Here is a 115,343-nt window from a genome sequence, read left to right as displayed (position 1 = left end):
TGAAGATTTTTGCGCGCGGGACGACGAGTTTGTCCCAGGTGAGCAGGATGAAGAGCGAGACGAGCGAGATGACCACGGCGCCGCCGCTCGCGCTGAGCAGCGACCTCACGATGGCGGAGAGGGTGTTCTCCTTGCCGTCGGGCTCGATGAAGCTCATGTCCAGCTCGAAGTCGAGGTCCCGGCCGAGGGCGTGCGGGATCTGCTTCAGGACGATGACGATGCCGATCGCCGCGAGCATGCCTTTGATGACGGCCGTCGGGACGTAGTCGGCGATCGCGCCGAGGCGGAGGGAGCCGAAGGCGATCTGCAGGACGCCGCCGACGATGACGGCGGCGAGGAAGGCCTGATAGCCGAGCGAGTGAATCGCGGTCGCGACGATGACCGTGAGGCCCGCGGCCGGGCCGCTCACGCTGACGTCCGAGCCCGAGAGGAAGCCGACGACGATGCCGCCGACGACGCCCGCGACGAGGCCGGCGAGCAGCGGCGCGCCGGACGCGAGCGCGATGCCGAGGCAGAGCGGAAGCGCGACCAGAAAGACGACCAGCCCGGCGGCCGCGTCGTAGCGCAGGTGGTCCTTCCCGATGTTCTCCTTGAGCGTCATCCGGACCGTCGCTTACGATCGTTGGCCTCGGCAAGCCAGGAGAAGATTCGCTTTGTGTGTAAAGCGTCCGCGTCCCGGACACCAGTGCGTTGTGAACCTCCTCGGCCTCCTGTGCCGGCTTTCACGCTGCCAAACGTGGAGATCGCGACCAGGGAGGACAAGGAGAAGCTGACGCTCACGGGCAAGGGCAAGAGCCTGGGGCTGCTCCTCCGGATCAAGGGGCTCAACGGACGAAGCGCCCGCCCGCGGGGGGGAGCGACAATCGGGCGAGCGGGTGCTCGGCATAGGAGCGGCCCTCGTCCGTGCTGTCGATGTCCTGCCGGAAGTCGTAGTTCTTGAAGGAAAAACGGCGCGGGTGGACGCGGAGGACGGCGCCGCTCGGGGCGCGGTGGATGGACGTGACGCTGTAAGCGTGGCCGTGGGGGATGTCGCGCTCGCGTCCGCCATAAACCGCGCCCGCGATGATGCGGAGCGCGTCGGCGCCGCCGCCCGTGACGATGCGCTCGCTCTTGGCGTCGTGGACGTGGCCGGCGAGATAGGCGTGGGCGCGGCTGCCGAGGAATCGAGCGAGGTCGCGCTGCTCGGCGAGCCAATCGTCTTCGAGCGGGTGATGGCCGAGGACGAGGACGAGTTCGCGCTCGCGGGCGGCGTCATTGAGGAGCGCGCGCTGGCGCTGGCCGAGGCGTAACTTGCGGGCGTCGTCGTCGCCGGCGGCGAGGAGCGAGGTGTTGGCGCCAATGAGTCGTAGGGACAAACCTTCGCGGGTGGTCTCGGTGCTCGACCAGAAAAGGTCACGGCAGGCGGGGGCGAAGGCGGCGGCGAAATCGAGGTAGGCGGCCTGGCGGCGGCGGAGGAGGTCGAGGTCGTCGGGGTTTTCGAGGGCGTCGTCGAGGTCGTCGTCGCCGCCGCGGAGTCCGCGGAGGAGGCGCTTTACATTGCGATCGGCGTCGATGCCGCGGTCGACGTCGTGGTTGCCGGGGACGACGAAGATGCGGTCCTTGGCGAGGCCGAGGCGCTGGGCGACGTCGAGCAGCCATTTCGAGGCTTCGGCGTATTGATCGGGCTTGCCGCTCCAGGCGATGTCGCCGGTGACGAGGATGGCGTCGGGGCGCGGGAGGTTTTTCCCGGTGAGGTCTGCGAGATCGTCGCGGAGGATCGAGAGGATCTGCGATTGGTTGTGGCGGTCGCCGGCGCCCGGGAGGCCAAAATGCAGGTCGGAGAGGTGGAGCCACGTGAAGAGCGGCGCGGCTTCGGGCGCGGGAGCGGAGGCGGAGACGGAGGCGGTTGCGGGAGCGGAAGCGGCAGCGGGCGCAGGCGCGGACGCGGCGGCAGGCGCGGGCGTGGCTCCGAGGACGCGGAGGGCGGCGACCTTTTCGGGGCCGGCTTCGTCGAGCAACGATTTCCACGTGGGACAGGTGGCCACGAGGTCGAAGCCCGTCATGAGGGACGCGTAATCGGCGTGAGCGAGGGCGAGCGCGCCGAGCGGGCCGTCGAGGCGGCCGTGGTGCCGGCGAATGAGCTTGGCGTGCTCGTCCCAGGCGAATGCGACCCAGAAAGCATCGACGGGGTTCTGATCGAGCCACGTCTCCCAGGCCTCGTCCGAGGATTTTTCATCGGACGGGTGGACGTGGAGGTGCCGGCTCAAGGCAAAGAGCCACTCGTTCGCCGCGAGGGTGCCCACGTCGGCGAGGAGCACGGGCAGGGCGAGCGGGTTTTTCAGGTCGAACGTCAAATTCGGCGGGCGGGCCTCGGCGTGAATGCCGAGCCTCGGGCGGTGGATGTAGATGAGCCACCAGAAATCGTCCTGCTCGATCACGCGGGCGACGTGCGCCTCCTCGCCGAGGGCTTGATCCCAGCGGGCTTCCCAGTCGAGCGCGTCGGCCGATGCGTCCGCGTCTCCGAGGAGCGAGGCATAACGGCGGCGCTCGGGCGCGGGGACGAGGTCGCGCACGAAGTCGCGGCCGAGGGTCGGGCCGAAGGAGCGCAGGAAGGCGCGGCCGAGCGTGCGGAAGAAATCACGCACGAAGTTCTGCGCGAACGCGCGGCCGAAGGAGCGGAGAATGTCGCTGCGGAGGTCGCGGCCGAGGGACTGGACGAATTCGCGGACGAACGTGGGTTTCGGGTTGCCGGTGAAGGAGCGCGGAAAACTCCAGGCGAACGTGCGAACGACGCTCCGGACGAACGCCGTGGCGATGCGGTGGACGGCGTCCTCGGGAATGGGCTCGCCCTGGGGGAAGGCGGCGAGCGCGTCCTGGTTGAATCGGACCATTCGCTCGATGATGGGGACCTCGACGAGGTCGGCGTCGCCCATGCGGTCGCGGGCGAGCTTCGGGTGGCGGAGGGTCGTGGTGATCGGCGCGGGCTGCGGGAGCGCCGAGAGGGGCTGCGGGATCTTGCGGAAGGCGAGCGGCGACGTGAGGGTATGGGTCCAGTCGGAGAGACGCCAGCCGTAGGGCGATTGCAGGAGGAAATGGACGCGCTCGGGGTAATGCTCGGTGTAGGCGAGGCGGGAGCCGATCTCGGAGCGAATGCGGTCGCGGAGCCAGCGCGCGGCGCCGAGGAACGGGGCCTCGGAGGGGACGGGGGCCTCGGAGAGGCCGGTGAGCCAGCCGAGCGTGGTGCGATAAACGGCCGTGCCGCCGAGCGCGGTGAGCGCCGTGGCCCAATGGTCCACGGTGGAACGTTCGTCGAGGATGGTGCCGAGCGCGGGTTCGTCGCGGAACACCACGAGGTCGGGCAAGAGCTCGGCGAGGTCGAGGCGGGCGCGAATGCGATCGGCCGCGCCGGGGAGGTCGCCGAGGAGCTTGCCTTCGAGGTGGAGGGCGGCGAGGGCTTCCGCGGCGGACCCTTTTTCCTGGAGGTCGGCGCAGGCGGCGCGGAGCTCGCTCCGGAGATCGGAATCGCCGAACTCGCAGATGTCGTCGAGGACGAGGAAGATGTCGCCCGAGAAGGCGGGCTTTTGGGCCCAGCGGGAGAGGATGACGGAGAGAATGACGCGCCGGTCGCGCTCGCGGGAGACGAGGCCGTCACGAATGGCGCGGCCGAGGGTGAGCCAGCCCGGATGCTCGGGCGTCTTGGTCAGCTCGTCGACGATTTCGCCGAGGAGGTCGCGGACGAGCTTGCGGCGGCGTTCGCCGCGTTTCCTCGCGAGGACGTACCACCGGAGGAGGAGCACCTCTTCCCAGGCGCCGTCGCCGAGGTGTTCCCGGACGAACCGGCCCTCGTCCTCGTGGTCGACGTCGAAGCTGCCGGCATACGCGGCGAGGTATTCCTGGAGCGTGAGGTGCAAAAAGGAGAGCTTGCCGCCGCCGCGGTCGACGAGCAGGCCGACGCGGTCGCAAGCGAAATCGATGAAATCGCGCATTTCGGCGTGGGCGATCTCGTGGGAGAGGTCGCGCTCCTCGTCCTCGGCGCGCTCGCGGTGGAGCTGGGTGAGGAAATCGAGGGCGTCGTCGCGGGAGAAGAGGCCGCGGACGCCGTAGGGGTCGCTGAGCGCACGGGATTGGACGTGGAGGGCGAGTTTTTCCAGGTACGCGCGCGGCAGCTCCGTGGGGAGGGCGCGGCGCTCGAAGGCGTGTTTTTCCGGGCGCTCCTTGGCATCGAGCCAGGTGCGGAGGAGCATGTCGACGCATTTTTCGTAGAGCTCGCCGCGCTCCTGGGGCAAATGGCCGAGGAAGCGGTGGACGAAGGCCATCAGCGTGAGGAGGAGCGGGTTCGTGGCGAGGGCGCGGACCTGCGAGGTGCGGAAGACGGCGCGGCGGAGGGAGTTTTGTTGTTCTTCGCGACGGCGATCGTTGTCCGGGATCTGGACGCGGTACCAGCGCTTGATGAAATGGTCGATGTCCTCGTCGGCGAGCGGTCCGATCCGGAGGTGCTCGAATTCGTTGCGAGGGAGCGCGATGTCGGCGGTGTAGCCGTGAATGCGGGAGGTGACCCAGACGGGGCAACGGGGGTAGGCGGCGCGGAATTCGCGGACGGCCTTGGCGACGCGACTCCGGGTGGTGGAAGAGCCGACTTCGTCGAGGCCGTCGAGCAGGACGATGGCCTCGCCCATGCGCAAGGTGGCATCGAAAAACGCGGCGTGGGCATTCGGGAGGGAATGGTCCGAGCGGGCACGCGCAGTCAGGAAGTCGACCAGGGAAAGCTCGGTTTTGTGCGATTCGGCGGCATATTCGCGCAAGGAAACGAAAAAAGGAACACGCCGGGGCGAGGCGCGGTGACCTTCGAGGGTGACACTGGGATCCGAATGCAAAAGCGAGAGGAACGCGAGGAGCGTGGTCTTGCCCATGCCCGGATCGCCGAGGATGAGGGCCGAACGGCCACGATCGAGGAGCTGCGCGAGCGTGGGCTTTTTCTGGTCGCGATCGTCGGTGATGAACCGCGTGGGCACGAAGAGATCGGCGAGGCGAATGTCGCCGCGGGCGTCTTTTTGCCGGAGCGCGTCCGGGGGAAAACCGAGCAGGCTGACGTGCTCGAAGTCGCGGGCGACTTTGTCGCGATAAAGGCGCGCGAAGGCGTGGAAGTCGAATCCATCGTAGCCAGGGAGGAGGGCGCGGGCCTCGGGAGATTCGGGGTAATACCGGGCGAAGAGGGCGGGGACGAGGCGGAGGAGCTTGACGAGCTCGGGCGTCGACCAGTGGCGAATGGCCTCGACCTCGTAGAGCGACACGGAATAAACGTCGGAATGGGTGGGGTGCGCCTTGACGATGTAATGGGCCTGGGGGTCGAACCCCTCCCGCTGCGCCCAGGCCTGGACGAGCTCGTCGGAGAGGACCTCGAGCTCCCGCGCGCCCTCGTTCCCAGGCAAGAGCCGCTCCACGAGCGGCGAAAGCTCCTCGGACGCCGATGCCCCCGGCAGCGTGCCCGCAAAAAGCGCTACATCGTCCCGATCCATGGATCCACCCTCCCCCGAGGGCAGATCTTAGCCCACGATCGGGAACATCTCCACGAGCGGCGCCCGCGCCTTGCTCGCCGCCGCGACGATGTCTTTCGTCGAGGCATCCGGGGAAAGCCGTACGCTCATCCGTAATGGCCCCCCGGTGACCTCGATTCCGCGCGCCAGCAATTCTTCGCGGAAGGGCCCCGGGTTCCCGCGGATCGTGACGCCATAGACGCGGACGCCCGCAAAAAGAGCCTCGGGCGCGCCTTCGAGCACGAGCGCGCCGCCCGCGAAGACGAGGACGTCGGTCGCCCCGCGCGCAAGGTCGCCCTCCGGCGTGCCCGGATCGAGGCGCTCGGCCGAGAGAATGGCGCCGCGGCCGTCGGTCGCGCGCGCGAGGGCGTTCATGACGAACCCCGCCGCCGGGCCGTCGAGGCCGGCGAGCGGCGCTTCGAGGATGAGAATCGCAGGATCGGCGACGAGCGCGTGCGCGAGGACGAGCGCGCGGCGCGGCGGGCGCTCGAAGGCGTCGATCGGGCGGCGCAGGAAAGACGAGAGGCCGACGCGCTCGAGTGCGGAGGCGGCGAGGTCACGCGCCGCGCGGGGAGAGAAACCGGCGAGGCGCGCGCTCCAGGTGACGTAGTCGTGCGCGGTCATGCCCTTGGGCAAAGGCGGGTCGAGCGGGGCGATGCCCGCGACGTCGAGGTGCGCGCGCGTGGCGACGTCGAGGCCGGCGACGTGCAAGGTGCCCGCGGTGATCGAAGCTTCGCCCGGCATGGCCGCGTCGTCGTGCGAGGGCGCGCGCGAGCGGAGCGGGACGGTCGTGAGCGCGGCGAAGAGCGCCTCGGCCTCGCCGGTGCAGAGGATGCGCTCGCCGCGCGCGCGGACCGTGAGGCGGTCGATCGCGACGACGTCGTCGATCGTGATGCGAGCGTCCTCGGCGTGGAGGACGGGCGGAGGCGCGGCGTCGGTCACGGCAGCTCGTCGTCCACGGTCGCCGGAGCGCCGCCGAAGGAGACGTCGCCGACGAGGTCGAGGCGCGCGAGCGGCTTCGTCCCGTCGTAGACCATGAAGGGCGCGAGGCCTCGCGCGAGGTCGAGCAATGCCGGAGGAATGACGATCGGCACGGCGCCCGCTTGCGGGAAAACCGAGGCGATGCCCGCGAGCTTGGCGAGCGCGATGAGGAGGTTGTCGTCGTCCTCGGGGAACTCGACGAGCGGCGCATCGTGCGGGAGATCGGCGCGTTCACGGACGTCGTCGAGCGCCTCGCGGAGGCCGCCGATGTGATCGACGAGCTTGCGTTCGAGCGCCTGCTGGCCGGTCCAGACGCGGCCACGCGCGACGGCGTCGACGTCCTCGGGCTTCATTTTGCGGCCCTCGGCGACGCGCGCGATGAAGAGGTCGTAGAACTGTTTGACCTTCACGCCGAGCTCGGCACGCTCTTCCTCGGTGAAGGGTCGATAGAGGCTCTCGGCGTCGGCGCGGGGAGCCGTGCGGAACTGTTCGAGGCCGACGCCGAGCTTGCCGAGGAGGCCGACGAGGTCGACCTTGCCGTAGAAGATGCCGATCGAGCCGGTGATCGTGGCGCGGTTCGCGTAGATGGGGCCACCCGCGACGGAGGCGTAGTAGCCGCCGCTCGCCGCGGCCGTGCCCATGGAGACGACGAAGGGTTTGGCCTTCGCGGTGAGGATCGCCTCGCGAAGGATGACGTCGGCCGCGAGGGAGGAGCCGCCGCCGGTCTCGATGCGGAAGACGACGGCCTTGACGCTCGCGTCCTCGCGCGCGCGCTTGAGGGCCTTCGCGATGGTGTACGAGCCGGCGAGGCGAATGCCGACGAGCGGGATCGTCTGGCTCTCGCCGTCGACCATGTCGCCCGAGAGGTAGACGACCGCGATCTTCGAAGGCGTGCCCCACCAGGTGGGCGCATTCGAGGGCGTGGCGTCGTCGACGATGCGCGCGCGGCCGCCCATCATTTCCTCGACGGCCTCGTCGATCTCGTCGTCGTACGCGAGGACGTCGACGAGGCCGCCACTACGCGCCTCGGTCGCGATGAAAGGTCCCTTCGCGATGGTCTTGCGCAGCGTGGAGAGCGGCATCCGCCGGCCGCCGCCGACGTCGTGCATGTAGATGCCTTCGAGCTGCATCAGGAGGTCCTTGTGGTCCTGGCGCCCGATCTCGGTGGAATCCTTGCGCGTGAACTGCTCGGCCGCGAGCTTGTGCTCGGCGACGCGGACGAAGTCGGCGCGGACGCCGAGTTTGTCGAGGACACCGCCGTAATACATGTACTGCGAGGAGAGGCCCGCGAAGCGAAGGCCGCCGGCCGGATTCATGGCGATGCGATCGGCCTGCGAGCAGACGTGGAGCGAACGGCCGCCCGCGTCTTCGAGGTGGCAAAGGACCTTCTTGCCGCTCGCGCGGAGCAGGCGAATCGCGTCGCCGACCTCCTCGGCGTGCGCGAGCGAGCTCGCGGGCTCGGCGCGGATCTGGAGGACGACGCCGTCGACGTGGCGATCCTCGGCGAGCCGCCAGAGGCGTCGGAGGAGCTGGACGTGCTTGCGGACGCCGGGCGTGGCGTCGATGCGGATGCGCGCGACGCGCCTGAGAGAGGGCAAACCCGGCTCGCGGTAGCTGCGCACCGCGGCGGTCGCGTAGTAGCCGACGTCGCCGCCGCCGAAGATCGCGCCGCCGCCGGCCTGGAGCATCGCGAGGTTCACGTCGAGGCCGACCATCGCCATGACGTCGGGGCTCGCGGCGAGGTCACGCACGGAGACTTCGCCGCGCAGGCGACCGACGCGCGGGACGTCGAGGCCGAGCGTGGCGCGCGGCGTGACGTCGCCGGTGCGCTCATGGATCGAGGCTTCGAGGCCGAGCTCGGCATAACGGCGGCCCCAGAAGGGTCGAAGCGCGAGGCCCACGTCGTACCGGCGATCGGCGTTCGTGGTCCAGTCGCGCGCGACGGCGGCGGCCGAGAGCCAGGTGAACGGGCGGATCGTGAGGCCCGTCGTCACGCCGAACTGCTCGTCGAGGTCGCGCCGCTCGGCGTAGGACCAGCCGAACGTGGTGCCGATCGAGAACGTGTCGCTGAGGTTCGTCGCGAGCGCCCAGCGCAGCCACCGTTGCGAGGCCGATGCGCCGGCGGTCGTGCCGACGTCGAGCAAGTCGACGCGCAGGCCCGTGGACAAACCGAGGAGCGGCAGGCCGAGATCGAAGGCATGCCCGTTCGTCGTGCCCGCGCCCGCGCCGGCCTGCGCCATGGTCCAGCGCAGCTCCGCGCCGGGCAAAAACCCGAGGTTCGCCGGGTTTACCGCAATGCTCGACGCATCGTCGCCGGCCGCGACGGGGCGACCCGGCGCGGGGACGTACGCGCTCTGCGCGTGGAGAGGAGCACTGGACGTGGTGAGCGCGGCGAGGGCGAGGCCCCCGAGGGCCAGGGCGGAGAGCTTCTTCATAAGGTCGAGAGGCGGCGCAACGTCTCGGCCTCGGCGTCGTAGATCTTGCGGATCTCGACCAAGGCCATGCGGCCGGCGAGCGAGGAGAGTACGCCAGCCTTGATCTCGATGTCGCCCTCGACGGTTCTTCGCGCGCGTCCCTCGGGCGCCGCTTCGAGGCGGCAGGTGCCGGAAGCGCTGAAATACTTGCGGAATTGCTCGCGCGGGGAGACGGACCAAGAGGCCGCGTGGTCCGAGAGGCGATAGACGCTGCGCTCTTCCCAGGAGAGCGCCTCGCGGGCGACGTCGTAGCCGCGGAACATCGCGAGCGGCGCGTTCGCCTGGTAGCGAAGGACGCGTCGCAATTCGCCGTTCGCGATCACGTGCTCGATCGTCTCGACCGAAGCGACGCTCGTGGTGGCGAGGAAGGGGGCCATCATCAAGCCGATGTCAGGCGAGAGGACGGCGAGCTCCAGGGCATCGAGGGGGACGTCGAACTCGTGCGTGATCTCGAAGTGCAAATCCGTGGCTCCCTTGCGCGGTTCGTACGGGTCTGAACGAATTCTACCTACGCAAGAATCCCTCGGGCCCGGAGCGCTTGCTCGATCTCGGGCCTGCGGCGCTCGAGCTCGGGTACGTCCTTCACGGGCAAGAAGCGCGACGCGGCCCCGTCGCGCGGGACGCGGAGGAACTGCGGGTCGAGCGCGGTCGTGATCTCGTTGACGATACGCTCGAACTGGACCGCCTTCGCCTCGCCGACCGTCTTGTCGACCTCGACGTACGTCCACGCGAGGTCGAGCGAGGCGAGCGCCTCGGCCGATACGAGGAACGTGTTCGTGCTGAAGACGGGCATCTGCGCCGGATCGAAGCCGATCGGCAGGCGCATCTCCTCGGCGATGATCTTCTTTCCGTTCCAGCGGATCGGGCCGCCGCCCTTGTCGCTGCCGACCTTGTTCACGACCTCGACGGTCAGCGGGCCGCCGTGCGCGAGGTGCAAGCCGAGGATCGCCGGATCGACGGTGGCGCCGAGGTTGTCGAGGTTCGCGATCCACACGATCTTGCCGCCTCGTTGGATGAACCGATCGAGAAGTCCGCTCGCGCGGAGCGCATCGGGCAGGTCGCCGTGGCCCGTGGCGTAGACGCTCGGCTCGCCATGTTCGTCCCGGAAGATCTTGCCGTCGTGCGTGAGGCGGAGCGAGACGAACTGCTCGAACGTGGCGACGTCGCCCTTGTCGAGGCGAGCGCCGAGCGCGGCGCGGATCGGGCCCTCGGTGGCCTCGCTCGTCATGAGCCAGAGCGGACAGGTCGCGCCCGTCTCGCGCGCGAGGGCGTCCATCTCGGCGAGGCGGAGATCGAGGAATGTCTTTCCAGGCAGAGCCTCGACGAGCGCCTTGACGACGCCGCCCATGCGCGTCGCCATGCCGCCCGCGAGCACACAAAGCGCGACCTCGCCCCGCGCGAGCGCCTCGCGGCCGAGAGCCTCGAAGCGCGCATGGTCGGGGCTGCCCGGCGCGGGTGCGTCGACGACGTCCCCTTCGGCGGGCGGGAGAACTTCGCCCGCGAGGCGATTTCGCTTGTCGCGATCCTGGCCGATCATGGCGGCCCAGGCGGTGAGACGGTCGGGATCGAAGCCCCGCGCCCGAAGGCGAGCGAGCAGGGCCTGCGGCAGGGCGGCGATCTCGTCGGCGAGCGTCACATGAGCGGAGAAAGCACGGCGCCGGTGGTGAAGCAACCCGTCGTGACCGCTGTTACCCGTCAGGGTTTTGCGTGGAGCGCCGCGGAGACTCCCACCGACCTGGAATCCATACGTATTGGACGCCGTCGTCGTGCCAGGCGCCCGGGATCCAGAGCATGCCCGGCGCAGGCGGCGCCGTCTTGATCTCCGGCAGGGGCGGAGGCGCGCCCTGACCCCGCGCCGGGGTCTCCGGTGTGCCGGCGACACACGCCGCGAGGAGGAAGCTCGAAAAGAGGGCGAGCGAGCGGGCTGTTCGATTCATCCGTGAAGCACCATCGCCCAGACGTCGTAGAGGGCGTGCGTCCAGACCGCAGGCGCGAAGCCGCGGAACACGTAGATCGCCGTGAGTACCAAGCCGCAGACGGCGCGGAAGACGAACGATTGGACGTCAAAGGAGTCGCCGAGCGCACCCACGTAATGCCAGGCCGAGAACGCGACCGCCGCGACGCCGGCCCAGAGGAGCGTGAACACGAGGCGCCGGACCCCAGGGCCGAAGATCGCCTTCACGACGAGCGCGCCGAGGCCGAAGATCCCAGCGCGGAAGGCGATCTCCTCGTAGAAGCCGGCGCCCATCGACATGACCACGCCCGAGAAGACGCCGCGCGTCTCGACGCTCGGGCCGAGCGTGAGCGATCCGACGACGTACGAGGCGGCAAACCGCATGAGGATCGCGTAGAGCGTGCCTTCGAGGGCGATGAGCGCGAAGCGTTTCCCTTCGAGCGCGCGCTTCTGCCCCGTGGCGGCGAGGACCACGACGAACGCGATGCCGATCGCGACCGTGAGCCCCGCGTACGTGGGCAGGCTGTTCTTCGCGAGGGCCGAGAGCTCGGCCGTGACGGGATCGGCGGCGTTCCGAACGGGGAGGAAGACGACGCCGAGGTGGTAGAGGAGAAAGATGGGGAGCGTCAGGCCGAGGTCGGTCCAGGCGTCGCTTTTCTCCGGGACTTTCCCCGGTTCTTCCTTCGCCTTCGCCTCGTCCGCCATCAGGAGGGCCTCAGCCGGTAGACGATGAACACGACCTCGGCGACCCAGATCATGATGTTCATCATGAAGGGGACGTCACGCAGGATCTCCTGCGTGGGGCTCTCGGCCTTGGGGCGGCTCACGACGAGCTGGAGGAACCGGATGACGCCGAAGAGCGGGTGAATCGTGGTCGCCCAGAGCCAGGGGTTCTGGAAGAAGCGCTGGGTGTCGTGGTCGAGCGTGTACGCGAGGTAAGTCGCGATCGTGGCGATGCCCGTGGCCGCGAGCGCGAAGGTGAGCGCGCGGGGCGAGTACGCCTCGAGCGCAGCGCGCTGCTTGCCGGCGTTCGCCGCCGAGGCGAGCTCGTGGCGGCGCTTGCCGAAGCCGAGGAAAAGCGCGAGGAGCGCGGTGCACCCGACCATGAAGCCCGAGATCGGCGTGTTCGTCGCGAAGCCGCCGGCGAGGACGCGCAGCACGAAGCCGAGGGCGATGAGGCCGACGTCGACATACGCGATCTTCTTCAGGCCGAAGGAGTAAGCGACGTTCTGCGCGAAGTACGCGACCGCGACGATGAAGAACTTGATCGGCCCGAGCAGCGCGCCGCCGAGCGCGGTGAGGACGAGCGCGACCGCCATCGTCTTGGCGAGCGAGACCGGGACCTGGCCGCTCGCGATCGGCCGGAAGCGCTTCACGGGATGCACCCGGTCGGCCTTCGCGTCCACGATGTCGTTCATCGTGTAGACCGCGCCGGCGAGGAGGCAAAACACGCCGAACGCGCCGATCGCGCTCTTGATGATCGACGGGTGCGTGAGGTGCTTGGCAAAGACGACCGGCGCCAGGACGAAGAGGTTCTTCACCCACTGGCTCGGCCGAACCGTGCGGATCATCCCGCGGATCCGCCAGAAGACGCTGCCCTGTTTGGAGGGCGGGATGAGCGGTGTCGGCTCCGAGAGCGGCGCGCTCGCCCCGGGTAACTCCAGGGCAGCGCCGCCCGGAGACGGGGTCAAGGCGAGCGCGTCAGGCTCTCCAGAGGAGGCGTTCCGACGCTCGTCGTCATCGTTCGAAGGGGCCCGAGAAGGACCGGGGACGGCCACGACGGCGGAGCATACATGCGGCCCGGGGGTCGGGCCACACGCCTCGCCGAAAGGAAGGGCGGCAGGGGCCGAGAGCCGGGAAGGATCGGCGCCCCGGTACCCCACGCTCCAGAAATCAGGAGGTTACCCGAGGCGCCTCCGATGATCGTGCTAGCATCAGCCCCAATGACGTCGGCGCTCTCGATCGCGCGGGAAACGACGCCCGTGCTCCAGGAGCTCCGCTCCGCGGTGGAGCAGGCCCTCGAAGGAAAGCCCGAAGCCGTGGAGCTCGCGCTCATCGCGCTGCTCGGGCGCGGCCATGTGCTGATCGAGGACGTGCCCGGCGTCGGCAAGACGACGCTGGCGCGCGCCCTCGCGAAGGCCGTGGGCGGCGAGCTGCGGCGCGTGCAGTTCACGAGCGACCTCCTGCCGAGCGACGTGCTCGGTGTGAGCGTCTTCGATCAACGCACGGGGCAGTTCGTGTTCCGGCAAGGGCCGATCTTCGCGAACATCCTGCTCGCCGACGAGATCAACCGCGCGAGCCCGCGGACGCAGTCGGCGATGCTCGAAGCGATGAACGAAGGGCAGGTGTCGGTCGACGGCGTGACGACGCCGCTGCCCGACCCGTTCTTCGTGCTCGCCACGCAAAACCCGCAGGACTTCGCAGGGACGTTCCCGCTGCCGGAGTCGCAGCTCGACCGGTTCATGGTGCGCATCCGGCTCGGTTATCCGCCGCCGCACGTGGAGATGCGGCTCCTGCTCCAGGGCGGCGACGGCGACCGGATCAAGGCCGTGCCGCAGGTGCTCGAGCCGTCGGCGCTCGTCGCGCTGCAGCGCGAGGTCGATCGGGTGGAGCTCGACGCTTCGCTCGCGACGTACCTGCAAGCCGTGCTGTCGGCGACGCGCGCGAGCCCGACGCTCTCGCTCGGCGCCTCGCCCCGCGCCGGAATGAACCTCGCCCGCGCCGCGCGCAGCCGCGCCGTCCTGCACGGGCGAACCTACTGCATCGCCGACGACGTCCACGACCTCGCGGTGCCCGTGCTCGCGCACCGGATCCGCCTCGCCGCGCACGCCGAGGGCTACATGCCGAGCCGCGACGAGTGCGAGAACGCGGTGCGGGACATCGTCGCGCGGGTGCCGGTCCCGCTCTGAGCGAGGCGCGCATGGTGGCGGACCGGAGGCAGGCCGAGTCGCTCGCCGTTCGAGGCGACAAACCGCCCCGGGACAGCCGCGTCACGCGGCCGGAGGCGACGCCGCTGCCCGTGCCGCACCCGCTCGCGCCTCTGCCCGGCGCCCCGGCGGCGCCGCGCCCGGAGAACGCGCTCACGCGACTCTGGCGCTCGTTTTTCAGCTTCAAGATGCCGCGGCGGCTGAAGTTCACCCGCGAAGGAAAATACTTCGTGGGCATCACGCTCGGCGTGGGCTTCGCGGCGATCAACACGGGCAACAATCTGCTCTACCTGCTGCTCGGCATGCTCCTGTCGCTGATGGTCGTGTCGAGCGTGATGAGCGAGCTGTCGCTGCGGACGCTGACGGTGACGCGGAGGCTGCCGACGCGGGCGCAGGTGGGTCGTGCGCACCTCGTGGAGATCGAGGTCTACAACCACAAGAAGCGCATCCCCTCGTACGCGATCGAGGTCGAGGATCTGCGCGCCGGGCAGCCCGCGGACAAACGCTGCTTCTTCCTGAAGATCAGCCCGTCGAGCGCGCAGGTGGCCGCCTACCGGCGCACGCCCGCGCGCCGAGGCCGCGACCGGCACACGGGCTTCCGCATCGCGACGCGTTTCCCCTTCGGGCTGTTCGAGAAATCGCGCGAGGTCATGGCGGACGGCGAGCTCGTGATCTATCCGGCCGTCGATCCGGTGCGTTTGCCGCCCGAGGATCGGGGCCGCGCGCTCGGCGGCGTGGGCACCGCGGGGCGTGGCACGAGCGACGAGACGTACGCGCTCCGGCCGATGCGCGAGGGCGACGATCCGCGCGACATCTACTGGCGGAAGAGCGCGATCACGAGCCAGATGGTCTTGCGCGAGCGGGCGCGCGAGACGCGGCCCGACGTGCGGCTCGTGATCGACGTGGTGCGGCCGAAAGGCTCGGGTGACGCGTTCTCACAGCAGTTCGAGAAGCGCATCCGCGAGGTGGCCTCGCGCGCCGTGGCCCACATCAAGCGCGGCGACGGCGTGGTCGTCGCGACGAACCTCGGCGAGGAGGCGCGCGGCGACAGGAACATCGGATCCGACCGGATCCTCCGGTTCCTCGCGCTGCTCGACGCCGTCGACGAGGATCGGGTGCAGGAGATCCAGGAGCGCCGCGGGCTTTCGCGGGGCGGTCCCGCGCGGACGAGCGGAGGGCACGCATGAGGTTCGGGCTCGTTCACCGGGTGATGACCGACGCGCTCGCGGTGCTCGGCATCCTCGCGCTCCTCGCGAGCGGGCAGTTCGGGCCCTGGGTGAGCGGCTCGCTCATCGGCGGGCTCGTCATCGCGCTCCTGATCCGCGACGTCTGGGAGAAGTACCCGGCGCTCAAGCACTTCGACGCGATCACGCTGATCGGCGTGCTCGCGCTGCAGATCGGGCGGCTGCTCTTCGACGCGAACGCGAACGTGCTCGACGTGGTGATCGAGTTCGCCGCGGCGCTGCAGATCATCCGGCTCGCGACGCGCAAGGGCGCGGCGCACGACCAGCAGGTGATCGTCCTCGCGCTGCTGCACCTGATCTCGGGCACGGTGCTCGGCGGAGGCCTCGGCTACGGGCTCTGCTTCCTCGGCGTGATCATCGTGGCGCCGGGCGCGCTCGTGCTGAGCCACCTCCGGCGCGAGGTCGAGGGCAACTACCGGCAAGGCGCGCGTGACCGCACGGGCCTGCCCGTCGACGTGCCGCGCATCCTGCGCTCGCGCCGCGTCGTGGGTCGCACGTTCCTCGGCGTGACGTGCCTGCTCTCGGTGCCGATCTTCGTCTTCACGGCGATGCTCTTCGTGCTCTTCCCGCGCGTCGGGCTCTCGCTCCTGCTCCTGAACCGCGGGCACTCGGGCCGCGTGATCGGGTTCTCGGGCCGCGTCGACCTCGGCGAGGTGGGCGTCCTGCGCAGCGATCCGACGCTCGTGATGCGCATCGAGATGCCGAACCTGCCCGACCCGCCGCCCGCGCGGATCCCGCTGCACCTGCGCGGCGCGGCGCTCGACGCGTACGACGGCCGCACGTGGACGCAAAGCGAGACGTGGAAGCGCGCGACGGAGACCGAGGCAGGGATCATTCCGATCGATGATCACTGGCCCGACTCGGCGCTCGATCCGGTGATGCGGGTCGACCTCGAGCCGATCGATCCGCCCGTGATGTTCCTGCCGCCGTACGCCTCGGGCCTCCGGCTGCGGACGCGCGCGACGGTGGCGCCCGAGCCGCAGGCACTGGCCTTCAAGGGCCCCGAGGGCGAGCTTCGCTACCAGCCCATCGACGACCGCGGCGTCAAGTACGACATCTTCCTCTCGCGCAAGAAGACGCCCTCGTTCCGCAAGCTCCCGAGCGGCGAGCGCTGGAAGTACCTCACGCTGCCGCGGAACATGTCGGACCGGATCCGCAATCTCGCCGCGGACTGGACGAAGGACGCGAAGACGCCGCTCGACCGGGCTCGCTCGATCGAAAATCATTTGAGGACCGAGTATCGGTACGATCTCGCCTCGCCGTCCGGCAAGGATCCGCAGCCGCTCGATCACTTCCTGTTCGAGTCGAAGCGCGGGCACTGCGAGTTCTACTCGACCGCGATGGCCATCATGCTGCGCACGCTCGACGTACCGACGCGCAACGTGACGGGCTTCGTCGGCGGCAGCTACAACCGCTTCGGCCGGTTCTACGCCGTGCGCCAGGGCGACGCGCACTCGTGGGTCGAGGCGTGGATCGACGAGTACGGCTGGCTCACCTTCGATCCGACCCCGCCCGCCGACGCCGCGCCGAAGAGCGAGATCGTGGGCGTGTGGGCCTACCTGCGCGACCTCATCGAGGCCACGAGCCAGCGCTGGGATCGGCACGTGGTGAGCTACGACCTGAGCCAGCAGGTGGGGCTCTTGAACAGCCTCACGTCGCGGTATCGGCGCGGCGGATCGAAGAGCACGGGCGGACCGCGGGGTCGCGCGGGGCTGCTCGTCGTGGCGGCGGTCGTCGCGACGGCCGGCGGCGCGGCGCTGTGGCTGCGGCGGAAGAAGCAACGCGCGGCCGCGGCCTCGCGCGCGGCGGATCCTCGCTCGGCGAGCGCGGTGCTCGCGACGTCGCTCTACGAGCTGCTCGACGCTGCGATGGGCGCGCGCGGCGTGGGCCGTTCTCCGAGCGTGCCGCCGCTCCGGCACGCGCAGGCGCTCGTGTCGATGTCGCATCCGCTCGCGGAGGAGGTCCTGGAGCTCACCGAGATCTACCTCGCGGCGCGGTTCGGCGGCGTGACGATCTCCGACGAGGACCGGCGGAGCTTCGAGCGGCGCGTGAAGGCGATCCGTCAGCCGGAACGACCGAGCCAGCAGGCGATGACGTTGCCTGCGTCTTGAGCGGATCTTTCGTCAGGGCGCGCGTGACGCCGAAGGACCCGGGCGGCGCGGGGCGCGCGCGTTCGCGGCGACCATCATCGCCTTCGCCAGGATGACGTGCTTGACCGAGGCGCCCGTGAGGCCCACCTCGCCCGGCGCAAGACGACCGACCTCGTCGAGGAACGCCTGCGCCGCGTCGTGCTCACCGAGCATCGAGAGCACCGCGCTCTGATCCCGGAGCGTCCCCGCCACCACGGTCGACGTCGCCGTGTCCGGCACGATCGGCGCGGCGATCGCCGCCACCACGCGCTGGATCGGCTGAAGCGAGGCGGCCGTCGAGAGCTTGCGATCCGAAGGCCCGAGCGGCTGCGGCGCATACTCCAGCCAGCATCCGTCGACCGTCAGGTGCGAGACGAGCCGCCGTGGCCAGGTCCGCTCGATCTCCGCGTGCAGCGGCCGCACGTCGGCGAGCTTCGACAGCGCGTACTCGCTCGGCTGCCCCGAGATCGCGTAATCCCGGAGGAGCGGCTCGATCTCCGGCTCCACCGCGAGCAGGCTGAGCGCCACGCGCCCGCGATGCAAAAGCCGCTCGGGCACGATCAGCACATCGGGGCGCTCGCCGCGGAGCAGCCGCGCCGCCCAGAGCCGGAACGCGAGCGCCGGCGAGCGCACGAGGATCGCCGAGCTCGGCTCGAGCCTGCCGAGCGCGCCGTCCGTCCACTCCTCGGCCGCGAGCTGCTTGCCACGATCCGCGACGTATCCCGCCTCCTCCGACGAGAGCGCGACGAGCGTCACGTGAAAGACCACGACGAGCACCGCGCCGCTCTTCGCCATCGGCAGGCGCAGATCGAGCAGCTTGCGCGTCACCCAGCAGACGCCGAGCGCCGAGCACACGGCGAGCGCGGCCACGGCGAGCGCGCGGACCGGCGTCATCGGATCCGCATAGAGCGCGGCGAACGCGCGCGCGGGGATCAAGGTGTCGAACGCGACGAACGCGACGAGCGGCGCGACGAGCCCACGCGCGCCGGGCGCGAGCAGCGAGACGACCGCGCCGCCGAGCGCGATGAGCAACGACGCCACGCCGACCTCGCGCGCCCACGCGGCGAGGCTCGAGAGCCGCGGCCCGGCCACGTCGAAGCCCGTGAGATCCGCGGCCGACAGCGCACGGCCCACGTCCGCGAACGCCCGCGGCGCGAGCGGCCGGACGGCGAGCGGCACGAGCAAGAGCAGCGCGACGGCCGCCATCGACGCGAACGAGATGGCCACGAGCTTGCGCGACGGGATCGGCGACGGCGTGATCCCCGCTGACTTGCCGAACGGCAGCCGCTCGACGATCGGCGTCGCGAGCACCGCGAAGACCGCCGCGAACGCAGACGGCGGGCTCTCCGCGAGCGTCGCCCCCGCGAGCGCGCCAAAAAGCGCGGCGCCGCGCACCGCGTCCGTGCCTTCCGACCGGAGCGCCGAGGTCCCCGCGAGCAGCGTCCCCAGCGCGAGCGCGACGGCGATCATCGCGCCGCCGCCCACCGTCGCTTCGCGTTGCCACACCGGCGAGAGCGCGGCCGTCAGCGTCCCGAGCGCCGCGAGCCCCGAGGCGAGCGTCGGCCCGGCGCCGAGCGCTCGCAAGAGCCGCCGCGCGAGACCAAAGAGCAAGATCGACGCGACTCCGAGCGCGATCGCCCCTCCGAGCGCGGCCCGAAACGTCCGTGGCCCGAGCGGCAAGAGGCCGAGGGCCTGCGTCAGCGGCGTCGACGCGCCGCCTCCGACACCCACCGCGAGCAGGCCGAGATCACGCAGCGCTGGTAGATCGTCTCTCCACTGACCGCTGCCCGTGGCTCGCGTGAGCGCGAGACCGAACGGCAGCGCCACGGCCACGAAGCGCAGGGCACGCTCGTGCCATGCGAGGCGGGTCTCGGCGGGCGCGGGGAACGAACGAGGCTTCGGCACGGCCGTCTCTCGTGCCAGGGACCACCGGAGACGGCCAACTTTCGGGCCGACGCGCCCCGCCCTCGCCCGACCGCTGGTCGGAGCGGTACGATTTACGGTTTTTCGCTGCGCGAATCTCCGGCAGCCCGAGTTAGGCTTGCGCCGCCCACATGGCAAGCGCGGCGCGTGTCCTGGTCATCGACGACAGCCCGACCATCCTGAAGGTCGTCAGCGCCATCCTGGCCCGCAACGGCTACGAGCCCACCACCGCCCGCGACGGCGCGGCGGGGCTCGAGCTCATCCGCAAAGGCCCGAAGTTCGACCTCGTCCTGCTCGACTTCGTGATGCCCCGGATGAACGGCTACCAGTTCTGCCGCGAGCTTCGCTCGGACGCGACGCACCGCACGTTGCCCGTCGTGCTGATGAGCGCGAAGGGCGACAAGATCCGTGGCACCTTCGTCCAGCAAACGGGCGCGGTCGACGCGATTACAAAACCCTTCGACGCGCGCGCGCTCGTCACCGTGGTCGAAGGCGCGCTCGCCAAGACCGCCGAGGGCCGCTCGCCGCGCCCCGTCCCCGAGGGCCAGAAGATGCCCGAGGAGGAGTTGCTGCCGGCCGAGAGCATGCGCCCGAGCATGCACATCCGGCACGCGCGGCAGCGCGCCAGCGTCGAGTTCGCCCAGCAGGTCGCGAACGCCGTCGTGCCCGCGATCCTCGCCATCTCGCCGCAGGACCGCGCGAGCGAGGCCGCGGTCATGGCCGCCGTCGCTCGCGCGATGACGCCCGACATCCTCGCCTCGCTCTCGCTCACGGTGAAGGACCTCGACCCGGGCGACGGCGTCCGCGAAGCGATGAGCGGCGACCTCTCGGTCGTGGCGCTCGCCGAGATCCTCCAGGTGCTCGGCATGCAGCGCCAGACGGGCGTCCTGCACGTCACGAACAACCGCACCTCGATCACGATCTCCATGCGGCAAGGGCAGATCGACTTCGTGCAGTCGCGCGGCGCGACCGAGGAGTACCGCCTCGGCCGGTACTTCCTCGAGAAAGGCGCGCTCACGCGTGACGATCTCGAGGCGCTCCTCGCCGATCTCCGCGGCTCGAAAAAGCTGCTCGGCGAGGAGGTCGTGGCCCGCGGCATCGTCACGCGCGAGGAGCTCGTCGACATCCTGACGAAGCAATCGAGCGAGCTCATCTACGACATGCTCCGCTGGCCGTACGGGCGCTTCTCCTTCACGAAGGAGCCGTTCCGCCCCGAGGCCGACATGGCGAAGCTCACCCTCGGCGTGAGCGCGCTCGTGCTCGAAGGCTTCCGCCGCGTCGACGAGTGGCGGCTCATGGAGGGCACGATCCACTTCGATCAGGTGCTCGTGATCGATCAGTTCGCGCTCGAAGGACTCTCGCCCGGCCAGCTCGCGCGGCCCGAGCGGCTCGTGCTCGACGCGGTGAACGGGCAGCGCACCGTGAGCGAGGTCGTCAAAGAGAGCACCGTCGGCTCGTTCGACGCGGTGAAGATCATCTACCAGTTCTTGCAGTCGCGCGTCCTTCGCACGAGGTAGGCGCGGCAGGGGGAGAGGCGTGTGCGACGCGGGGGCGTGCTCGTGAGGGTCTCGGTCGCGAAGGATGGGCGCTTCGTGCTCGTGCCGGCGGAGGTCGTGCGCGGCGTCTTCGTGCTCCACTCGATCACGCCCGTCGAGGGCCTGCGCAAGCCCGCCGCGGGGATCGCGCTCGCGAACGGCGAGGTCGTCACGGTCCTCTGCATCGACGAAGAAGGGCTCTCGCCGTCGGCGCAGAACGAACGCACCACGGCCGTCCTCTGCGACCTCGGCGGCGAGCCTGTCGCGATCGTTGGACGTGCAATCGTTTCGTCGGGGCTCTACGAAGAAGCACGCGCCGGGTTCGTTCGTGCAGGCGAGACGGACGCCGCGATCCTCGACGTCACGGCCCTCCGTCGCGAGGCCGAGGAGGCGATCTGGACGGCGCGCACCGCGGTGCTCCGCTCGCCGGAGGCCGCGTCGTGAGCGCGCCGCGCAGGCGCAGGTGGATCGACGTGCTCCGGCGCGCGGCCGAGCCCGCGAGCGCGCCCGAGGCATCGGCGGACATCGACACCGCGCTCTGGTCGGCGCACGGCGAGGCGCAACGCGCCGTGACCGAGGCGGCCGAGGGCGCGCCGCGCTTGATGGAAGCCGTCACGCGGCAACGCGCCTCGATCGAGGGCGTCTCCGAGCGCGCCGGCGCGATGGCCGCGCACGCCGAGGGCCTCACGCTCGCGGCCACGCGCGTCGCGGATCTCTTCGAGCGCCTCAGCGTGGTCGCGCTCAACGCGGGCCTCGAAGGCGCGCGCACCCCCGAGCCGCAAGGCAAGGCGCTGCTCCTGCTCTCCGAGGAGATCCGCACGCACGCCGCGCGCGGCGCCGACGCCACGCGCGACCTCGTCACGGTCGTCGAGGAGATGGCCGCCGAGACGAGCCTCATCCGCGGCGAGCTCGCGAACGTCCTCGTGGCCGCCGACGAGACCGGCGGATCCGCGCGCGCGCTCGGCGACGCGGCCGGACGCGCGGGCCTCGCGCTCGCCGACGTCGAGCGTCACCTGCGCCGCGCCACCGGCATCGATCCCGAGGTCGCGCGGGCTGTCGCGCTCGCGGCCGAACATGCGCGCGGCCTGCTCTCCGCCCTCTCCACGCTCCGCGCCACGACCCCTGCGCGCCCGCTCCTGCTCGGCGCGCTTCGTCCCGTGCTCGCGCCTCTCTCGCGCCTGCTCGGCGAGCTCGGGGACGAAGGTCGCACAGGGGAAGCCTCGCCCGGATCGCCGCAGGGCGACGACGGTGGGGCCTCGCCGTGACGGCGGATCGCGAGCTCACCCGCCTCCTCTTCGAAGAGATCCAGCGCCACGCCCCTCTGCTCGAAGGCGACGGGCTCGACGACGCCCCGCGCCGCGCGATCCACGCGCTGAAAGGTTCGGCCGGCGTCGCCGGCGAGCGCGCGCTCTTCGAATCGCTCGCGCGGATCGAGCGGCGCCTCGTCGACGGCGACGCGACGGCCCTCGTCGATGCGCGCGCCGTCCTCTCCATCGCGGGGGAAGCCCTCGCCGCGGGAAGGCCCATCCCCGCGCCCGCCTGGCCCGAGCCGCCGTGGGACCTCCGCGGCCGCCCCGCGCCGCCCGAGAAACGCGCGCGCTACGCCGCGGAGATGACCGATCGCCTCGCGCGCGTCGACGAGCTCCTCGCGGGCGAACTCCCCGAGCCGCACATCATCGCCGGCATCTTCCGCGAGGTGCACGCCATGAAGGCGGCCGCGCTCGCGGCCGGCGACGACGCCACCGCGTGGTTCTGCCACGGCCTCGAAGACCGCGCGCGCGACGCGAACCGCAGCGACGTCGAGGCGCGCCGGGCCATCGCCGAGATCGCGCGCTGGCGAGGCCTCCTCGGCGAGCTCGTCGCCGCGCCCGATCGTGCCGTCGAGGTCCTCCGCCGCCTCGCGTACGGCGCTCGTTCGAGCACGCAACCTCCGCCCTCCTACAGCTCCCCGGAGACGGCCCCGCACAGCGCTCCCGAGCCCTCGCTCGATCCTCACGCCGCGCGCCTCTCCGGCGAAACCCTCCGCGTCTCCACCGCGGCTCTCGATCGCCTCCTCGATCGTGTCCGCTCCCTCGAGCACGCCGAATCCGCCATCGCCGCGGCGGGCCGCGAGCTCGGCGTCCTCGCCACCCGCGCCCGTCGTGTCCGCAGCTCGCTCGCGGAGACCCGCGGCCTGCACGATGCCCTCCCTCGCCGCGAAAAGCGCCTCCGCAAGGCCACCGCCGCCGTCGCCGCCCTCTCCGACGCCCTCGACGCCGAGGCCGCCACCCTCCTCGGCATCGCCGAACGCTCACGCTTCGAGGCGGCCTCCGCGCATGCCGACATCGCGCTCATGCGCACCACGCCCGTCGCGACCCTCTTCGATCGTGTCGTCTCTGCGGCGATCGCGCAGGCGCGCAGGCTCGGTCGTGACGTCCGCGTCCTCGCGCGTGGCGGCGAGACCCTCGTCGATCGCCGCGTCGCCGAGGGCCTCTTCGACCCGCTCCTCCAGCTCGTCCAGAACTCCATCGTCCACGGCATCGAGCCCGAGACCACGCGCGCGCACCTCGGCAAACCCCTCGCTGGCCGCGTCGAGCTCTCCGCCGAGCAACGCGGCGCCTCGCTCCGCATCGTCGTGCGCGACGACGGCTCCGGCGTCGACATCGAGCGCGTCCGCTCGCGCGCGGCTTCGCGTGGCGCCATCGCTCCCGCGCGTGCCGTCTCGGCCGATCACAAAGCGCTCCTCGGCCTCCTCTTCGTCCCGGGCTTCACCTTGCGCGAGAACGTCGACCTCCTCGCGGGCCGTGGCCTCGGCCTTGGCCTCGTGCGTGAGTCCGTGCGGCGCCTCGGCGGCACCGTGCGCCTCGCGAGCCGCCCTTCCGAGGGCCTCACGGCCACCCTCGACGTCCCGCTCGAACGGGGCCTCGTGCGTGTCCTCTGGGTCCGCGCGGGCGAGGCCGTCTATGCGATCCCTGCGCGCCTCGTCCGCCGCGTCTCCTTCGGCGTCGACCTCCCGAACACGCTCGCCTTTCCCCTCGCGGCGTGCGTCCGTGGCCTCGGCGCGCTCGAGACCGGCGAGGCCCTCGGCCCCGACGATGGCCCTTCGTATCTCCTCGAGCTCGATCCGGGCCGCGAGGACGAACCTTCCTTCTTCATCTCGGTCACGTCCGTCGGCGAGATCGAGGACGCCTCGCTGCATCCCGCGCCGCCGCTCGTCGCGCTCGCGGGCCCGTACAACGGCGCGATCGTGCGCGGCGACGCCGTGCGCTTGTGCCTCGACGTCCACGCGCTGGCGGAGCTCGTGTACCTCATCCAGGGACGGCGCGCGCCCTGACGCGCTCTTCGTTCCTGTTCGTTCGTGGCTGGCGGAGAGAGAGGGATTCGAACCCTCGGATCAGTTTCCCGATCGCACGCTTAGCAAGCGTGTGCCTTAAGCCACTCGGCCATCTCTCCAGCCTCCAGACGACGTGCCCATGGGCCGCGACCGCTTGGTCGGACGGCCCTGGACGCGCGCCCAAAGCGCCACCGAGGTAGCACGGCTCCTCCTCCCGAGCCAACCCCAAACGGGAAGGGCTCTGCGTTTCCGGTGCTTTTTGTTTCGGATGGGGCTCCTGGTCAGCGTGCGGCCCTCGGCGCCCGGCCGCGGAGGATCAACGTGAGGAGCGACTTGACGTCGCGGTGCGCCTCGATCGGATGCCGCAGCGGCTTGTCGGCGTGCACCTCGTACAGGTTCCGCCGCCCCACCCGCGATCGCGACACGAACCCCTCTCCTTCCAGGTCCGTCACGATCCGCTGCACCGCGCGCTCCGTGATCCCCACCCGCTCGGCCACGTCGCGTAGCCGCACCTCGGGATCCTCGGCCAGACAGAACAGCACGTGCGCGTGGTTCGTCAGGAACGTCCACCCCGAACGCTCTTCGGGCGACGCCGCGCGACGCGAACGCCGCGCCCTGGCCGCGCTCCCCGACACGCGACGTACCTTTCGTGTTTTCTTGATCATGCACGACCGGCGCTCGCCCTCGGGCGCGCCGTCCCCCGGAACCGAAATGGTAGGTCATGAATCGGGACGACGCCCATCACCTCCGCGCGCTGCACGTCCCCTCTCGCCTTGGCGTGTCCCCTTCCCTACGGAACCGTCGAAAAGACTTCCGTTCTGCGGCGCGCCCGGGGTCTACTCGAACCCGGGCCGCCTGGGAGGTGCCGCATGGCCGATCGCAAGGACATGCCTCATGTGGTGATCGTCGGGGGAGGATTCGGCGGGCTCAACGCCGCCATGTCGCTCGCGGGCGCGCCCGTCCGCGTCACGCTCGTCGACCGCACGAACCACCACCTCTTCCAGCCCTTGCTCTATCAGGTCGCGACCGCGGGCCTCTCGCCGGCTGACATCGCCGTCCCCATCCGCTCGGTCTTCTCTCGCCAGCGGAACGTGCGCGTCCTGCTCGCCGAGGCGACCGGCGTCGACCTCCCGGGCAAGCGGCTTTTGCTCGACAAGGGCGAGCTCCGCTACGATTACCTCGTCCTCGCCGTCGGCGCGACGCACAACTTCTTTGGCCACGACGAGTGGGCCACGCACGCGCTCGGCCTGAAAACCCTCGACGAAGCGCTGCGCATTCGCGAGCGCATGCTCCTCGCCTTCGAGGGCGCCGAGCGCACGACCGACCCCGAAGCGCGCAGGCGTCTCCTCACCTTCGTCGTCATTGGCGGCGGCCCCACCGGCGTCGAAATGGCCGGCGCCTTCTCCGAGCTCGCGACGCACGTCCTCTCCAAGGATTTCCGCGCCATCGACCCTTCGTCGACACGCGTCGTCCTCGTCGAGGCCGGCCCGCGCATTCTCGCGGCGTTCCCCGAGGACCTCGGAAAACGCGCCGAGGCCCAGCTCGCCTCGCTCGGCGTCACCGTCGAAAAAGGGAGGCCCGTCGCGCGCATCGACGATGATGGCATTGCGTTCGGGGACGGCACGCGCATCGACGCGGCCACCGTCGTCTGGGCGGCGGGCGTCCGCGGCACCAAGCTCTCGCGCGCCCTCGGCGCCGAGCTCGATCGTGGCGGCCGGGTCAAGGTCGACGCGGATTGCTCCATCCCCGGCCACCCCGAGGTCTTCGCGATCGGCGACATGGCCGCTTGTCGCGACAAGAACGGCGTCGACGTCCCCGGCCTCTGCCCTGCGGCCATTCAGCAGGGCAAATACGTCGCGCGCACGATTCGCGCCGAGGTCCGGGGAAAACCGCGCGAGCCTTTTGCTTACCTCGACAAGGGCACGATGGCCACGGTCGGCCGCAAGCGCGCCATTGCCATGATGGGAAAACTCGAGCTCGCGGGTTTCCTCGCCTGGCTCGCGTGGATGGCCGTCCACGTCTTCTTCCTGATTGGCTTCAAGAACCGCTTCCTCGTCATGTTCAACTGGATCTGGCAATATTTCACGTGGAAGCGGGGCGCGCGGCTCATCACCACCCATACCGGCGTCGAGCCGAAGCTCCTGCTCGCCGCCGCGCCCGACGGCCCCGTGCCCTCCTTGCGCACGGCCGACTCCGCCACCTCCCCTTCGAGGTCCTGACGGCACGTCCTGGGCGGAGAATGGCGCTCCCCTCCTTTCGCGCCGCCGCCAGGTCTCCAGGTCTCCTCGTCGCCTGGATATTCGCCGCAATGACGCAGCCTTGCTCACCGCGGAATCGGGTTGAAAGCCGAACTTCCCCGGCTAAATAGTATCGGTATGAATTGACGCGGGGGCAGGTGGCCCGGTGCGTCGCGGACACGCGTGCGCCGCGCATATGCGCGCGCGTGGCCGAGCCTTTCCATCGATCGCGAAGGGCCGCGCGAGCTTCCGCGTCGCTTACCGCTCGTGCATCGGAGCGCGCCGTCGCGCACGGCGCGACTCCGTCCCGCCCATGGCAATCGTCCCACGGAAGCGAGGTATACTTTCCATGAATCGAAGGAATGGCTTCAATTATGCGACGGGCCTCGTCTCGGTGATGATCCTCGCTGGCTGCATGGATTTCGGCCACGGCGAGGACGTGGAGACCTCCCGGTACAACCTGATCGCGCCGCCCGTGACCTGCCCCGATCGCGATTTCGATGGAATCTGCGACAGCCTCGACAACTGTCCCGACCACGAGAATCCAGACCAGAAGGACAGCGACGGCAACGGCGTCGGCGACGTCTGCGATTGTCCGGACATCGACGGTGATTTCATCTGCAACGCCGTGGACAACTGCCCCGCCTGGAAAAACCCCGACCAGAAGGACAGCGACGGAGACGGCATCGGCGACGTCTGCGACGCGGCCTGTCCCGACATCGACGGCGATAAAATCTGCAACGAGGACGACAACTGCCCGGCGTGGGGCAATCCCGATCAGAAGGACAGCGACGGCGACGGCGTCGGCGACGTCTGCGAATGCGCGGACGCCGACAAGGATAAGATCTGCGACCCGGACGACAACTGCCCCCATCACGCGAATCCGGGCCAGGAAGACGTGGACATCGACGGCCTCGGCGACGCCTGTGACGCCTGCGCCGACGCGGACGGCGACTCCCTTTGCGACTACCAGGACAACTGCCCGGGCGTCTTCAACCCCGATCAAGTCGACAGCGACGCTGACGGCCTCGGCGACGCCTGCGACGCGCCTCCGCCCCCGCCCCCGCCTCCGCCTCCGCCCCCGCCTCCTTGCTCGGACATCGACGACGACGGCATCTGCGACCTCGAGGACGCTTGCCCGGAGAACCCGAGCCCGACATGCGAATGCGTCGACAAGGACCGGGACTACATCTGCGACCAGGACGACTTCTGCAAGTTCACGGTCATCCCGGAGGTGTCCGTGCCGGCCATCTCGCTCTGGTACAACCGCTATGCTCTCGTCGACGGCGACCCCATCTTCGACACGGGCGGCATGAAGGGCCAGCCGGCGCCGCGCATTTACACGCTCGAGGACACGCGCGGCTGCTCCTGCGAGCAGATCATTCAAGCGCTCGGCCTCGGCCAGGGGATGATCAACCACGGCTGCAGCATCACCACCATGGAATTCTGGATTTCCCAAATGCACTAGTGATCGCGCAATGCAGCGCGCGCCCGCCTGGTCAGTCCGATGACCACCTCCCGCTCCATATCGCGGGCCCCCTTCCCGATCCTCCAGACAATCACCAAAGCGACGGGAAAAACCCCGGCGTTCCCGACGACCGCGGCTTTTCGCCGACGGAGCGGGTTCGTCGCGACTTTGCGCTCTGCTTCGGGTGATCCGTCAATCCAGCGGCGTGTTCCCTCCTCGCCTCGACCTCCCGATTTCTCCTTGATGACCGCCGCTCCGTGGTGAATAGTGCGGCACGAATTCGACGCGGGAACGGTGCTCCTGATTGTTCCGGCCTCCGTGCGGGTGGGAAAACCGCGCATGGAGGGGACTCTGCCACCACCGTCCCCACGCGTCGCGCGTTCCGCCCACGAACATCGGGGGAGAACAGCGCAATGGTGATTTCGTGGGTCGAGCGAGCGCCTTCCTCCGAAGCGGGGTGCCGGGCTCGGCCATGAGCGTTCCCGTACGAACAAGAGGGGTGGGTCTCGACATGAAACGAACCAATGGCTTCCACTACGTGACTGCTTTCTTCGCCACGCTCGTCGCCGTGGGCTGCATGGAGTCTTCGCGCCGCGAGGACGAGGTCGTCGGGAACGCGGAGGGACAGCTCATCGCGGCTTGCGCGGACAGCGACGGCGACGGCATCTGCAACGCCGACGACAACTGCCGGAACGTTGACAATTACGATCAGGAAGACAGCGACGGCGACGGCGTCGGCGACGCCTGCGACAACTGTTCCAACACGTCGAACCCCGGCCAGACGGACACCGACGGTGACGGCACCGGGGACGCGTGTGAAATCGTTGCCTGCGCCGACTCGGATAAAGACGGCGTGTGCAATAGCGCCGACAACTGTCCCAACACGCCGAACCCCGGCCAGCTGGACGCCGACGAGGACGGCGTCGGCGACGCCTGCGACAACTGTCCCAACGACCCGAACTCCGGCCAGGCGGACAAGGACAAGGACGGCACCGGGGACGCGTGTGAAATCGTCCTCTGCGCCGACTCGGATAAAGACGGCGTATGCAATGACGTCGACAACTGTCCCTACGACCCGAACCCCGGCCAAACGGACTCGGACGGTGACGGCAAGGGGGACGCGTGCGACCCTGTCGTCGTCATCGGCTGCACGACGGACGCGGATGAAGATGGCGTCTGCGACGACGACGACGACTGCCCGGGAACGGTACCGGACACAGCGCCTGGCGGCCTCAAACCGAACCACGCGATCTGGACGCACGGTGACGAATTCGACGTCGGTCCGCTGGGGAACGGCAACCCGTCCAACTTCTCCTACACCATCGAGGAGACCAGAGGCTGCTCCTGCAAGCAGATCCGCATTGCGCTCGGCGTTGCCATCAACAGCAAGGGCATCGACAAACACGGCTGCCCGCCCGGCATCATGCAGCAATGGATCAACAAGGGCCCGTGATTCGCCGATAACGCAATCGCAGCCTCCGCCGACGAACCGCTGCCTCCCCGGCGAGCGGTCGCCCCCATCGTCACGCGATTCGATGGAGCGATGGGAATCGTCCAGCGCCCCCCTCCGGGAAATCCCTCCATCGAGCGGGCTCTCCCTTCCTCGCTTTCACCTCCCGAAATCACCTTGATGGTCACCCCATCGTGGTGAATAGTGCCCGCACGAATTCGACGCGGGTCGGGGTCCTTCACGATGCCCGGCCCTCGCGGGGCGTGCGCATGCCGTCCGCGGAGGGGTTCTGCCGTCACCGGACCTGCGTCGCGCGTTTGCCCCGTGCGTCGGGACAAATAGCGCACTTGCGTTTCGACTTCGTACGACAAGAGGGGTGCATTTCGCATGAAACGAAAGAATGCCTTCTACTCCTTGACCGCCGTCTTGACGACGCTCATCGCAGTGGGCTGCATGGAATCCGTGACCCCCGAGGACGAGGACCAGGAGCTCGGAACGGCCGAAGGTCGTCTGGACTGCAAGGATACCGATTACGATTACGTCTGCGATACCTACGACAACTGTCCTTACCTGGCGAACAAGTACCAGGAAGACGCTGACTACGACAAGGTCGGCGACGTCTGCGACAATTGCAAGTACGCGAAAAACCCCTACCAAGAAGACGCCGATTACGACGGCGTCGGCGACGCTTGCGACAACTGCAAGTACACGAAAAACCCGGACCAGTACGACGCCGATGGCGACGGTGTCGGCGACGCGTGTGACAACTGCCCGGCCACCGCGAACCCCGACCAGAAGGACAGCGACGGCGACGGCAGAGGCGACGCCTGCGATAACTGCAAGACCGTGGCGAACCCCGACCAGGCGGACGTCGACGGCGACTACGTCGGCGACGCCTGCGACAACTGCCCAGGCACGGCCAACCCCTACCAAGAGGACGCCGATTACGACGGCGTCGGCGATGCCTGCGATAACTGCAAGTCCAAGCCGAATCCTTACCAGGAGGACGCCGATTACGACGGCGTCGGCGACCTCTGCGACAACTGCCCAGGCGCCAAGAACGCCGACCAGTACGACATCGACGGCGACTATGTCGGCGACGCCTGCGACAACTGCAAGGACAAGCCGAACCCCTACCAGGAGGACGCCGATTACGACAAGGTCGGCGACGTCTGCGACAACTGCGTCTACGTGGCGAACCCCGCCCAGAAGGACGCGGATTACGACGGCACGGGGAACGCCTGCGAGTACGATTGCACGGGCGACACCGATTACGACGGCGTCTGCAACAACGTCGACGAGTGCCCGTACTCGACGTACGACACGGCCACCGAGGGCCTGAACCCGAACCACTCCATCTGGAAAGGCGGCAAGGCGTTCACGACCGGTGCGCCGAATGGCCCGAACTTCTACTTCACCATGAAGGACACCGCGGGCTGCTCCTGCGCGCAGATCATCGACGAGCTCAACCTCGGCGCGGGCCACGAGAAGCACGGCTGCAGTCCGAGCGCCATGCAGGACTGGATCCAGTCCGTGTACTGACGCTCCCCCCTTCCCGCCGAACCGACGCGCGGGGCGCGCAATCGCCGCCCCGCGCGCCTTTCACCCGCGCGCCCGCGCCGCGAGCGCGATCCGCCCGAGCTGGGCCACGTTCGGCGGCCCGCCGACATCGTCGAAATGCGTCACCCAGCGCCACTCCTCGAATTCGTCGTTCGGCTGCACGACGTCGGTGTCCACGTCGGCGACGAACACGAAATTGAGGTGGATCCCCTTGCTCCCGGCCGGATGCTCCTCGTACCCGATGAACCCGGGCGGCGTCCCGTCGACATCGCTCACCACGGGGAACCGACCGACGAGCCCCGTCTCTTCCCGCAGCTCGCGCGCGGCCGCTTCGAGTGGCGTCTCGTCCGGCAGCATCTCCCCGCCCGGCGGCAGCCAGATACCGAGCCGCCGATGACGAATCAAGAGAATGCGCCCTTCATATCGCGGATACACGGCAACGGAAAATGCGCGGCGGGTCATCTTTTCGTCCCCTTCACTTTCCGTGCACGACCGTCGCGGCGCAATGCCCTTCGAGCACGGGTTTTCCCCCGGAGAGCGCTCGCTCGACGCACGCCTTCACCTTCGGGCTGCCTGCCGCCTGCACCTCGGTCACCTTCCCGCCGCGCGCCTTCCATACCACGCGCGTCTCCGTCCCGGCCGGCGCGCAGGCGTCGAGTGCCTTCTTTTGCGGCGACATCCACGCCGTCACCAGCACCGCCCCGAGCAGCGCCATTCCACCGCCCTCGGTCTTGCACTGGATGTCCTTCGCAACGAGCCCGTCCGCCTCGAGTTGCCCGATCGACAGATTCGCGCCCGGCACGTCCGACGCCGCCGCCGCGGGTTTGTCCTCGGTCGTCGCGGACGGCTTCGGGCTCGGCGCGTCCTCGCTCGCCGCGGGGCCCTCCCCGGGCTCCGGCCCGTGATCGGCCTCGGGCGGCGGAGGCGGCGCTTCCTCGCGCTCCGCGGCGCTGCTCGACGGCGGCAGCTCCGGCGGCGGGGACGACGCGCTCTCGCCGCCGCAGGCGGGGAGCAGACTGGCGGCGACGACCAAAACGATCCCGTTGGTACGAATGTTCATGCGTGCGTCCGCAGCCTACCAGCCGGGACCATCCTCGGGCCATCCCCTCCTTTTGCCGTGGATCTCCCCGATCACGCCTGCAGCTTCGCCACGAGGTCCGAGAGCGCCCCTTCGAGCTCCTCGATCTTCACCGGCTTCGTCAGGTACCGGGAAAAACCCGCCTGCTCGGCGCGCCTGAGATCTCGCTCCATCGCCGACGCGCTCAGCGCGACCACCGGGATCGCGCGGGTCTCGGGCGAGCTCTTCAGATGCTCGATCGCCTCGAACCCGTTCATCCCGGGCAGGTTGATGTCGAGCACCACGATGTCGGGCCGATGCGCGCGGGCGAGCTCGATCCCGATCTCCGCCGTCGGCGCCGTCAGGAGCTCGAACGACTCCAGCGTCGCGAGCAGCTCCTGCATCAGCGCGAGGTTCGCCGGGTTGTCCTCGATGTAGAGCGCCTTGTATCTGCGCCCCTCGGGCGATGCGAGATCGCGGTGCGCGGGCGTGCGCGGCGCGGACGACACGCGCTCCTCGGGCGTGATCTCGAACGCGGGAAACTCCACCCAGAACTCCGAACCTTTGCCCGGCGTGCTGTGCACCCCGACGCGACCGCCCATCAGCTCGACGAGCCGCTTGACGATCGCGAGCCCGATCCCCGTCCCCTCGATCGAACCCGTCTCTTGCCCGAGCCGATGAAACGGCTGGAACAGCTCGGCCTGCCGATCCGCGGGGATCCCGATACCCGTATCGGACACCGTCACGCGCACCTCGCCGGACGCCGTCACGCTCGCGATGAACGACACGTGTCCGGCCGCGCGGTTGTACTTGATCGCGTTCGATCCGAAGTTCAGGAGGACCTGGGAAAACCTCGTCCGATCCACGCGGATCTGCGGCAGATCGGGCGGCGGCGGCATGAGCGCGAGCGTCACGCCTCGGCTCTGCGCCATCGGGCCGAGCGTCACGGACACCTCGCGCAGCACCGCCTCGACGTCCACGGGCTCGACCGAGATCGGCACGCGACCGGACTCGATCCGCGCGAGATCGAGCACCTCGTCGATGAGCTGCAAGAGGTGCTCGCCGCCGCGCAGCACGTGCTTCAGGTACCCGAGCTGTCGCGCCGTGAGCTGTGGACTCTTGTCGCGCCCGAGGAGCTGCGCGAAGCCCAGGATCGCGTTGAGCGGCGTGCGCAGCTCGTGGCTCATCGACGACAGGAACTCGCTCTTCGCCTTGTTCGCCGCGTCGGCCGCGCGCTTCGCCTCGGCGAGCTCGTCCTCGGCGCGTTTCCTCGCCGAGAGGTCGAGGATCACGGCGCGGCTGCGCACGAAGCGCCCCGAGGCGTCCTTGATCGCCGTCGAGCTGAGCAGCCCCGGAAACGTCGAGCCGTCCTTGCGCCGGAACGTGAACTCGATATCCCGCACCGAGCCGCGCTCCTTGAACACCGGAAACGCCTCGAGGAACACCGCGTACGACTCGCTCGTGAGCACATCCTCGAACGAGAGCACGCCCTCGACCTCGTCCCGCACGTACCCCATCCACAGGAGCCACGTCGTGTTCACCCTCGTGATGCGCCCGCTCTCGTCGAGCGAGTGCAGCGCGTACGGCGCGTGCTCGTACAAACTCGCGGCGTCGCGCAGATCGCCCTCCAGATGCGCCGCCCGCGAGACCGGCGTCGCGGTCGCGACGAACCGCAGCTCGCCGGCCTCGTCACGCACGGGGAACACCGTGCCACGAAGCCACGAAGGGCCTCCGCTCGGGCCCTTGCGCGCGATGGCCCCGGTCCACGTCCCGCCGGCGCGCAGCGTGGGCCAGAGCTCGTCCATCATGCCGCCTTCCCCGGCGAACAGCGCTTCGAGCGACTGGCCGACGAGCGCTCCGCCCATCACCTCGGATGAACGTTCGCTCGCGTAGAGCACCACGCCGCGCGCGTCCGCGACGAGCAGCACCGCGCTCTGCCGGAGCACGCGGGCGAGCAGCGCGTCAACGTCCATGAGGCAACTTGAAGCAGAACACCGTGCCTTGCGCGGAAGGCTCGATCCAGATCGACCCGCCGTGCGCCTCCACCGCGAGCCGACAGAACGCGAGCCCGAGCCCTCGACCCAGGCGCGCATCGTTTGCCGTGTGCGCGTCGAGCTGCACGTACCGATCGAAGATCCGCTCGCGCATCGACTCCGGGATCCCTGGCCCAGTATCGGCCACGCGCACGACCACGGACGGCCCCTCGCCGGCCGACACGCCGATCGAGATCGGCGCGCCGCGCGGCGCGTAGCGGAGCGCGTTGTCGACCAGGTTTTCGAAGACGCGGCGCACGAGATCGGCGTCGGCCTCGATCTCGGGCAACCCGCTCGCCACCTGCACGAGGATGCTCTGGTCGCGCTCTGCGGCGCGCACGCCGGCCGCGTTCGCCACCGCGACCGCCATGGCGCCGACGTCGATGGAGCTCCGGCGCGGATCGAGCTTGCCGTCGTCGGCCTTGCCGATATCGAGCAGGTTGAGCACGAGCCGCTTCATCATCTGCACCTCGTGCACGATCCACACCGCGCTCTCCTTCGCCTCCTCGGACAGCGACGCATCGCGCGCGAGAAGCTGCGCGTGCAGCTCGATCGAGCTCACGGGGTTCTTGAGGTCGTGCACGACGAACGACACGAGCTGCTCCTTCTGGAGCTGTAGCCGCACGAGATCGTCGCGTTGCTTTCGGATCACCCGGAAGTGATCGTGCAGCTCCACGCTGAGCCGCCGGATGCGCAGGAGCGTGTGCACGCGCGTCACGAGCTCTGCGGGGCGCACCGGCTTCGTGAGGAAATCGTCGGCGCCGACACGGCTCGCGCGGTCGAACGTCTCGAGGTCTCGGAGGGCCGTCAAAAACACGACGGGCGTCTCGGTCCCGCGCGGCAGGGCGCGCAGCCGCGCGCACGTCGCGAACCCGTCGAGCCCGGGCATACGTATGTCGAGCAGCACGAGATCGGGCGCTTCGCGGACGAACACCTCGAGCGCCTGCTCCCCCGTCGTCGCGATCACGACGTCGTAGCCCTCGAGGCGCAAGGTCTCCTCGGCCAGGACGCGGTTCGGCTCGTTGTCGTCCACGACGAGCACTTTCGGGGGCGGCGGCGCATGCATGTATCGAAAAATACGCACGGCTCCGGGGTCCGGGTCAAGCGAGCATTCATTGGAGCCTGCACACGAAGCATCCGTCCATGGTGCAGGAATCTGCCAGGATTGGCCTTGTGTCCCGCGTCTCCGAATGCGCGTCCTCGACCGGCGCGCTTGCCGAACGGCAAACCATCCAATGCTTCACGGCCGACAATCGTCGCGCGGCCTGCACGAGCACGCTTCTGCTCGATGCAAAGTGGTTCCCGCCTGCCGCGCCTCCAGGTAAGCTCTTCGCTGGAGAACTTCATGATCGCTAGAAACTTCCGCACTTCCTCGCCGCTTCGTTCGTTCCTTTCGGGCTCGGGTGTCCTTTCCTTGTCGGCCGTCTTGCTCGCGCTCCCCGTCGTTTCCGCGTGTGGAGACGGCTCGAGTGGAGCGGGCGGATCGGGCGCCGCCGGGGCTTCGGGCGGCGCGGGCGGCACGGGCGGCACCGGCGGCATGGGCGGCGCGGGCGGCGCGGGCGGCGGCCCGCCGGCCGATCCTTGTGACTGGCCGCATGACACCGAGGTCGACGTCGCCGACGCGGCGGCTTTGACGGACGCGCTTTCCAAGGCCGCGCCCGGCCAGCTCATCCGCCTCGCGCCGGGCACCTATGCCGATACGTTCGACCTGGAGATGGTCAGCGGCACCGCGGACAAACCCATCATCGTATGCGGCCCGCGCGACGCGATCCTCGACACGAGCGCCATGTCCTCGAACACCGGCCTGCGCCTGCTCCAGGTGAATTACTGGGTCGTCTCGGGCATCACGATCACGGGCGGCCGCAAGGGCATTTACGTCGACGGATCGAGCGACAACATCCTCTCGAACCTCTTCGTGCACGACGTCGGCGAAATGGCCATTCAGCTCCGCAATGGGGCCAGCCGCAACACGATCGAGTATTGCGAGGTCACGAACACGGGCCTCGCCATGCCGGATTCGGCCGAGGGCGTCTACGTGGGCAGCGACGACAGCGCCTGGCCTTCTCCGGACATGCCGGACGCCTGCGACGGCACGAAGATCCTCTATAACAAGTTCGGCCCCGGCATCCAGACCGAGCACGTCGACCTGAAGGAGGGCACGCAGGGCGGCGAGGTCCGTGGAAATACCTTCAATGGCGAGGGCCTCACGCCCGACGGCTCGGAGGACGCGTGGGTGGCCGTCACGGGCAACAAGTACCTCTTCGCGGAGAACACCGGCGACAAGACCCCGAAGGACGGCTTCGTCGTGCGCCAGGCGACCATGGGCTGGGGCAACGACAACATCTTCGAGAAGAACACGGCCAACGGCATCAACAACCCGAACCTCGGCATCAACGTCGGCCCCGGTACGACGGGCACGATCGTGAAATGCGACAACAAGGTCACCGGCACGGGCATGCTCTCGAACGTCGAATGCACGAATTGAGGCGCGCCCCGCCCATTTCGACGCCCTTGCCGGGCCCGGCTCGCTGGATCGCTCTCGGCGGGATCGTCCTTGCGCCGATCGAGCGGGCCGGGTAAAACCCTCGCCTCCGTCATGAAGGCGAAACACCTGCGCATCCGGATCGAGCAATGCCTGGCCCTCGCCAACGCGTCGAACTGCCCCCGCCGCAAGTTCGGCGCCCTCCTGCTCGACCCTGACCGCAACGTCATCCTCATGGACGGCTACAACGGCGGCCCCCGCGGCGGCGGCGACCTCTGCGGGGGCGACGTCTGCCTGCGGGACACCATGCAAATCCCGAGCGGCACGCGCATGGAGATCGGCTGTCACCACGCCGAGATGAACGTCGTGTGCAACGCGGCCGCGAGCGGCGTGGCCACGCGGGGCGCCTGGATCATCGTCACGGGCGAGCCGTGCATCCTGTGCGCCAAGCTCATCCACCACGCGGGCATCACGAAGGTCATCGTGGTGGCCGAGGGGTATGCGGGCGAGAACGGCGTGGAGTATTTGACCCGGCACGGCATCGTCGTAGAAACGACGGAGGGCCCGAAAGATCCTCGCCTCTCGGGCGTGGCCGGGAGCGGGGGCGGCCCCGCTTGACGGGCCGTTGACGGCCGTACGGCCCGGGCTCTATCGTTTCCTCGATGGTCCCGGACGATTTCGACAAGGCCGACGCCGACGCCAAGATCGCGACGATCGAGCGCCTGCTCGCGGGCCACACCGATCGGACCGAAGAGGCCCGGATCCTCGACCTCCTCCGCGACGCCCACCCCCGCGAGCTCGACCATCTCCTCGGCCGCCTGCCCCTCGGACGGCTCTTCTCCAGCATCGACGATCGCGTCGTTGGTCCGGACAATCGCACCGCCCTCTTCCGCCTTCTCTTCGAAGAGCGACTCTCCGATCTCTCCATTCCCACGCGCGGCGCGCTCGTCTTCGCGCTCCAGCGGGGCCGCACGGGCAGCACCGACGAAGCGGCCATCGGAAACATCCTCCTCGGCACGCGCGGCGCGGAGCTCACCGCGCTGAAAAACGCCATCGACGACGGCGGCGATCATCGCGACCTCCAGCAGCTCCTTTACCGCGATCTCGACGACGACCTCCTCCGCGAGCGCCTCCTCGAGCATTTCCGCGTCGCCGCCGCTGCGCGCGCTGATTTGAAGGTCCTCTCGGACATCGACGACACGCTTTATCCGAACTGGAAGGACACCCGGTATCCCCGCACGAAAGAGCCCCGCCCCTACCCCGGCGTGCGCGCCTTCTATCGCGAGCTCGACCTCGCCTTCTCCCCCGAGGACGGTCTCGGCGACCTCACCTTTTTGACAGCCCGCCCCGGCGACCGCGTAGGCCTCGGCGAAGGGATCACGCGCAAGCACCTCACCGCGCTCGGCCTCCCTTATGCCAAGGTCCTCACCGGCGATTTCGGCCACATCGCCACGCACGACCTCATGGCCGACAAGAAATACGGGAGCTTCATCGAATACCGCAAGCTCTTCCCCGAATACACGTTCGTCTTCTGCGGCGACAGCGGCCAGGGGGACGCCATCGCCGGCGCCCGCATGATGGAGCACCCCGGCGGTGGCATGCGCGCCGTGTTCATTCACGACGTCGTGAACACGAATGCGGAGGGCCGCGCGGCCTGGCGCGCGAAAGGCGTCGCCTTCAATGACACCTACATCGGCCACGCGCTCGACGCGCACCTCGCCGGCCTCCTCAGCCTCGCCGCGCTCCGCCGCGTCGCCGACGCCGCGCTCCGCGATCTGCGCGACGTCCCCTTCGCCGACCCCGCCCAGCGCGAGGCCCGGTGGACTGAATTTCGCCGCGACCTCGAGCGCGTGAACGTACTCTTGTCGGAAGGCGAGCGCCTCGCCCTTTAGCCGCATTGCGGGCCGCGGATCCGGCGTGATACCGTCCGCGCATGTTTGCCCGCTCGCTCCGTTTCCTTGGGGTTCTTCCTGCCGCACCCCTCCTCGGGCTCCTCGGCTGCGGAGGCGCGCCGCCACAGGCCCCGCCGTCGCCGCAATGGTCCGTCGCCAAGCCCGCCCCGAGCCCGCCGCCTCCGGCGAGCCCTTGCGAGGTCGCGGACGCGCTGCGAAAGAAGGTCCCCGCGCTCCGGAGCAAAGGAAAGCTCGACCGCGCCGTGCGCGTGATGACGCGCGCGCGGGAGCTCTGCCCAAGCGCGGCCCCGGAGGTGCTGGCCGAGGATCTGGCGACGAGCGCCGAGCTCACCGTCGAGCTCTACGATTATTCGTATACGTACGACCTCGCGCACGAGCTGCTCCGCATGCCCGGCGCGAGCGACGCCATGAAAAAACGCGCGGAGGCGGCCCGCGCGGCGGCCGAGAAGGGCGACAAGAAGCTCGAGAACCTGCTCGCGCACAACATCACGAAGGTGGCGCTTCCGCTCGTCGAGCAGGCCGACGCGCTCGCGGCCAAAGGCGACGAAGCCTCCCTCCGCGCCGCCCGCGAGGCGTACCTCGGCGCCTTCGCGGCGCACCCGAATGGCCAGGCCATGCTCGGCGCGGCCCTCGTGACGCGCAGGCTCGGCGACGCGGCCGAGGCCCAGAGGCTCTTCGATCGCGCCTTCGGGCTGCTCGACAAGACCGAACGACGATTGCCCTTGGTCGTCCTGCCAAACCGCGACCTCACTGCGAGCTCGCTCGACTGGTCGAGAGACGGCCGGTTCCTCGCTCTCTCGCAAGGGCCGGCCGGCGGCGACATCGAGGTCTCCCTCTTCGAGGCGGAGACGGGTCGCGAATACGTTCACCTCTACGTGCCCTGGATCTCGGGGAACGATCCGATCGCTCTGTCGAGCGACGCCAAGCTCCTCGGCGTGAAGACCTCTTCGAATGGTTTTTTCCTGGACCTCTCGTCGCGGCTCCTCGTGCGCGAGTTGCACAACCTCCCCACCACCGACGGCACCGCCTTTTCTCCCGACCTCATGCGCCTCGTCGCGATCCGGTTCGACGAGTCCTTCGTGCATGACGTCACCGCGCCGTATTCCTCGCCAATCCCGATCAAGGACGCTTTGCCTGACGAGGAGGACGAGCCGGTCTTTCCCGTCAGCGCGACGTTCTCGCCGGACGGCAAGACGCTCGCTATTCCCTTCACCGACGACAAGGTCCGCCTCTGGGAAATCGAAAAACGCCGCGTGACCGCGACCCTCGGGGGAAAAGGTGGGTCGATCTGGCAGACGGCCTTCTCGCGTGATGGGAAGACCTTCGCCGTCGCCACCGACAAGGGCGGCGTGCAGATCTGGGACCCGCGTAGCGGGGCCCTGAAAAAGACGATCCCGGTCGACGCGGACGACCCCGCCCATAGGATCGCCCTCTCGTCGGATGGCTCCCTCCTCGCCGCGGTCAACCTCGCCGGCATCTCCGTGTGGGATGCAAAAACCGGGTCTGTCCGGACGAAGCTCGAAGAGATCGTCTATTTCGGCGATGTCGCCTTCTCGCCGGACGGCCGCCGCCTCGCGGTCAACTGCAGTCCCGGCCCGGTCTGCGTGGTCGACGCGACGAGCGGCGCCCTCGTGAAGCGGATCGGCCTGGAGGACCCGGGCATCAGCACTTTTGCGATCTCCCCCGACGGAAAAACCCTCGCCGCGCAGCCGTGGGACGGCACGCTGCGAATGATCGACCTCGAAAAGGGAACGCTCTACCGCACCTCGTCGCTCTCCGACGACCAAGGCAACATCGCGTTTTCGGGGGACGGCAAGCTCCTCGGCTCGGCTGGCCATGGAATGCGCGTCTGGAACGCGCAGACGGGTGCCACGGTCCGCGCGGAAAAACTCAAAGACCCCGCCCAGGCCTTCGCCCTTTCGCCCGATGGCTCGTGGGCCGCCGTCGACATGGGCGACGCGATCCTCCTCTTCTCGCTCACGACGACGAACGCGCCGGCGCGCCCTCTCCTCGGGCATACGGGCTCGATCCGGGACCTCGCGTTTTCGCCCGATGGAAAATACCTCGCCTCCGGATCGAGCGACAAAACCGTGCGACTCTGGGACGTCGCCGCGGGCGCCGAAAAGCTCCGCTTGCCGGGGCACACCGACGCCGTGACCGCGGTCGTGTTCTCCCCCGATGGAAAACTCCTCGCCTCGGGCTCAGGAGACAAGACCGCGCGGGTATGGGACACGGCGACGGGTGCGTCTCGCCAAACGTTCGCCGACACGAAGCCCGGCACCACGAGGTCCATCGAGGACCTCGCGTTTTCCCCCGACGGAAAGCTCCTCGCCGTGGGCGGGATCGACAGCCCCCTCCGGCTCTGGGACCTCGCGACCGGCGAGGCGCACTTCATGCAAAACCTGACGTCGATCCCCTTTTCGCTGGCCTTCACGCCCGACGGCCAATGGCTCGTCACGGGCTGGAGCGACGGCACGCTGCACTTCCAGAGCCCCACGGGCAAGGGACCGACCGCCTCGATTCATTTCCTCGACAAAGAGGACGCCGCCCAGGTCCTCGACGGCGCGGGCCACGTCGATCTGCTCGGCAAAAACCCCTGCGCCGCCCGCGCCCGCCTCCTCTGCCGCGCCGGCCGCTTCGGAATGCCGTTCGACCTCTGCGAGGAGCGCGCCTTCACGAGCGGCCTGCTCGCCACGATCCTCGCCGGAAAGCCCGCCGGAGACGACCCCGCGCACGAGGACGATCCCCCGCGTTGCGCCCCCTGAACCGGTTCGTCCTGGCCCGGACTTTTCCTGTCACACCTCTCCAAACTCCCCCTCCCCACGTCGGCGTCCTTCTGGTACGGTCCGATGCATGGCTGTGGTCGTCACCGAGCAATCGATCGCCGAGTGGGCGCCGAACGAGAAGGTGCTCCTCGACGCGAAGTCGCTCTTGCGGAAAGGCGCGCTGAAGAAGCTCGCCAAGAACGACGATGGGACCCTCGCCTTCGGCCACTGCGACGGCTCTGGCAGCTCGCCTTATGCGGTCTCCATGGACCTCGCGACCGGGGCGGACAAACCCACCGTCCGCTGCTCCTGCCCTTCGCGCCTCTTCCCTTGCAAGCACGGCGTCGCGCTCCTGCTCGCATACGCGCAAAAAGGCGCGCTCTTCCCCGTCGAGGAGCCGCCGAAGGACCTCGTCCAGAAACGCGAAAAGCAGGCCCAGAAGGCCGCCGCCGAAAAGAAGCCGGCTGCGGCAGCCGCGGCCCCGCGCGTCAACAAGACCGCGCTCGCCAAGAAGGCCAAGGAGCAAAGCGACGCCCTCGATACCCTGGAGACGTTCCTCGTCGACCTCGTCTCGGGCGGCCTCGGCGGCCTCTCCGGAAAGAGCATCGAGGCGATCGAGCACCAGGCGAAGCGCATGGCCGACGCGGACATGAAGCGCACGGCCGGCGTGCTCACGCGCCTCGCGTCGTACGTGTCCGGCGAATGGCTCGGCGATGAAGACGACGACGACGCGCCCGGCGTGCGGGACGTGGCGCGGGGCCTCGGCGAGGCGCAGGAGGCGCGCATCGCTTTCACGCTCACGCAACTTTACACCACGGTTCGCCGCGGGAAAAAAGCGCTCGAAGGGAAGTTCGTCGAGGAGGGCACGACGCAGAGCGAGGCCGACGCGCAGCTCGAATCGATCCTCGGCAAGGCCTGGCGATTGCCCGAGCTCCGGGAGGCCGGCTACTGGGTCAAGAATCGAAGGTTTTTGGAGCTCGCGCACGAGCGCTCCGACGACGAGATCAACGAGTTCGCCACGGCGATCGGCTTTCTGGTCGACCTCGACGACGGCTCGGTCGTCTGCGAGGTGACCTCGCTCCCGTTCCACACCCTGCCCTTCACGAAGCTCCGGTCCTCGCGCCTCGGCACGCTCGAAATCGCGGACGCTGCGCTCTATCCGGGCGACCTCGTCAATCGTCGCGTCCGCTGGGACGAAAAGACCGAAGGCGTGATCCGCGAGCGGCCGCGCGAGGCGGCCGATTACGAGGCCGTGCACCGTCACGGAAAACCCCTCGACCCGGTGCTGCGAGCGATGCGCAATCAGCTCAAGAACCCGCTCCACCCGCTCGACGCGGTGTTCCTGGTCGCGGCGAAGAAATTCGGCGACGTGGGCGGCGAGCTCGTGGTCGAGGACGAGGCGGGCATGCGGCTCGTCCTCCGCAACATGAACGACGGCAGGCTCCCGAGCACGGACGCGCTCCGCCACGCGGCGGCGGCGTTCGGTCCGGGCACGCTCGCGGTCCGCCTCTATTACGACCTCTTGAAACGCGCCATTTACGGCGATCCGCTCGCGCTCTTCGTGGGCGACGAACACCTGCGCCTCCGCGCTTGATCGAAGAGGAGCACGACGATGGCCAAGGATACCCTGAAGCAGCTCGACCGCGACGTCGACCGCTGGCTCTTCGCCGGCGCGCAGATTGCCCGGACAGACCCGAACCTCGCCGGCGCGCGGGACACGCTCGCCCCGCTCGCCGCGCGCGCGCCTGCGCTCGGCAAGGTTGTGGAGCAGATCGACAAACTCCAGACAGCCACGGGCAAGGCCGCGGCCTCCGAGCTCCTCGCGCTCGCCTCGCTCATGGCGCAGGTGCGCGGGGCGCAGGCGACGCCGGCCCTGCCCGAGTCGAACGGCGAGCTCACGCCGCTCCCGCCGACACGAAAAATCGGCACGCCGCTCACGCCCACGGAGCTCAATACGCTCGTCGGCGCTCTGACGAACGCCCCGGACGCGCGGCAGCGCTCCCGCGTCATTCGTGATTACGCGATGTCGGACCGCGGCGCGGCGCGGGACCTGCGCCTCCTGCCGCTCGTCATTCCGGCGCTCGCGGACGGCGCCATCGCCGAGGTGGTCGTGCAATACCTCGTGCCGGCGCTCGGCGAGGCGATCGTGCCCAGCCTGCAAAGACACCTCGACCTCGAGAAGGGCCGCGCGCTCGACGTGCGGGTGCTCCGCGCCATTGCGCGCATCGAGGGGGCGAAGGCCACGGACCTGCTCCGCGAGGCCGTCGAAAAGGGCGTGCCCGACATTCGCGCCGCCGCGATCGCCGAGCTCGGCCGGATCGACCCCCTCGCCGCCGAGCCCATCGCGATCGTGCTGGCGGAAAAGGATCGCTCGAAGGACGTGCGCGTCGCGGCCGTGCATGCGCTCGCCGGGGCTCCGAGCGACGAGGCGCTCGACGTGCTCCTCCGCGCCTTCGGAGGCACGGCCGAATTGCGCTCGGCGGCCGAGAGCTCGCTCGCCGCGAGCAAGCACCCGCGCGCGGACGAGCGGATCGTCGCGCTCTTTTCGCCCGAGCTCCGCGACCTCGGCCATTTCCGGATCAAGAAGGCCACGACCAAAGAGGAAAAGGACGCGGCCGCGAAGGAGCAGAAGGCCCACACGAACCAGATCGAATACCTCGTCGATCTGGTCGACCTCCTCACGGCCCGGGGCACGGACGAGGGCGCGAACCTCGTGCTCGAAGCGTTCCGCCGCCACAAGGTGAAGGATGTGCGCGACGCCGCGGCGCGCGCGCTCTTGCGGATCGGTTTTCCCGGCGCGTGGGAGGAGCTCATGCCGTCGCTCTACGACGCGCCCGACGCCACGAAAGAGGATTTCGTCCGCGGCGTCATCGCGCTCGATCCGGCGAAGGCCCACGAGCGCCTCGCGCGTTTCTTCGAGCCCGGGGCGCTCGCGCAGAAGAATGGCACGGACCTCGCCACGCGTATCCTCGCGCGGATCGGGAACCACTTCGTGGAATACGAAGAGAACGAGGACGGCACGCCAGGCAACGGAGAATCGCCCGAGGCCATCCGGGCGATCCGAAATGACGAGCGCTGGGTGGATCTCGCGGTCGCCATGCTCGGCAACACGAACCTGCGCACGCCCGCGCTCATGGTCCTCGCGAACGCGAACGCGCCGAAGACGCTCGGCGATGCGCTCTCGGTCTCGCGCCAGGAGGGTTTGTCGAGCGAGGACGCCCTGCTCGTCTTCGTCTACCTCGGCAAGCAGCGGGATCCGCGCATCTTGCACGCGTTCTTGCGCCTGCTCGAACCTCTGCGCGGCGGCTACGAGTATGGCCGCGCTTGCAACATCATGACCGCGTACGACGATCCGGCCCTGGCCCCGATGCTCCGGAGCTGGCTCGACGCGAAGCAAAAGAGGAAGCGCCTCTCGCGCGCCGAAGCGGCGCCGTTCGAGGAATGCCTGCGCTTCCTCGAACGAGCTCGGACGGCGGCGTCCACGGACGATTGACACGACAAACCACGTAATTCCATCGAACGCACGGTCGGGGACGAGACATGGCGACGAAGAAGGACACCCAGAAGGCGGACGGCGGCGAGGGCTCTGTGAAATCGGACGTCCTCCGCGAGCCGGCGGAGCGGCTGTATACGAGCGAGCTCGAAGCCATCGCGGCGGCCGACAAGTTCGACAAACCCGCGGGCTGGCGGCTCTCGCCGAAGGCCGTGCTCCTCTACATCATGGGCGGCAAGGTCGGCGACCTGAACATCACGCCGAAATACGTGGGCGCGCCGCGCATCGTGGAGATCGCGATCGCCACGCTCGCCACCGACCGCGCGCTCCTGCTCATCGGCGAGCCGGGCACGGCGAAGAGCTGGCTCTCGGAGCACCTCGCCGCGGCCATCTGCAATGATTCGCAGCTCCTCGTCCAGGGCACGGCGGGCACCACCGAGGAGCAAATTCGTTACACGTGGAATTACGCGCTCCTCCTCGCGGAGGGGCCGAGCCCGAAGGCGCTCGTGCCCTCGCCCATTCACCGCGCGCTCGAAGCGGGCAAGCTCGTCCGATTCGAGGAAATCACGCGTTGCCCCTCGGAGGTGCAGGACGCGCTGATCACGCTCCTCAGCGAGAAGGTCCTCGCCGTGCCCGAGCTCGGCTTGCACGTGCAGGCCAAGCGCGGCTTCAACGTCATCGCCACGGCGAACACGCGCGACCGCGGCGTCAACGACATGAGCGCCGCCTTGAAGCGCCGCTTCAACATCGTCGTGCTCCCCGTGCCGAGCGACATCGACACCGAGGTCGCGATCGTGGCGCGCCGCGTGCGCGAGATCGGATCGAGCCTCCAATTGCCCGCGGCCCCCCCGGCCGAGGAGGCCGTGCGCCGCGTGGTGCAGGTCTTCCAGGAGCTCCGGCGCGGACAGACGATCGACGGCAAGCAAAAGCTCAAGAGCCCGTCGGGCGTCCTCTCCACGGCCGAGGCCATCTCGGTGCTCGGCAATGGAATGGCCCTCGCGGGCCATTTCGGCACCGGCCGCGTGAGCGACCGCGACCTCGCCGCGGGCCTGCTCGGCGCGGTCGTCAAGGAGGATTCGAAGGACGAAGCAGTGTTCGTCGAGTACCTCGAGAACGTCATGAAGAAGCGCGGCGGCGCCTGGGAGTCGCTTTATACGGCCTGCAAGGAGCTCGTGTAGGCGGCCATGGCGGCGAGGAAGGCAAACCTCGGGGCGGCTACCGTTGTGCCGGGAAAAACCCCGCCCACCACGGGGCCGCTCGCGCGTATCTTCGGCGTGCGCCACCTCTCGCCGATGGGCGCCTGGCATGTCGAGCGATTCCTCGACGAGGTCGATCCCACGGCCGTTCTCGTCGAGGGCCCGAGCGACGCGACCGACGAAATCGCGCACCTCCTCGACAAGCGCACGAAACCCCCGGTCGCGCTGCTCGCGTTCACGCAAGAGCGGCCCGTCCGCTCCGTTCTTTTCCCCCTCGCCGCCTATTCGCCCGAGTGGGTCGCGCTGCGCTGGGCGCTCCAGAAAAAGCGGGTGGCCCGCTTCATCGACCTCGCCGCCTCGGTCTACCTCGCCCGCAGCGAGCCTGCGCCGGAACACGCGCACGAGGACGAGGACGAATCCGACGAGGCGGACGAGAAACAAAAGACGGATACGCAGCGCTATCTCGGCGATCCCTACGAGGCGATCGCAAAGCTCTCGGGCGATCCGGACCACGACACCTGGTGGGAGCGCCATTTCGAGCACTCGATGACGCCCGACTCCTATCGCCTGAGCATCTTCGAGCTCGGCCGCGAGCTCCGCGCGCTCGAATACGAGTCGCCGCGGCGGCGCGAAGAGACGCTGCTACGCGAGGCGTTCATGCGCCGCCGAATCCGCGACACGATCGCGGAAGGGCACGACCCCGACCGGATCGTCGTCATCTGCGGCGCCTATCACGCGCCGGTGCTCGTCGCCGAAGAGCCAGCCATGACCGACGAGGAAATCGCAAAGCTCCCAACTGTACCGGTCACGCGCACGCTGATGCCGTACAGCTTCTTCCGATTGAGCTCGCAATCGGGATACGGCGCGGGCAACAAGGCCCCTGGGTATTTCCAGGCGCTCTACGAAGAGGCCCGGGAAGGCTCGACGGCAAGGCTCGGGACGCGCTTCCTCGCGGAGGTCGCGGGGCGGCTGCGCAAGGCGGGCATGGTGCGATCGAGCGCGGAGGTCATCGAGGCCGTTCGCCTCGCCGAGGGTATGGCCTCCCTGCGCGACGCGCACGCGCCGACGCTGCGCGACCTCGAAGACGCGGCCGCGACGTGCCTCGGTCAGGGCGAACCCCACAATGTCGCGCGTTTCATCCACGACGTCGCGGTGGGCGACGCGCTCGGCAAGGTGCCTCCGGGCGTCCTGCGCACCTCGATCCAGGACGATTTTTATCGCTGGGTGAAGGATCTGCGCCTGGAGGAATACCTCAAGGACAAGGAACAGATCATCAAGGGGTCGACGAGCAAGGATTGGCTCGACCTCCGGCAGGATCGATTCGCGAAATCGGAGGACGCGGCGTACCGGGATCGCAATCGATCCATCTTCCTGCACCGGCTCACCGTGCTCGGCATCGGATTCGCGGCGAACAGGACGAGCGCGGAGGACCGGGCGCAGAGCACGTACAAGGAAATCTGGGCCGCCCGCTGGACGCCCGATTGCGAGATCCAGCTCGTCGAGAACGCGCTCCGCGGCGACACGATCGAGATCGCCGCGGCGCGGTCCATCGGCGAGGCGCTCGAGGCGGCCGAGAACGTGCACGCCGCGGCGAACCTCGCGCGAAGGAGCGTCGAATGCGACCTCCCGGACGCGACGGCGGCCGCGCTCGCCCGCGTCTCGACGCTCGCCGTCGACGATGGGGATTTCGTGGCCGTCGCGGGCGCCGCCCTCGAATTGAGCCACCTCGTCGCGTACAAGGACGTGCGCAAGATCGACGTCGCGCCGCTCGAACCGCTCGTCGCCCAGCTCTTCTTGCGGGGCGCGCTCCTCGCGCCCGAGGCCTCGCGCTGCAACGAGGAGGCCTCGCGGAACGTCGGCACCGCGCTCGGGCACCTGCACCGCGTGGGGCTCATGTTCCCCGACAAACTCGATGGCGACCGCTTCGCGAGCGTGCTCGACGCGATCGCCGACGACGACGTCGCCTCGGCCCACGTCGCGGGCGTCGCGAGCGCGCTCCTCCTCGAACGCGGGATCCTGCAGGATGACGTTCTCGACCGCCGCATCTCGCGCCGCATCTGCCCCGGCGTCTCGCCGAGCGAAGGCGCGGGCTTCTTCGAGGGGCTCGCGACGCGCAACCGGTATGCATTGCTCTCCCGCCGCTCGCTCTGGGCTGCCATGAGCGCGTTCGTCGAGGCGATGGACCACGACGATTTCCGGCGCGCCGTCGTCGCGCTCCGCCGCGCGTTCGGCTCGTTCGAGACGAGCGAGGCGCGAAAGATCGCGGCCCTGCTCGCGGAGCTCTGGGGCGGCAGCGAAAAAGAAATCCTCCGGGCGATCGAGACCAAGGTGGACGACGCCGAGCTCGCGGCCCTCCAGGACGACCTCGGCGATCTGGATCTGGATCTGTAAAAGCCATGGCCAAAAAGAAGGCGCCTCCCGCCCCCACCCCTGCTGCACCGAATCCGCCCGCGGCGCCGCCCGCGCCCGCCGGGCCGATGACATTCGATAGACACCAGCGCTGGCGGCTCATCCTCGGCAAGCGCGTGGAGGATCAAATCTGCGGCGGCGGAGGCGCTGGAATGGGCGCCGGCGGCGGCGGAGGGCTGCTCACGCGCGAGATGTCGGAAATGGACGCCGCGCTCGGCGCCCTTTACGACATCGAGGAGACCGAGCCCGGCAATGGCAGCGGCAGCAGCAGCAAGCGCAGCGCCGGGCTCGGCGCGAGCCGCCCGAAGCTCGCCGCGTGGCTCGGCGACGTGCGCAAGTATTTCGAGCAGGACGTGGTCGCCGTCATCCAGCAGGACGCGATCGAGAAGAAGGGCTGGAAAGAGCTGCTCTTCGAGCCTGAATCGCTCGCGCAGATCACGCCGAGCGTCGAGCTCGTGGGCACGCTGCTCACGATGAAGGACATGATCCCGGACCGGGCCAAGGACGCCGCGCGCGAGATCGTCCGGTCCGTCGTGGAGGAGATCAAGAAGCGAATGCAAGGCGAGCTCGAACGCGCGGTGCGCGGCGCGCTCGATCGCTCGCGGCATCAGCCCATTCCGAGCCTGCCGAACCTCGACTGGCGGCGTACGATCGGAAAAAACCTCAAGAATTATCAAAAGGACCGGCGCACGATCGTCCCCGACCGCTTCTTCTTTTTCGCCCGGCAGCACCGGCGGCGCGAGTGGAACGTGATCGTGGCGATGGACCAGTCCGGCTCGATGGCGAGCAGCGTCGTTTATGGCGGCGTGATGGGCTCGATCCTGGCGAGCCTGCCGGCGCTCGAGACGCACGTCGTGGCCTTCGACACGGAGGTCGTGGATCTGACGCCGCGGCTCGTGGATCCGGTGGACCTCATCTTCGGAATCCAGCTCGGCGGCGGGACGGACATCAATCGAGCGGTCGGGTATTGCCAGGGCCTCGTCTCGAACCCGCGCCGCACGCTCTTCATTTTGCTCACGGATCTTTACGAGGGCGGCAATCAGGAGCAGATGGTCAAGCGCATGGAGGAGATGGTCCAGAGCGGCGTGCGCGCGATGTGCCTGCTCGCGCTCGACGATTCGGGGACGCCCATGTACGACGCGGAGCTCGCGAAGAAGCTCGCGAAGCTCGGCGTGCCCTGTTTCGCGTGCACGCCGAATGCGCTCCCCCCGATGCTGGAGGCGGCGCTCAAGGGGCAAGATCTCGAGATGATCGCGCGCCGGTTCGACGCGCGGAAGGCGGAGGGGCGCGAGGTCTAGCCTGGGCGGGCGCAACGGGTTGCCATCGCGGGTCTCCTCGTGTCATGATGCTTGGGTTCCAAACGAACTTAGGGAGGAGATCCGGTGGCTAAAATCACGATCTACGAGACGTTCACGAAGGCCGACATCGACGCGCTGCTCACGGTCGGTGCCCATCTCGCACTCGCATTCGATGCGTCCCATCCGCACGCGGTGAAGACCGTCCATCTCGAACTCGGCATGCAGATCTCGGCGACGCAGATCGTCGACCTCGAATCGCGGTTCCACTCCACGTACGTCAAGCTCAAGGGCGGCCTGATGCACGGCGAGGGCAAGTACAAGCTCGAAGCGCACCACTTCGAGCAGGACATCGTGGACGCGTCGCCGAAGGCCTACGAGATCAAGAAGAACCGCGCCATCGTCAAGCACGGGAGCGTGGGCGATCTGGTCGCCGATATCGGCTGGTGGTGACGGCGGCGATCACGAGCACGGCCACGAGCGGCGTGAGCCCCTCCAAAACGATCGTGCCCAGCCAAACCCGCGCCTCTCCCGCGGAGAGCTCCACGCGGATGTGCGGCCCCACGTCGTCCGAGAACCATTCATCCCCGCCGATCCGATAAACGGCCCACAAGCACGCGATCACGAAGCCGACCGCGCGCAGGGTCTTCTTGCCGGAGAGGGCGAGCGCGACCGTGACGGCGAGCGCGACGAGCGTGCAGCCGAGGACGAACGGCTCCCACGGCGGCGCGACCTTGTCGAGCACCTCCGCCCGCGCCACACGCGGGACGACGATCACGGGCAAACACGCGGCCCACCGGATCGTTCGAGGCACGAGGCGCGCTCCTTCGCCGCAGATTATCCTTTTGCGTAGGACCTTCCAAGCGCTTCGGGCCTCGCGCGCGTCTTGCGAAGCGAACGAAGCCACGCCCGCAAACCTTCCACATCCCCCAGGTTGTGCTAGACGGCTGCGCGGACGAGGAGCCCACCCACCATGCCCATCTACCGGCTCGAGATCGAGAACCGGCCGGCCGTTCCGGACGCGCTCGCCACGAAAACCGCGCAGACGCTCTCGGCCTGGCTCGGCCTCTCCCCGGCGCGCATTCGTACGCGCAAGGTATACCTCTGTGATCTCGACATGTCCGAGGCCGAGGCCAAAAAGGTCCTCGCCGCCATCGCCGATCCCGTGATCGAGGTCGCGGCCCTCGGCGCGCTGCCCGACGGCGAGCCCGGCGATCCGCCCGTGATCCTCACCGTCTCCTTTCTGCCCGGCGTGACGGACGCGGTCGGCAAGAGCGTCAAGACCGCGTGTGAAGACGCGCTCGGGCGCACGCTCACGGGCCAGGTGTACACGGGCACGATGTACCTCGTCTGGGGCCTTCCGCGGGCCGACGTCGAGCGCGCGGCGGCCGAGGTCCTGCACAATCCGCTCATCCAGCGCATCCGCATCGACGAGCCGCCGCGCAAGCCCGACCTCGGCGTTCCCCGCGCCGGCGCGACCGGGGCGCCGCGGACCGAGATCGTCGCGCTGCGCGGCCTCTCCGACGAGGCGCTCGAACGGCTCTCGCGCGAGCGGCTCCTCGCGCTCTCGGTGCCCGAGATGCACGCGACGCGCGACCATTTCGAGAAGGAAGGCCGCGAGCCCACCGACGCCGAGCTCGAGTGCATCGCGCAGACGTGGAGCGAGCACTGCAAGCACAAGATCTTCAACGCGCCGATCGAGTACACGGACCCCGCGGGAAGCACGCGGCGCATCGAGCGGGGCGTCTTCAAGACGTACGTCGTCGCCGCGACCGAGGACGTACGCAAGGCGCGGGCGGCGTCCGGGATCGACGGGGACGGTGGCGATTTCCTGGTCTCGGTCTTCAGCGACAATGCGGGCGTCGTGCGATTCACGGACGAATGCCACCTCGTCTACAAGGTCGAGACGCACAACTCGCCCTCGGCGCTCGATCCGTACGGCGGCGCGATGACCGGCATCGTCGGCGTCAACCGCGACAGCTTCGGCTGCGGGCTCGGGGCGGACCTGCTCGCGAACGTGTGGGGGTATTGTCTGGGCAAGCCAAACCATACCGGCGCGCTGCCGAAGGGCCTCATGCCCCCGCGGCGCATTCGCGACGGCGTGCACCACGGCGTCATCGACGGCGGCAATCAGTCCGGCATCCCGTACATGCGCGGCTTCGAGCTCTTCGACGACCGGTTCACGGGCAAACCGCTCGTGTATTGCGGGACCGTCGCGGCGATGCCCGTCGAGACGGCGGGCCGGCCCACGCATGAAAAGTTCACGGCGCCCGGGGACCGGATCGTCATGATCGGCGGGCGCGTGGGCAAGGACGGCATTCACGGCGCCACGTTCTCCAGCGTCGAGCTCAATGAGAGCTCGCCCGTCCAGGCGGTGCAGATCGGCGACCCGATCACGCAGAAGATGATGTTCGACATGCTCGCCGAGGCGCGGGATCGGGGCCTCTACAGCGGCATCACCGACAACGGCGCGGGCGGGCTCTCGAGCAGCGTCGGCGAGATGGCCGAGGCCTCGGGCGGCGCGGAGATCGACCTCGCCCGCGTGCCGCTCAAATACCCGGGCCTCGCTCCGTGGGAGATCCTCGTCAGCGAGGCGCAGGAGCGCATGACGGTGGCCGTGCCTCCGGACAAACTCGAAGCGTTCCTCGCGCTTGCCGCGCGGCGCGAGGTGGAGGCCACCGAGATCGGCACCTTCACGAGCTCGGGCAGGCTCGTCGTGCGGTACGGCGAGGAGAAGGTCTGTGATCTCGCGCTCGCGTTCCTGCACGGCGGGCTGCCGAAGGTCGTGCGGACGGCGCGGTGGAGCCCGCCCGCGCGGGCGTTCGCGAGCACGGCGGACCGGGACGGGGCGCTCGCCGCGCGGCCGATCGGCGACCTCGTGGTCTCGATGCTCGCGCAGCCGAACATCCGCAGCGGCGAGCGGTACGCTCGGCATTACGATCACGAGGTGAAGGGGCTCGCGGTGGTAAAACCCTTCGTGGGCGTTTTTCGGGACGTACCATCCACGGCCACGGTCATGCGCGTGCGGCACGGGCGCGACGAGGGCGTCGTGCTCGGCGAGGGGCTCCACCCGCATTACAGCGACCTCGACACGCACGCGATGGCCCTCGCCTGCGCGGACGAGGGCGTGCGGCGCGTCCTCTGCGCCGGCGCGCGAATCGATCGAATGGCCGCGCTCGACAATTTCTGCTGGCCCGACCCGATCAAGAGCGCGACCACGCCCGACGGCGAGCACAAGCTCGCGCAGCTCGTGCGCGCGTGCGAGGGCCTGTACGAGGCGTGCGTCGCGTACGGGCTGCCGCTCATCTCGGGCAAGGACTCGATGAAGAACGACGCCACCCTGGGCGGCGTGAAGATCTCCGTGCCGCCGACCCTGCTCGTCAGCGTCATCGGGCAAATGAAGGACGTGCGATGCGCTCTCACGCTTTCGCCGCGGACGCCGGGCGACGTCGTGTATCTGCTCGGCGAGACCGAGGACGCGTGCGGCGAGAGCGAGCTCTCGCGGCTCCTCGGGCTCGCCCTCGACGGCGTCCCGCGCACGGCCCCTGAGCGCTTCGCGGCACGATATCAGGCGTTCGCCGCGGCGCACGAGGCGGGCCTCGTCCGCTCCGCGCACGTGCTCTCGCGCGGCGGGCTCGCGGTCGCGCTCTCGCACATGGTGATGGCGAGCGAGCTCGGTTTGTCGGTCTCGCTCGATGGCGTGGGCGCCGGGCTTTCCCCGGCGATCGCGCTCTTCAGCGAATCGACGGGGCGCATCCTGCTCAGCACCCGCGCCGAGGACGCGGCCGCGCTCGAAGCGCGCCTCGCGCCGCACGCGCTCGTCCGGCTCGGCACGGTCGAGCCGGGCTCGTCGGGACGGGGATTTCTTCGTATTCGTCAGGGAGGACAAACGCTCGCCGAGCTCGGCTCGGACGCGCTCCGCCGCGCTTTCCAGGAGGAATCCCATGCCGTCTGATGGTCAACGCTTGGCGCCGAAGGAGGCGCGCGACGTGCGTGTCCTCGTGCTCACGGGCTACGGGCTCAACTGCGAGGCCGAGACGGCCGCCGGGTTTTCCCGCGCGGGCGCGACGGTCGATCTCGTGCACCTGAGCGAGATGCTGGAGCGCGGCGGGCGGGCCGACGCGCTCGCCGGGTATCACATCCTCGCGTTCATCGGTGGTTTTTCCTTCGGCGACCACATCCAGAGCGGGCGCGTGTTCGCCAATCGCCTCCGGTTCCGGCTCGGTGAGGCACTCTGCCGGTTCGTGGACGACGGCGGACTCGCGCTCGGTGTCTGCAATGGATTCCAGACGCTGGTTTGTCTGGGCCTTTTGCCGGGCGTGAGCCGCGCGCGGGGCACGCCGCTCGCCGCGCAGCAGGCGGCGCTCGTGCACAACGATCGGCTCGGGTATTTCGACACCTGGGTCAAGCTCGCCGTCGACCCCGCGAGCCCCTGCGTGTGGACGCGCGGGATCGGTCCCACGATCGAGATGCCGAGCCGCCACGGCGAGGGCAAGCTGCTCTTCCTCGACGAATCACTCCGCGACGAGATCCTCGCCTCGCGCCTCGTGCCCGTGCGTTACGCGGACGCGAGCGGGGCGCCGACGGAGGTCTGGCCGGACAACCCCAACGGCTCGCCGGGCGGGATGGCAGGGCTCTGCGATCCCACGGGGCGCATCTTCGGACTCATGCCGCACCCCGATGCGTATCTCTACCCGGAAAACCACCCCGACTGGATCCGACAACGCGACGCGGGGACGCTCCCGGCCGCGGGCCTCGGCCTGCGCATCTTCGAGAATGGGGTGCGGGCCGCGCTCGCGGGGTAGATCGGCGCTTCGTCCTCGCCATTCTCCTTTTGCCGACATGGGGGCGTTCGTGCTCTCATGGTCCTGGAGGAGAAATTTCGTATGGCGATGCGGCGTGTCCGTGGACTGTTTTTCGGGGCCGGTCTCTCGGCCCTCGTTTCGTGCGGCGGCGCGGCCGTGCAGACGCCGCCCGAGACCGGCGAGGGGGCGAAAACGGACGTCGCGGTCGCGCCGCCCGCGCCCACCACCACCGTCGCCGCGCCGGCCAAGGACGCGGCGCTCGAGCCGCCGCAGAAGATCGATTCGCTCCTCCGCCTCGTGCCACGCGACGCCGTGCTCGTGGCAAACGTGCCGCCGCCCGAGAAGGCGCTGGCCGCGATGGATCCGGCCCTCCGGGCGGGGCTGCTCTCCGAGCTCGCGGGGGGTCTCTCGGGGAAGCTCAAACTCGACCCGGCGCTCGTCGCGGATCTCCTCAAATCGTTCGAGGGCGCCGTCGTGTTCGCGGGCCCGGCCACGCCCGGCGGTTCGCCCGAGCCGATGGATAGGTTTTGTTATGCGGCTCGAATGAGCGACGGGGCGCTCGTGACGAAGGCGCTCGACGCGCTCGGGGCCGAGAAAAAGGAGCGTGGCCTCTTCGTCGTCCGCTCGCCGAAGGGCCTCGAAGTCCTGCATGGAGCGTGGATCGAAGGGCCACGCACGCTCGTCGGGTGCCTGCAAAAGGAGCACCTCCGCGACGCGTTCGAGGTCGGCCATGGGCGCGCGCCCTCGGTCGAGGGCTCGGCGTTGCTCGTCAAGGAGCGCGCCGGTGATCCGTTCATCGCGGTCGATTTGCATGGTCTGGGAGCCGGCTCGAAATCACCGCCCGAGCCGGGCTCGCGCCTCTTCGTCGCGCTCGTGGGACAACCGCAGGGGCTCGGGCTCGACCTGCGATTTTCGGGGTATGGGCCCGATTTCCCGGCGCTCGGCTCGGTGCTCGACGCGGCGCCGCAGGTGCTCATGCCGAAGCTGCCGGAAGGCGCGCTGGCTGCCATCGGTTTGTCGACGCAGCGTTCGTCCGGCAAAACCGTGGAGGACGTTCTGGAGGCGGTGCTCGGACGCTCGATATCGCCTGGTTCCGCGCAGAGCTTGTTGAAGCGGGGGCTCGGTGACATCGGGATCGACCTCGCGGACTTCGAAAAGGCGCTCGGCGGTGAGGTCGTGGTCGGATTGTACCGGGATCCGAAGCGGCCGTTTTCGTTCGACGACGCGAGCGACGATCCCGCGAAGGACATGGCGGCGCTCGTGGTGATTGCGACGAAGGATGCGGACGCGCAGAAAAGGAGCTTTTCGAGCTTCCATGTCGGCGTAAAGCCCGACAAGAAGGACACGCGCAGAGGGGATACGTACACGCGGGATATGGGGGACGGCTCCATCCTCCACATCGAAATGCGGCCGGGGTTCGCCGTCATCGGGCTCGGCAACAAAAAGGTCGCGCTCGACGCCGTGCGGCGGTTCGGGAAAGACACGAATACGCTGGCCACGAATCCAGCGTTCCTCACGGCGCGCGCGAAGGAGAAGGCCGCGTCGCACATGCTGCTTTTCTTCGACCCGGCGCTCGCCAGGCTGATCGCCGATCCGACGTCGGGCGCAGCGCCCGGCACGCGGGTCGGGGGCGGATCGATGCTCTCGCTCGTGCTTTTCCCGAGCGATCGTGGGCTCGAGCTCTCCGCGACCGGGGACGGCGCGGCGGAGCTTCTGGGGATCGGCGCGGCGCTCGCGGTGAACGCCGTCAAACGGTACACGGCGAGCGCGAAAGCCGTGGAGGCACGGAGCATGCTCGGCATGATGGCGCGCGCGGCCGTGGCCGCGTACGAGCGCGAGCAGTTCGATGCCAAGACGGTGACGCACAAGCTGTGCAAATCGGCGACGCCGGTGCCGAGCGTCGTGCCCCGGGACACGACGTATGTGCCTTCAGGGAAGCCGGGGCAGGATTTCGAGCAGGGCGATGAGGCTTCGGGCTGGCGTTGCCTCAAGGTCTCGCTCGTGCAGCCGATCCGGTACCAGTACGAATACCGTGCTGGCGGGAACTACAAAGGCCCAAAGCGCGGTGGGCCCGATCCGGGCAAGGACGGGTTCGAAGTCTCCGCCGAGGGTGATCTCGATGGCGACGGGAAGACGAGCCTGTTCACCATGATTGGAAAGATTCAGAAGGGGACGGTCGTCCTGTCCACACAGATGTTCATATCGGACGAGCTCGAATGAACTGAATTCCAGGCGTTACGCCCCGCGTCATCATTGCTCCGGACAGATGCGGCGCGCAAAGCGGTGACTCGCGCTTGCGCCCGGCGGCCAATCAACGTACGCCTCCATTTCGTATCCCTGCCTCGGCATCGCGTCCCGAAGGCCCACACGATCCCACCCCGGAAACGAAGAAGGGTTCACGCCATGAGACGTCTTCTCTGCTTGCTGATGTTCGCGCCCGTGCTTTCCGCCTCCGCCATGCTCTCCGGCTGCGGCGGCGAGGAAGGCACTGGCGAGGGGGACGCCACACAAATTCCCGGTGAAGGGGCCGGTAGCCATACCGCTGGTATGCACCCTTATCAGCCCCATTTCGACGCCGCCGCGAAGGATTTCTCCGTTCCGGCCTCGCTCCTCGTCGCGCTCGGATACACCGAGACGCAGCTCTATCACGTGCCCGGTGATACCTCCGAGTTCGACGGTGTCCCGGCTGCGTATGGCGTGATGGCATTGCGCGGCGAGGCGCTCACGAAGGGCGCCGCGCTCGCGGGCCTGAGCGAAGAGGAGGTCCAGACCGAGCCCGAGGCCAACATCCGGGCCGCGGCGGCGCTGCTCGACGCCCACGCCAAGGAGATGGGCTTCGACCGCGCGGACATCGGCGCGTGGGCGCCCGCGGTGGCGGCGTACTTCAACCATCCGAGCCTCGACGCGCAGGCGCACTTCGTCCATGACGAGGTCTATCGCCACCTGCGCGAGGGCATCGCGGCGCCCGAGGACAGCGGGATCGACGAGATCCTGGCGCCGAACCCCGAGGCGACGCCGAAGTTCCCGATGCCCCAGTTCGTCGGCAAACCCGGGCCCGCGAACGCCGTTTATGCCGGCGCCGTGTGGCGTCCGGCGCCCTCGTCGAACTACACCTCGGGCCGCAGCGGATACAAGGCCGAGCTGCTCGTCATCCACACCTGCGCCGGCGGGTATTCGGGCTGCTGGGGCTGGCTCACGACGCCCTACCCGACGAACCCCTACAAGACGAGCGCGCATTACGTCGTCAACGAGAGCGGCAGCGAGATCTCGGCGCTCGTCGACGAGGCGAACACGGCGCATCACGTCGGCGCGAGCTGGAATGGCCTTCCCACGAATCCGCGCTCGGTCGGCATCGAGCACGGCGGGTATCCGTATACCAGCGCGAACCTGTGGACGGAGGGCCAGGTCGCGGCGTCGGCCAAGCTCTCCTGCGACATCGTCAAGCGGCAGAACATCATCCGCGACCGGCAGCACATCATCGGCCATTACCAGCCGGATCCGGTGAACCGGGCGAACGACCCCGGGACCGGCTTCCCCTGGGCCGATTACATGAACCGCATCAACACCTGCGTCGGTGGCGGCGGTGGCGGCGGCTCGTCCATCACGGTCGACAGCAACAACGCGAACAACAACAGCGCGGTAGCGCGCATCGTGGCGCCTTCGGCGAACTGGACTTCGTCCACGAACGTCGCCGGGTATTACGGCACGGGGTACTACGCCGCGCCCACGGAGGCGATCTCCGACGGCGCGACGTTCGAGTTCTACCTCTCCGCGGCGGCCTCGAAGCAGGTCTACGCGTGGTGGACCTCGGCCTCCGACCGGTCGACGACGACGCCCTTCGTCATGTTCAACGCGAGCGGCACGAAGCTCGGCACGGTGAACAAGAATCAGCAGACGGGCGGCGGCTCGTGGCAGCTCATCGGTACGTACAACTTCTCGGCAGGCTGGAACAAGGTCACCGTCTCGCGCTGGACGACGACCGGTTATTACGTCATCGCCGACGCCGTGCAGATTCGCTGAACCCCTCTCCAGGGCCCGCGGCGACACGCGCGCCGCGGGCCCTCCCCCAATACGCATGCCGCATCATTCCCTGCCCCGCTTCTCCCGCCTCGCGCCCGCCCTCCTCGCCCTGCTGGCGGCGACGTCCTGCACGAAAAAAGAAAAAGAACCGGACAATGCATTGCCGTCACGTTCTGCAATGCCGGGAACCGGTACGAGCGCGGGACCGATTGAGGGAAAACTACCTGTCCCGACAACCGGCAACAAACCGGATGTCCCGACAACCAAGGACAAACCTTTGCCGTCGGAATCGGCGGAAAGGGTGGAAGGGGGGCCGAAAAACGCGGCGGGAGACGAAATACCCCCCGAAGAGCGGCAAAAAATCGCTGGGAGAGTCGCGTTCATCTCGGAGCGCGATGGAAACCGCGAGATCTACGTGATCGGCGCAGATGGCAAAGGAGAAGAGCGGCTCACGAAGAGCCCGCACGCCGATTACAATGGCCCCGCCTCCCCCGACGGCAGCGCGCTGCTCGCGATCCGCGTCGAAGGCGAGGAAGGGCCCCAACAACTCCTGCTCCAACCCCTCGACGGAAGCCCCCCAAAACCCCTCGGACCACTGGCAGGGCGCGTACGATTCCCCACATTTTCACCGGACGGGCGCTTCGTCGTCTACGAGTCGAACGGCGGGAAGGTGGACCCGGCACATTTTTCCGATCTGTACCGGGTGAACAGCGACGGCAGCAGCTTTCGACGCATCACGAAGAACGACGAAGGGAACTTCGAGCCGGCGTTCTCGCCGAAGGGCGACGCGATCGTCTTCATTTCGAGCCGCGACCGCGTGGCCGAGCTCTACCGTATCCGGCCCGATGGGAGTGATCCCGTCCGCCTGACGAATACGCCGCGCGACGAATGGGGCGCGCGGTATTCGCCCGACGGCAAGGTGCTCGTGTTCGTGAGTGATCGCGAGGGCGCGGACCGTATATGGCTCATGCCCTCGTCGGGCGGGGAGGCGCGACGTTTGACGCAGATGCGGCCTGCGCCGCGGATCGTGGAAGAAAAGCCGTCCTGGTCCCCGACGGGCAAACGAATCGCGTATGCGCTGAGCGTGCCCGAAGAGCCCTCCCGCGTGGGGATCGTGGCCATGGAAGATGGGAAAGAGACGTTCGTGCGAGCGCCCGGGGGCACGGGGCACGTGAATGAGCCCGCGTGGTCGCCCGACGGGCAATACCTGGCCGTGACCGTGACCCGCGGGTCGGAGCAGCAGATCTGGATCGTGCGGGCCGATGGGAGCGGAATGACGAGGCTGACGAGCTCTCCGGGTGGGAACTGGAATCCCATCTGGATTCCGCCGCGCAAGGGGAAAGGCGGCAAGTAGAAAGGGCGCGTCGCGTCCGGGGAGGTCCGGTGATAGGATGCTCCTATCATGCGCCTTTCCCCTCACCCGGTGACCCTGCGGCAGCTCCAGTACGTGGTCGCGGTCGCGGATCGAAAGAGCTTTCGGAGGGCCGCAGAGGATTGCCACGTGGCGCAGCCCTCGCTGTCGGCGCAGATCCAGCAGGCCGAGGAGGCGCTCGGGATCCTCCTGTTCGAGCGGGATCGGCGCGCGGTCACGCTGACGGCCGCCGGCGCGGAGATCGTCGCGCGCGCCCGCGCGCTGCTCGTCGCCACGGACGACCTCGTCGATACGGCGCGCCGCTTCGGCGATCCGTTCGCGGGGACGCTCCGCCTCGGCGTGATTCCCACGATTGGACCCTATCTGCTACCGGAGATCGCGCCGGTTTTGCGCGAGCGATATCCGAAGCTCACGTTCGTCTGGACCGAAGAAAAGACGTCGACGCTCGTGCAGATGCTCGGGCAAGGCGCGCTCGACGGGGCGATCGTCGCGCTGGAAGCCGATATCGGGGATCGGCCGCACGTGGTGCTCGGCAAGGATCCGTTCGTCTTCGCGGCGGCGCCCGGGCATCCGCTCGCTGGATCTCGCCGGCCGCTGAAGCCCGAGGAGCTCGAAGGCGAGCGCGTGCTCTTGCTCGACGACGGCCATTGCTTCCGGGATCAGGCCCTCTCGTTTTGCTCGCGCGCCGGAGCCGAGGAGGCGGGGTTTCGCGCGACGAGCCTGGCGACGCTCACGCAAATGGTCGCCGGGGGCGCGGGCGTGACGCTCCTGCCGAACCTCGCCGTTCCGCTCGAGAATCGGCGCGACGCGCTGCGAATCCGCCCCTTCGCGTCCCGGAGCCCGGCGCGGACGCTCGCCCTCGTCTGGCGGCGCGGATCGGCCCTGGAGAGCACGCTGCGCCCGGTGGGCGATACCCTCCGCAGCGCCTACACCTCGCTCACGGAGCGCGCCCCGTCCGCCCTCTGATAGGCTGGTCCTATCGCGACCATAGAAACGATGTCATGGCCCCGGCCCGGGGCGGACGTACGCTTCTCGTAATCGCACGAACGAGGAGGGAGCTACCATGACGAAACGCATTCTCACGACCGAGGGCGGCGCGCCGGTGTTCGACGACGCGCATTCGCAGACCGCGGGCGCCGCAGGGCCGACGCTCTTGCAGGACCACTATCTCCTCGAAAAGCTCGCCCGCTTCAACCGCGAGCGAATCCCCGAGCGCGTGGTGCACGCCGTGGGCTCGGGCGCATATGGCTACTTCGAGGTGACGAACCCCGACGTGCCGCGATGGACGAAGGCCAAGCTCTTCTCCTCCGTGGGCAAGCGGACGCGCGTCTTCTTGCGTTTCTCGACCGTCGCGGGCTCGAAAGGCGCGCCGGACACCGTGCGGGATCCGCGTGGTTTCGCGCTGAAGTTCTATACCGAGGACGGGAACTGGGATCTCGTCGGGAACAACACGCCGATCTTCTTCCTGCGGGACGGTATCAAGTTCCCCGATTTCATTCACTCGCAGAAGTACGATCCGTACACGAACCGGCAGGAGCCCGACAATGCGTGGGACTTCTTCTCGCACACGCCGGAGGCGACGCACCAGTTCATCTGGCTGCACGGCGATCGAGGCATTCCCGCGACGCTGCGCCACATGGACGGCTTCGGGTCGCACACGTTCCTGTGGGTGAACGCGGACGGCGAGAAGTTCTGGGTGAAGTTCCATTTCAAGACGGATCAGGGCATCCAGTGCCTCACGAGCGAGCAGGCGGCGGCGATCGGCGGCAAGGATCCCTCGTTCCACCACAAGGACCTCTATGACGCCATCACGCGCGGCGAATACCCGAGCTGGACGTTCAAGGTGCAGATCATGCCGGAGGCGGACGCCGCGAACTACAGGTTCGACCCGTTCGACGTGACGAAGGTATGGCCGTACGAGGATTATCCGCTGATCCCGATCGGGAAGCTCGTGCTCGACCGGCTGCCGGACAATTACTTCGCCGAGACCGAGCAATCCGCGTTCGATCCGGGGAACATGGTGCCGGGCATCGGGCCTTCGCCCGATCGCATGCTGCAAGCGCGGCTCTTCGCGTACGGCGACGCGCAGCGATATCGCCTCGGCATCAACCACACGCGGCTGCCGGTGAACGCGCCGCAAGGCGTGACGGGCGGCGCGCAAAACTACGGGCGGGATGGGGCGATGCGCTTCGATGACAATGGCGGCCGCGGAAAGAACTACCAGCCGAACAGCCACGATGGCGCGGCGCCGAGGGGCGAAGGCTACGACCTCGGCATCGCGCTCGCGGGGCATACCGGGCCGCAAGCGCACCCGCGGCACGTCGAGAACGACGATTTCGTGCAAGCCGGAGCGCTCTATCGCGTGATGAAGGAGGACGAGCAGGCGCGGCTCGTGCAAAACCTCGCGGGCAGCCTCGCGCAGGTGAGCCGAGAAGACGTGATCGAGCGGTCGATCGGATATTTCGCGTGGGCAGACGAGGAGCTCGGCCGCAAGCTGCGGGACGCCGTGGCCACGCTGCGCGGCGCGAAGGAGGGAGCGCGATGAACGACTTCTCCTTCGAGGAACGCGAGCGCGCCGCGCACCTCGCCCGCGCCGGAAAAACCGACCCGCTCGTCGAATTGCTGGGAGGTCGCTCCCCAGACATCCTCGACGCGAAGGGGGATAGCCTGCTGATGCTCGCGGCCTATCACGGGAACGCGGGGACCGTGATGGCATTGCTGCTCCTCGGGGCGGACCCGGAGCTCAGGAATCCGCGCGGCTGGTCGCCGCTCGATGGAGCCGCGTTCAAGGGCGATCTGGAGGTGATCCAGACGCTTCTCGATTGCGGCGCGCAGCCGGACGCGGCGGGGCCGGACGGGCGGACGCCGCTCATGTGGGCCGCAGCATTCAATCGAAGCACGGTCGTCGAGGCGCTGATCGAGCGCGGCGCCGACCCCACGAGGCGCGACGTCGCCGGCCTCGACGCCGCGACCCACGCCCAATCCATGGGCGCGGATGCAACGTATACGCTGCTCACGGGGCGAGCGGCCTGATCCGCAAAACGTCTGGTGCGGAAGCCCGGCAATGTCAAGCTCTCGGGCGCGCGCGCTCCGCATTCGCGAGCGCCGTCCGAGGAAACGGCGAATGAGACGAAAAACGAGCCACTGGGAGCGACGTCATTTCCAGGCTCTCGGGACTGCCGGCGTCCTGATCGCGGTCGCATTCGTCGCCTGCGAGGGTCGCGACGGTCCGGACCGGACCGGGGCGACGGCGCGTGTCCTCGCCGGGCGGCCGCTCTCGAGCGTCGTCGCATTCTCGTTCACGGACGATGCAGGCACGGGCGCGATGGATCTCGCGCACTACGTCCGGGTGCGCGTGGATCAGGTCGCGCGAGGCACGCTGCCGAAGGGCGTCGAGTTTCCGCTCGCGAACACGTCGACGGACGGCGTGCGAGCGATCGAGGGGCTCTCGTCGAACGTGGTGGTGTCGTGGCTCGATCCGCTGACGTTCGATCGGAGCCCGGCGGCGCCGCGGTTCGGGGTGAACGACGATTACATCGCGTTCTTCGGCGACCACTGGAACGACGTGCCCGGCGAGCCACCGCAATGGAACGGCAGCGGCACATCGGCCTGGATGTGGGTGAACCACGAGTCGATCTCGAATGAGGCGCCGACGTCGACGACGGCGCCGACGGGCCAGCACCTCACGCTCGCGAAATACCTCGCGGCGGAGAAGGTGCTGACGAACGACGTGACGTCGAACCGGTGGCCTCCCGAGGCGCTCGCGACGTACGTGCACGAGGCCAAACGCCAGGTCGGCGGCTCCTGGTTTCACGTGGTGCAGGATCCGGCCTCGGGCGCGTGGCGCGTCGATCGCGGCGCCGGGGCGATCCGCTACGACGCGACGAGCAAGACGCTCGCGCGCATCACGGGGCTCACGCCGCTCGAAATCGATCACGACGACGAGGGCCGCGCGCTCCCGCCCGGCGTCGTGAGCGGCATCATGGCCGATTGCTCGGGCGGTCAGACGCCGTGGGGCACGGTGATCACCGCGGAGGAGAACGTGCAGGACTTCCACGGGGACATGGAGGTCTTCTGGACGAGCGAACAGAAGCTCGTCCGCGGCGCAGGCGCGGATCCCGGCGGGCCGATCACGTTCGATCCGACGCCGAGCCCGGCGAGCTTTTTCGGGATGTCGCCCGACGTGAAGTCGCGCCACGCGAAGGATCTTTACGGGTATCTCGTGGAGATCGATCCGGGCAAAGCACCTGACGAGTACGAGGGGAAAAACGCCGCGGGTGTGGGGCACAAGAAGCTCGGCGCGATGGGCCGCGCGCGGTGGGAGAACACGACGTTCGTGGTCGACGCGGACTGGAAGCTCGTGCCGAACGAGCCCGTCGTCTTCTACGCGGGCGACGATCGGCGCAGCGGTCGGGTGTACAAGTTCGTCTCGAAAAACGCCTACGAGCCCGGCATGACGCGGGCCGAGATACGCGCGCTGCTCGACGAGGGGAAGGTGTACGCCGCGCACTTCGCCGGGCTCGACAACACGACGGGCGTGACGATGCTCGCGACGGGCGAGGCGCCGTCGGAAGAACAGCCGGGGATCGGGCAGTGGATCGAGCTCGGCACGGCGAGCACGGCGATCGCGCCGAACGCGGACGCGCTCGGCGAGCCGGGCAAGACCGTGGGCGAAGCGCTCTCCGACATGGATTACAACGGGCTCGGCGGCTTTCAGAGCGACGACGACGTGCGCCGCGCGCTGTTCACGGCGAGCGCGAAGGTCGGGATCATGGAGCTGAACCGGCCCGAGGACGTCGAGTACAACCCGCGTGATCCGAGCGGCACGCCGCGGATCTACGTGGCGTTCACGAACCACGGGCACAAGACGCAGCTCGATCAGGCGGGCAGGCTGATCGATCCGGCCGCGCACGAAAAGGCCGCGGCGGCGCGGCCCGACAGGATCGGCAACGTGTTCGCGATGCAGGAGGCGAATCCGAAGAGCCCCGCGGCGTCGACGACGTTCACGTTCTTCCGCGTGTGGGCCGGTAAGAATGCTACGGGGCCGTACGATGCGTCGAACCCCGACAACCTGCTGATCGATCGCGAGGGCGGCGTGTGGTTCGGGACCGACGGGAACTTCGCGACGAACGAGCGGGCCGACGCGGTGTACTTCCTCGACCTCGATCGCGCGCACGCCGCGGGCGCGCCGGGCGTCGTGTCGCCGACGTTCGGCAAGGCGTTCCGCGTCGTGGCGCTGCCGAGCGACGCGGAGGCCACGGGGCCGGCGCTCGCCGCGGACATGCGCACGCTGTTCGTGAGCGTGCAGCACCCGGGCGAGCACGTGCCGAGCCTGTGGCCACACGGGGCGCGGTGAAGACACGCGCGGCCTCGTCCTTGCTCGTCTGCGGGCTTCTGGTGGGCCTCGGGGCGGCCGCCTGCGGGCGACGCGAGGAGCGGGCCACCGAGGGCCTCTACGACCCGCTCGCGCGCGCCCGCGAGGCCGCCTTCGTCGTGAACAACCCCGAGGCCTCGGTGCCGCCGCTCTGTTACACGAAGACCGGCGGGGCCTCGAACCCGTGCTGGGTCTGCCACACGAGCGCGCACGGGCCGAACGCGCGCGCGGACGCGCATTTGCAGGAGGAATACGCGTTCTCGGACGCGGCCCTCACGAACCACTACGAGAACCTGTTCGTCGATCGGAGCGCGGAGATCGCGCGGATGTCGGACGAGGAGATCCTCCGCTACGTGCGCGAGGACAACTACACGCCGCTCCGGCGCGCGCTCGCGAGCGCACGCGGGTACGAAGGCTACGTGCCGGATCTCGATCTCGATCGCGGCTTCGACGACGAGGGGTTCGCGCGCGATGGGAGCGGCTTTCGCGCCGTTCGATTCAAGCCGTTTCCCGGGACGTTCTGGCCCACGAACGGGAGCACCGACGATGTCTTCATCCGCTTGCCCGAGGCGTTTCGCTCGGACGAACGCGGCGCGCCGTCCCGCGCGATCCACGCGCTGAATCTGTCGCTGCTCGAAGCCGCGATCACGACGGATCCGGATGCGCCGGCGGATCGGATCGATCGCACGATCGAGCCGGTGGACGAGCGTCTGCTCGGCGAGGATCTCGACGGCGATGGAGCGCTCTCCGCGGGCGTGACGCGCGTGCGGCGCTTGCCACGCACGTACGCAGGCGGCGCGTCGAGCGAGCCGCTCGAACGCGGGATCTATCCGCGCGGCGTGGAGTTCTTGCATTCGGTCCGCTACCTGGATCCGGACGCGCCCGGGTACGTCGCGCGGCGCATGAAGGAGCTCCGGTATTCACGCAAGGTGCTGAAGCTCGATCGATGGGCGCTCCTGCGCGCCTACGAGAAAGAAGAGGACGAGAAGGACGAGGGGCTCCTGCCCGTATACACGGGGTCGGCGACGAGCGGGCTGCGGAATGCGTTCGGCTGGCAATTGCAGGGGTTCATCGAGGACGCCGAGGGGCGGCTGCGGCTCGCGACCGACGAAGAACACCGATTCTGCATGGGCTGTCATTCCGGGCTCGGGGTGACCGTCGATCAGACGTTCGCGTTCGCGCGCAAGGTGCCGGGAGCGGAAGGCTTTCGCATGCAAGACCTCCGCGGCATGCAAGACGTCCCCGAGCTCGGACACGCAGAGCCCGAGGTGCTGACGTATCTGCGTCGCGTGGGCGGAGGCGACGAGCTCCGCGCGAACGAGGAGATGCTCGCGCGCTTCTTCCCCGGCGGATCCCTCGCGGAGCCCGAGCTCTGGCGCGCCGCGCCCGGCGGCGATCGGGATCTCGCGTTCCTGCTCCTGCCCTCGCGGGAGCGCGCGCTCGCGCTCGACAAGGCGTATCGGGCAGTCGTTCGAGGTCAAAGGTTCGATCTCGGACGTGACGCGCTGCTCCGGCCCGCGGAGAACGTGCACCGGGCGATCGAGAACGGATCGACGGAGCTCGACAAAACGAACCGCGTCTACACGGACGGGCGGCTGCGGCTCGATTGGTGAGGGTGCTACGCTCGGGGACGTCATGCCCCACGAGCGCCCGAGCCTGACGGCCAAGAAGATCGCCCGATTCCTGATCCTGATCGACGCCGTGCCCCGATTCGCGGGCCTGCTCCCCGCGGACGCGGCGACCACGGCGGAGGCGATCCTGCGCGCGTCCGGGGCCGTCGGGCGACGGCGGATCGACATGATGCGCGCGCCGTGGACGCTGCGATTTTACGAGATCGCGGAGGCGTGGACGGCCCGCGGGCAGCTCGTCTGGTTCGGGCTGCGAAAGCGGTGGATGGCGGATGCGGTGGAGGAAGCCATCGCGGCGGGCGCGACGCAGCTTCTGGTGGTGGGTGCAGGATTCGATCCGCTGGCGACGATCATCGCGAGGCGTCATCCGGAGGTGACGTGCGTGGAGATCGACGCGCCGGCGACGGCCGAGCCGAAGCGGGCGGGGGTGCGTGGAGCCGGGTTTGAAAGGACGAACCTGCACATCTGCGCGGCGGATCTCTCCAAGCGATCCCTCGGCGAGGTCTTGCACGCGATCCCGTGGCGGAGCGACGCGCGGAGCGTGGTCGTGGCCGAGGGGCTGCTCATGTATCTGGACGTGAAGGACGTGAAGGCGTTTTTCCGAGCGGTGCACGAGCACACGGGGCCGGGGAGCCGCGTGGCATTCTCGCACGTGGACGGAGACGACGCCGGACGGCCGCACCTCGGGACGCTGGATTGGCTGATCCGCACGTCGCTGCGATTCGCCGGGGAGCAGATGCGGTGGGGGATCCGGCCCGAGCGGCTGCCGAAATTCGTGGAGGAAGCCGGTTTCTCGGGGGTCGAGCAGACGGACGGGGAGGCGCTGCGAAAGAAGTATCTCGCGCCGCTCGGTTTGCCGGAGGAGCCTGTCGCGGCGTACGAGTATCTCGCGCAGGTGGAGCGGGCCGAGGCTCGCGGATGAGCTCTACCGCGCCGGCGCCTTCACGCCGGCGCGGCGGCGCGAACGACCGATGGCGTGCGCGACGCCTTGCTCCAGGGTGCTCACCGTCTTGATGCCGCCCATATCGATCCCGAGCTCCACGAGCGTCCGCGCGGCCGCGGGGCGCACGCCCGTCAGGACCACGTCCGCGCCGAGGAGCCCCGCCGCCTGCGCCGCCTGCACGAGGCCGAGCGCGACGGGCGTGTCGACCGTGCGAACGCCGGTGATGTCGAGGATCGCGACCTCGGCGCGGTGCGCGACCACGCCCTGGAGCAGCGCCTCGAGCACGAGCGCGGCGCGGCTCTCGTCGATGGCGCCGACGAGCGGCATGAGCACGACGCCCGGGGCAATCGGCAAGAGCGGCGTCGACAGCTCGCGCAAGGTCTCGCGTTGCGCCTCGATGATCCGGACCTGGAACGTCGCCTGCTCCGCCTCGGCCCGCCGCAGCTCCGTGATGTCGGACGCGATGCCGCAGATCGCATACGCCTTGCCGTTCGTGTCGAACAGCGGGAACTTGGAGCCGAGAAAGACACGCACGCCATTTCGCGTGGGAATGTTCGTTTCGATCTGGATCGGCACGCCCCCGTCGAAGACTTTCTGGTCATCCGCGCGATGCTTCGCGAGGACGGCGGGCGGAAGGACTTTGGTGTCCACCTTGCCGATCGCGAAGTTGGGCTCGAAGCCCATCCCCTCGTCGAAGGCGCGGTTCGTCAAGGTATAACGTCCTTCGAGATCCTTGACGAAGAGCATGATGGGCGCGTTCGTCATGACCGCGTGCAGCATCCCCTCGCTCCGGTCGAGCGCCTCGCGGTCCCGTTTGTGCTCGGTGATGTCGATGCCGCTGGCCACGATCGCGATCGGTCGTCCTTCGCCGTCGACCAGGCGCCCGACGTTCCATTGCAGGACACGGGCGAACCCGTCCCGCGACGTGATCGGGTTCTCGAAGCCACGCGTCTCCTCGCCCCCGAGCACCTTGCGCATGTCGGCGGCGACCGCGGCCCGCGCCTCGTCGGGCACGAACCATTCGAGGTAGTTTTTCCCGAGGATCTCGTCCCTCGACCAACCGTAGAGGCGCTCGGCCTCGGCGTTCCATTCGAGAATGGTTTGGTCCTCGCCGATGATCACGACGACGCTCTTGACGGCGTTCACCAGGCTGCGAAAACGCGCCTCGCCATCACAACGAGCCGCGGCGGTGGCCGAGACGGCGCACCGCGCGAGCGCGCCCGCCGCTTCCTCGGAAAGAGCGAGGAGCTTGTCGAGCGCGTCGGCGTAGGCCGCGGCATCGAGCGGCAAGGCAGGCTCCGTGCGGAGCGCTCGCTGGAAATGACGCCGGGCCCGCGAGAGCACACGGAGCACCTCGTCGACGGGCGCCCCGCGCCGCCCGAGGTCGAGCGCTGCCGCCGTGACGCGATCGGCGGCCCCGTCTTCCCCGACGAGCGCGCCGATCGTCGCGCCCACGAAGGCCTCGGACCACGCAGCGACCTCCGCCGTCGTCGCCTTGCCGAGGAGCGCGACTTCGCTCGTCGCATCACGAGCCACCGAAAGCGCCAGATCGCGCGCCTGGTTGTCGAGAAACGCGCGATACGTGGTCGCCAAAGGATCGCTCATCTCGCACTCCTCTGTCCGTCTGCGATGGAGAGGGCATCACGACACCTCACCCATCCAGGGGCGTCAAGCGCTCGACGCAGGATCCCGACGCGGCTCGACGCGGTTCAGATCTGCGCGTACCCGCCGTCGACGAAGAGCTCGGCGCCGTTGACGAAGCTGCTCGCGTCGGAGGCGAGGAACACGGCGGCCTTGCCCACCTCGTCGGGATCACCGAGCCGGCCGAGGGGGACCGTGGTCGCGAGGCCCTGGAGGAGCGCCCTCGCCTGCTCCTCCGTCGGCGCGAGCCCCGCGAGGCCCGGGGTCTTGATGGGTCCGGGGCTGATCACGTTCACGCGAATGCGGCGCGCCTTGAGGTCGAGGATCCAGCTCCGCGCGAAATTGCGCACGGCCGCTTTCGTCGCGCTGTAGACGCTGAACGCCTCGGTGCCCATCGTCGCCGTGGTCGAGGCATTCAGGATGACCGAGCCGCCGTCGACGAGGAGTGGCAATGCCTTCTGCACCGTGAAGAGCACGCCCTTCACGTTCGTATTGAAGGTGTTGTCGTAATGCTCCTCGGTGATCGCGCCGAGCGGGGCGAATTCGCCGCCACCGGCATTCGCGAAGATCACGTCGATGCGGCCCGCCTGCTCGCCGACGATGGCATAGAGTCGGTCGAGATCCGCGAGGTTCGCCGAATCGGCGCGGACGCCCACGGCGTTCGTCCCGATCGCCGTGACCGCCGCGTCGAGCTCGGCTTGACGCCTGCCCGTGATGAAAACGCGCGCGCCTTCCGCGGCGAATCGCTTGGCCGCGGCGAATCCGATCCCCGTGCTCCCGCCCGTGACGACGGCAACTTTTCCTTCGAGTGCGCCCATGATCATTCTCCCGTTTCTTTGTTCGGTTTGGTCCGCCGGACACGCGCGCCGACGTGGTAGGTTTGGCCGCCGACGACGAGGTCGTTCGCGTCGACGTTATTGACCACTCGGTCCAGTATGGGACTTGTGGACCGATCGGTCAAGTACCATAGAGAGAGGTATGGGGCGTCCACGTAAGTTCGAGGTGGAACAGGTGCTCGAGGCCGCGCGGGACCAGTTCTGGGAGAAGGGGTACGCAGCAACGTCGCTCGACGACCTGATGCGGGCGACGGGGCTCGGAAAAGGCAGTCTTTACGCGGCGTTCGGCGATAAGCGCCAGCTCTTCCTCGCCGTCCTCGACGCCTACGCCGCCTGGCGCCTCGAGGTCATGCGCGCCGCGCTCGACGGCGAGGCGAAGGCGATCGACCGTCTGCGACACCTCTTCCAGCTCGCCGCCCGACCACCCGAAACCACCCTCGGCGACACGCGCGGGTGTTTGCTGGTCAACAGCACCGCGGAGCTCGCGTCACACGACCCCGAGGTGCGGACGCGGGCGCGGGAGACGTTCGCTGCCCTGGAGGACCTGTTCGTCGAGCTTTTGGAGCAAGCGCGGGCCGAGGGCGACCTTCCGCCGGGCACCGACGCGCGCGAGCTCGGGCGGCTCTTGCTCACGGTCCATCAGGGGATGGAGTTCCTCGCGAAGACGGGGATGGAGCGCGAGGCGCTCGAGCGGATCGGAGAGGCGGCCATTGAAAAGGTGCTCGGCGCGGCCCCGGCCTGCCGTGAGGCGAAGGGGCGGCGCCGGCAGACGTGAGCCGATCCAGCCGGCGTCAGCGCCGTTTTCCGGCCTGACCCGTGGCGTAGGCGATACCGCTCGCCAGCGTGCCGCGAACGACCAGCGACGTGAGAGGCACATCGAGCTCGACCAAGGTCCGAGCGACATCCGACCGGATGCCCGTCAGCACGACCTCCGCGCCGACGAGCCCGAGCGCCTGCGCCGTGCGCATGAGCGTGTTGGCGACGTGGGTATCCACCTGCCTGACGCCGGTGATGTCGATGATCACGACGCGCGTCTGCTTCGCCACGGCCGCATGGAGCGCCGTCTCCAGCATCTGGTCGGCGCGCCTCGCGTCGATGGCGCCGATGAGCGGCAGCACCACGATGTCCTCGCGAATGGGGATGAGGGGCGTGGACAGCTCTTCGAGGAGCGCGCGCTGCACGCGGATCACCTCGTCCTGCAGGGCCGCGCGCGCCCGCTCGGCCTCCTCGCGCGCCGCGAGCTCTTGCTCGAGCTGCACGGCCTGGAAGTGAATGGTGTCGGCGGACTGTCTGCGCTCCGTGACATCCTGCACGGTGCCGAGCATGCGCAGCGGCGTGCCCGAATCGCTGTAGAAGACCTTTCCTTGCTCGTGGACGACGCGGACCTCGCCCGTCGGCAGCACGATGCGGTGCTCGATGCTGTAAGGGGCGCGCTCGTTCACGGCCTTGTTCACGGCCACCGTGACCATGTCGCGATCGTCGGGGTGAATCGTGCCCATGAACGCCTGATAGCTGACGTCGAACTTGCGCGGCTCGTAGCCGAAGATGCGGAAGATCTGGTCGGACCAGGTCAAGCCCCCCGTGGGAATGTCCCAGTCCCAATTGCCCATGTTTCCAATCTCCTGGGCCCAGAGCAGACCATCCTCGCTCGCGCGGAGCGCGCTCTCCGTCTTTCTCTGCGCGGTCACGTCGCGAAGATGGACGAGCGCCCCGCCTTCCGGGTCGACCGGGCACGGCGTCACGACGAGCGAAAACCACCGCGGCTCCTCGTCCGCCGCGACGCACGTGCCGAGCTCCAGGTCGAAACGCGCGCTCCTGCCCGTGATCACCTCGCCGATGCCGGCGCGCATGGCCAATCGGTCCGTCTCGCGAATCTCGAGCATCGCATCCGGGGGCGTGGAGACGGCGAGCTCGTGGCTCCGCGGCCCCGGCTCGCTGTCGCCGGCGAGCCGATACCAGGCGCGATTGACGTAACGAATTCCCCCACGCGTGTCGACGAGCGCAACCGGATCCGTGAGCGCATCGAGCGCAGACCACGCTCCCGAGGCGAAAGGGGACGAGCTCCCCGACGACGGCGTGTCCTTCAACATGTCAGCCCCCCGAAACCCGAGCACCGGCACCGGCCCGCGGTCCGGCCGCCCCGCTCGGCCGAAAACGCGCGTGCTTGTCGCACCAGTACATCGTTCCAGGAAAGCTACAGTGTAGGCGTGGTTGCCGTCAAGCCGGGAGGAGGGATCACGCTCGACGATACCGTGCTATTTTTTCGCCGAGGCGAACGTCTTGAATGCCTCGGCGAAGTCGGGGTGCCACCGCGAGAGCGGCGGGCGGTTCTCGACGATATCGCCGGCCGCCCAGAGGATACGGCGCTCGTCGAGCGCGCGCGGCACCTCGTTGTCCGGGCACAGAATGTAGAAGTCATTCTGGCCCAGACGCTCCAGCATGAAGTCGATCGTCTGCTCCGGCGTCCACGCCCCCGCGGGCTTCTCGGTCCGACCGGACGCGGTGAGCTCGGTGAAGACGAAGCCAGGGATGAGCAAGTGAGCCCGGATCTGACAGCCGGGTGTGTTGCGAAGCTCGTGTTCGAGCGCCTCGGTGAAGACCTTCACACCGGCCTTCGAGACGTTGTACGCCGGGTTGCCCGGCGGCGTGGTAATGCCTTGCTTGGAGCCGGTGTTGATGACGAGGCCCGAAAGCCCCCGCTCGAGCATCCGGGGCACGAACACCTGCGTGCCGTGAATGACGCCAAAGAGGTTCACCTCGAGCGTCCGCGCCCAGCTCTCCCGAGGTCCGAGCACGGTGCTTCGAGGCCCGATGCCGGCGTTGTTCATGAGGATGTTCGTCCCGCCAAACGTCGCGGTGACGGCGTCTTCGAGCGCGACGAGCGCTTCCACGCGGCCGACGTCGGTCTCGGAGGCCATCACGTCGGCGTCGCCGCCCTTCGCGACCGCCACGACCGCTTCACGCGCCCGCGCGAGGCGATCGGCGCCGAGGTCGGCGATGCAGACACGAAGGCCGAGCGACGCGAACTTCTTCGCCGCAGCGAGCCCGATGCCAGAGGCGCCGCCCGTGACGACGGCGACGGCGCCCGGAGTGAGAGCGGGGTGATTCATGACAAACCGTCTCCTACGATGAAAAGGGTGGTGCTTTCACGCCTGCGCGAGCGCGCCGGTGTCGACGGGGATCTGTTCGAGCGAAGATCCCATGAGGTGGGATTACTCGGGGCGGGAGCGGGGTGCAATGGCCTTCGCGGTCGCGCCGATGCGCGGGCAAACGCCTGGGTGGCGCGCGACGTGAACGCACCCAGACGCGCTTGCCCGAGAACACGACCGCGATCTCATGGATCGGCTTCGCGCCTCGCTCGATTCGCGGTTCGATCGCACCTCGAAGATTCACTCTTCCAGGGTGACGAGCAATCCCATCAGGAATACGTGATCATGCGCTTCGATGTCTTTCGGCGCGCGATCATGGATGGATGCTGGCATTGGTGGCAACCGGGAAACGCGGAGCGACTCGCCATCCTCCTGGAGGGCTTCCTGAGCAAGCTTTCGAACTACTCGCGCCGCGCGATCACCTCGGCCCGCACGTAGCCGGCCATCGCCAGGATACTTCACACCGTTTCTTGGTGGTTCGTCGTGTCCCGCAGCGCGATATGGTCCTGGGAAGTACTTGAGCATCGACAGGTTCAGCGACTTGCCGAACCGCCTCGGCCGAGGGAACAGCAGCACCTGCGGCGGCGCCCGGAGGACGTCACCGAGGAACGCCGTCTTGTCGACGTAGTACTGGCCGCCCTCGCGCAACGCCTTGAAAGTCCGAGACCCCGATCGGGACGTCAAGCGGGCGCATGGACGCCCCCACACACGCTCGTGCCCCGACGAACCACAGGGGTTCGCCGCGGGACCACGGACCAACCGTCCTGGCCAGGCGAGAGCCTGGTGGGCGAACCTCGACGGCGAGGACAACAATGAAGAAGACGACGGGGGGCTCCTCGTTCACACGCTGAGCGACTGGCTCGAGAAGCAGCCCCACGGCTCGGGACAGGACCGCGAGCGCATGCAGTACTTCTTCTCGTCGCACGCGCAGTCGTGCATGGACCGCCGCCCGCGGCCGACCTCGCGGCGCCAGCCCTTGAAGGAGCCTCCCTGGCGAGGGTACAAGCGGGGAGATGGATCGTGGCGCGTCGAGCAATAACGGTGCCGAGGGCGAGCCGGAGATCGATCCGTTCGGACGCACGGTCTCCTCCATACCTTCGAGCGGCAGGGAACGCGAGCCGGCGCGCGCGTCGCGCGCGCCATGGAACACCGCGCCCGCGCGCATCCAGCACTACGAGATCATGAGGCCGCTCGGCCAGGGGGGAAATGGGGTCGGTCTCCCTCGCCCGCGACACGCGCCTCGCCCGCCTGGTCGCGATCAAGTTCCTCGACAAGCACAGCGGCGACACCGCCCTGCGCTTCCTGATCGAGGCGCGCGCCACCGCGCGGATCACCCACGAGAACATCGTGGTAATCCACGACCTCGGCGAGCACGACGGCAAGCCCTACATGGTGCTCGAGTACCTGAAGGGCAAGACGTTCGGGCACATCCTCGACGAGCGCCAGACTCGCTGGGACGAGTCCACAGGCGAGGGCGACAACGACGCGCCACCCCACCGCAGCGGCGACGCGGGACTGCCGCCCGACCGCGTGGTCGAGCTGATGCTCCCCGTGGTGCGCGCGCTCGTCTGCGCGCACCGGCACGGAATCGTGCACCGGGACCTCAAGCCGTCGAACATCATGCTCACCAACACGGGCGTGGTGAAGGTGCTCGACTTCGGCATCGCCAAGCTCGTGGACAGCGCCGACGGCGACCCCCCCCGAGGATCTGGCGGATACGATATGGCAAGCGCTCGGAAAGCCTGCCCAGGATCCGCTGCTCTCCATCCTATCCCCTGGCGGAGCCAATTTCTTCTTTGAATGGGAGGTCGGCGACACGGCGGACCGGCTGGAGGTCTTCGCCGAGATGCTCTCGGAGGGCGTGCAGCCGGACCTCGACTGGGGTCATGCAGGGGACGTGGTGCGCGGGATCGTCGCGATCCTGCCCAGGTACCGGGCGCTGCGGGAGCGGGCGCGCGCGTATCAGGCGAAGCAGAGGGTCCTCGACCGGGTGACCGAGACCGCCGCGCGCGAAGGGCACGTGCAGCATTCCAAGCTGCGGCGGCGCATGCCAGCACGGCGTCGCGATTGCCCCCTGCGGCCGGATCCGACTCCGGCGGGGGCGCCCTCCCTTGCGCGAGCTCGCATTGCTCGAACGACCTCGCCGCGAGGTCCCGCGGCTCGTTCAGATAGAGCGCGCGCGCCTCGGCCGGCAGGCAATCTCGATTCTTGGCCTGGAGATCACGCTCGAGCTTGCCGACGTCGAGCTCCCAGGTGTAGGTGCGGTCTGCCGCGGCCGCGAGGAGCTTCTGGCCGCCGTCGAAAAAAGCGAGCGCCACGGCGGGCGCCTCGGTCTGGAGCACGAAGGGACGCTGTGCGCCCCTGGGAGGCCCCGCGAGCCCGGACCATACCAGGATTGTCCCGGTCGACGAGGCAGCCGCGAGCCGCGCCCCATCCGCGCTCCACGCGAGGTGGAATAACGCCCCGCCCTGGCCGTCGAGCTCGATGGGAGCCCCGCCGGACCCGACCTCGAAAATACGCACCTTGCCGTCCGCGCACGCCGTCGCCACGCGCTTGCCCGTGGGATCGAATGCCGCCGCGTACACCGCGCCCGCGTGCTCGTGACGCTCACGCGGCGCGCCGCCCCGCTCCGCATCGAAGACGAGCGCCGTCCAATCGAGCGCTGTGGTCACGAGCTTTCGCCCATCCGGGCTCAGCGCCACCGAGGTGAGCCAGGCCGTATGGCCATGAAAAACGGCCGGTGGCTCGTTCCCCTCCGCGCGAAGCACGAGCGCCGTGGCGTCCTCCAGCGCCGCCGCGATCCGGTCGCCCATGGTGTTCCAGGTGAGGTGCCGGATCGCGGCGGCCACCTTCACACGCTTGCTTGGTTTGTCGGGCTCGCTGCGACGATGATCGTGGAGCGCGTACTTCGTCCCCGCTGCGCCGCCGAGCGACGCGAATGCGACGCGCTCGCCGTCCGGGCTGAGCGCCGTGGCCGAGATCCAGCTCGGAGCCTCGTCCTTCGGCGCAGCGAACGAGATCGGATCGGAATCGCCGTCCACCCGCCGCAGCGCGACCGTTCCATTCGGGTAAGCTGCGGCGAATACCCGGGCATCGGCATTGAACGCCGCGAGGTGGAACACGGCCGGCGTGCCTTTTGCTGCCCCACGCGACATCGTCGCGCGAGGTGCGATCTGCGACAGCAAATCCACGCTCCAGATCCGCACGGTGTGATCCGCGGACGCGCCCAGGCTGCTGTCCGCGGCGGCCGTGACGAGACGATCGCCGGCCGGGTTCCAGGCGATCGACTGGAGCCGAGCGGAGTGTCCCTGCAACAGAAACGGCTCGTCCGGCGCATCCACGCGAAACACCCGACCGCGATGATCGCTCGACGCCGTGGCCACGAACCGTGGGTCTGTCGGGTGAAACGCGACGGACGTCACCGCGCCGGGGTGACCCGAGAGGACGATCTCCGCACCCTTGCGGGGTTGTTGCTCCAGATTCCAGAGGCTCGCGGTCCTGTCGGCAGAGGCGGTCGCCAAAAGCTTGCCGTCACGGCTCACGGCGGCGTGGACGACGTCGCCGGTATGCCCCTCGAGCGTCGCGCGCAGCGGAATGGATCCGTCTTGCTCGATCCGGAACACGCGCGCCTTCGCGTCGCGCGAGGTGGTCACGAGCACGCGCTCTCGTCGATTCAACGCGCCGAACAGCACGGGTGCCGCGTGACCGGGGAGCTCGGTGATCTTGCCCCTGGTGGCGCCGTCCCAGACGCGGGCGCTGCCGTCCTCGGAGGCCGTCACGACGCGCGTGGCATCGATGAATGCGGCGCAATGAACGCGCCCCTTGTGCGCGGTGTGCTCGCCCAGGATCCTGCCGTCACTCGCGGCGTGGACGCGAACCGCCACGGTCTCTCTCCGCTGGCCCGCCGGTTTGTCGCCGCCGGCCTGCTCGGTGACGACGGACGCGACCACCACGCGCTCGCCATCTTGGCTCCACGCGCCGAACGTCGCCTCCGTGGCCTTGCCCTTTTCGTCATCCGGTTTGCCCGGGAGCACGATCGACGTCGCCTCCGCGCCCTGGATGCTCCACAAGCGCGCCGTGCCATCCGTCGACGTCGTCAATACCCGCAGCTTGCGCGGATCCTCGTCCGGAGAGAAGGCCGCCGAGGAGATCTCCCCGGTATGCTCCCCGAGCACGATCGGCTGGCCCGACCCGTCCGCGAGCCATACGCGCGCGGTATGGTCTGCCGAGGCGGTGAGCACGCGCTTTCCATCCGGCGAGAACACCGCCGCGCCCAGCTCCCCGCGGTGCCCGCGGAGCGTCACGAACAGCGAATTCGTGTGGAGCGCCTGGTTGGCATAGTCGATCCAGCCGGCCCGCTCCTCGGGCTTCTTCACCTCGGAGAGGAGCTTCAGCGCCTCCGTCGGCTCGCCGTGGCCGAGGAGGGCGAGATGGCCGGCCATGACCCGCAAATCATTCGCCTCGTCGCGCTCCCTCGCAGCCGCCTGCTCTGCCTCCTCCGCGAGATGCCGCGCTCGATCTCCCGCGCGATATGCACCGGGTCGTCGGCGATCGCCGCGATGCGCGCGGTCCCCGACAAACCACCGCCGCTGTCCCAGATCTCGGGCTCGCGTGGGTCGGCGTCCGGCCGCAAGATGACCAGGCTGTCCTTCGGCGCCGGGCGCTGATCGTAGAGCCAGCGGAGCAGGAGGCGATTGCGCCAGTCGAGGACCGAGAGCCCGAGGAACAGACCGGGCTGGATCCGGGGCCGGGAGAGCAGCTCCTCCAGCCATTGCGGCGGCCGCTCGCCGAGCAGGCCGTTGCTATGGTCGTCCTCGGTGAGCACCGGATGCGAGAAAATGGGACGCGCCTCCGGCGAATACCCCGTACATGCGCAGCACCACGATGTCATTGTCGAGATCGAAGCGCCTCGGCATCAAGGGCTCCATCTTCCAGCCGGCGGCCCCGGCCCCGCGCTTGACGACCCGTGGCTTCGTATTGCTGCCCGTGAGTGAGATCTGGATCGCGTAGACGGTCCTGTCGCACTGCTTCTCCGCAATGGCGCGCTCGAGGTAGGGTCGCCAGAGCAGGGTGATGTGCACCCCCGGCGGGACCAGCCCGGCCATGGCGTCGATGAGTGGCGGCGAGCTCTCCGGCAAGCCCCCCCGACGGCCTGCTGGAACAGCGAATGGAGGACCTCCTCGCCGAAGCGGAGCACGCAGCGCTGGGTGATCGCGCTGAGCGACATGGCCGGATCGGGTTTGTCCTCATTCTCCTCCATGAACTTGGTGAGCTCCTCCTTCAGCGCCGCGCGATCCTCGTCGACGTCGCCGAGCACCAGCGTGTAGGGAGGTTTGTCGAGCAAGTTCTGGAGCGCCGGGGCGAGCGCCCTCGCCCGGCGCTTGCCGCTCGGCTTCACGACCTTGCGCCGCGCGAAATCGAAGAGCACCGAGTCCGACGAGCGCAGGAACAGGATCGGCGAGAACGCCTCGGCGCTCTGCGCGAGCAACGTCCGCCGCGCGGCCGCGACGCTCGCGCCGATGTCGCCCGCCGCGCCGGTAGCCGTCAGCGAGCGGTAGATCTCCGTGGAGCACGTGCGCGCGACGTCCGCCTTGACGGGCCAGAGGTGGGCCACCACGGCGTCCGCGCCGGCCCTGACGAGCTCCTCGGCGGCGCTGCCGAACATGCCCGCCTTCGCCCCCTCGCAGGCCTCGAGGATCATGAGGCGCAGATCCTCGTAGAAATGGGGGCTGAGCTCACGCGCGAGCGCCTCGGCCGTGATCCACACCTCCTCGCCGTCCTCGTCGTCCGCGACCCGGAGCGACGGCCTGCCCCGCATGTCCACGCCGCCGTGGCCCAGCCAGTGGACGACATGCGGCGTCTTCCCGGCCCGGAGTTTGTCATAAAGGTTCTTCGGGCCGAGATCGGGCCCCGCGATCGGATCGAGCCACTCGACTTCCCCGGCCTCGATGGACGGCGCGAGCGCTTCGCGCAGCGCGAGGAGCGCCTGTTCGTCGCTCCCCGGCGCAATCGCGAGCACCCGCACCGCTCCATTCACCTCGCGCGGGGCCCAAGGGTCGGAGGAGCTGACGCCGCGGGCGACGAGCAGGCGCGGGTCCGTCCCCCAGAATCCCTCGGTCGTGCCCGGCCTGCAAAGCGCCTCCCACGGCACGGACAAGAGCGCGCGGTCATGAATGAACAGCCGCACGAGCAGGCGGTTGTCCCGTGGATCGTCGCTCCTCGGCCGCAAAGGATCGGTCATCCGCGCGATGATGTCGCGGAGCTCGCCCTTGACGATCTCTGCGTGGATCGCCTGCGAAAGCTCGATCACCGCCGGATCCAGCTCCTTGCGGGCGCGCACCGCGCGGCCGACCCTGTTCGCGAGCGTGGTGAGCGCGTTGAGGCCCTGCTCTGGCGCGACGTCGTGCGGGGCCGGGCGCTCGCCGCGGGAGCCGCGCGCCGCAATGCGCACGTCGTCGCCCCTGGTCTCCACTTCGACCTCGAGCCACATCATCGCACTGTCGGGACAAACTTGGCCCCCGGGAGGCCCGCGAGGATCCGGTCGAGCTGGTCGCGCGAGAGGTCGAAGCGGGTGGCCAATGCGTCGAGCGCCACGCTCGAGAGGGTCACGGAGGTGTCTCCGGTCTCGCGGGTGGGCTTTGCGGAGGAGGTTTCGGCCTGCATGGGCGAGGGGGTGGGCGCCGCCGCTCGCCGGGCGGCGATCTCCGCGGCCGTGGCGCGCGGCACCTCGTGCGCGAGGGGCCCCTCGATGTGCAGGCGCGCCGCTGGGTCGCCGAGCAATACGTATGCGGAGAGGTCCTGGCGCAGCATCCAGAGCGTGGCCTTGCGCGTCTTGCGCACCTTGTCGTCGTCGACCTCGACGCCGCGCGCCTTCATGCGCGCGTCCCTGTCGTACATGGTCGACAGATCCACGCTCGCCTGCTGGAAGAAGCGCTGGAGCTCGAAATACCCCGCACCAACGCGCTTGCCCTCGACGAGCGTGCGGAAGATGTCCTGGAAGCGGGAGGGGCGATACTTGTTCGTCGTGCCCACGTCGTGGAAGCTGAAGGTCCAGGCGAGATCGACGTGGCCCATGACCGCGAGCGGTCCCTGCGGATTCGCGAGCGCAGCCTGGGGCAAGGCGGCCACGAAGGGGCGCTCGGTGGAGAGCGATCGCAATACGCCGTCGACGTTCCGACCGTAGAGGCCGATATCGCGCAGGGCGGCGAGCCAGTGGTGGTAGGCGCTCTCTCCCGGCGTGCCGGCGCCGAAGCACGCGAAGAAAAACCATAACCCGCCGGGCAAGAAGGGCCGCGTCGCCACGTCCTCCGCGGTGATGCGCACGCCGCCCCCGAAGCTCATCGCGCCCTGGAGCCTGCGCTGCTCCTCGGGGCTCGCCCAGCCGGCGCGCGGGGCGCCGCAGCCGTGGCTGATCGAGAAGAGCATGGATGCGGCGGCGAGAAAATCGTCCGGCGAGACGTTCCCGCCCTCGCCGATATCCACGATCTCGCGCGCCCCGAAGACGCCCTTGCCTTGGCCGAGACGCGATTGCTCGATCGTCGGCGTCATCAGGCCCGCATAGCCGCGATCCGGCCGCGGGGCGCTCGCGCTCGCAGGCGAGGACCTTGTGCACGTACGCCTCGTAGCCCGCGTCGTCGGGGAAGCAGACCCTGCCGATGAAGGTATCCGAGGCGAGCCTTTGCTGCAGCTCCTACGAGAGCACGTCGGCGTCGCCGAGCATGAGCAGGTAGCGCGAGCGATCGGCCTCGTCGATATCCTCGTCGCCATAGACCTCGCTCCACCACGCGGCGACCTCCTCGCCCTCGAGGCGAGGGGGCGCGCGAAAGACGATTGCGGGCTCGCCTTGCTGCTCCTCGCGCCGCTTGCGCAAAGGCTCGACCAGCGCGAGGAGCCGAGTTCCATGGTTCGTCCTTCAAAACCGCAGCGGCCGCACGGGCGCGTCCCAGATCGCAAGCAATAGAGGCCGCCGGTGGCTGCCCCCCCGCGTCGCGTCACGCGGACCGGCGCTCCGTCTCCGGATCAGGCCGAGGTCCCGTTGTTTGCCATGAAGCGCCCGCTCGCCGGGAAAGGCAATGACACGTCATTACACGCAAGCGGCCGCTCGTGTCATGGCGTGTCCGCACCTCCACGTTCTTGGCGGGAACGGTGCCTCCTCCTCCGTCCTCGCAGGAACACGCCGTCTGGGACACACGATTGTCGAGGGGCGTGCTTCCCCTCACGCTATACGATTGCGCACCGCCGTGTACACGTGCGCTGGCGCCGTGCTCTGCACGATGGTGGAGGGGCGAGCGAGGCGGACGGGTGGTGGTGTTTTTTGGGGACCGATTGGCGGCGGGTCGTCGCGTCACGCGCCACCGCTCCTCCCCTGGCGAGCCGCTTGCCAGTCATGTTGCTCGCTCTCACCCGGATCGGGCGAGCGAGGCGTCGTGGCGGACCCGCGCAATCAAGGGCCCTATCGAGGCAAGAAGCGGAATGGCGGCCTGAAGGACAACAGCGCGTGGCCACCACGCGGATATCGGACCCGAGGAAAACTCAGCGCGCAGCGCGGACATCCGTCCCGATCCGGAGGGCGCCCACGAGATTGCGAGCCCAACTGCCACAGCCCGCAGCCAGGACCACCCTGAGCACGCCATTGCAGCGCATAGCACTGTCAGGAAAACGGTGAACCTGACGGGGCCGGTGTCCCACGGCCGCTAGGAGCGCGACGAGGGTGCGAGCAGCGTCGGCGCCTTGCGCTCGGAACACTTCACGCCGCCCCCAATGCGCCGAGAGCGGGGGCGAGAGCCATTTCCGCCCCCGCCCGCCCCTCCCGCTCGCCAGAAATTTGCCAGGACCTGCGTCCAGACCTGTCCGCGCGTGCCCACGCCCGTCCACGTGGCGGGCCGCGCTAGCTACCCAACATCCCTACAGAAATCAGCGGAGGAGAAGGGATTCGAACCCCTGGTACCCTTCCGGGTACGGCGGTTTTCAAAACCGCTGCCTTCGACCACTCGGCCACTCCTCCAAATACCTATTTCGACTGCGTTTTCTGCCACCTCCCTCGGCGTTTGTCAACGCCGCGCTGCCGCCTGTTGCCCATCTGTTGCCCATCCTGAGCCTGGCCTACGAAGCCAGGCTCAGCCGCTCGATGACCCCGCGCTTTGCCACCTCATTCGTGTGCGCATAACGCTGGGTCACGCTCAGGTGCTGGTGCCCCGCCAGCGCCTGCACGGTGGGCGCGTCCGCTCCGATACGGAAGCACCGTGTCACGAAGAAATGCCGCAGGTCGTGCAGGCGCGACTTCGGCAGCTTGGCTTTCGCCAGCACGCGCTGGAATGCGTGCAGCAGGCTCGACTCGCCCCAGACGGTCCCCCTCGACGAAGGGGACACGGGGTCGGTCGGTTCGTGCGGCTTCGCCGCCGCCTCGCGGAGCATGCGAGCGAGCCGGGTAGTGAGCGGGAGCGTCCGCTCGTGGCCCGACTTCGGCGTGTCCACCTCACCGCCGTAGATCGTCTGGCGAACGATCAGGAGGCCAGCGTCGAGGTCGACATCCATCCAGCGAAGGCCCCGGATCTCCCCTGCCCGGAGCCCCGCGTCTGCGGCCAGCGTGAGGGCCATCCGCGCGGCCGAGTAGGCGAGCCCGAGGACGAGCTCGACGTCCTCGACGCTCGGCGGCTGCACGACCTTCTGGCCGACCTTGGGAAGCTTCGGGAGCTTCGGCATGGCGGCCAGCTGGCCGGCCTCGACAGCGCATCGGAGGACGCTGCGGAGAGCCACCTGGATGTTGCGTCGAGACGATGGCTCGAGCCCGGCCTTCACGAGGTCGGCGTCGAGCTTCGTCACCTTCACGAAGTCGACCTCCGCCGCGGGCATGTCGGCGAAGCGGGGCAAGAGCTCGGACTCGAACGACACCTCGTACGAGCGACGCGTCGTGCGCTTCAGCTTCGTGATGGCCTTGGTGGCTCGGAAGAGCTCCACGGCCTCGCGGAACGTGAAGCTCTGCGGGCTCGCCGGAGGCGGCGCGACGGGCTCTACGGGCCCGTCCTGCTGCCCAGGAACGGCCGGGATGTACCCGAGTTCCTCGAGCTGAGCGATGAGGCGTCGCTCCTCGGAGTGCGCGGCCTGGGAGGTCTGCACCTGGGCGTCCCTCCGGAAGCGGACGCGCTTGCCGGTTCTTCGGTCACGGTACGGAATTTCAATGATCCACCGGAGTTTCCCTCTCCGGGTCTTCTTGCGAACGGTCATGTCGAGGTCCTCCCCGACCTGGCCGCGCACCTGGGTGACGAAGAACTACCACGAGCCCATCGCGCTTGCATCATGAGCCCGGCTCCGCGCTCGCACTCCAGCGAGAGGAGAACTGCACGCGCCAGAGGCGGCCGAACTTGCGGGCGCGGACGCCGTCGATGTTCGACTCGATCACGCCGTCGGGCGCGCGGACGGCGTGGCGCTCGATGCTGCGACGGAGCGCCTCGGGCGACATGTCGAGGAAGTCGGCCGCGGTCTTGATCGAGACCCAGCCGCGCGCCATCGGGGGCTCGGTCGCGTGGGAGATCTTGCGCTTCACGTCGACCTCCGCGCTGGCCGCGTGGGGCGTTTGTCCTCGAGCTTCGCGCGGATGTTCGGGGCGGCGAGGCCCGCGCGCACGAGGGCGAGCGTCCCGCGCCGCACTGGCAACCCAGCAAGCGTGCGACCCAGTGCCTGCCGCGAGACGTTCAGTTCAGCGACCACCGCTCGCTCCCCCATCTTCTCGATGAGCAAGCGCAAGGCACGCAACTCGTCGACGGACAGGGCGATGCCCTTTCCACCATGCTCCATGGCCCAAACGGTAGGCCTCAGGGCGCCAGGGTGTATGGAACAGTGGCCGATCGACCACTGTTCCAAACTGGTCGACGCTGTAGGCGGGCGCCACCGACGCGCATCACACCGCGCCGCAGTTCGGCTGGGGAGCTACAGCTTCTTGCGCGCCGCGGCGTCGCGCGCTCGTGCCCGAGCCATCCGCCGCACTTCCTGTTCGAGCGCGTCGCCGACAGTCATGCCGCGCTTGAAGGAGAGATCTTCACCCTTGGTCATCAGCACGCTGATGAGCGCAAGTTCGCGGCTGTTGAGCTCGCGCCCGTAGACAAGCCCCCTGAAAAAGTTAGGGCCACGAGAGTTCACGAAATGCGCGAGAAACTTACGCCTCTCCAGGCGATGTCTGTACTTGCCGACATCCTGCACAAGCGACTCGAAGAAGCGGCGGCGCTGATGGAGCACCTTGTGCAGCTTGTGGGCGTAGTAGATCCCGTGATCGTCGCGGCGTGGATCAAGGCCACGAGACTCGAAGAAGTCGATGACCTCGGCCGCGGCCTTGCGGAGCTTGTTCATCACCCGCCAGGCCTCCTCTTCGATCCGCGAGCGCTGGAGAGTCTCCTCGAATCCGCCTAGCGGGTTCTTTGTCCACGGGTGACCGAACGTGGCGGCATACTCCTTCTTGCACTGCCGGACGAGCTCCTCGCGTAGCGCCTCCTTGTTGTCGTAGGTCTTGGTCCTGCGCTCCTGCGTTGACTTCCTCATCGCGGCCTCGGGAGAACGGCCACCGCCGTCGTTCTCGACTGACAGAGAAGTGTATGCCCGCGCCTGCAACGCGCCAGGTGTACCAGGACAAAGTGAACTACAAGTTCAAGAAGTACGGCCCCAAGTAACGCCGCACCTGAGTTACTTCGTCAACGCCTACGAAACAGGCGGTTTTGGAACAACGAAGTCATCGCTGTTCGGGGACAGTTGTACCCTCTAGAACGGCCGATTTCCCTTATTGGGTATCCCCATGCTGGGATGGGAGCATGTTCACTGCAGGGCACACGCTCCGAGCGACCGGACTGACGTACCGGCAGCTCGACCACATCGTCCGCAACCGTCTTCTACGGCCTAGCCACCAGGCTGCGCAGGGGCAAGGCACCCTTCGCCAGTTCAGCACCCGGGACCTGCTGGCGCTGCGATTGGCGAAAGAAATTCTCGCCGCTGGACTCCGGCTCCAGCCCTTCATGGCGCTCCTTCACTTCGTACAGCGGGATCCGAGGCTCCCACCGCTCGACGAGATCCGGGACATCACGCTGATGATCAACGGAGGACGAGGCAAGGTCGTCGTCCTCGATGGCAAGGAGAGCCACTGCGATGCGCAGAAGCACTCCTTCAGCATCGTCCTCCATCTTGGCTCCGCCGCGGAGCACGTGCGCCGCGAAATCGAGCGGCTCGCCACTACATCCAGGCAGCGCCCGCGCCGAGGGAACAAGAGCTGAAAAAGAGAACGGCTCCATCCGCTGGGTTTGCGACGCCGCGGGCGGAGCCATCCAGGAGACGACTGTGAAACTAGCACACGCTTCCACGGAATCCAATAACGGGGGCGAACGCCGACTGCCCTTCGAGCCCCTCCACATCCAGTACCTGGAGGAGCGCGGCGTCGATCCAGAATGGGCTGGCATGGGTGCCGACTTGCGCTCGGTCACGCCCGAGGAGGGCGCAAAGCTGCTCGGGTTCCCGCAGCCGCTCTCTTCGGGCGGTCTGTACATCCCGTATCCCAATGCGCAGGGCTACGGGCGGATCCGACTCGACAGCGGGGATACGCGCTTCCGTGTTCCGGCACAACGCGAAGTGCCGGTATATCTGCCGCCGGGCTTTCAAACTAAGGGGCCTCAACCGGTCTATGTCGTAGAAGGCCCCATCAAGGCCCTCTCGCTCCTGGACTACCACTTCAACGCCTTGGGGCTCGGTGGGACCGGGACGACCCTCGAGAAGAACGCTCGTCGGCTCAACGACTCGTGGGCGGAGCTGGACCTTCTGGGGCGCTACGTCTTCATCCTCTTTGACTCGAACCGCATGACGAACCCGAACGTCGCCCGCGACGAAGCAAGGCTCGCCCAGGCGCTCGCGGATGCCGGCGCGACCGTGCGGGTGGCCGCGCTCCCGCTGAAGCCGAACGGCAAGGACCAGGGGCCCGATGACTTCCTCACGGCCCGAGGCCGTGCCGACCTGCAGGCGATCATCGACGCGGCCGTTCCCGCCAACCCTGTCGAGCGGGTCGAGTACATCTCCAAGCACTTCCCCACGAAGGAGGAGCGCGTTCGCGCTGCCGCGGCGCTTCTCAATGACATGCCGTTCCTGGCGTCGATCAGGGAACGTGGCGTGGGTGTCGAGAAAGAGGTGTTGCAGCACCTCAACAGGTTGAAGGTGACAGCGAGCGACCTGCGCCGCGCCATGAAGCAGATGGAGGACAAGGCCAAAAGGAAGGCGGCATCGACGCCCGAGGTGGTCTCGATCTGCGAGAAGTACGACGTCCACAACGGCCAGTTGTGCCTCGTCCACCGGATCGGCGGCGCGGTCACGCATGAGCCGATCTGCAACTTCACCGCCAGCATCGTGCACGAGGAGATGCTCGACGATGACGTCGAGCAGCAACGGCGCTTCACGGTGACGGGCACGCTGGTCACGGGCGAGCAGTTCCCCGCGGTGCACATCAGCCCGTCGGAGTTCGCGAGCGAAGACTGGCCTCTCAAAAAGTGGGGTGCGAGGGCGGTTGTTTTTGCGCTGCCACGGGCAGCCGGGCATCTCCGGGCTGCAATCCAGGAGAACTCGACCCCGGCCTCGTCCACGACGTACACGCACACGGGGCTGCGCAAGCACAATGGGGAGTGGATCTACCTCCACACGGGCGGCGCCATCGGGGCTGTGGATGTGGCGGTCGACATCAACGACAACTTCCACCGCTATAAGCTTCCTGGGCTGGCAGAAGACGTCGCCGATGCCGTTCGGCTGTCGCTCGACTTCATTGACGTGGCCGATCCGCGGATCACGGCCCCGCTTCATGCCGCGGTGTACAGGGCGCTGTTGCAGGGCGTGGCCTATTGCGACGCGGCTGTCGCCCAGTATGGGCCGAGCGGCAGCTTGAAGAGCTCCGTTGTGGCTGTCGCCCAGTCGCACTACGGCTTCTTCGACCACAAGACGCTGCCGCTGAGCTGGACTTCGACGGCCAACGCGATCGAGGCGCACCTCTTCACGATGAAGGACATGCTCGTCGTCATCGACGACTACGTGCCAAAGAGCGCAGACCCCGGCGACGAGTTCCACAAGAAGGCGGCGCAGGTCTTCCGGTCGATCGGCAACGGCAGCGCGCGACAGCGCCTCAGCCGCGACCTATACCTCCACCGGAGCCGGCCACCGAGGGCTCTCGTCCTCACGACCGGAGAACAACTCCCCGAAGGCGGCTCGATCCGGGCGCGCCTCATCACCATCCGCATGCGGCGCGAAGATGTCGATCTCGACAAGCTCAAGCGCTTGCAGCTCGCCCGTGGCCGGTTGCCCCACGCGTTGCGAGCCTACATCGAATGGCTTCTGCCGCGCCTGAATAGCATCCACACGGAGGTCGCGACGATTCACGAGAAGTACGCGGCGGCTTTCCGGCAACAGGACGATGTTCATCTGCGTGCGCCTGAGGCGATGGCGCACCTGCTCGTCGGCGCGCATTACTTCGCGGAGTTCGCGGTCGACATGGGCGTACTCGACGCTGCCGGGGCAGCTGCCTACCTCGAGAAGGTGAAGGCCGCGCTCGTGGCGAACGGCCGCGACCAGGCGCACCTCGCCACGGAGACGAAGCCGAGCCAGCGCTTCCTCTCGGTGCTCAAGTCGCTCCTCACGCAAGGCAGGGTGGGCCTGGTGGCCGCGCACCTGCCGCTCGTGAAGAACGAGCCGAGCGGCGCCGTGCCGACATCGTGCGAGGTCGGCGGCGGCAAGAACATCGGCTGGGTCGACGACAAGTTCGTCTACCTGGTCCCCGAGGCTGCATACGAGTCCTTCGTGCAGGCCCTCAGGGCGATGAACGAGCCGATGCCGCTCGACCAGCCGGCGTTCTGGGCTCAGCTCGTGGAAGAAGGGCTGACCTCGAAGGGCGACGGGAAAAACCTGCACCCGAAGCGGCGCGTCGGTGGGGTGCGGGCACGGGTGGTGAAGCTGCCCAAGCACTACCTCCTCGAGCCGAGCGAGATCGAGGGGCGCGTCAACGAGGAGCTCAGCAACCGCTCGGACGACACCGATGATGATGACCCCGACGGCGGGCCAGGGGGTGGACCTGGGCCGGGGGGTGGCGCTGGGCCGGCGAGCGGGTCCGGGCAGCCGCCTGCAGGGCGGGGTGGTGATGCGGGGGCGCCAGCGCTCTACCCCGTCTCGCCGCGGCTCCCGCCCCGGGCCCTACTGGCCCTACCGAGGCCCTACCGCGGCCCGACCAATGGATTGAGCGTTTCCTCGACGGATCCAGGCAGTTCTGAGAAGTGGCCCTACTGGCCCTACTCCTCAGATGGTAGCTCCCAACAAGGCGGCGTTTCGATGCAGGTGGGAGAGGCTCCCACCCTGCCTAGCGATTCCCATAGCGGGGTCACCCCTGCCCCTGGAAAGGTAGGGCCAGTAGGGCCACACGACCTAAGTGCTCGATCTGCGAAGGGAATCCTGGCCCAACCCGGTCGGGCCACGTCGGCCCATGGGTCGGGCCAGCCGACGGGCCTCGCCCTGGATGTCGCGGCGTTCGCTGGGGACGCTGCCTGTGCCGGCAGGGTCGGCATGGCGATGCGATCGACAGGGGCACGCCCCATCATCGATCGGCCCAGCCTGCTCGCCCTTGCCACGCCAGACGGGAAGACCTGTGTGCTCGACCTGTCGAAGCCAGGGACTCTCGGGCCGCTCGCCGACGTCCTCCCACAGGTGACCGTCGTCGGCCACGACATGAAGGCGCCGCTCATGCACCTCGCCCACCACCTGGGTGTGGAGCCGAAGGCGGCCTTCGACACGATGTTGCTCTGGAAGCTGCGCGATCTCGGAGAGCACATCGACAATCCGAAGCACTTCAACCTCGAGCGCGCTCGCGCGGAGGCGGGCCTCTCCCCGAACGACAACGCGCGGGCGGGGACGGGAGTGCAACGAGAACACGAGGCGGCGGTGGCAGAAGCCCAGGATGTGCTTCGCATCGCTGACTGTCTGCGCGAGGAGATCACGCGATACGGCATGGAAGGAGCCGCCGAGCTCGAGTTGTCGTTCCAGCCCCACATCGCGCAGACGGAGCTCGCGGGCGTGCCCATCAACCCTGTGGAGTGGGCGGGCGTCGTGGACGCGTGGGGCGCAGAGGCGGAGCTGATCAAGAAGCGCTTCAGGGCCAGGGGCGTGAACATCCACAACGACAAGGAGGTGAAGGCCCTGCTCCGCGATGAGGGGATCAGCGTGCCGCGCACGGGTGGCGGTGCGCTGGCGCCCTTCGCTCATGTCCCCCTCGTTCAAGATCTGCTGCGCTTCCGGACGCTCCACAGCTTCGTTGCTGGGCCGGGAAAAGAGGTTCTGCTCCGACTCGACAAGAACGGGCGTGTACATGCCTCGTTCAATCAACTCGGTGCGGCAACGGGGCGCATGTCCTGCTCCCTGCCGAACCTGCTCGCGCTGCCGCGCGACAACAAGATCCGGGGATGCATCCAGGCTCCCCCGGGCAAGAAGCTCGTCGTCGGCGACTACAACGCGATCGAACTACGCGTCCTCGCGGACTTCACCGGCGATGAGCGCCTCGTCGAGCTGTTCCAGCGAGGGCGAGACCCGCACACCGAGACCGCGATGTACATCTTGGGCGTGTCTCCTGATGCTGTTACGAAAGAAGCGCGTGACAGGGCCAAGGCGATCAACTTCGGCCTGATGAATGGCATGGGAGCGGCCTCGCTCGTGGCCTACGCCCTCGAGAACTTCGGGGTTGTGATGAGCCTCGAGGAGGCCGAGGAGTACAAGCGGAAGTACTTCGAGCTCTACGTCGGCGTGCTGTCCTGGCACGAATACGTGCGACAAGAGAAGCCGGACGCGCTGCGCACTGCCAGCGGGCGCATTCGATACTTCGGCGAACCGAACCAGTTCAACGCCAAGCTGTGCACGCCCATTCAGGGCACTGCGGCCGACGGCATGAAGCAGGCGATGGTGCTCCTGGCCCCGCACCTCAATGGGCTCGGAGCGCAGATGTTCCTCGTCGTGCATGACGAGCTCCTCGTTGAAGCGCCCGAGGAGCACGCCGAGGAGGTCAAGGTGCTCATGCGCGACTGCATGATCGCCGGGATGCAGAAGTACGTGCCTTCGGTGCCGATCGTGGTCGAGCCAAAGATCATGCCGCGCTGGTCGAAGTAACGAAAAGAACAGCGAATTGACGCTTGGAACCTCCGGTACCTATATGACCGCGTCGGGGGCAGACGCGCCAGCGCGTCTTACGGGGGTTCCAAGGAAGGTCAAACCAGCGCGCTCCTACCTCAACCCGGAGCCTCGTGTTCAACGGTGCCGCTCTCGCACCGCGGATGTGGATGCACAAGCGAACGGGTTTAGCCCGTTCTCAGCCGCATCACGCCGCGTCCTGCACCCGCCTGGACGGCTTGCCCTGGACCTCGTCTTCTTCATCTGGACGCCGCTCTCCGGCGGGGCCTCCTCGCCCGCCCTCGAGCGCTTCCACTGCCGGCGATAGACGCAGTCCGGCATGTCCGCGTGCTCGGCCAGGAGCTCGTCCAGCTCCTTGATCCGCCTGCACACCATGAACCTCGACGTGCCGAGCTTCTCCGCGCTCTCGTCGAGGTCGTGCCCGGCAGCGCGCAGCTCGACGAGCTCGCGGTCCCGCGGGGAGAACGTCTCGAGCCACTCGTTCAAGCTGGTGGCCGAGATGATCTGCGCGTGCTTGCTCCTCCTCGCGGCACAGAACCAGTCCAACCGAACGAACCGGTCTACTGCCAGAACCGTTTCCTTTCCGTCCAGTCACACCAGCTCTTGAGCCCCAAGCCGCCGGGCAAGTAATCCGTGGGCTCCTCGGGCAGCTCGTCACCCAAGCAGCTGGACTGCCGCGGGTAGACGCCCAGATCAGAAAGGCCCTCGGTATTCGCAGGCGTAGGTCTTCCGGGCAAGCAGCTGGCCAGACGGATCCCGCAGCTCGCTCCTCCACCGCAGAACCACGACGTCTCCAAGCGCGAGCATCGCCCCCCAGACAGTGTGCCCCTCCAGGATGTCCATGGGCACCTCGACGACGGTGCGCTCGATGCGCGTAATCATCACGTACCCCTCCGCCAGCCGCTCGTCCGCGGCATCGAGGAGGATGTAGCGCAGGCTGGTAGGAGTCCCATGCCGGTTCTTGAGCTCAGACCGAACGAAGGCCGACAACCCCTTGCCCCTCGACAGGCCGAGGAGCCGACCGCTCCTTGTCGTCTGTTCGGACAAACACCCCACGTGCAAATATAGAATTGGTGCCCAGATCGGAAGAGCCTTGTTAAACCGCGGTAGACCTCCGACACCGGCGTGATCCCCTCCTCGCAGGACGCCTGGAGGCGAGTTTCACACGCTCCGTGACCGCGGCCCCCGCTCCCTGCTCAAGCTCCACCTTCGCGGTTGACCCCCGTCAGCCCCCGCTCGCTCCACACCAGGGGAGACGTCGAGCGATCACCTGGCACGATGGCAGATCTCTCAACCGTCGCCATCGTGTCGACCTCTTGACTTTCAATAATATGTGTCGACAACCGGCAGGCTAGGACATTTCATGTCCCGTGTCAGTCCAGTACCAGCCCGCCACTTCCTTATTACTGCTGCCGGGCGGTGCCAGCCGAGCCCCTGCGTAGCGGCATTCGCGCGAGCGGGTGCGCGCAGAGCCCAGGATCCAGCCGCAACTACATCGGCATGCCATTCCCACTGGGTGCCGAGAGGACTACACCGTACCCACATATCCTCCCGAACTACTCCGTCCTCGATTATTTCTGTGGACGGAATGCGGGTCCTCTGCAATTTACACTCTGCCAGACGACTTATGGCGCCCGTGCCTCGGGAGCCTGGCCGACGTGTAGCTTCTCGCGTCGCCTCGTGCATCATGTTGCTGCATGACGGTACCCGTCTCGTCGCGCGCGGAGGTTTTCTCAGTGCTCATCGAGAACGGGTCCTGGCCGTTTGGTGAAGGGTAAGAACAGGAATAGACGGGGTGTCATTTCCCCCCGTGATAGGTATTGGTAGATCTACAACACGGGCACGCACGTCCCGCCGCGAGCATACGGCTGAATACGGTTTCGTATGTTCACCTGGAGGGATACCGCGTGCGCCTCAGGTTCGTATTCGTCGCTTTCGATGCGACGAAAGGGCCGTGGTGTGCTCGTAGGGCGCCTTGCCCGATGGTCTGTGCGTCGGGCTGGCATGGCTTTGGTCGTCTCTGTGGGAGGCGACGTCACTTGATCAAGGAGCGCGGTGAGCATCATGAATGAGGAGCTCGAACTCGAGAACGCCACGGCGAGCATCTACCGGCTCGAGGGCCGGATCGTCGATGCCGCGACCGGGCACGGCATCGACGACGTGTACGTCGAGCTGTGGGATCAGGAAGGTATCTGCAGCGACCTCGTAGCCATCGCGAAGACCGATGGGCTCGGCGACTTTGCCTTCACCGTGAGCGACGCGTACCTCGACTCGCTCTTCCTCGGTCGCAGGCCGGCCCTCAAGTTCCGTCTCCTCAAAAACGGTCGGTTCGCGCCCCCCACTGCCACCTGGCAGCCGGCCGCCGAGACGCAGCACATCCGCGTCGCCGTGGATATGAGCGCAACGCGCATCACCGAACAGCCAAGCAGCCTGGCGGTGCGAGGGCGCCTCACGGACGCGTACGGGGTGCCTCTGAACGCTTACAGAGTTCGCGCTTATGACAGAAAGGGAAATACCGAAACGCAAGTAGGCTCTCTCGCGATCACCGATCCGCAAGGGCGATTCCGCATCGGCTACACCCTCGACGATCTGATCCGCTTGGGCAAGCAACACGCAGATCTCGTCGTTCGCGCCTTCAAAGTTGAAGGAACAGTAGAGACCAAAGTTGCGGAATCCAGTGGCATCTGCCGCGCTCCAGCCACCGCGGTCGTGAATCTCGTACTCGAAGATGCGCCCCTGCGCGGGATACCCGAATACGACCGCGTTCTGGCCCGGATGGTCTCGGTGATCGGCAATGGGCCCACAGGGGGCGAAAGCGAAGAACTCGTGTCGCACATCGCCTGCAGCACGGGCGAGTCACGAGAGCTCGTCGATCTCCTTGTCAAGGCAGGCAGCCTCGCCGGCGAGCTCCAGCTCAATCGAAGTGCCCTCTATGCTCTTCTCCGGCAGGGACTCCCTTCCACGCGGGAGGAACTCCTCTCGCAACGGCTCTCCACCCTCCGGCGAGCCTTCGAGCAGTCGATGGCCGCGAACATCGTTCGTGCCCTTTCGACGGAGGACATCGATGATCTGATGGAGACGTTCGTCGGCGCGATGGTGGCCCTCGCCTCCGGGCCGCGGATCGGGGGTGGCAGTTCGTTTGCGGATCTGCTCGGGCTGGCGAACCTCGGATCGGAGGCGCAAACCAAATTCGTCCGCTCGGTCATTGAGCACGAGGGGACGGTCGACGGCCTCTGGACGCAAATATCGCAAGATTCCGATTTTCCCCCGGCGACCATTGATCGCCTCAAGTTCGTCCTGCAATGCGGCGCGCTCACGCGGTACCACGCGCCGCTCATCGAGAAGCTCTCCGGGGGTCTGACCAATGCCCGCGAATTCGTGCGGTACGACCAGGATGACTGGAGGCAGATCCTCGACGAGGCGTGGGGCACCGGGCAGATCGGCTGCCCCCCGGATACGCCCGGTGCGGACGAAAACGAACGACGGACGAACTACGCCCGCATCCTCGAGCGCACGGTCGAGGCCGCCTTTCCCACGGCCGTCATCGCGGACCGCGTCACCCGGGACGCGGGGCCGGCGACGAACATCAGCGTGTTCTTCAGCAACAACCCGAACTTCGAGTTCGGCTCGAAACGCGTGTCGAAGTATCTCGAACAAACGCCAGACGCGATGACGGGCGTGAGTGATGTCCAGGCGACGACGCAGCTGCTGAAGAAGATGGAGCGGCTCTTCCGCATCACACCCCGATACCGCGACGAGATGAAGCCGCTCCTCGACGCCGGGCTCCATTCGGCGCAGAGCATCCACCGTCTGGGCAAGCGCCGCTTCATCGCCAGGTTCGGCTCCGCTCTGGGAACGGAACGGGCCGAGGCTATCTTCGGCAGGGCTTGCTGGATCGCGTCCACGGCCACCGCGCTCCTAGCCAAATACGGGAGCAGCTTCCATGGGCCGAAGATCGCCACCCTCCCGGACCTGGCCACGCCCGCCCAGGAGCCGCACGAGGACATCGCAGATTGGTCTTCGCTCTTCGGCTCCCCGGACGCCTGCGCGTGCGAGCATTGCCGGTCCGTGTACGGCCCCGCGGCTTACCTCGTGGATCTGCTCGAGTATTTGGATCGGCAGGACTCCAATCTCCCGCATCCCGATCCCGACGTGGACCATTACTCGGCGAGGGACGTCCTCATCGGCGATCTCAGCGGGCAGGTCGACGGCCCGAAGGGGCGAAGGCCGGACATCGCGCGGCTCCTGCTCTCCTGCAAGAACACGAACACGACCCTGCCCTACATCGATCTCGTCAACGAGATCCTGGAGGTCGTCATTGCGAATGAGGTGGAGGGGCCGGACTACCTCTGGCCGGCGAAGATCGAGAGTGAAGGGGCGTCGCAAGATCTCTTGGCCGAGCCCGAGGTGTTCGATCCGCTCCATCTGCAAGCTCGCAATGCGGCCTACGCTGAGCTCGCGGCTGCGGTCCATCCCTTCGATTTGCCGTTCCACCTCTGGGATGAAGAGGCGCGGGTTTATCTCGAACATCTCGGCGTACCCCGGTACGAGCTCGTCGAAGCCTTCGTCGCAGCAAAGAAGCCGCCCCCCGCTGACGTCAACGACCAGATCGCGCGCGAGCGCCTGCGCATGTCGAAGCGGGAGTGGGAAATCGTCACGAAACAATCCTCGGAGGCCCCCGCGGCGTATGAATGCTGGGGAATGCCGGAGACCAACTGGGTCGAGAGCCTGGCATCCGTCCCGGTGTTCCTCAAGCAGGCAGGGCTCTCCTTCGACGAGCTTCGAGAGCTGCTCGCGACGAAATACGTGAATCCGAACGCCTCGCCGACGGTCGAGCTCGACCCCGAGACGGGTTGCGATATCGATGCAAAGACGCTGGACGGACTCGACGAGGCGCTCCTCGGCCGTATCCACCGTTTCCTGCGCCTGCGCAAGCGGCTCGGCTTCCGCATCACCGAGCTCGACTGGACGCTGACCTCGTTCGGTGCAGGGGACATCGATGCGGTGATCGTGCGCCACGTGGCCGACATCGTGGCATTGCAAAAGGAACTCGAGCTACCGCTTCCCGTGCTCCTGTCGTTCTGGGGGGACATCGGAACGCGTTCAAGCGAGGAGTGGGGCAAATCGCTCTACGAGGAGCTCTTTCTCAACAAGTCGGTGACGACCCAATCAGGCGAATTTGCGAATGTGCCGGGTGGCACCGCGGCGGGAACCGTGCTCGACCATGCCGCGGGCATCCTGGCCGCTCTGCGAATCAGTGCCCACGATCTCGCTCTCCTGATCGTGCCCGAGGTCGCCCAGCAGCAGATCGGCATCACAAGTCCGCTCGCTGCGAACGCGGTGCTGAACCTGGAAAACCTCTCGCGGCTTCACCGCATCGTCGCGCTGGCCAGAGGGCTGCGTATCGGCATCCAGGACCTCCTGGTCCTTCTCGAGCTCTCCGGGCTCGAAGCGCTCACGGTCACGGTCGACCCACCGCAGCCACCGCAGCCGCCCGCCGTGCCGGCCACTACGCGGGCGTTCGTCGAGCTCGTGGCGAAGGTGCGGCGTTCCAAGTTCAGCATTGCAGAGCTGCATTCCCTGGTCCGGCACGAACCACCGCCGGGGACCCCGGTGGTGCTATCCGACGTGGTGCGCGATCGGATCGTCGCTGATCTCGAAGCCATTGCTGCGAGGGTCGTGACCGAGACGACCCTCGTCCCCGATCCCTGGAACGAGCAACTCCGCGCACGCCTCGAGGAGGTGCTCGATGGCGTCCCGGCCGTGGAGGCGCCTGCAATCGTCCAACGGATCCTCGAGATACTCGAGACTCCGTCGACGGAGTCGCCGGAAGCTCGTGACGACGAGCGTGGGTTTATCCAAAACCACCTCGGGCATGTCTTCGGGGCCGAGACGTCCGATGCACTGGACGACCTCGTCGGTCCGGCTGGCACGACATCGAACCCCGGGACTGCGCCGGCGACGGCGCGGTTCGCCTATGTGCTCCCGCGCCTGCTCAACCACCTGCGCAGAACGCGGACGCAGAGCCTCGTCACGCAGAAGCTCGCGACGGAGCTGAAGCTCGACGCCGAGGCGGTCGAGCACCTGCTCACGACCGTCCTCGTCTCGTCTGCGCCGCAGGGAACACGGGCCATCTTCGATTTCCTGCCTGCGATGAACAATGCCCTCGGGTACACCGCGCCAACGGAGGCGACGAACGCGGACCGCAAGACCACCGTCCAGCTGCTTTACAAGGTCGCGCTCATCGTCCAGCGGCTCAGGCTTCACGCCTCGGAGCTGGCCTCGCCGTACCCGACGGGCGCGACGCCGGGCTGGCTCGATCTGAATACCCTGCTGCTCGGGGGGCAGGACGCAGACGCCGACCGCCAGGAGCGTTTCGCGAAGCTGATGCGTCTCGTCGACCTGGCCTCCTTCCGCGACACGCTGCGGAATGGCCGTGAGGACCTGCGGGCTATTTTCACACAGGCAGGCATCGTGGGGCCGACGCTGTTCTACGACGAGCTCTCGGCGCGTACCGGTTGGCCGCGGAACGACGTCCAGCCACTCATCGAGAACGTCTTTGCGTTCACGCAAGCGGATTTCCTCGACGAGAAGGCGCTCCTTTGCCTCCACCGCGCCTTCCAGCTCCTCAGCCGACTCGGCGCGTCCGCCGCGCAGGGGGCGCTCTGGGCCAATGTTGACGCAACCACCGCCGACATTGCGCTGGACGTCAAGCGCGTGGCGCGGGCCAAACACGATGACGCACGCTGGAGCGAGGTTGCCCGTCCGCTGCGGGACGTGCTGCGCGAGAAGCAGCGCGACGCGCTGGTCGGGTACCTTGTCGCAAAGCGGGACCTCGCGGGCCCGAACGAGCTCTTCGACGAGCTGCTCATCGACGTGGAGATGAGCCCGTGCCAGCTCACCTCCCGCATCAAGCAGGCCATCAGCTCCGTCCAGATGTTCGTGCAACGCGTGCTCCTCGGGCTCGAGGCGAGCGTGCCGGACCTCGGCGAAGAGGCCGCGCGCGAATGGGATTGGATGAAGAGCTACCGGGTCTGGGAGGCGAACCGCAAGGTCTTCCTTTATCCCGAGAACTGGATCGAGCCAGAGCTGCGGGACGACAAGACGCCGTTCTTCAAGACGCTGGAGAGCCGCCTTCTTCAGGGCGATGTCAACGCGGAATCGGCCGAGACGGCTTACCGCGAGTATCTCGAGAGCCTGCACGAGGTCAGCCGCCTCGAGGTGGCGGCGATGTTCCACGAGCGGGAGGACGGAGCGGATCCGGTCGACATCGTGCACGTCATCGCGCGGACCCACGCGCCGCCGCACAGGTACTACTACCGGAGGCGCATCGACGCCAGCTACTGGACGCCCTGGGAGAAGGTCGATCTCGACATCCCGGGAGACCACCTGCTGGCTGCTGTCTGGAACCGCAGGCTCCACCTGTTCTGGCCGATGTTCCAGGAGCAATCCGACAAACCATCCGATCCGCAATCGAATTCGAAGAAGAAGTCCTGGCGCGTGGGCTTCAGCTGGAGCGCGTACCGGAACGGAGGGTTCGGCGCGGTACAGACGACGGGGGAGAGGGGCATGCGGCTTCCTCTGGCCATCGAGCCCAGCTTGGTCTCTTTCTCCTTCTCGATCGACGACGAGGCAGGCGACCTGACCATCCACGCGCTGGCCAACGAGTCCGGATATGACGGAATCGAGACGACCCACACCACCTATACGCTGATCGGCAGGCTCACGATCGGCTCGTGCACAGGCGAACTCAACTTCTACGCCATAAATTGGCCGCTGCCGGGCTGGAGGCCGGCGCACGCGCTCCCGACGAACATGCGATTCATGGAGCAAGCACTCCTTCGGCCCAATGATTTCCTTCGTATTCGCGTCACTGGCGCGTTCACGCAATCGCCATTCGGCATCCCCGTCGTCGACCTGCTCGGGAACACCCCCGGGCGCTTCTCCTTGCTCACGGACCGGCAAAACGACACCGTGATGCTCGAAGAGAAGTCGCGTGCCCCGATGTTCTACGGGGACAAGAGCCGCGTGTTCTTCATGGATCTGCAGTTGCAGGCGCGTGTCGCGTGGAGCAGCGCCGCCCAGTCCTTCCCGAATGCCTCCGCGCCGGTGAAGCGGCACGCCGGCGAGGGCCTCGATCCGATCGTCCTCCAGTGGGCCAATACGCCCAAGATTTATCTCGGCGTCAACGCAGCCGTCCATGGCGCCTACCGGTTCCACGCGTTCTACCACCCCTACGTGTGCGACTTCGTGAGGCACCTGGAGCGCCGCGGTATCGACGGCCTGCTCCGGTGGGACATGCAGGGGCCGACGCCCCTGCAGCTCACGTGGAGCGACATCGAGGACCTCTACGAGCCCACCAAATTCGTCGCAGAGCCATTCCCGATCGAGGAGGTCGACTTCTCCTTCGGCGGCGCCTATTCGCAATACAACTGGGAGCTCTTCTTCCACGCGCCCTTCCTCGCCGCCACGCGCCTCAGCAAGAACGGCCGCTTCGCCGAGGCGGATCGGTGGTTCCGCTACATCTTCGATCCGACGGGCGGGGCGCCGGGGAACGGTCCGGAGCGGTTCTGGAACGTCCGTCCTTTCCGGGAGAACCTCGATCTCGCCTCGATCCAGGCGCAGCTCGAGCAGCTCGCGGCGGAGAACCCGAACGCCCAGCTCCTCACGGAGCTCTTCGGCGGGTCCTCCGAATTGGGGGCCACCCAGGATCTTACCGCGCAGATCGCTCGCTGGAGGGAGAACCCCTTCAATCCGCACCTCATCGCGCGCATGCGGCCGCTCGCCTACCAGAAGTCGGTCGTGATGAAGTACGTCGAAAATCTCCTTTCATGGGGCGACAGCCTCTTCCGGCGCGACACGATCGAGTCGATCAACGAGGCGACGCAGCTCTACATCCTCGCCGCGCGGATCCTCGGGGACCGCCCGCGCCTGGTGAAGCAAGAGGACGTACCGCCCAGGTCTTACGCCGAGCTCGAGCCCAGCATCGACGCGTTCTCGAATGCGCTCGTGGAGATCGAGAGCGTCATCCCGCTGCTGCCGCCGGATGCAGACGTGCGGTGCACGCGTCGGGAGCCGCCGCCGGCGCTCCGGACGCTCTACTTCTGCGTGCCGCCGAACGATCAAATGCTGGCCCTCTGGGATACGGTCGGGGATCGCCTGTTCAAGATCCGGCATTGCATGAACATCGACGGCACGGTGCGACAGCTCCCGCTCTTCGAGCCTCCGATCGATCCGGGGTTGCTCGTGAAGGCCGCGGCGAACGGGCTGAACATCGGCGAGCTGCTCTACGGGATCAACATCCCGCTGCCGATCTACCGCTTCTCGGTGCTCCAGGCAAAGGCGCTCGAATTCGTCGGCAGCGTGATCGCCATGGGCGGCGCGCTCCTCGCGGCGCGAGAGAAGCGCGACGGAGAGGCGTTGTCGCGCCTGCGATCCCGGCACGAGCTCGACGTCCTCAGCGCGATGCGCGAGGTACGAAAGCGCCAGGTCGACGAGGCGAAGGAGTCGCTCGAGGCCCTGCGACGCTCTCGAGCCGTGATCGAGGAGCGCCTGACGTTCTATGCCGGGATCGAATACATGATTCCGGAGGAGGAGATGCAGGCGACGCTCACCAACCTGGCCAACCTCGAGACAACGAACGCCGGGATTGCACACACCCTCGCCGCCGTGGCGAAGCTATTTCCGCAGATCTCGATCGCCGGCCCATTGCCTCCGAAGCTGGAGAGTGAGTTCGGCGGTGTCCAGCTCGGCGGCGTCCTGGAGGCTGGCGGGCAGTTCCACTCGCTGCTCGCGAGCATCCACCACGCTGGCGCGTCCCAGAGCGCGACGATGGCCAGCTACAAGCGCCGCTGGGCGGAGTGGAAGCTCCAGGAGCGCCTCGCGCAGAAGGAGATCGAGCAAATCAACCGCCAGATCGCGGCTGCGGAGATCCGGCTCGAGATCGCCCAGAAGGAACTCGCAAACCACGACCTCTCCATCAAGAACGCGAAGGAGGTCGAGGAGTACCTGAAGACCAAGTACACGAACGAAGAGCTCTACGACTGGATGGCCTCGCAGGTCGAGGGCGTGTATTTCCATGGCTACAAACTCGCGTACGAGCTCGCGAAGAGGGCCGAGCGGGCCTTCCAGTTCGAGCTCGCGCAGCCCGGGGCGAGCTACGTCAACTTTGGCAACTGGGAGAGTGCGAGGGATGGACTGCTCGCGGGCGAGAGGCTCCAGCTCGATCTCCGGCGCATGGAGGCCGCGTACCTCGAGCAGAACAAGCGCGAGTACGAGATCACGAAGCACATCTCGCTCGCGGAGGTCGACCCGCTGGCGCTTTTGAAGCTGCGCGAGAAGGGGAAATGCGAAGTCGAGCTGCCTGAGGCACTCTTCGATCAGGACTGGCCGGGGCATTACCTGCGCCGAATCAAGACCATCAGCATGACGGTACCGGTCGTGAACGGGCCCTATGCCGGGGTGAACAGCAAGCTCACGTTGCTGAAGAGCAGCGTGAGAATGAACAGTGAGGTCCATCCAACCCCGAGCCTAGCCGCCAACTATCCTCGGAAGACCGACGCATCCGGACCCGATCCTCGCTTCCTCGACCATTATGGATCCACCCAGTCCATCGTGACGAGCAGTGGCCAGAGCGACGCGGGGCTCTTCGAGCTGGTCTTCCGTGACGAACGGTACTTGCCCTTTGAGGGAGCAGGCGCCGATAGCACGTGGAAGATTGAGCTCGATGGGAAGACCAACCGCTTCGACCCAACGGCTGTCCACGACGTGGTCCTGCACGTGCGTTACACGGCGCGGGACGGCGGCGAGACGCTCAAGAAGGGCGCGCTCGAGGCGCTGGGCGTCGTGGAGAATCCGCCGGCAGGATCGGGCCCCACCGGCTTCCGGCTCTTCAGCGCAAAGACGGACTTCCCCGACGGCTGGCATGTATTCCTCGCGGGCGCGGGTCAGCCGGCAACGCATACCCTCTCCTTGCCGCTCGGGCTCCGACACTTCCAGCCGCTGCTCGGGAATCGGAGTCTGGTGATCACGAAAGTGCATCTCTTCGCCAAACGTTCCGGTGTCTCGACCGCCAACCTTCTTATCCAGGTCAGGGTGCCCGGCGTGTCGCCTGAGAACCCCGCCACCGCTAGCCCCACGTTGTCAAACACCGGTGAAATCTACGGGGATCTGTTGTTCGAGAACGTCGCGATCGGACCGGCCATCGAAATACGATCGGAGACGGCCAGCAACTTCGCCTCGTGGACATTGAAGGTCACGGAGACACCCATTCAGCTCGAAGACCTCTGGATCGTCTGCGAGTACAAGCAGCAATAATCTCGGTACACGGACACGGGAGAGAGGGCACGCCATGGAGCAGAAAGGTTTTGCACCGAAGCCCAAGACGACCGCGCCCGAGGCGGTCAAGGCCCCGAGCCCGTCGCTTCCGAAGGGGGGCGGCGCGGTTCGAGGGCTCGGCGAGAAGTTCGCCGCGAGCCTGGTGAGCGGCACGGGATCCCTCACGGTCCCGATCGCGGTTTCGCCTGGCCGCGGCGGGTTCGGGCCCGAGCTCGCCGTCGCGTACGATTCCGGCGGTGGCAATGGGCCGTTCGGTGTGGGCTTTCGGCTCTCCGTGCCCTCGATCTCCCGCAAGACCGAGCGTGGTTTGCCCGAGTACGAGGACTTCCGCGAATCCGACGTGTTCATCATGTCGGGCGCGGAAGACCTCGTGCCCAAGCTCGATGAGGAGGGGCAAGGCAACTGGGTGCGCGATGAGGTGGAAAACGACGACGAGCGCATCGAGCGGTATCGTCCCCGTGTCGAAGGTCTCTTCGCGCGTATCGAACGCGTGAAGGAGAAGGCGAACGGGAACGTTTACTGGCGAGCCACGACGAAGGACAACGTCAAGAGTATCTATGGCCGGACCGAGGAGGCTCGGATCGCGAGCCCCGCGGCCTCGACCAAGGTCTTTTCGTGGCTGATCGAGCGGACCGAGGATGCGCTCGGGAACGTCGTCGTCTACGAGTACAAGGCCGAGAACTTCGAGAACGTACCGAACGCCGTCTACGAGCGGCAACGGCTCTCCGGTGACGCCCAGATCGTGAACCGCTATCTGAAGCGGATCCGGTATGGCAACACCGTGCCTTTCGAGACGCAAGATTTCCTCTTCGAGGTCGTCTTCGATTACGGCGAGCACGGTGTCGCAGCGCCGACGCCCGCGGAGGAAAATACCTGGCCCTGCCGGCAGGATCCGTTCTCGAGCTACCGCTCAACGTTCGAGATCCGCACATACCGCCTCTGCCGGCGGGCCCTGATGTTCCACAACTTCCCCGAGCTCGGCCAGGATCCTGTGCTCGTGCGCTCCACCGACTTCACGTATGCCGAGGGGCCGGCGCTCACCCGGCTCGTATCGGTCACGCAGTCGGGGTACATCAAGACGGGGAGCGGCTACTCGAAGAAGTCCCTGCCGCCGCTCGATCTCGGGTATTCGTTGCCCGAGCTCCAGACCGCCGTCAAACTGCTCGATCCACAAAGCCTCGAAGATCTACCTGGCGGTGTGGACGGACAAACCGCACGATGGGTCGACCTCGATGGCGAGGGCATTCCCGGCGTGCTCTGCGAGCAACAGGGGGCATTTTACTACAAGCAAAACCTCGGTGATGGGCACCTCGCCCCGGCACGGCGGCTCTTGAGCCAGCCGACCCTGGCGTCGGGCGGCGGGGCGCAGCTCCTCGACGTCGGGAGCGAGGGGCGACAGTGCCTCGTGGAGCTCACGCCGGAAGGTACGTCGGGCTATCACGAGCGCACGCCCGAGGGCGGCTGGGGGCCCTTCGTGCCGTTTCCTTCACAGCCGAACGTCAACTGGAATGACCCGCGGGTCCGTTTCATCGACCTTTCCGGCGATGGACTCGACGACATTCTGGTCACGACCGATCACGTGCAGCTCTGGTACCCGTCGCTCGGCAAGGGCGGGTGGGGCCCGCCGCGGGTTCTGCCGAAAACTTACGACGAGGACAAGAGCCCGACGCTCGTGTTCGCAGACATGACGCAAGCGATCTTCGTGGCGGACATGAGCGGGGACGGTTTGCCCGACATCGTGCGCGTCCGTAATGGGAGCATCTGCTACTGGCCGAACCTCGGGCATGGGCGGTTCGGCGCCAAGGTGCAGATGAGCAAGGCGCCGCTGTTCGATGATTCGCACACGTTCGATCCGCGCCGGATTCGCCTCGGCGATATCGATGGGACCGGGACCACGGATATCGTGTACGTAGCCGGCGAAGGTGCAGTCATCGTGTTCAACCAGGCGGGGAACGGCTGGAGTGAGCCGGTGCGAATGCCGGGGTTCCCGACGGCCGATTCCATGTCCACCGTGGGCGTGGTCGATCTGCTCGGGTCCGGTACGGCGTGTCTCGTGTGGTCATCGCCGTGGCGGGGCGTGGCGAAGCCGCCGATGCGGTACATCGATCTTTTGGGCAGCAAGAAGCCGTATCTACTCACGTCGGTCAAGAACAACCTCGGGGCCGAGACGAAGCTCGAGTATGCGCCCTCGACGAAGTTTTACCTGGAGGATCTGAAGGCTGGAAAGCCGTGGGTGACGCGGCTGTCGTTCCCCGTGCACGTGCTCACGCGTGTGGAGACGTTCGACGCAGTCAGCAAGGCGCGGTTCGTCAGTACGTACAAGTATCATCACGGGTACTACGACGGCGCGGAGCGAGAGTTCCGGGGGTTTGGCCTCGTCGAGCAATACGACGCGGAGTCGTTCTCGGCCGAGCGCGGAAAGGGGCTCTTCGCGGAGGCTCCACCGGTGGAGGAGGAATTCCACCTGCCGCCGGTGCTCACGAAGACGTGGTTCCATACGGGCGCGTTCATCGACAGGAGCCGGATCGCGAAGCAGTTCGAGAAAGAGTATTATGCCGGTGACGGGCAGAGACCGGAATTGCCCGATGCCGTGCTGCAGACGGGGTTGTCGCCGAGGGACCTGCGTGAGGCCTGCCGGGCGCTCAAGGGGCAAATCCTCCGCACGGAGGTCTACGCGCTCGATGGTTCCGAGGCGGAATCGCACCCGTATGTCGTGACGGAGGTTTGCCCTGCCATCGTGCGGGTGCAGCCTTCGGCGGCGAAGGCGTATGCGTCGTTCTTCGCGTATGCGCGTGAGTCCGTCGAGATTCATTACGAGCGTGACCCGGACGAGCCGCGCGTGGTGCATACGCTGGCGCTCGATGTCGATTCGTTTGGCCACGTGGAGCGCTCGGTAAGCATCGCGTACGCGCGGCGGAACATTCCGGAAAACACGCCCGGACAGGGGCTATTGGCCACCCTGACCGAGAGCGACGTGGTCAACGAGGATGGGGAGGCGAGCTGGTACCGCCTCGGAGTGCCCAAGGAGGCGCGAACGTACGAGCTCACGGGGCTCTCCACGACACAGAGCACATTGTTTTTGTTCGACGAGGTGCTTGGCGATGTGAACGCCGCCGACGCGATCCCCTACGAGGCGATGCCCAACGGCACCGCAATGCAAAAGCGCCTGGTCGAGCGGGTGCGGCAGGTTTATTACGACAGCACGACGCTATCCGGGTCCTCCCCCGCAGCCCTGCCTCTCGGCACGATTGACGCGCTCGCGCTGCCTTACGAGACGTATGCGCTAGCCTTCACACCCGGGCTCTTGACCACGGCTTATGGCTCGCGCGTGACCTCGACCATGCTCACCCAGGGCGGGTACATCGAGGAAAACGGCGAATACTGGGTGCGAACCGGCCGCCAGGTGTTCGATCCGGACAAGTTCTACTTGCCGATCGAGATCCTGGATCCGCTCGGCAATCCTACGACCATCACGTACGACGTCCACGACTTGCTCGTGACGTCCGCCGAGGACTCGCTCGGGAATACGGTCACCGCGACAAACGACTACCGCATCCTCGGGCCCACGCTCGTCACCGACCCGAACGGCAACCGCAGCGCCGTGAAGCTCGACGAGCTCGGGATGGTCGTGGCGACGGCCGTGATGGGCAAGGTTGGCTCGAACGACGGGGACACGCTGGAGGATCCAACCACGACGTTCGCGTACGACCTCGACGCATGGCGCACGACGGGTAAACCCAACGTCGTGCACGCGGCCGCGCGCGAGCGGCACGGGGATGCGCTGACGCCGTGGCAGCACAGCTACACGTACCTCGACGGGCTCGGGCGTGAGATCCTGAAGAAGGTGCAGGCCGAGCCCGGTCCGGCGCCGGTGCGCGACGAGAACGGGGGGCTTGTCAAGGACGAGAACGGCGCGGTAGTGTTGGCCACCGCCTCGCCGCGATGGGTGGGCACGGGGCGCGTGGTCATTGACAACAAGGGCAATCCCGTCAAGCAGTACGAGCCGTTCTTCACGGCCACCCACGAATACGAGGACGAACAGGAGCTCGTCGAGTGGGGCGTGACGCCGATCCTGCGTTACGACCCACTCGGCCGGCTCATCCGAACGGACCTGCCGAACGGGACGCATTCACGGGTAACGTTCACGCCCTGGCAGCAGGCGAGCTGGGACGGGAACGATACGGTGCTCGAAACGGGCAACCCCTGGTATGCCGCGAGGCAGCCAAGCGCGACGCCGACGCCTTCGACGCAGGAGCAGCGGGCGGCGGAGCTGACCAAGAAGCATGAGGGTACGCCGGCTCTGGTGCATTTCGACGTGCTGGGCAGGTCAGTGCGCGGGGTCGAGAATAACGGGGCCGCGGGGTCGTACACGACCATGGCGGAGCTCGATATCGAGGGGAATCCGCGGAAGATCGTGGACGCCCGTGAGAATACGGCGATGGAGTATGTCTTCGACATGCTCGGGCGGACGCTGTACCAGAAGAGCTGCGATTCTGGAGAGCGGTGGACGCTGGCGAATGTGCTCGGGAACCCGATTCGAGGCTGGGACGGCCGGGGGCATGTGGTGCGCTCGGTGTACGATGCGCTGAATCGGCGGACGGGGCTGTGGGTGCAGAAGGGGGCGGATCCGGAGGTGCTCGCCGAGGTGACGGTGTATGGCGAGGGGCAGACGGATCCGGAGGACGCGAATCTGCGTGGGAAGGTGTATCAGGTGAAGGATGGGGCCGGGGTGATCACCTCGGTTGAGTACGACTTCAAGGGGAATTTGCTAGAGGGTCAGCGGCAGCTCGCGCAGAACTACTCGACGCAGCTCGATTGGTCGGGCTCGGTGGCGCTCGAGACGGAGGTGTTCACGCGGACGACGGCGTACGATGCGTTGAATCGGCCGACGAGCCTGACGACGCCGGATCAGAGTGAGATCAAGCCCGTGTACAACGAGGCGAGCCTGCTCGAGGCGGTCGCTGTGCGGATCCGGGGCGCGAGCACCTGGACGACGTTCGTCGATGACATCGATTATGATGTGAAGGGGCAGCGGGAGAAGATCGTTTACGGAAATGGGGTGGTCACGGAGTACAGTTACGATCCGCTGACCTATCGGTTGACGCGGCTCAAGACGACGCGGACGTCGGATAATGCGCTCCTGCAGGACCTGCGGTACACGTACGATCCGGTAGGCAACATCGTCGAGATTGCCGACCTGGCGCAGGAGGAGCTCTACCACAACAGCGAGCTGGTGGAGCCGCGCTGGAAGTACGTGTACGACGCGCTTTACCGGTTGATCGAGGCAACGGGGCGGGAGCATTCGGGGCAGAACTCCGACATCCAGCAGGATCAGAATGGTTTTCCGCTGGTGAACGCAGCGAACCCGAATGATCCGCAGGCGATGCGGAACTACACGGAGAGCTTCGAGTACGACGTGATCGGCAACATCGAAAAGATGATCCACGCCGCGCAAGGCAGCACGGGGAGCTGGACGCGGCGGTACCAGATCGCGCCGACGAGCAATCGGCTGATTGGCACCAGCTTGCCGGGGGATGACGAGACCGAGTTTTCGGCGACGTATACCTACGACGAGCATGGGAGCATGATCACGATGCCGCATCTGGACGGCATCGCATGGGACTTCAAGGACCAGAAGCGCGAGGTCGACAAGGGCGGTGGGGGGACGGTCTACTTCACCTACGACGCTGGCGGGCAGCGCGTGCGGAAGGTCTGGGAGCATAGCGGTATCGTCGAGGAGCGGATCTACCTCGGGGGGTTCGAGGTCTATCGTAGGCACGAGCTCGGGAATGTCGTGCTGGAGCGGGAGACGCTCCACGTGATGGATGATGCGCGGCGGATTGCGATGGTGGAGACCAAGACGGTCGACACGTCGGATCCGAACCTCGCGGTGACGTCGCGGGTGCGGTATCAGCTTGGGAATCACCTCGGGTCGGCTTCGCTGGAACTTGATGGGGACGGGTTCGTCATCAGTTACGAGGAGTACCATCCCTATGGGACGACCGCCTACCACGCTGTGGCGAGCGGGGTGGAGGTCAGCGCGAAGAGATATCGGTATACGGGCAAGGAGCGGGATGAGGAGACGGGGCTGTATTACCATGGAGCGAGGTATTATGCACCGTGGCTCGGGAGGTGGACGAGTGCGGATCCAGCGGGGTTGGTAGATGGGGCGGGGGTGTATACGTATGTGAGGGGAGGGCCGGTTGGTTCATGGGATCCGAACGGGACTGACACAACTGGGTTCTGGCAGAAGTCCCTTGATGAGGCTGAATCGTGGGTCCTTCGGCAGGGCGGCAATCTGGGCGAGAATCTCGTCTACGGTGGTGTCGTTCTCCCTGCGGCGGTCGCAGCCGGGACCTTGGTTCCGGCTTGGGCTTGGCTCGCTGCTGGCCTAGCCGCTACTACGCAAATACAGAGTTCCGATGATGTTGCCGGGCACATGAATGCGGCCTCCCTGTCGGCGCCAGCCATGGGAAGATTGGGACCAACTAAGCCTTCGCCCGCCAAGCCTCCGGCGACGCCGGCCACGGAGCCACCGCCGACCGCACCTCCTGCTACGCCAGAGGCCACACCGGCGCCTCCTTCTGCTATTGCGAAGACTACACCACTGCCTAGTCCCAAGCCTACTCCGCCAGTATCGCAAGCTGCGCCACCGACTGCACCCAGCCCAGCAGCTGCGCCCAGCCCAGTAGCTGCGCCCAGACCAGCTGCACCCAGCCCAACAGCCGCACCAAAGCAGCGGCCTATCAACGGCAGAGTGAACGTGGGTGGCGGGCTTGAAGATGGAGCGAAGTCCGCGACGAACCTCAACCCAGTGAAACCAGGAAGCGGCGGACCGAGCCGCGGAATCCCGAACCATGTCAAAGGCAGTTTCGAGGAGATTGGAGAACTCTTCGAGGCTGGCTCAGCGGATCACATCTTCTCTAACCGTCTCAGGTTTATAGACGTGACCGACTGGACCGCGGCAGCGCAAGGGGCCGCTCGAGTGGCAGCACCGGGAGCTAAGTTAAGTTTGAATGTTTGGGCAACCCCGCAGGAGGCACTAAAGGTTGCAGATGCGTTCACGGCAGCTGGCTGGAAGGACGTGAAGGTGCTCGGTGAGGGTGTAGGAACCGTCATCATGGGTATCATGGGTCGATAGAACTAGGGGACGACAATGGTGGACTTTTATTTGCACACAAGCGCTGAGGCTGAACGATTTGCATTCTCCGGAGCCGTTGCCATCGTAGATGCAACAGCAATCGCGTTCGCCGCAGTCGAGGACATCATGAAGAGTGGCGCGCCCGAGGCCTCAGCGCGCCTTCTGGTCGAGACCGCAGCGACTCTCTCGCAAGCCTATGGCAGACGGAATGATTGGCCGGGGCGCCTTGCAGAGTTGATTGCCGCCAGGCTCGGGACAGGCACCGAAGGAGATCCTGGTTCCGTAGTTTTTTCTGGCGTGGTGGCGGCTCGCGATGCGGTGCACGTGTGTACCGCGGGCGATACTAGAGTCCATCTGGTAAAAGGCGGGAACATTCTCTACTGCACTCGCGACCATGTCCTTAAGCACGAGTCGCCGGAATGGATCCGAGAGATTTACGACGGTGCTTTTATTGCCGATCATGAAACTATGCTCACCCGAACCCTCGGTATGTGCAAGCTACCGCCGCAGAAGGAGACATGGTTTGCCGAAGCGCCATTCACAGTGCTTGTCTGCTCGTCTGGATATCATCGACATCGCTCGCCGGAAAACTACATCCACGAGCTTATCCAAATCACCACGTATAAATCCGAGGTGATGACCGATGGCATCCTCGCGCGAATCTCGATTTGAGTGGCCAGCGCGTCGCCTTCCCAAGGTGGTCAAGGTCCGAGCCCGTCTTTGCTTGACCTAAAGAGTGGGGGAGTGCGCCCACCTGTACAATGCCGTCGGCCAAGGAGGCCCCGATGAGCCGTCGTCGCTTCGTTGCCGCGCTCTCCCTCACGCTTCTTCTGCCCGCTTTCGCGATCCTGCCCTCGTGCACCGATCCATCCTGCGCTGACGGTGGTGAAGGCTGCCCATGCGAGAAGGCCGTCGAGTGCGGCGAGCTGCCCCCCTGCAAGGGCTGGCGCTGCGATGGGACGTGCCACATGAAGGACGCCCCGGTGGCGTGGACCTGCGCGGGTGGGGTGTGCGACGGCGCGGGCCACTGCCTCGGCTGCCTGCAGGACGCGGACTGCGGACCCGGACACACCTGTGAGGCCAGGAACATCTGCTCGAGCTGCGATGACGGCGTGAAGAACGGGGACGAGACCGACGTCGACTGCGGCGGGTCGTGTCCGCTGTGCCCGGGGACGTGCAACGTGGACACGGACTGCCCGGCAGGCTACTGCTGGGAGGGCCTGTGCGTCCGGTGCGATGACGGGATTCAGAACGGAGACGAGACCGGCATCGACTGCGGCAACTCCGGTGGGCGCTGCCCAATCTGCTCCGGACCATTCTGCGAGACGAACGCCGAGTGCGCGAGCGGCGCGTGCGAAGCCGGCGTCTGCTGTGCTAAACCGTGTCCCATTTGTTACGATTGCGGGTTCCCCTTCGGCGAATGCGTCCCTCGTGCTTATGGGACATATGATACCAAGAACGCGCCAGATCCTTCAATCGTCTGCGTCGGAATATATGTCTGCGACGGGAAGGGGCGCTGCGCGCTCGATTATGGCGAGCCCTGCACGACGAACGAGGATTGCGCGTCGGGGAATTGCCTCAGCGGCACATGCGATGTGATGTAACCCCTCAGCGCTGTCATGGGGGTGGGGCCAACTCGGGGATGCAGCAAAATGTCACAGGCGATACCATCAACGGTTCACCCATGACCTCGCCCCCGCTGGGCTCGCAGGTACCTGCCTCGTAGAAAAGGACCTCGGCGGTTTTGCTGCCGAGTGCGGTGCCGCTTGCCAGGTCGACACACTTCGGGTCCTCGTTCGACGGCAGGATAAAAGACGCCTGTTCGTTCGTGCATGCGTCGTCCGCGTACGCCCTGACCCGCACCGAGCAAAACGCGCCTTCCGGTGAACTGCAGCCGCAGGCTGTGCAGATTCGCGTCTCCTCTGCTTTTCTCCAGCCTGAATGTCGATCGGACCACTCTTCCGGGCACTCGAGAGCAGCCTCGAGCCCATGCGCGACAAGACAGAGCCGATACCCGGCCGGAGCGGCCCCGATGCACACGTGCGACAAGTCGCAGGTACCGAGGGGTGCTGACGGGTATTCGAGCACCTTGGTGCGCGTCGGCGGGGGCAGTGGTTGTCCTTCAGGCGGCATCGCCGGTATTGCCACGCAGGGTGCAATGGCCGGTGGTTCGACCACCAATGATCGGACGCAGGGGCTGCCGTCGCACATTGCCCCCGCCGGGATCTGGCTGGACGACGCGCAACTTCCGTCCCATCCGGCCGGGGGGTCAAACGGGGTCACGGTTGGAGGAGAAATGTCTTGACAAGCGATAGAGTTTGCGTCCCACGCAGCCGGCATGACGCAGCCGGCAGACTCCGCCGCGCATGAGCAGGCCGGACACGTGGGTTCGGCGAACACCACGTCAACCCAGCTTAGCCAGGGCGAGCCTCCCAGCCCTTCAGGCAGCGGATCAGTCTCCTTCCCCATCCACACGTACGAGGGGTAGTAGTCGAACCCGCCGCCGCCAGGCGACACGCACTCCGCGTCAGAGGGGCACCCAGACGACGAGCCCGCTTCTGGACCTCCATCATCGTCACCCGAATCGGCCTCGTCCTCGTCGCCGGCATCCACGTCGGCGTCATCCCCCGCATCAGGCGGGCACGCGTACTTGTCTCCTGGCGGGCCGCAGCACGGTACCTCCTCGCCGTCATCGTCGAAGCAGATGGTGGTCCCCGAGATGACTCCGTTGCAACTCTCCGCGTCGCACGCTGCGAGCCCGAGCGCGATCAATGTACCGAGGTACGCGGCGAAGGTCCTGAACGCACGCACGCCGTAAAAGCTAGCTTTCGCGTCTGGGCTTCGTCAACGTCGGGACGCGACGGACAAACCAACGCGGGGCTCCGTCGCGTTCCACGAACGCTTGCGCCTCACGCGCCCCACGGGCATGCTCTGCGGTGGGGACAAACCTGCTCTCTCGGGTCATGCGGGACGCCTCTTCACGCCCTTTCTGGGCGCCTTTTTTGCTCGTCGCAGCCCTGCTCTACGGCACCTCGGAGGCCACGGCGCAGCCATCCCAGGTGCTGCCTTGGCGCCTCGACTACGCCCCCGGTCCCGACGCCCCGAAGAACTGCCCGGACAAGAGCTACATCAAGGCCGCTCTCGCCACGAAGCTCAAGGGCCACGACCCCTTCACCGACGACGCGCCGCGCTTCATCTCCGTGAAGCTCGTGCTCACGCCGCAGCGGATCGAGGCGCATATCGAGGCGCGCGACGAGAACGGAGAGGTCGTCGACAACCACGTTACCCACGCGGAGTCTTGGCGGTGCGATCAGCTCGCAGATCGCACCGTGTTCTACCTGCGCGACATCATCGATCCTCTCGTGCTTCCCCCTCCCGAGGCAGATGCGGTGCCGAGCTCGTCCGTGCCTCCGGCATCATCTCCGCCGTCGACTCCTCGGCCACCTGCTCCTCTGCCAAGTCGGCCAGCCGCAAAGCCCCCGATGCGCTCGCCGTGGCTCCCGAAGCTCGCCGCATCAGCTAGCGCGGGTGCGGCCTGGTGGAGCGCCCCGAAGACGGCGCTGAGCCTTGCGATGGGCCTCGAGGCGCGGTGGCCCCGATTCTCCGTAGGGATCGAAGGGTACTACGACCATGCCTGGGAATTAGCGACGCAGCAGGACGTAACGGGCGAACGTGCGGCGTTGGCTGCGCTGGCGTGCTTTCGCCAGGATCTCTTCTCGGCTCGGGGTTTCGCCCGCGCGTGCCTCTTTGGTGACGTGACACTTCTGTTGGTTGACGCCCAGAAGATCAAGCTCTCCGATGACGATGAGCTCGTGTTCGATCTCGGCGCGCGGCTCGGCGGTGGGTTCTGGCTCGCTCGCTACTTGGGCCTCGAGCTCCACGGGGACGTTGCCTACGTGCCCCGCCGGCCGGCGTTCGTCATCGACGGCGAGGAACTCTGGCGCGCGCCGCGTCTCACCGGCGCAGTCCGGGTCGGCCTGGTTGTTCCCTTCGACATCCGGTGAAGTAGGTTTCGATCACAAGGCCGTATGATTTATTGGACGGGTCGCCCGTCTCGGCGCGTGTTTGTCTTTGTGCGGCTCCTCCTCCCGTTCCTGCATCACGCCAGCGACGCCTTTCTCCGCTTCTACGCGACGCACCTCCTGACCGTTCTCGGGATCCTTGCTCGGATGGGCGTGCGTCAGGCGGATGTCGACGACCTCGCGCAGCTCGTCTTCCTGAAGGTCTATAAGAACTTCGACAAGGTCCCGTCCGCAGGGGTCGAGGACTGGCTCAAGATGATCTGCGACCAGCAGGCAGCGGAGCACTACCGCCTCTACCGTCACCGCTTCGAGACCCCCGAGGCAGACGTCGGCGTGGACGTGCCCAGCGACGAGAACCCGCACGAGCGCTTCGAGCATCATGAGCTCGATCAGGTCGTCAAACGCGTGCTCCAGACCATGGACGCGAAGCTCGTCGATGTACTGGTCAGGGCAGAGTTCAACGGGGAGTCGCTGCCGAAGATCGCTGCGGCGCTCGGGGTCTCGCGCAACACCGCGCAGGCCAGGCTCGTCGAGGCCAAGAACGTCTTCCGGCGCAGGGTGAAGAAGCTGTTCGGCCGGGACTTCACGCCGTTCATGCTGCTGCCCTTCGGCCTCGATGCCGTCTTCCACCCCGAGGACCTCACGCCCGACTTCATCGAGAGGACGCGGCACGAGGTGTGGCGCCGCGTCGCCCGCGAGCTCGGCTTCCACGAGGCGCCTCCTCCGGCCCTGGCGCCGAGCCCGGCGCCGCCTTCCGAACCGCCGGCTTCGGGCATGCGGCTCATCCAAGCGGTCGCGCCCCGGGGCTCTGGGCCTGTCGCTCCGGCCACGGTGAAGGTGGTGCTCGAGCGCCTCATCAAGCACCCGCTCTTCCTGGTCGGCGTCGGCGCCCTGGGCGGGGGTGGCGCGGTCGCGCTCTGGCCCCACGACGAGTCGCCTGCCGCGCGGCATGCGGTGCCGATGGTGCTGTCCGTCGTGGTCGACGAGAGCGGGCGTGGTGAGAGCTCCTCTCACGGTGCGCTTCCGCCCGCCCCCGGACCGAGTCCCACCGTGGTTGTCGTCGCGCCCCCGCGCGCCGCGCCCGCCGCAGTGCCCCTCAACGACCCGGAGACGACAAACCTCGAACAAGCCCGGGAGATGCTCTCGCGCGGGCAGTTCGCCGAGGCGCTCGCCACGCTGCGACAGCATGAACGGGACTACCGGAGCAGTCATCACGCGGGGGTCCGGAACAAGTACATCGCCGCGGCGCTCGAGGGCCTGCGGCAGAACGAGCAGAAGAGCGGCAGCACGCCCTGACCAGCCTCTTGCACGCGGGCGTGCACTTTCCTTGGACGGGTCGCCAGCGTCGGCTCGTGTTTAGAGAGTAAGGGACATGCGGCTTTGCGCCCGGGCATGGTCGCCGGCACGCGGGCGCGTTTGTCCTCGCGAATTATCATCATCCGCAGACGGCCGCGGTGCTGAGCGCGCGTTGGAGGGCGTTCGTGAGGCATACACCGCGGTCGCCTGGGGATGGTGATATTCGCTCGAAGGAGGTCGCGGGATACAGCTCGCATTCGCTAGCCCAGGTTCCGCGCCCGCCTCCGGGCGATCATCACTTCGATCGCCATCCGCTGTCGTCTGCGGCGTTTCCCGAGTCGACGTCGCAGAGCCGACGACATGCGGTTTCGCGGCTTTTCAGGCTGTAGACGGCATTCGTGCGCTCGGAGGGGTACATGGCCGACGAGGAAGAAGACGAAGCCGCCACGCGCGTGATGACGTGCCCGGCAGCGAGCCACGAAGAAGACGACAACGCCTCCACGGCGTTCTTCGTGCGGCCGGCTATTCCCGCGCCTCCCGTTGCCGCCACGTCGATCCCGGTCAGGCCCTCATGGTGGCGCGTGCTCATCGGCGTCTTGTGCTTCTGGCGACGCCGCCCTGGAGCAGCGGTTGTCGCTGCTCCTCCGCCGTCCCTTGCACCTGCGCGTCCGCCGGCCTTTGCGTCGACATCGCACGTGCTCGTGTCCGCGCCCAAGGCGGCGCGCAGGCCCGCCCCCACGCTGGTCTCGCCTCTCTCCCCAGGGCGGCGCGCCGTTGTCGACGAGGTGCACATGCTGCTCTGGAGCTTCGAGCCGCATGAGCTTGAGGCGGCCGCGAAGCTCATCGAGCACATCGTCGCAGCTAGGCTCGCGGGGCCAGAGGGGCGTGTCGAGGCGCAGATCATCTACGCGCTCATTTACACGCGCCCCGACGACGACGGGGCGATCGGCCTTGCTGTTCTGCGGGGCAAGCTCCTCGGGATCGCACGATCCGCAGCGGACCAAGCGCTCCTTCATCTCGAAGAGCAAGGCCAGGTTGTACTTCGTCCTAGGGATCCGCTCTCCGGGACACGACAAGTTGCTGCCGGGATCGAACATGCCACGCGTGGGCTGCTCGAGCGCGTCGCTCTGTACCCGTCCGGCAACCCCCATCCTTCCGCTCCTGCGCTCTTCCGTGCAGTTCTCGTCGTCGAAGGAGGTTCGTCATGGCTACGAGGACGACGAGGACCGAGCGCCGGTGGCGGCGCGTCGTGGACG

The 115,343-nt window shown here is 67.7% G+C and carries 75 protein-coding genes, 2 tRNA genes and 1 pseudogene (1 of these 78 running past the window's edge); 42 read left to right on the top strand and 36 right to left on the bottom strand.

Annotation, left to right across the window (positions count from 1 at the left end; genetic code table 11):
* From QHF83_RS15890 to QHF83_RS15850, 9 genes are all read right to left on the bottom strand, one after another.
* Positions 1-601 carry the beginning of a SulP family inorganic anion transporter gene (locus tag QHF83_RS15890; RefSeq protein WP_282418675.1) on the bottom strand. The gene continues 977 nt to the left of window position 1, outside the view, so only the first 601 of its 1,578 coding nucleotides appear in the window; it begins with the start codon at positions 599-601; its stop codon lies off the left edge, out of view.
* A gap of 223 nt (positions 602-824) precedes the next feature.
* Positions 825-5,495, bottom strand: a complete 4,671-nt coding sequence (locus tag QHF83_RS15885; protein ID WP_282418674.1) for a metallophosphoesterase — start codon at positions 5,493-5,495, stop codon at positions 825-827.
* Between the two features lie 27 nt (positions 5,496-5,522).
* On the bottom strand, positions 5,523-6,455 hold the full coding sequence (locus QHF83_RS15880) for an ABC transporter ATP-binding protein (RefSeq protein ID WP_282418673.1): 933 nt from the start codon (positions 6,453-6,455) through the stop codon (positions 5,523-5,525).
* Positions 6,452-8,929: a signal peptide peptidase SppA gene (gene sppA / locus QHF83_RS15875; protein WP_282418672.1), complete on the bottom strand. Its 2,478-nt coding sequence runs from the start codon at positions 8,927-8,929 to the stop codon at positions 6,452-6,454. The genes QHF83_RS15880 and sppA overlap by 4 nt, the downstream gene beginning before the upstream one ends.
* Entirely contained in the window at positions 8,926-9,429 is a 504-nt protein-coding gene (locus QHF83_RS15870; RefSeq protein ID WP_282418671.1) for a DUF2505 domain-containing protein, read from the bottom strand. The genes sppA and QHF83_RS15870 overlap by 4 nt, the downstream gene beginning before the upstream one ends.
* Positions 9,430-9,476: 47 nt before the next feature.
* Complete coding sequence (locus QHF83_RS15865; RefSeq protein ID WP_282418670.1) at positions 9,477-10,604, bottom strand: UTP--glucose-1-phosphate uridylyltransferase; 1,128 nt, start codon at positions 10,602-10,604, stop codon at positions 9,477-9,479.
* Positions 10,605-10,656: 52 nt separating this feature from the next.
* Entirely contained in the window at positions 10,657-10,905 is a 249-nt protein-coding gene (locus QHF83_RS15860) for a YXWGXW repeat-containing protein (RefSeq protein WP_282418669.1), read from the bottom strand.
* Positions 10,902-11,627: a CPBP family intramembrane glutamic endopeptidase gene (locus tag QHF83_RS15855; RefSeq protein ID WP_282418668.1), complete on the bottom strand. Its 726-nt coding sequence runs from the start codon at positions 11,625-11,627 to the stop codon at positions 10,902-10,904. The genes QHF83_RS15860 and QHF83_RS15855 overlap by 4 nt, the downstream gene beginning before the upstream one ends.
* The gene (locus QHF83_RS15850) at positions 11,627-12,613 is read right to left on the bottom strand and encodes a decaprenyl-phosphate phosphoribosyltransferase (RefSeq protein ID WP_282418667.1); all 987 of its coding nucleotides are present in this window, start codon (positions 12,611-12,613) and stop codon (positions 11,627-11,629) included. The genes QHF83_RS15855 and QHF83_RS15850 overlap by 1 nt, the downstream gene beginning before the upstream one ends.
* Positions 12,614-12,865: 252 nt before the next feature.
* Here QHF83_RS15850 and QHF83_RS15845 point away from each other — a divergent pair, with 252 nt between their 5' ends.
* Genes QHF83_RS15845 through QHF83_RS15835 form a run of 3 tightly spaced genes read left to right on the top strand, consistent with a single transcriptional unit; the run spans position 12,866 to position 17,204 of the window.
* A complete protein-coding gene (locus tag QHF83_RS15845) occupies positions 12,866-13,831 on the top strand; it encodes a MoxR family ATPase (protein WP_282418666.1) in 966 nt (321 codons plus the stop codon).
* An 11-nt stretch (positions 13,832-13,842) separates the two neighbouring features.
* Entirely contained in the window at positions 13,843-15,036 is a 1,194-nt protein-coding gene (locus QHF83_RS15840; RefSeq protein ID WP_282418665.1) for a DUF58 domain-containing protein, read from the top strand.
* The gene (locus QHF83_RS15835) at positions 15,033-17,204 is read left to right on the top strand and encodes a DUF3488 and transglutaminase-like domain-containing protein (RefSeq protein ID WP_282418664.1); all 2,172 of its coding nucleotides are present in this window, start codon (positions 15,033-15,035) and stop codon (positions 17,202-17,204) included. The genes QHF83_RS15840 and QHF83_RS15835 overlap by 4 nt, the downstream gene beginning before the upstream one ends.
* A 12-nt stretch (positions 17,205-17,216) precedes the next feature.
* On the opposite strand, the gene QHF83_RS15830 is transcribed toward QHF83_RS15835, so the two are convergent.
* Positions 17,217-19,127 carry a hypothetical protein gene (locus tag QHF83_RS15830; RefSeq protein ID WP_282418663.1) on the bottom strand — a complete coding sequence of 637 codons (1,911 nt, stop codon included), beginning with the start codon at positions 19,125-19,127 and terminating at the stop codon, positions 17,217-17,219.
* 149 nt (positions 19,128-19,276) lie between these two features.
* Between QHF83_RS15830 and QHF83_RS15825 the strand changes: the two genes are divergently transcribed.
* The 4 genes from QHF83_RS15825 to QHF83_RS15810 are packed head-to-tail and all read left to right on the top strand — an operon-like array spanning position 19,277 to position 23,993.
* A complete protein-coding gene (locus QHF83_RS15825; protein WP_282418662.1) occupies positions 19,277-20,662 on the top strand; it encodes a DUF4388 domain-containing protein in 1,386 nt (461 codons plus the stop codon).
* Between the two features lie 21 nt (positions 20,663-20,683).
* Positions 20,684-21,124 carry a hypothetical protein gene (locus QHF83_RS15820; RefSeq protein WP_282418661.1) on the top strand — a complete coding sequence of 147 codons (441 nt, stop codon included), beginning with the start codon at positions 20,684-20,686 and terminating at the stop codon, positions 21,122-21,124.
* Complete coding sequence (locus QHF83_RS15815; RefSeq protein WP_282418660.1) at positions 21,121-21,945, top strand: methyl-accepting chemotaxis protein; 825 nt, start codon at positions 21,121-21,123, stop codon at positions 21,943-21,945. Before QHF83_RS15820 ends, QHF83_RS15815 begins: the two co-directional genes overlap by 4 nt.
* Entirely contained in the window at positions 21,942-23,993 is a 2,052-nt protein-coding gene (locus QHF83_RS15810; RefSeq protein ID WP_282418659.1) for an ATP-binding protein, read from the top strand. Before QHF83_RS15815 ends, QHF83_RS15810 begins: the two co-directional genes overlap by 4 nt.
* Before the next feature lie 29 nt (positions 23,994-24,022).
* On the opposite strand, the gene QHF83_RS15805 is transcribed toward QHF83_RS15810, so the two are convergent.
* Together QHF83_RS15805 and QHF83_RS15800 are read right to left on the bottom strand one after the other, a co-directional pair.
* Positions 24,023-24,112: transfer RNA gene (locus tag QHF83_RS15805), tRNA-Ser, on the bottom strand.
* Positions 24,113-24,274: 162 nt separating this feature from the next.
* A complete protein-coding gene (locus tag QHF83_RS15800) occupies positions 24,275-24,658 on the bottom strand; it encodes a MarR family transcriptional regulator (protein WP_282418658.1) in 384 nt (127 codons plus the stop codon).
* A 204-nt stretch (positions 24,659-24,862) separates the two neighbouring features.
* On the opposite strand from QHF83_RS15800, the gene QHF83_RS15795 reads away from it, so the two are divergent.
* The 4 genes from QHF83_RS15795 (at position 24,863) to QHF83_RS15775 (ending at position 30,690) form a co-directional block, all read left to right on the top strand.
* Positions 24,863-26,212 carry an NAD(P)/FAD-dependent oxidoreductase gene (locus tag QHF83_RS15795; protein ID WP_282418657.1) on the top strand — a complete coding sequence of 450 codons (1,350 nt, stop codon included), beginning with the start codon at positions 24,863-24,865 and terminating at the stop codon, positions 26,210-26,212.
* A gap of 367 nt (positions 26,213-26,579) precedes the next feature.
* Positions 26,580-27,698 carry a thrombospondin type 3 repeat-containing protein gene (locus QHF83_RS53465; RefSeq protein ID WP_348980447.1) on the top strand — a complete coding sequence of 373 codons (1,119 nt, stop codon included), beginning with the start codon at positions 26,580-26,582 and terminating at the stop codon, positions 27,696-27,698.
* A gap of 511 nt (positions 27,699-28,209) precedes the next feature.
* Positions 28,210-29,151 carry a thrombospondin type 3 repeat-containing protein gene (locus QHF83_RS15780; RefSeq protein WP_282418656.1) on the top strand — a complete coding sequence of 314 codons (942 nt, stop codon included), beginning with the start codon at positions 28,210-28,212 and terminating at the stop codon, positions 29,149-29,151.
* Between the two features lie 384 nt (positions 29,152-29,535).
* Positions 29,536-30,690 carry a thrombospondin type 3 repeat-containing protein gene (locus tag QHF83_RS15775; protein WP_282418655.1) on the top strand — a complete coding sequence of 385 codons (1,155 nt, stop codon included), beginning with the start codon at positions 29,536-29,538 and terminating at the stop codon, positions 30,688-30,690.
* 60 nt (positions 30,691-30,750) lie between these two features.
* Here QHF83_RS15775 and QHF83_RS15770 read toward each other — a convergent pair whose 3' ends face one another.
* The 4 genes from QHF83_RS15770 to QHF83_RS15755 all read right to left on the bottom strand — a co-directional run bounded on the left by QHF83_RS15770 (position 30,751) and on the right by QHF83_RS15755 (position 34,882).
* Positions 30,751-31,170, bottom strand: coding sequence for an NUDIX domain-containing protein (locus tag QHF83_RS15770; RefSeq protein ID WP_282418654.1), 420 nt, complete (start codon positions 31,168-31,170; stop codon positions 30,751-30,753).
* A 13-nt stretch (positions 31,171-31,183) separates the two neighbouring features.
* Positions 31,184-31,768 carry a hypothetical protein gene (locus QHF83_RS15765; RefSeq protein ID WP_282418653.1) on the bottom strand — a complete coding sequence of 195 codons (585 nt, stop codon included), beginning with the start codon at positions 31,766-31,768 and terminating at the stop codon, positions 31,184-31,186.
* Positions 31,769-31,839: 71 nt separating this feature from the next.
* Positions 31,840-33,738, bottom strand: a complete 1,899-nt coding sequence (locus QHF83_RS15760; RefSeq protein WP_282418652.1) for an ATP-binding protein — start codon at positions 33,736-33,738, stop codon at positions 31,840-31,842.
* Entirely contained in the window at positions 33,728-34,882 is a 1,155-nt protein-coding gene (locus QHF83_RS15755) for a hybrid sensor histidine kinase/response regulator (RefSeq protein WP_282418651.1), read from the bottom strand. Before QHF83_RS15755 ends, QHF83_RS15760 begins: the two co-directional genes overlap by 11 nt.
* 261 nt (positions 34,883-35,143) lie before the next feature.
* On the opposite strand from QHF83_RS15755, the gene QHF83_RS15750 reads away from it, so the two are divergent.
* The 10 genes from QHF83_RS15750 to QHF83_RS15705 all read left to right on the top strand — a co-directional run bounded on the left by QHF83_RS15750 (position 35,144) and on the right by QHF83_RS15705 (position 49,804).
* Positions 35,144-36,283: a right-handed parallel beta-helix repeat-containing protein gene (locus tag QHF83_RS15750; protein WP_282418650.1), complete on the top strand. Its 1,140-nt coding sequence runs from the start codon at positions 35,144-35,146 to the stop codon at positions 36,281-36,283.
* A gap of 111 nt (positions 36,284-36,394) precedes the next feature.
* The gene (locus QHF83_RS15745) at positions 36,395-36,898 is read left to right on the top strand and encodes a deaminase (RefSeq protein WP_282418649.1); all 504 of its coding nucleotides are present in this window, start codon (positions 36,395-36,397) and stop codon (positions 36,896-36,898) included.
* A 44-nt stretch (positions 36,899-36,942) separates the two neighbouring features.
* Positions 36,943-38,172, top strand: coding sequence for a hypothetical protein (locus QHF83_RS15740; protein ID WP_282418648.1), 1,230 nt, complete (start codon positions 36,943-36,945; stop codon positions 38,170-38,172).
* A 41-nt stretch (positions 38,173-38,213) separates the two neighbouring features.
* Positions 38,214-40,958, top strand: coding sequence for a WD40 repeat domain-containing protein (locus tag QHF83_RS15735; RefSeq protein WP_282418647.1), 2,745 nt, complete (start codon positions 38,214-38,216; stop codon positions 40,956-40,958).
* An 88-nt stretch (positions 40,959-41,046) separates the two neighbouring features.
* Positions 41,047-42,552 (top strand): SWIM zinc finger family protein, encoded by a 1,506-nt coding sequence (locus QHF83_RS15730; protein ID WP_282418646.1) that lies wholly within the window; start codon positions 41,047-41,049, stop codon positions 42,550-42,552.
* Between the two features lie 18 nt (positions 42,553-42,570).
* On the top strand, positions 42,571-44,451 hold the full coding sequence (locus QHF83_RS15725) for a HEAT repeat domain-containing protein (RefSeq protein WP_282418645.1): 1,881 nt from the start codon (positions 42,571-42,573) through the stop codon (positions 44,449-44,451).
* A gap of 47 nt (positions 44,452-44,498) precedes the next feature.
* Positions 44,499-45,629 (top strand): AAA family ATPase, encoded by a 1,131-nt coding sequence (locus QHF83_RS15720; protein ID WP_282418644.1) that lies wholly within the window; start codon positions 44,499-44,501, stop codon positions 45,627-45,629.
* A 6-nt stretch (positions 45,630-45,635) separates the two neighbouring features.
* Positions 45,636-48,038, top strand: a complete 2,403-nt coding sequence (locus tag QHF83_RS15715) for a DUF5682 family protein (protein ID WP_282418643.1) — start codon at positions 45,636-45,638, stop codon at positions 48,036-48,038.
* Positions 48,039-48,043: 5 nt separating this feature from the next.
* Complete coding sequence (locus QHF83_RS15710) at positions 48,044-49,354, top strand: VWA domain-containing protein (RefSeq protein WP_282418642.1); 1,311 nt, start codon at positions 48,044-48,046, stop codon at positions 49,352-49,354.
* Positions 49,355-49,438: 84 nt separating this feature from the next.
* Positions 49,439-49,804, top strand: a complete 366-nt coding sequence (locus QHF83_RS15705; protein ID WP_136926826.1) for a hypothetical protein — start codon at positions 49,439-49,441, stop codon at positions 49,802-49,804.
* Here the strand turns inward: QHF83_RS15705 and QHF83_RS15700 are convergent.
* Complete coding sequence (locus tag QHF83_RS15700) at positions 49,755-50,165, bottom strand: hypothetical protein (protein ID WP_282418641.1); 411 nt, start codon at positions 50,163-50,165, stop codon at positions 49,755-49,757. The two genes, QHF83_RS15705 and QHF83_RS15700, sit on opposite strands and share 50 nt — an antisense overlap.
* A 159-nt stretch (positions 50,166-50,324) precedes the next feature.
* Between QHF83_RS15700 and QHF83_RS15695 the strand changes: the two genes are divergently transcribed.
* The 11 genes from QHF83_RS15695 to QHF83_RS15645 all read left to right on the top strand — a co-directional run bounded on the left by QHF83_RS15695 (position 50,325) and on the right by QHF83_RS15645 (position 67,472).
* On the top strand, positions 50,325-53,306 hold the full coding sequence (locus tag QHF83_RS15695) for an AIR synthase-related protein (RefSeq protein WP_282418640.1): 2,982 nt from the start codon (positions 50,325-50,327) through the stop codon (positions 53,304-53,306).
* Complete coding sequence (locus tag QHF83_RS15690) at positions 53,296-54,156, top strand: phosphoribosylformylglycinamidine synthase subunit PurQ (RefSeq protein WP_282418639.1); 861 nt, start codon at positions 53,296-53,298, stop codon at positions 54,154-54,156. The genes QHF83_RS15695 and QHF83_RS15690 overlap by 11 nt, the downstream gene beginning before the upstream one ends.
* A gap of 81 nt (positions 54,157-54,237) precedes the next feature.
* Positions 54,238-56,376, top strand: coding sequence for a hypothetical protein (locus tag QHF83_RS15685; protein WP_282418638.1), 2,139 nt, complete (start codon positions 54,238-54,240; stop codon positions 56,374-56,376).
* Between the two features lie 183 nt (positions 56,377-56,559).
* The gene (locus QHF83_RS15680) at positions 56,560-58,176 is read left to right on the top strand and encodes an N-acetylmuramoyl-L-alanine amidase (RefSeq protein ID WP_282418637.1); all 1,617 of its coding nucleotides are present in this window, start codon (positions 56,560-56,562) and stop codon (positions 58,174-58,176) included.
* A gap of 415 nt (positions 58,177-58,591) precedes the next feature.
* Entirely contained in the window at positions 58,592-59,530 is a 939-nt protein-coding gene (locus QHF83_RS15675; protein WP_282418636.1) for a hypothetical protein, read from the top strand.
* 48 nt (positions 59,531-59,578) lie between these two features.
* Positions 59,579-60,514, top strand: coding sequence for a LysR substrate-binding domain-containing protein (locus QHF83_RS15670; protein WP_282418635.1), 936 nt, complete (start codon positions 59,579-59,581; stop codon positions 60,512-60,514).
* Between the two features lie 97 nt (positions 60,515-60,611).
* On the top strand, positions 60,612-62,093 hold the full coding sequence (locus tag QHF83_RS15665) for a catalase (protein WP_282418634.1): 1,482 nt from the start codon (positions 60,612-60,614) through the stop codon (positions 62,091-62,093).
* Positions 62,090-62,581: an ankyrin repeat domain-containing protein gene (locus QHF83_RS15660; RefSeq protein ID WP_282418633.1), complete on the top strand. Its 492-nt coding sequence runs from the start codon at positions 62,090-62,092 to the stop codon at positions 62,579-62,581. Before QHF83_RS15665 ends, QHF83_RS15660 begins: the two co-directional genes overlap by 4 nt.
* A gap of 91 nt (positions 62,582-62,672) precedes the next feature.
* On the top strand, positions 62,673-64,904 hold the full coding sequence (locus tag QHF83_RS15655; RefSeq protein WP_282418632.1) for an alkaline phosphatase PhoX: 2,232 nt from the start codon (positions 62,673-62,675) through the stop codon (positions 64,902-64,904).
* The gene (locus QHF83_RS15650) at positions 64,883-66,535 is read left to right on the top strand and encodes a hypothetical protein (RefSeq protein ID WP_282418631.1); all 1,653 of its coding nucleotides are present in this window, start codon (positions 64,883-64,885) and stop codon (positions 66,533-66,535) included. The genes QHF83_RS15655 and QHF83_RS15650 overlap by 22 nt, the downstream gene beginning before the upstream one ends.
* Positions 66,536-66,557: 22 nt before the next feature.
* Positions 66,558-67,472 (top strand): SAM-dependent methyltransferase, encoded by a 915-nt coding sequence (locus QHF83_RS15645; protein ID WP_282418630.1) that lies wholly within the window; start codon positions 66,558-66,560, stop codon positions 67,470-67,472.
* 3 nt (positions 67,473-67,475) lie between these two features.
* Here the strand turns inward: QHF83_RS15645 and QHF83_RS15640 are convergent, their stop codons facing one another.
* Together QHF83_RS15640 and QHF83_RS15635 are read right to left on the bottom strand one after the other, a co-directional pair.
* Positions 67,476-69,098, bottom strand: a complete 1,623-nt coding sequence (locus QHF83_RS15640) for a PAS domain S-box protein (RefSeq protein ID WP_282418629.1) — start codon at positions 69,096-69,098, stop codon at positions 67,476-67,478.
* Positions 69,099-69,202: 104 nt separating this feature from the next.
* Positions 69,203-69,952 carry an SDR family oxidoreductase gene (locus QHF83_RS15635; protein WP_282418628.1) on the bottom strand — a complete coding sequence of 250 codons (750 nt, stop codon included), beginning with the start codon at positions 69,950-69,952 and terminating at the stop codon, positions 69,203-69,205.
* A gap of 160 nt (positions 69,953-70,112) precedes the next feature.
* Here QHF83_RS15635 and QHF83_RS15630 point away from each other — a divergent pair, with 160 nt between their 5' ends.
* Entirely contained in the window at positions 70,113-70,745 is a 633-nt protein-coding gene (locus tag QHF83_RS15630; RefSeq protein WP_282418627.1) for a TetR/AcrR family transcriptional regulator, read from the top strand.
* 16 nt (positions 70,746-70,761) lie between these two features.
* Here QHF83_RS15630 and QHF83_RS15625 read toward each other — a convergent pair whose 3' ends face one another.
* From QHF83_RS15625 to QHF83_RS15615, 3 genes are all read right to left on the bottom strand, one after another.
* A complete protein-coding gene (locus QHF83_RS15625; protein ID WP_282418626.1) occupies positions 70,762-72,060 on the bottom strand; it encodes a PAS domain-containing protein in 1,299 nt (432 codons plus the stop codon).
* A gap of 165 nt (positions 72,061-72,225) precedes the next feature.
* Positions 72,226-73,080: an SDR family NAD(P)-dependent oxidoreductase gene (locus QHF83_RS15620; protein ID WP_282418625.1), complete on the bottom strand. Its 855-nt coding sequence runs from the start codon at positions 73,078-73,080 to the stop codon at positions 72,226-72,228.
* 279 nt (positions 73,081-73,359) lie between these two features.
* Positions 73,360-73,767, bottom strand: a complete 408-nt coding sequence (locus QHF83_RS15615) for an AAA family ATPase (RefSeq protein ID WP_282418624.1) — start codon at positions 73,765-73,767, stop codon at positions 73,360-73,362.
* 558 nt (positions 73,768-74,325) lie between these two features.
* On the opposite strand from QHF83_RS15615, the gene QHF83_RS15610 reads away from it, so the two are divergent.
* Positions 74,326-74,919, top strand: a complete 594-nt coding sequence (locus QHF83_RS15610; RefSeq protein ID WP_282418721.1) for a serine/threonine-protein kinase — start codon at positions 74,326-74,328, stop codon at positions 74,917-74,919.
* A 722-nt stretch (positions 74,920-75,641) separates the two neighbouring features.
* Here the strand turns inward: QHF83_RS15610 and QHF83_RS15605 are convergent.
* From QHF83_RS15605 to QHF83_RS15555, 11 genes and pseudogenes are all read right to left on the bottom strand, one after another.
* Positions 75,642-77,561 (bottom strand): annotated as a pseudogene (locus tag QHF83_RS15605) (WD40 repeat domain-containing protein); the annotation flags it as partial.
* Positions 77,510-78,010, bottom strand: coding sequence for a hypothetical protein (locus QHF83_RS15600; RefSeq protein ID WP_282418623.1), 501 nt, complete (start codon positions 78,008-78,010; stop codon positions 77,510-77,512). The gene QHF83_RS15600 and the pseudogene QHF83_RS15605, both read right to left, overlap by 52 nt.
* A 24-nt stretch (positions 78,011-78,034) precedes the next feature.
* Entirely contained in the window at positions 78,035-79,591 is a 1,557-nt protein-coding gene (locus QHF83_RS15595) for a CHAT domain-containing protein (protein ID WP_282418622.1), read from the bottom strand.
* A gap of 17 nt (positions 79,592-79,608) precedes the next feature.
* A complete protein-coding gene (locus QHF83_RS15590; protein ID WP_282418621.1) occupies positions 79,609-80,667 on the bottom strand; it encodes a hypothetical protein in 1,059 nt (352 codons plus the stop codon).
* A 142-nt stretch (positions 80,668-80,809) separates the two neighbouring features.
* The gene (locus tag QHF83_RS15585) at positions 80,810-80,989 is read right to left on the bottom strand and encodes a hypothetical protein (protein ID WP_282418620.1); all 180 of its coding nucleotides are present in this window, start codon (positions 80,987-80,989) and stop codon (positions 80,810-80,812) included.
* Between the two features lie 1,047 nt (positions 80,990-82,036).
* Positions 82,037-82,123: transfer RNA gene (locus tag QHF83_RS15580), tRNA-Ser, on the bottom strand.
* A gap of 98 nt (positions 82,124-82,221) precedes the next feature.
* Positions 82,222-83,343, bottom strand: coding sequence for a site-specific integrase (locus tag QHF83_RS15575; protein WP_282418619.1), 1,122 nt, complete (start codon positions 83,341-83,343; stop codon positions 82,222-82,224).
* Between the two features lie 70 nt (positions 83,344-83,413).
* On the bottom strand, positions 83,414-83,662 hold the full coding sequence (locus QHF83_RS15570) for a hypothetical protein (RefSeq protein WP_282418618.1): 249 nt from the start codon (positions 83,660-83,662) through the stop codon (positions 83,414-83,416).
* Positions 83,659-83,913, bottom strand: a complete 255-nt coding sequence (locus QHF83_RS15565; protein ID WP_282418617.1) for a hypothetical protein — start codon at positions 83,911-83,913, stop codon at positions 83,659-83,661. Before QHF83_RS15565 ends, QHF83_RS15570 begins: the two co-directional genes overlap by 4 nt.
* Before the next feature lie 132 nt (positions 83,914-84,045).
* Positions 84,046-84,651, bottom strand: a complete 606-nt coding sequence (locus QHF83_RS15560) for a hypothetical protein (RefSeq protein WP_282418616.1) — start codon at positions 84,649-84,651, stop codon at positions 84,046-84,048.
* Positions 84,652-84,995: 344 nt separating this feature from the next.
* The gene (locus QHF83_RS15555) at positions 84,996-85,391 is read right to left on the bottom strand and encodes a hypothetical protein (RefSeq protein WP_282418615.1); all 396 of its coding nucleotides are present in this window, start codon (positions 85,389-85,391) and stop codon (positions 84,996-84,998) included.
* Positions 85,392-85,554: 163 nt separating this feature from the next.
* Between QHF83_RS15555 and QHF83_RS15550 the strand changes: the two genes are divergently transcribed.
* Positions 85,555-90,270 (top strand): DNA polymerase, encoded by a 4,716-nt coding sequence (locus QHF83_RS15550; protein WP_282418614.1) that lies wholly within the window; start codon positions 85,555-85,557, stop codon positions 90,268-90,270.
* Positions 90,271-90,408: 138 nt separating this feature from the next.
* Here the strand turns inward: QHF83_RS15550 and QHF83_RS15545 are convergent, their stop codons facing one another.
* Entirely contained in the window at positions 90,409-90,777 is a 369-nt protein-coding gene (locus QHF83_RS15545; RefSeq protein ID WP_282418613.1) for a hypothetical protein, read from the bottom strand.
* Positions 90,778-90,984: 207 nt separating this feature from the next.
* On the bottom strand, positions 90,985-91,338 hold the full coding sequence (locus tag QHF83_RS15540; protein ID WP_282418612.1) for a hypothetical protein: 354 nt from the start codon (positions 91,336-91,338) through the stop codon (positions 90,985-90,987).
* A 1,017-nt stretch (positions 91,339-92,355) separates the two neighbouring features.
* On the opposite strand from QHF83_RS15540, the gene QHF83_RS15535 reads away from it, so the two are divergent.
* The 6 genes from QHF83_RS15535 to QHF83_RS15510 all read left to right on the top strand — a co-directional run bounded on the left by QHF83_RS15535 (position 92,356) and on the right by QHF83_RS15510 (position 114,087).
* Complete coding sequence (locus tag QHF83_RS15535) at positions 92,356-101,607, top strand: neuraminidase-like domain-containing protein (RefSeq protein ID WP_282418720.1); 9,252 nt, start codon at positions 92,356-92,358, stop codon at positions 101,605-101,607.
* 34 nt (positions 101,608-101,641) lie between these two features.
* Positions 101,642-108,769, top strand: coding sequence for a SpvB/TcaC N-terminal domain-containing protein (locus QHF83_RS15530; protein ID WP_282418611.1), 7,128 nt, complete (start codon positions 101,642-101,644; stop codon positions 108,767-108,769).
* A gap of 15 nt (positions 108,770-108,784) precedes the next feature.
* The gene (locus QHF83_RS15525; RefSeq protein WP_282418610.1) at positions 108,785-109,441 is read left to right on the top strand and encodes a hypothetical protein; all 657 of its coding nucleotides are present in this window, start codon (positions 108,785-108,787) and stop codon (positions 109,439-109,441) included.
* A 113-nt stretch (positions 109,442-109,554) separates the two neighbouring features.
* A complete protein-coding gene (locus tag QHF83_RS15520) occupies positions 109,555-110,373 on the top strand; it encodes a hypothetical protein (RefSeq protein ID WP_282418609.1) in 819 nt (272 codons plus the stop codon).
* A gap of 1,398 nt (positions 110,374-111,771) precedes the next feature.
* Positions 111,772-112,773, top strand: coding sequence for a hypothetical protein (locus tag QHF83_RS15515; RefSeq protein WP_282418608.1), 1,002 nt, complete (start codon positions 111,772-111,774; stop codon positions 112,771-112,773).
* Between the two features lie 69 nt (positions 112,774-112,842).
* Positions 112,843-114,087 (top strand): sigma-70 family RNA polymerase sigma factor, encoded by a 1,245-nt coding sequence (locus tag QHF83_RS15510; RefSeq protein WP_282418607.1) that lies wholly within the window; start codon positions 112,843-112,845, stop codon positions 114,085-114,087.
* 295 nt (positions 114,088-114,382) lie between these two features.
* Here QHF83_RS15510 and QHF83_RS15505 read toward each other — a convergent pair whose 3' ends face one another.
* Positions 114,383-114,676, bottom strand: coding sequence for a hypothetical protein (locus tag QHF83_RS15505; protein WP_282418606.1), 294 nt, complete (start codon positions 114,674-114,676; stop codon positions 114,383-114,385).
* Between the two features lie 202 nt (positions 114,677-114,878).
* Between QHF83_RS15505 and QHF83_RS15500 the strand changes: the two genes are divergently transcribed.
* On the top strand, positions 114,879-115,343 hold a 465-nt coding region (locus QHF83_RS15500), incomplete at its 3' end, for a hypothetical protein (RefSeq protein ID WP_282418605.1).

Source organism: Polyangium sp. 15x6 (assembly GCF_029960785.1).
Taxonomy (GTDB): domain Bacteria; phylum Myxococcota_A; class Polyangia; order Polyangiales; family Polyangiaceae; genus Polyangium.
Note: the sequence above shows the minus strand (reverse complement) of the source record. Positions and strands in the feature narration are given on the sequence as shown.

Bases quoted from the DNA above. Each gene is read 5' to 3' on its own strand.
- QHF83_RS15760 (WP_282418652.1), bottom strand. From the start codon at position 33,738: ATGGACGTTGACGCGCTGCTCGCCCGCGTGCTCCGGCAGAGCGCGGTG.
- QHF83_RS15590 (WP_282418621.1), bottom strand. From the start codon at position 80,667: ATGACGCCGACGATCGAGCAATCGCGTCTCGGCCAAGGCAAGGGCGTC.
- QHF83_RS15610 (WP_282418721.1), top strand. From the start codon at position 74,326: ATGGGGTCGGTCTCCCTCGCCCGCGACACGCGCCTCGCCCGCCTGGTC.
- QHF83_RS15655 (WP_282418632.1), top strand. From the start codon at position 62,673: ATGAGACGAAAAACGAGCCACTGGGAGCGACGTCATTTCCAGGCTCTC.
- QHF83_RS15885 (WP_282418674.1), bottom strand. From the start codon at position 5,495: ATGGATCGGGACGATGTAGCGCTTTTTGCGGGCACGCTGCCGGGGGCA.
- QHF83_RS15795 (WP_282418657.1), top strand. From the start codon at position 24,863: ATGGCCGATCGCAAGGACATGCCTCATGTGGTGATCGTCGGGGGAGGA.
- QHF83_RS15630 (WP_282418627.1), top strand. From the start codon at position 70,113: ATGGGGCGTCCACGTAAGTTCGAGGTGGAACAGGTGCTCGAGGCCGCG.
- QHF83_RS15745 (WP_282418649.1), top strand. From the start codon at position 36,395: ATGAAGGCGAAACACCTGCGCATCCGGATCGAGCAATGCCTGGCCCTC.
- QHF83_RS15695 (WP_282418640.1), top strand. From the start codon at position 50,325: ATGCCCATCTACCGGCTCGAGATCGAGAACCGGCCGGCCGTTCCGGAC.
- QHF83_RS15645 (WP_282418630.1), top strand. From the start codon at position 66,558: ATGCCCCACGAGCGCCCGAGCCTGACGGCCAAGAAGATCGCCCGATTC.
- QHF83_RS15710 (WP_282418642.1), top strand. From the start codon at position 48,044: ATGGCCAAAAAGAAGGCGCCTCCCGCCCCCACCCCTGCTGCACCGAAT.
- QHF83_RS15685 (WP_282418638.1), top strand. From the start codon at position 54,238: ATGGCGATGCGGCGTGTCCGTGGACTGTTTTTCGGGGCCGGTCTCTCG.
- QHF83_RS15680 (WP_282418637.1), top strand. From the start codon at position 56,560: ATGAGACGTCTTCTCTGCTTGCTGATGTTCGCGCCCGTGCTTTCCGCC.
- QHF83_RS15535 (WP_282418720.1), top strand. From the start codon at position 92,356: ATGAATGAGGAGCTCGAACTCGAGAACGCCACGGCGAGCATCTACCGG.
- QHF83_RS53465 (WP_348980447.1), top strand. From the start codon at position 26,580: ATGAATCGAAGGAATGGCTTCAATTATGCGACGGGCCTCGTCTCGGTG.
- QHF83_RS15525 (WP_282418610.1), top strand. From the start codon at position 108,785: ATGGTGGACTTTTATTTGCACACAAGCGCTGAGGCTGAACGATTTGCA.
- QHF83_RS15625 (WP_282418626.1), bottom strand. From the start codon at position 72,060: ATGTTGAAGGACACGCCGTCGTCGGGGAGCTCGTCCCCTTTCGCCTCG.
- QHF83_RS15690 (WP_282418639.1), top strand. From the start codon at position 53,296: ATGCCGTCTGATGGTCAACGCTTGGCGCCGAAGGAGGCGCGCGACGTG.
- QHF83_RS15520 (WP_282418609.1), top strand. From the start codon at position 109,555: ATGAGCCGTCGTCGCTTCGTTGCCGCGCTCTCCCTCACGCTTCTTCTG.
- QHF83_RS15505 (WP_282418606.1), bottom strand. From the start codon at position 114,676: ATGAGCACGCGCCACCATGAGGGCCTGACCGGGATCGACGTGGCGGCA.
- QHF83_RS15765 (WP_282418653.1), bottom strand. From the start codon at position 31,768: ATGAACATTCGTACCAACGGGATCGTTTTGGTCGTCGCCGCCAGTCTG.
- QHF83_RS15845 (WP_282418666.1), top strand. From the start codon at position 12,866: ATGACGTCGGCGCTCTCGATCGCGCGGGAAACGACGCCCGTGCTCCAG.
- QHF83_RS15720 (WP_282418644.1), top strand. From the start codon at position 44,499: ATGGCGACGAAGAAGGACACCCAGAAGGCGGACGGCGGCGAGGGCTCT.
- QHF83_RS15530 (WP_282418611.1), top strand. From the start codon at position 101,642: ATGGAGCAGAAAGGTTTTGCACCGAAGCCCAAGACGACCGCGCCCGAG.
- QHF83_RS15565 (WP_282418617.1), bottom strand. From the start codon at position 83,913: ATGGAGCATGGTGGAAAGGGCATCGCCCTGTCCGTCGACGAGTTGCGT.
- QHF83_RS15735 (WP_282418647.1), top strand. From the start codon at position 38,214: ATGTTTGCCCGCTCGCTCCGTTTCCTTGGGGTTCTTCCTGCCGCACCC.
- QHF83_RS15640 (WP_282418629.1), bottom strand. From the start codon at position 69,098: ATGAGCGATCCTTTGGCGACCACGTATCGCGCGTTTCTCGACAACCAG.
- QHF83_RS15550 (WP_282418614.1), top strand. From the start codon at position 85,555: ATGGGTGCCGACTTGCGCTCGGTCACGCCCGAGGAGGGCGCAAAGCTG.
- QHF83_RS15740 (WP_282418648.1), top strand. From the start codon at position 36,943: ATGGTCCCGGACGATTTCGACAAGGCCGACGCCGACGCCAAGATCGCG.
- sppA (WP_282418672.1), bottom strand. From the start codon at position 8,929: ATGAAGAAGCTCTCCGCCCTGGCCCTCGGGGGCCTCGCCCTCGCCGCG.
- QHF83_RS15725 (WP_282418645.1), top strand. From the start codon at position 42,571: ATGGCCAAGGATACCCTGAAGCAGCTCGACCGCGACGTCGACCGCTGG.
- QHF83_RS15780 (WP_282418656.1), top strand. From the start codon at position 28,210: ATGAAACGAACCAATGGCTTCCACTACGTGACTGCTTTCTTCGCCACG.
- QHF83_RS15770 (WP_282418654.1), bottom strand. From the start codon at position 31,170: ATGACCCGCCGCGCATTTTCCGTTGCCGTGTATCCGCGATATGAAGGG.
- QHF83_RS15555 (WP_282418615.1), bottom strand. From the start codon at position 85,391: ATGGAGCCGTTCTCTTTTTCAGCTCTTGTTCCCTCGGCGCGGGCGCTG.
- QHF83_RS15855 (WP_282418668.1), bottom strand. From the start codon at position 11,627: ATGGCGGACGAGGCGAAGGCGAAGGAAGAACCGGGGAAAGTCCCGGAG.
- QHF83_RS15560 (WP_282418616.1), bottom strand. From the start codon at position 84,651: ATGAGGAAGTCAACGCAGGAGCGCAGGACCAAGACCTACGACAACAAG.
- QHF83_RS15665 (WP_282418634.1), top strand. From the start codon at position 60,612: ATGACGAAACGCATTCTCACGACCGAGGGCGGCGCGCCGGTGTTCGAC.
- QHF83_RS15800 (WP_282418658.1), bottom strand. From the start codon at position 24,658: ATGATCAAGAAAACACGAAAGGTACGTCGCGTGTCGGGGAGCGCGGCC.
- QHF83_RS15775 (WP_282418655.1), top strand. From the start codon at position 29,536: ATGAAACGAAAGAATGCCTTCTACTCCTTGACCGCCGTCTTGACGACG.
- QHF83_RS15620 (WP_282418625.1), bottom strand. From the start codon at position 73,080: ATGAATCACCCCGCTCTCACTCCGGGCGCCGTCGCCGTCGTCACGGGC.
- QHF83_RS15840 (WP_282418665.1), top strand. From the start codon at position 13,843: ATGGTGGCGGACCGGAGGCAGGCCGAGTCGCTCGCCGTTCGAGGCGAC.
- QHF83_RS15575 (WP_282418619.1), bottom strand. From the start codon at position 83,343: ATGACCGTTCGCAAGAAGACCCGGAGAGGGAAACTCCGGTGGATCATT.
- QHF83_RS15860 (WP_282418669.1), bottom strand. From the start codon at position 10,905: ATGAATCGAACAGCCCGCTCGCTCGCCCTCTTTTCGAGCTTCCTCCTC.
- QHF83_RS15660 (WP_282418633.1), top strand. From the start codon at position 62,090: ATGAACGACTTCTCCTTCGAGGAACGCGAGCGCGCCGCGCACCTCGCC.
- QHF83_RS15670 (WP_282418635.1), top strand. From the start codon at position 59,579: ATGCGCCTTTCCCCTCACCCGGTGACCCTGCGGCAGCTCCAGTACGTG.
- QHF83_RS15825 (WP_282418662.1), top strand. From the start codon at position 19,277: ATGGCAAGCGCGGCGCGTGTCCTGGTCATCGACGACAGCCCGACCATC.
- QHF83_RS15750 (WP_282418650.1), top strand. From the start codon at position 35,144: ATGATCGCTAGAAACTTCCGCACTTCCTCGCCGCTTCGTTCGTTCCTT.
- QHF83_RS15600 (WP_282418623.1), bottom strand. From the start codon at position 78,010: ATGACATCGTGGTGCTGCGCATGTACGGGGTATTCGCCGGAGGCGCGT.
- QHF83_RS15715 (WP_282418643.1), top strand. From the start codon at position 45,636: ATGGCGGCGAGGAAGGCAAACCTCGGGGCGGCTACCGTTGTGCCGGGA.
- QHF83_RS15635 (WP_282418628.1), bottom strand. From the start codon at position 69,952: ATGGGCGCACTCGAAGGAAAAGTTGCCGTCGTCACGGGCGGGAGCACG.
- QHF83_RS15835 (WP_282418664.1), top strand. From the start codon at position 15,033: ATGAGGTTCGGGCTCGTTCACCGGGTGATGACCGACGCGCTCGCGGTG.
- QHF83_RS15730 (WP_282418646.1), top strand. From the start codon at position 41,047: ATGGCTGTGGTCGTCACCGAGCAATCGATCGCCGAGTGGGCGCCGAAC.